Origin of the sequence: Paenibacillus sp. yr247 (genome assembly GCF_900103825.1) — a bacterium.
Lineage (GTDB): Bacteria > Bacillota > Bacilli > Paenibacillales > NBRC-103111 > Paenibacillus_E.
The window spans coordinates 1-103,387 of sequence record NZ_FNIF01000017.1 but is presented as its reverse complement, the minus strand read 5'-3'; the positions used below and the strand labels follow the sequence as shown (position 1 = coordinate 103,387).

95 protein-coding genes, 2 rRNA genes, 1 pseudogene and 1 riboswitch are annotated in these 103,387 nt (G+C 44.8%); of the genes and pseudogenes, 84 read left to right on the top strand and 14 right to left on the bottom strand.

Going from position 1 to position 103,387, the window contains the following annotated elements:
* From BLT91_RS22010 to BLT91_RS21910, 21 genes are all read left to right on the top strand, one after another.
* Window positions 1–106: ribosomal RNA gene (locus BLT91_RS22010) — 23S ribosomal RNA — on the top strand; the annotation flags it as partial.
* 110 nt (window positions 107–216) lie between these two features.
* Window positions 217–333 (top strand): 5S ribosomal RNA (gene rrf, locus BLT91_RS22005).
* Window positions 334–886: 553 nt separating this feature from the next.
* Window positions 887–1,471, top strand: coding sequence for a chromate efflux transporter ChrB (locus tag BLT91_RS22000; protein ID WP_090824947.1), 585 nt, complete (start codon window positions 887–889; stop codon window positions 1,469–1,471).
* Complete coding sequence (locus BLT91_RS21995) at window positions 1,468–2,001, top strand: chromate efflux transporter ChrA (protein ID WP_090824945.1); 534 nt, start codon at window positions 1,468–1,470, stop codon at window positions 1,999–2,001. Before BLT91_RS22000 ends, BLT91_RS21995 begins: the two co-directional genes overlap by 4 nt.
* A gap of 340 nt (window positions 2,002–2,341) precedes the next feature.
* A complete protein-coding gene (locus tag BLT91_RS21990) occupies window positions 2,342–3,847 on the top strand; it encodes an ABC transporter ATP-binding protein (RefSeq protein ID WP_090824957.1) in 1,506 nt (501 codons plus the stop codon).
* On the top strand, window positions 3,844–4,965 hold the full coding sequence (locus tag BLT91_RS21985) for an ABC transporter permease (protein WP_090824943.1): 1,122 nt from the start codon (window positions 3,844–3,846) through the stop codon (window positions 4,963–4,965). The genes BLT91_RS21990 and BLT91_RS21985 overlap by 4 nt, the downstream gene beginning before the upstream one ends.
* Before the next feature lie 43 nt (window positions 4,966–5,008).
* Window positions 5,009–5,938: an ABC transporter permease gene (locus BLT91_RS21980; RefSeq protein ID WP_090824941.1), complete on the top strand. Its 930-nt coding sequence runs from the start codon at window positions 5,009–5,011 to the stop codon at window positions 5,936–5,938.
* Between the two features lie 319 nt (window positions 5,939–6,257).
* Window positions 6,258–7,727 (top strand): factor-independent urate hydroxylase, encoded by a 1,470-nt coding sequence (pucL, locus tag BLT91_RS21975; protein WP_090824939.1) that lies wholly within the window; start codon window positions 6,258–6,260, stop codon window positions 7,725–7,727.
* Entirely contained in the window at window positions 7,724–8,080 is a 357-nt protein-coding gene (gene uraH / locus BLT91_RS21970; RefSeq protein WP_090824937.1) for a hydroxyisourate hydrolase, read from the top strand. The genes pucL and uraH overlap by 4 nt, the downstream gene beginning before the upstream one ends.
* A 48-nt stretch (window positions 8,081–8,128) precedes the next feature.
* The gene (locus tag BLT91_RS21965; RefSeq protein ID WP_090824935.1) at window positions 8,129–9,523 is read left to right on the top strand and encodes an allantoinase; all 1,395 of its coding nucleotides are present in this window, start codon (window positions 8,129–8,131) and stop codon (window positions 9,521–9,523) included.
* A gap of 1 nt (window position 9,524) precedes the next feature.
* A complete protein-coding gene (locus BLT91_RS21960) occupies window positions 9,525–10,805 on the top strand; it encodes a Zn-dependent hydrolase (protein ID WP_090824956.1) in 1,281 nt (426 codons plus the stop codon).
* Window positions 10,792–12,036, top strand: coding sequence for a pyridoxal-phosphate-dependent aminotransferase family protein (locus BLT91_RS21955; RefSeq protein ID WP_090824932.1), 1,245 nt, complete (start codon window positions 10,792–10,794; stop codon window positions 12,034–12,036). Before BLT91_RS21960 ends, BLT91_RS21955 begins: the two co-directional genes overlap by 14 nt.
* Window positions 12,030–13,625, top strand: a complete 1,596-nt coding sequence (ggt, locus tag BLT91_RS21950) for a gamma-glutamyltransferase (protein ID WP_090824930.1) — start codon at window positions 12,030–12,032, stop codon at window positions 13,623–13,625. Before BLT91_RS21955 ends, ggt begins: the two co-directional genes overlap by 7 nt.
* 34 nt (window positions 13,626–13,659) lie before the next feature.
* Window positions 13,660–14,667 carry an XdhC family protein gene (locus tag BLT91_RS21945; protein WP_090824928.1) on the top strand — a complete coding sequence of 336 codons (1,008 nt, stop codon included), beginning with the start codon at window positions 13,660–13,662 and terminating at the stop codon, window positions 14,665–14,667.
* Window positions 14,664–15,305, top strand: a complete 642-nt coding sequence (locus tag BLT91_RS21940; protein WP_090824926.1) for a nucleotidyltransferase family protein — start codon at window positions 14,664–14,666, stop codon at window positions 15,303–15,305. Before BLT91_RS21945 ends, BLT91_RS21940 begins: the two co-directional genes overlap by 4 nt.
* A gap of 486 nt (window positions 15,306–15,791) precedes the next feature.
* The gene (locus BLT91_RS21935) at window positions 15,792–16,712 is read left to right on the top strand and encodes an FAD binding domain-containing protein (protein ID WP_090824924.1); all 921 of its coding nucleotides are present in this window, start codon (window positions 15,792–15,794) and stop codon (window positions 16,710–16,712) included.
* Window positions 16,696–18,993 (top strand): xanthine dehydrogenase subunit D, encoded by a 2,298-nt coding sequence (pucD, locus tag BLT91_RS21930; protein WP_090824922.1) that lies wholly within the window; start codon window positions 16,696–16,698, stop codon window positions 18,991–18,993. Before BLT91_RS21935 ends, pucD begins: the two co-directional genes overlap by 17 nt.
* Window positions 18,986–19,471, top strand: coding sequence for a (2Fe-2S)-binding protein (locus BLT91_RS21925; protein ID WP_090824920.1), 486 nt, complete (start codon window positions 18,986–18,988; stop codon window positions 19,469–19,471). The genes pucD and BLT91_RS21925 overlap by 8 nt, the downstream gene beginning before the upstream one ends.
* Before the next feature lie 7 nt (window positions 19,472–19,478).
* Window positions 19,479–20,624, top strand: a complete 1,146-nt coding sequence (locus tag BLT91_RS21920) for a BMP family ABC transporter substrate-binding protein (RefSeq protein WP_090824917.1) — start codon at window positions 19,479–19,481, stop codon at window positions 20,622–20,624.
* Between the two features lie 21 nt (window positions 20,625–20,645).
* Window positions 20,646–21,623: an aromatic ring-hydroxylating dioxygenase subunit alpha gene (locus BLT91_RS21915; protein WP_254777061.1), complete on the top strand. Its 978-nt coding sequence runs from the start codon at window positions 20,646–20,648 to the stop codon at window positions 21,621–21,623.
* A gap of 328 nt (window positions 21,624–21,951) precedes the next feature.
* Window positions 21,952–22,227: a Fur family transcriptional regulator gene (locus BLT91_RS21910; RefSeq protein WP_090824915.1), complete on the top strand. Its 276-nt coding sequence runs from the start codon at window positions 21,952–21,954 to the stop codon at window positions 22,225–22,227.
* A 77-nt stretch (window positions 22,228–22,304) separates the two neighbouring features.
* Here BLT91_RS21910 and BLT91_RS21905 read toward each other — a convergent pair whose 3' ends face one another.
* Window positions 22,305–23,381: a DctP family TRAP transporter solute-binding subunit gene (locus tag BLT91_RS21905; RefSeq protein WP_090824913.1), complete on the bottom strand. Its 1,077-nt coding sequence runs from the start codon at window positions 23,379–23,381 to the stop codon at window positions 22,305–22,307.
* Window positions 23,382–23,497: 116 nt separating this feature from the next.
* Between BLT91_RS21905 and BLT91_RS21900 the strand changes: the two genes are divergently transcribed.
* From BLT91_RS21900 to purD, 16 genes are all read left to right on the top strand, one after another.
* The gene (locus tag BLT91_RS21900; protein WP_090824911.1) at window positions 23,498–25,081 is read left to right on the top strand and encodes an ATP-binding protein; all 1,584 of its coding nucleotides are present in this window, start codon (window positions 23,498–23,500) and stop codon (window positions 25,079–25,081) included.
* Window positions 25,074–25,787 carry a response regulator gene (locus BLT91_RS21895; RefSeq protein WP_090824909.1) on the top strand — a complete coding sequence of 238 codons (714 nt, stop codon included), beginning with the start codon at window positions 25,074–25,076 and terminating at the stop codon, window positions 25,785–25,787. The genes BLT91_RS21900 and BLT91_RS21895 overlap by 8 nt, the downstream gene beginning before the upstream one ends.
* 128 nt (window positions 25,788–25,915) lie before the next feature.
* The gene (locus tag BLT91_RS21890) at window positions 25,916–27,352 is read left to right on the top strand and encodes an NAD-dependent malic enzyme (RefSeq protein WP_090824908.1); all 1,437 of its coding nucleotides are present in this window, start codon (window positions 25,916–25,918) and stop codon (window positions 27,350–27,352) included.
* Window positions 27,353–27,370: 18 nt separating this feature from the next.
* A complete protein-coding gene (locus tag BLT91_RS21885) occupies window positions 27,371–28,654 on the top strand; it encodes a dicarboxylate/amino acid:cation symporter (protein ID WP_090824906.1) in 1,284 nt (427 codons plus the stop codon).
* A gap of 673 nt (window positions 28,655–29,327) precedes the next feature.
* Window positions 29,328–29,429, top strand: a riboswitch (purine riboswitch).
* Window positions 29,430–29,582: 153 nt separating this feature from the next.
* Window positions 29,583–30,068 carry a 5-(carboxyamino)imidazole ribonucleotide mutase gene (purE, locus tag BLT91_RS21880; protein ID WP_090824904.1) on the top strand — a complete coding sequence of 162 codons (486 nt, stop codon included), beginning with the start codon at window positions 29,583–29,585 and terminating at the stop codon, window positions 30,066–30,068.
* Window positions 30,065–31,237 (top strand): 5-(carboxyamino)imidazole ribonucleotide synthase, encoded by a 1,173-nt coding sequence (gene purK / locus BLT91_RS21875; protein WP_090824902.1) that lies wholly within the window; start codon window positions 30,065–30,067, stop codon window positions 31,235–31,237. Before purE ends, purK begins: the two co-directional genes overlap by 4 nt.
* A gap of 26 nt (window positions 31,238–31,263) precedes the next feature.
* Window positions 31,264–32,559 carry an adenylosuccinate lyase gene (purB, locus tag BLT91_RS21870; protein WP_090824900.1) on the top strand — a complete coding sequence of 432 codons (1,296 nt, stop codon included), beginning with the start codon at window positions 31,264–31,266 and terminating at the stop codon, window positions 32,557–32,559.
* 60 nt (window positions 32,560–32,619) lie between these two features.
* Window positions 32,620–33,477, top strand: a complete 858-nt coding sequence (locus tag BLT91_RS21865) for a phosphoribosylaminoimidazolesuccinocarboxamide synthase (RefSeq protein ID WP_090824951.1) — start codon at window positions 32,620–32,622, stop codon at window positions 33,475–33,477.
* A 364-nt stretch (window positions 33,478–33,841) separates the two neighbouring features.
* A complete protein-coding gene (gene purS / locus BLT91_RS21860) occupies window positions 33,842–34,081 on the top strand; it encodes a phosphoribosylformylglycinamidine synthase subunit PurS (RefSeq protein WP_079414612.1) in 240 nt (79 codons plus the stop codon).
* Window positions 34,082–34,185: 104 nt separating this feature from the next.
* Window positions 34,186–34,881, top strand: coding sequence for a phosphoribosylformylglycinamidine synthase subunit PurQ (gene purQ, locus BLT91_RS21855; RefSeq protein WP_090824898.1), 696 nt, complete (start codon window positions 34,186–34,188; stop codon window positions 34,879–34,881).
* On the top strand, window positions 34,859–37,102 hold the full coding sequence (gene purL / locus BLT91_RS21850; RefSeq protein ID WP_090824897.1) for a phosphoribosylformylglycinamidine synthase subunit PurL: 2,244 nt from the start codon (window positions 34,859–34,861) through the stop codon (window positions 37,100–37,102). Before purQ ends, purL begins: the two co-directional genes overlap by 23 nt.
* Window positions 37,087–38,619 (top strand): amidophosphoribosyltransferase, encoded by a 1,533-nt coding sequence (purF, locus tag BLT91_RS21845; protein WP_090824895.1) that lies wholly within the window; start codon window positions 37,087–37,089, stop codon window positions 38,617–38,619. Before purL ends, purF begins: the two co-directional genes overlap by 16 nt.
* 110 nt (window positions 38,620–38,729) lie before the next feature.
* On the top strand, window positions 38,730–39,770 hold the full coding sequence (gene purM, locus BLT91_RS21840; RefSeq protein WP_090824893.1) for a phosphoribosylformylglycinamidine cyclo-ligase: 1,041 nt from the start codon (window positions 38,730–38,732) through the stop codon (window positions 39,768–39,770).
* Window positions 39,770–40,381: a phosphoribosylglycinamide formyltransferase gene (gene purN / locus BLT91_RS21835; protein WP_090824891.1), complete on the top strand. Its 612-nt coding sequence runs from the start codon at window positions 39,770–39,772 to the stop codon at window positions 40,379–40,381. Before purM ends, purN begins: the two co-directional genes overlap by 1 nt.
* Window positions 40,382–41,045: 664 nt before the next feature.
* On the top strand, window positions 41,046–42,593 hold the full coding sequence (gene purH / locus BLT91_RS21830; protein ID WP_090824889.1) for a bifunctional phosphoribosylaminoimidazolecarboxamide formyltransferase/IMP cyclohydrolase: 1,548 nt from the start codon (window positions 41,046–41,048) through the stop codon (window positions 42,591–42,593).
* A 69-nt stretch (window positions 42,594–42,662) separates the two neighbouring features.
* Window positions 42,663–43,922, top strand: coding sequence for a phosphoribosylamine--glycine ligase (gene purD, locus BLT91_RS21825; protein WP_090824887.1), 1,260 nt, complete (start codon window positions 42,663–42,665; stop codon window positions 43,920–43,922).
* 115 nt (window positions 43,923–44,037) lie between these two features.
* Here purD and BLT91_RS33625 read toward each other — a convergent pair whose 3' ends face one another.
* The gene (locus BLT91_RS33625) at window positions 44,038–44,163 is read right to left on the bottom strand and encodes a hypothetical protein (protein WP_302847530.1); all 126 of its coding nucleotides are present in this window, start codon (window positions 44,161–44,163) and stop codon (window positions 44,038–44,040) included.
* A 156-nt stretch (window positions 44,164–44,319) separates the two neighbouring features.
* On the opposite strand from BLT91_RS33625, the gene BLT91_RS21815 reads away from it, so the two are divergent.
* Both BLT91_RS21815 and BLT91_RS21810 read left to right on the top strand, forming a co-directional pair.
* Complete coding sequence (locus tag BLT91_RS21815; RefSeq protein WP_141225059.1) at window positions 44,320–45,309, top strand: N-acetylmuramoyl-L-alanine amidase family protein; 990 nt, start codon at window positions 44,320–44,322, stop codon at window positions 45,307–45,309.
* Window positions 45,310–45,434: 125 nt separating this feature from the next.
* On the top strand, window positions 45,435–46,220 hold the full coding sequence (locus BLT91_RS21810; protein ID WP_090824881.1) for a DODA-type extradiol aromatic ring-opening family dioxygenase: 786 nt from the start codon (window positions 45,435–45,437) through the stop codon (window positions 46,218–46,220).
* A gap of 73 nt (window positions 46,221–46,293) precedes the next feature.
* Here the strand turns inward: BLT91_RS21810 and BLT91_RS21805 are convergent, their stop codons facing one another.
* Together BLT91_RS21805 and BLT91_RS30875 are read right to left on the bottom strand one after the other, a co-directional pair.
* The gene (locus BLT91_RS21805) at window positions 46,294–46,707 is read right to left on the bottom strand and encodes a thiol-disulfide oxidoreductase DCC family protein (protein ID WP_090824879.1); all 414 of its coding nucleotides are present in this window, start codon (window positions 46,705–46,707) and stop codon (window positions 46,294–46,296) included.
* A 369-nt stretch (window positions 46,708–47,076) separates the two neighbouring features.
* Window positions 47,077–47,310 carry a hypothetical protein gene (locus BLT91_RS30875; protein ID WP_141225058.1) on the bottom strand — a complete coding sequence of 78 codons (234 nt, stop codon included), beginning with the start codon at window positions 47,308–47,310 and terminating at the stop codon, window positions 47,077–47,079.
* On the opposite strand from BLT91_RS30875, the gene BLT91_RS21800 reads away from it, so the two are divergent.
* A complete protein-coding gene (locus tag BLT91_RS21800) occupies window positions 47,309–48,208 on the top strand; it encodes a DUF3048 domain-containing protein (RefSeq protein ID WP_141225057.1) in 900 nt (299 codons plus the stop codon). The genes BLT91_RS30875 and BLT91_RS21800 overlap by 2 nt on opposite strands.
* A gap of 99 nt (window positions 48,209–48,307) precedes the next feature.
* Here BLT91_RS21800 and BLT91_RS31845 read toward each other — a convergent pair whose 3' ends face one another.
* Window positions 48,308–48,943 (bottom strand): aminotransferase, encoded by a 636-nt coding sequence (locus BLT91_RS31845; RefSeq protein WP_175532460.1) that lies wholly within the window; start codon window positions 48,941–48,943, stop codon window positions 48,308–48,310.
* A 238-nt stretch (window positions 48,944–49,181) separates the two neighbouring features.
* Here BLT91_RS31845 and BLT91_RS21790 point away from each other — a divergent pair, with 238 nt between their 5' ends.
* From BLT91_RS21790 to BLT91_RS21750, 9 genes are all read left to right on the top strand, one after another.
* Window positions 49,182–49,472, top strand: a complete 291-nt coding sequence (locus BLT91_RS21790; protein ID WP_090824873.1) for a YerC/YecD family TrpR-related protein — start codon at window positions 49,182–49,184, stop codon at window positions 49,470–49,472.
* Window positions 49,473–49,618: 146 nt separating this feature from the next.
* On the top strand, window positions 49,619–50,425 hold the full coding sequence (locus BLT91_RS21785; protein ID WP_090824871.1) for a sirohydrochlorin chelatase: 807 nt from the start codon (window positions 49,619–49,621) through the stop codon (window positions 50,423–50,425).
* Window positions 50,404–51,372: a diacylglycerol kinase gene (locus BLT91_RS21780; RefSeq protein ID WP_090824870.1), complete on the top strand. Its 969-nt coding sequence runs from the start codon at window positions 50,404–50,406 to the stop codon at window positions 51,370–51,372. Before BLT91_RS21785 ends, BLT91_RS21780 begins: the two co-directional genes overlap by 22 nt.
* A gap of 177 nt (window positions 51,373–51,549) precedes the next feature.
* Window positions 51,550–52,977 carry a 23S rRNA (uracil(1939)-C(5))-methyltransferase RlmD gene (gene rlmD / locus BLT91_RS21775; RefSeq protein ID WP_254777060.1) on the top strand — a complete coding sequence of 476 codons (1,428 nt, stop codon included), beginning with the start codon at window positions 51,550–51,552 and terminating at the stop codon, window positions 52,975–52,977.
* A 97-nt stretch (window positions 52,978–53,074) separates the two neighbouring features.
* Window positions 53,075–53,386 carry a reverse transcriptase domain-containing protein gene (locus BLT91_RS21770; RefSeq protein WP_090824867.1) on the top strand — a complete coding sequence of 104 codons (312 nt, stop codon included), beginning with the start codon at window positions 53,075–53,077 and terminating at the stop codon, window positions 53,384–53,386.
* A 1,328-nt stretch (window positions 53,387–54,714) separates the two neighbouring features.
* The gene (locus BLT91_RS21765; protein WP_090824864.1) at window positions 54,715–56,754 is read left to right on the top strand and encodes a hypothetical protein; all 2,040 of its coding nucleotides are present in this window, start codon (window positions 54,715–54,717) and stop codon (window positions 56,752–56,754) included.
* A complete protein-coding gene (locus BLT91_RS21760; RefSeq protein ID WP_090824862.1) occupies window positions 56,747–57,721 on the top strand; it encodes a hypothetical protein in 975 nt (324 codons plus the stop codon). Before BLT91_RS21765 ends, BLT91_RS21760 begins: the two co-directional genes overlap by 8 nt.
* Before the next feature lie 17 nt (window positions 57,722–57,738).
* Window positions 57,739–63,432, top strand: coding sequence for a DEAD/DEAH box helicase (locus tag BLT91_RS21755; protein ID WP_175532458.1), 5,694 nt, complete (start codon window positions 57,739–57,741; stop codon window positions 63,430–63,432).
* Window positions 63,433–63,790: 358 nt separating this feature from the next.
* Window positions 63,791–64,066 carry a PD-(D/E)XK nuclease family protein gene (locus BLT91_RS21750; RefSeq protein WP_090824857.1) on the top strand — a complete coding sequence of 92 codons (276 nt, stop codon included), beginning with the start codon at window positions 63,791–63,793 and terminating at the stop codon, window positions 64,064–64,066.
* Between the two features lie 933 nt (window positions 64,067–64,999).
* On the opposite strand, the gene BLT91_RS32365 is transcribed toward BLT91_RS21750, so the two are convergent.
* Window positions 65,000–65,149, bottom strand: coding sequence for a hypothetical protein (locus BLT91_RS32365; RefSeq protein WP_217635266.1), 150 nt, complete (start codon window positions 65,147–65,149; stop codon window positions 65,000–65,002).
* A gap of 379 nt (window positions 65,150–65,528) precedes the next feature.
* Between BLT91_RS32365 and BLT91_RS21745 the strand changes: the two genes are divergently transcribed.
* Window positions 65,529–65,837 carry a hypothetical protein gene (locus tag BLT91_RS21745; protein ID WP_090824854.1) on the top strand — a complete coding sequence of 103 codons (309 nt, stop codon included), beginning with the start codon at window positions 65,529–65,531 and terminating at the stop codon, window positions 65,835–65,837.
* Between the two features lie 450 nt (window positions 65,838–66,287).
* On the opposite strand, the gene BLT91_RS21740 is transcribed toward BLT91_RS21745, so the two are convergent.
* Complete coding sequence (locus tag BLT91_RS21740; RefSeq protein WP_090824850.1) at window positions 66,288–66,704, bottom strand: very short patch repair endonuclease; 417 nt, start codon at window positions 66,702–66,704, stop codon at window positions 66,288–66,290.
* Between the two features lie 99 nt (window positions 66,705–66,803).
* Between BLT91_RS21740 and BLT91_RS21735 the strand changes: the two genes are divergently transcribed.
* Complete coding sequence (locus BLT91_RS21735; RefSeq protein WP_090824848.1) at window positions 66,804–67,751, top strand: hypothetical protein; 948 nt, start codon at window positions 66,804–66,806, stop codon at window positions 67,749–67,751.
* Window positions 67,752–67,786: 35 nt separating this feature from the next.
* Here BLT91_RS21735 and BLT91_RS21730 read toward each other — a convergent pair whose 3' ends face one another.
* From BLT91_RS21730 to BLT91_RS32360, 3 genes are all read right to left on the bottom strand, one after another.
* A complete protein-coding gene (locus BLT91_RS21730) occupies window positions 67,787–68,719 on the bottom strand; it encodes a DNA cytosine methyltransferase (RefSeq protein WP_217635265.1) in 933 nt (310 codons plus the stop codon).
* Between the two features lie 518 nt (window positions 68,720–69,237).
* Window positions 69,238–69,912: a hypothetical protein gene (locus tag BLT91_RS21720; RefSeq protein WP_090824844.1), complete on the bottom strand. Its 675-nt coding sequence runs from the start codon at window positions 69,910–69,912 to the stop codon at window positions 69,238–69,240.
* Window positions 69,913–70,198: 286 nt separating this feature from the next.
* Window positions 70,199–70,369 (bottom strand): hypothetical protein, encoded by a 171-nt coding sequence (locus BLT91_RS32360; RefSeq protein WP_217635264.1) that lies wholly within the window; start codon window positions 70,367–70,369, stop codon window positions 70,199–70,201.
* A gap of 370 nt (window positions 70,370–70,739) precedes the next feature.
* On the opposite strand from BLT91_RS32360, the gene BLT91_RS21715 reads away from it, so the two are divergent.
* From BLT91_RS21715 to BLT91_RS21690, 8 genes and pseudogenes are all read left to right on the top strand, one after another.
* Window positions 70,740–71,084, top strand: a complete 345-nt coding sequence (locus tag BLT91_RS21715) for a helix-turn-helix domain-containing protein (protein ID WP_175532457.1) — start codon at window positions 70,740–70,742, stop codon at window positions 71,082–71,084.
* Window positions 71,081–71,608: an ImmA/IrrE family metallo-endopeptidase gene (locus BLT91_RS21710; RefSeq protein WP_090824838.1), complete on the top strand. Its 528-nt coding sequence runs from the start codon at window positions 71,081–71,083 to the stop codon at window positions 71,606–71,608. Before BLT91_RS21715 ends, BLT91_RS21710 begins: the two co-directional genes overlap by 4 nt.
* Window positions 71,609–71,994: 386 nt before the next feature.
* Window positions 71,995–72,267, top strand: a complete 273-nt coding sequence (locus BLT91_RS21705) for a hypothetical protein (protein WP_090824835.1) — start codon at window positions 71,995–71,997, stop codon at window positions 72,265–72,267.
* 628 nt (window positions 72,268–72,895) lie between these two features.
* Window positions 72,896–72,961, top strand: a pseudogene (locus BLT91_RS33970) (hypothetical protein); the annotation flags it as partial.
* 174 nt (window positions 72,962–73,135) lie between these two features.
* Window positions 73,136–73,288: a hypothetical protein gene (locus tag BLT91_RS31830; RefSeq protein WP_175532455.1), complete on the top strand. Its 153-nt coding sequence runs from the start codon at window positions 73,136–73,138 to the stop codon at window positions 73,286–73,288.
* A 210-nt stretch (window positions 73,289–73,498) separates the two neighbouring features.
* Window positions 73,499–73,732, top strand: coding sequence for a hypothetical protein (locus tag BLT91_RS21700; RefSeq protein ID WP_090824832.1), 234 nt, complete (start codon window positions 73,499–73,501; stop codon window positions 73,730–73,732).
* A 25-nt stretch (window positions 73,733–73,757) separates the two neighbouring features.
* Entirely contained in the window at window positions 73,758–74,156 is a 399-nt protein-coding gene (locus BLT91_RS21695; protein ID WP_090824830.1) for a hypothetical protein, read from the top strand.
* Window positions 74,157–74,219: 63 nt separating this feature from the next.
* A complete protein-coding gene (locus BLT91_RS21690) occupies window positions 74,220–74,912 on the top strand; it encodes a nuclease-related domain-containing protein (RefSeq protein WP_090824828.1) in 693 nt (230 codons plus the stop codon).
* A 519-nt stretch (window positions 74,913–75,431) separates the two neighbouring features.
* Here BLT91_RS21690 and BLT91_RS31825 read toward each other — a convergent pair.
* Together BLT91_RS31825 and BLT91_RS21685 are read right to left on the bottom strand one after the other, a co-directional pair.
* Complete coding sequence (locus BLT91_RS31825; RefSeq protein WP_175532454.1) at window positions 75,432–75,593, bottom strand: hypothetical protein; 162 nt, start codon at window positions 75,591–75,593, stop codon at window positions 75,432–75,434.
* Window positions 75,568–76,032, bottom strand: a complete 465-nt coding sequence (locus BLT91_RS21685; RefSeq protein WP_302847532.1) for an ATP-binding protein — start codon at window positions 76,030–76,032, stop codon at window positions 75,568–75,570. Before BLT91_RS21685 ends, BLT91_RS31825 begins: the two co-directional genes overlap by 26 nt.
* 361 nt (window positions 76,033–76,393) lie before the next feature.
* Here BLT91_RS21685 and BLT91_RS21680 point away from each other — a divergent pair, with 361 nt between their 5' ends.
* From BLT91_RS21680 to BLT91_RS21655, 8 genes are all read left to right on the top strand, one after another.
* The gene (locus BLT91_RS21680; RefSeq protein WP_090824823.1) at window positions 76,394–78,553 is read left to right on the top strand and encodes an AAA family ATPase; all 2,160 of its coding nucleotides are present in this window, start codon (window positions 76,394–76,396) and stop codon (window positions 78,551–78,553) included.
* On the top strand, window positions 78,550–79,350 hold the full coding sequence (locus BLT91_RS21675; protein ID WP_090824820.1) for a DUF3226 domain-containing protein: 801 nt from the start codon (window positions 78,550–78,552) through the stop codon (window positions 79,348–79,350). Before BLT91_RS21680 ends, BLT91_RS21675 begins: the two co-directional genes overlap by 4 nt.
* A gap of 462 nt (window positions 79,351–79,812) precedes the next feature.
* The gene (locus BLT91_RS21670) at window positions 79,813–80,091 is read left to right on the top strand and encodes a hypothetical protein (RefSeq protein ID WP_141225055.1); all 279 of its coding nucleotides are present in this window, start codon (window positions 79,813–79,815) and stop codon (window positions 80,089–80,091) included.
* Complete coding sequence (locus BLT91_RS33050; protein ID WP_254777059.1) at window positions 80,063–80,536, top strand: hypothetical protein; 474 nt, start codon at window positions 80,063–80,065, stop codon at window positions 80,534–80,536. Before BLT91_RS21670 ends, BLT91_RS33050 begins: the two co-directional genes overlap by 29 nt.
* A gap of 45 nt (window positions 80,537–80,581) precedes the next feature.
* Window positions 80,582–81,427, top strand: a complete 846-nt coding sequence (locus BLT91_RS33045; RefSeq protein ID WP_254777058.1) for a DUF2357 domain-containing protein — start codon at window positions 80,582–80,584, stop codon at window positions 81,425–81,427.
* Entirely contained in the window at window positions 81,346–82,479 is a 1,134-nt protein-coding gene (locus BLT91_RS33040; protein WP_368086842.1) for a nuclease domain-containing protein, read from the top strand. Before BLT91_RS33045 ends, BLT91_RS33040 begins: the two co-directional genes overlap by 82 nt.
* A 103-nt stretch (window positions 82,480–82,582) precedes the next feature.
* On the top strand, window positions 82,583–82,861 hold the full coding sequence (locus BLT91_RS21660; protein ID WP_090824816.1) for a hypothetical protein: 279 nt from the start codon (window positions 82,583–82,585) through the stop codon (window positions 82,859–82,861).
* Window positions 82,845–83,135, top strand: a complete 291-nt coding sequence (locus BLT91_RS21655) for a type II toxin-antitoxin system RelE family toxin (RefSeq protein WP_090824814.1) — start codon at window positions 82,845–82,847, stop codon at window positions 83,133–83,135. The genes BLT91_RS21660 and BLT91_RS21655 overlap by 17 nt, the downstream gene beginning before the upstream one ends.
* Before the next feature lie 186 nt (window positions 83,136–83,321).
* Here the strand turns inward: BLT91_RS21655 and BLT91_RS21650 are convergent, their stop codons facing one another.
* Complete coding sequence (locus BLT91_RS21650; protein WP_090824812.1) at window positions 83,322–83,927, bottom strand: hypothetical protein; 606 nt, start codon at window positions 83,925–83,927, stop codon at window positions 83,322–83,324.
* Window positions 83,928–84,063: 136 nt separating this feature from the next.
* On the opposite strand from BLT91_RS21650, the gene BLT91_RS21645 reads away from it, so the two are divergent.
* The 5 genes from BLT91_RS21645 to BLT91_RS21625 all read left to right on the top strand — a co-directional run bounded on the left by BLT91_RS21645 (window position 84,064) and on the right by BLT91_RS21625 (window position 88,163).
* Window positions 84,064–84,438 carry a TIGR02679 domain-containing protein gene (locus BLT91_RS21645; RefSeq protein WP_368086841.1) on the top strand — a complete coding sequence of 125 codons (375 nt, stop codon included), beginning with the start codon at window positions 84,064–84,066 and terminating at the stop codon, window positions 84,436–84,438.
* Window positions 84,439–84,548: 110 nt separating this feature from the next.
* On the top strand, window positions 84,549–85,241 hold the full coding sequence (locus BLT91_RS21640; RefSeq protein WP_175532452.1) for a DUF2399 domain-containing protein: 693 nt from the start codon (window positions 84,549–84,551) through the stop codon (window positions 85,239–85,241).
* A 220-nt stretch (window positions 85,242–85,461) separates the two neighbouring features.
* The gene (locus BLT91_RS21635; RefSeq protein WP_254777056.1) at window positions 85,462–86,673 is read left to right on the top strand and encodes a nuclease domain-containing protein; all 1,212 of its coding nucleotides are present in this window, start codon (window positions 85,462–85,464) and stop codon (window positions 86,671–86,673) included.
* Between the two features lie 194 nt (window positions 86,674–86,867).
* A complete protein-coding gene (locus tag BLT91_RS21630) occupies window positions 86,868–87,950 on the top strand; it encodes a hypothetical protein (protein WP_090824803.1) in 1,083 nt (360 codons plus the stop codon).
* Window positions 87,951–87,962: 12 nt separating this feature from the next.
* Window positions 87,963–88,163, top strand: coding sequence for a hypothetical protein (locus BLT91_RS21625; RefSeq protein WP_090824801.1), 201 nt, complete (start codon window positions 87,963–87,965; stop codon window positions 88,161–88,163).
* A 322-nt stretch (window positions 88,164–88,485) separates the two neighbouring features.
* Here BLT91_RS21625 and BLT91_RS21620 read toward each other — a convergent pair whose 3' ends face one another.
* Complete coding sequence (locus BLT91_RS21620) at window positions 88,486–90,783, bottom strand: AraC family transcriptional regulator (protein WP_090824799.1); 2,298 nt, start codon at window positions 90,781–90,783, stop codon at window positions 88,486–88,488.
* A gap of 280 nt (window positions 90,784–91,063) precedes the next feature.
* Between BLT91_RS21620 and BLT91_RS21615 the strand changes: the two genes are divergently transcribed.
* The 12 genes from BLT91_RS21615 to BLT91_RS21560 form a co-directional block, all read left to right on the top strand.
* Window positions 91,064–92,629, top strand: coding sequence for an extracellular solute-binding protein (locus BLT91_RS21615; RefSeq protein WP_090824797.1), 1,566 nt, complete (start codon window positions 91,064–91,066; stop codon window positions 92,627–92,629).
* Window positions 92,630–92,795: 166 nt separating this feature from the next.
* Complete coding sequence (locus BLT91_RS21610) at window positions 92,796–93,662, top strand: ABC transporter permease (protein WP_254777062.1); 867 nt, start codon at window positions 92,796–92,798, stop codon at window positions 93,660–93,662.
* A 1-nt stretch (window position 93,663) separates the two neighbouring features.
* A complete protein-coding gene (locus tag BLT91_RS21605) occupies window positions 93,664–94,521 on the top strand; it encodes a carbohydrate ABC transporter permease (protein WP_090824793.1) in 858 nt (285 codons plus the stop codon).
* Between the two features lie 17 nt (window positions 94,522–94,538).
* Complete coding sequence (locus tag BLT91_RS21600) at window positions 94,539–95,642, top strand: amidohydrolase family protein (RefSeq protein ID WP_090824791.1); 1,104 nt, start codon at window positions 94,539–94,541, stop codon at window positions 95,640–95,642.
* A 3-nt stretch (window positions 95,643–95,645) separates the two neighbouring features.
* The gene (locus BLT91_RS21595; RefSeq protein ID WP_090824789.1) at window positions 95,646–96,011 is read left to right on the top strand and encodes a Rieske (2Fe-2S) protein; all 366 of its coding nucleotides are present in this window, start codon (window positions 95,646–95,648) and stop codon (window positions 96,009–96,011) included.
* 46 nt (window positions 96,012–96,057) lie between these two features.
* Window positions 96,058–96,840, top strand: a complete 783-nt coding sequence (locus tag BLT91_RS21590) for a glucosamine-6-phosphate deaminase (RefSeq protein WP_090824787.1) — start codon at window positions 96,058–96,060, stop codon at window positions 96,838–96,840.
* Window positions 96,837–98,006 (top strand): N-acetylglucosamine-6-phosphate deacetylase, encoded by a 1,170-nt coding sequence (locus BLT91_RS21585; RefSeq protein ID WP_090824785.1) that lies wholly within the window; start codon window positions 96,837–96,839, stop codon window positions 98,004–98,006. Before BLT91_RS21590 ends, BLT91_RS21585 begins: the two co-directional genes overlap by 4 nt.
* Window positions 98,007–98,432: 426 nt before the next feature.
* The gene (locus BLT91_RS21580; protein ID WP_175532451.1) at window positions 98,433–99,302 is read left to right on the top strand and encodes a ParA family protein; all 870 of its coding nucleotides are present in this window, start codon (window positions 98,433–98,435) and stop codon (window positions 99,300–99,302) included.
* Window positions 99,289–99,714: a hypothetical protein gene (locus BLT91_RS21575; protein WP_090824779.1), complete on the top strand. Its 426-nt coding sequence runs from the start codon at window positions 99,289–99,291 to the stop codon at window positions 99,712–99,714. The genes BLT91_RS21580 and BLT91_RS21575 overlap by 14 nt, the downstream gene beginning before the upstream one ends.
* Window positions 99,715–100,302: 588 nt before the next feature.
* Window positions 100,303–102,657, top strand: a complete 2,355-nt coding sequence (gene secA, locus BLT91_RS21570; RefSeq protein ID WP_090824777.1) for a preprotein translocase subunit SecA — start codon at window positions 100,303–100,305, stop codon at window positions 102,655–102,657.
* 15 nt (window positions 102,658–102,672) lie between these two features.
* Entirely contained in the window at window positions 102,673–103,101 is a 429-nt protein-coding gene (locus BLT91_RS21565; protein ID WP_090824775.1) for a hypothetical protein, read from the top strand.
* A gap of 66 nt (window positions 103,102–103,167) precedes the next feature.
* Window positions 103,168–103,387 (top strand): hypothetical protein (locus tag BLT91_RS21560; protein WP_141225054.1); only part of this gene is annotated, 220 nt, incomplete at its 3' end.

Here is a 103,387-nt window from a genome sequence, read left to right as displayed (position 1 = left end):
TCCCAGTATGTAAGACCCCTTGTAGACGACGAGGTTGATAGGTTCGAGGTGGAAGTGCAGCAATGCATGCAGCTGACGAATACTAATCGGTCGAGGGCTTAACCTCAAAGCTATCCGGAGGAAAGCTAGCTTCGGAAGCATAAGCATTTAACCTAAGGTAACACTTTACGCAAGTTTCGTATCTAGTTTTCAAGGCGCAAACAAACGCTTTGACTGTTTGGTGATGATGGCGGAGGGGACCCACGCGTTCCCATCTCGAACACGACCGTTAAGCCCTCCAGCGTCGATGGTACTTGAACCGCAGGGTTCTGGGAGAGTAGAACGTTGCCAAGCACAATAAAGAACCTTATGGGGAGAAATCCTTGTAAGGTTCTTTTCTTTTTGTCTGAGGAATTGTACAAATGACTGGGAGGGCTCCAGCGACCAACTTCGGAATAGGAGTCATTAATTGGCCAGGCTTGCGATTTTAACAAAATAGGAGGTCCCAAAGATCACATCAGTTATTTATATGGCTGTATATATGTAAACGCTCTGAAATTGGACGATACCCCGTCCCAGTTCAACCTGCGCAAATAAGAGTCTCTAAAAACTTCTATTTGCAAGGAAAGTACCAAAAATTCAAAATTAGCAGTCCCTAGAGGCTCTTATTTTGCACGGAGTCTATACAGATCAGCTCAATCTGTGCTAATAAAAGTCCCCAAAGACTCCTATATGAACGGGAAGTCAAAAACTGCGCATTGTAGCTAACTTCGGCGCTTTAGGGCTGTGTAATATCGTTAACCAATAATACGAAGAAACTTTGTCGGTTTGACAAAATTGAGAAGAGAATCGTAATAATCCTGTAAACTTATATTACAATAAAGTCTATAGAGACAGGAGTGATCTAATGGGAAATGCATATGTCCAGATCGGATTGGCAATGTTTCGGACGGGAATTTTGGGATATGGCGGCGGTCCGTCGATTGTGCCGTTGATACGGTATGAGGCGGTTACGCGATTTCAGTGGATGAAAGATGAAGAGTTCATGGAAGTGTTGGCGATCGCCAATACACTTCCCGGTCCGATAGCAACGAAGCTTGCGGGTTATCTTGGATATCGGCTCAAAGGAGCAGGGGGAGCGGCCATTGGTGTGCTGGCCCATATTGTTCCTACCTGTGTGGCGATGGTTGGTTTGTATTCGTTCATCCATTTTTTCAGTACTTCCCATGTGATTAAGGGGATGATAGCGGCGGTAGTGCCAATTGTAGCCGTTATGTTAGGCGTTATGGCATACGAGTTTGGGGAGAAGGCGATTAAAGGATTGGGTTGGGCGGCAGGCCTCACTTTTTTTATCATCTCTTTCTTACTGCTGCAGACATTCTCAGTGCACCCGGCTATCGTTATTTTTATGTTTTTACTGTACGGTGCTTTCCATCATAAGCTAAAGGATAAGTGGAAGAAGAAACAGCTTGGCAAAGGGGAAGGCGTATGATGGAATGGTGGCATCTACTTGTTAGCTTCTTTCTAGCCAATGTGTTCGGATACGGGGGCGGGCCCTCGTCGATTCCGCTGATGTATCAAGAGATTGTTCCAAATCATGGCTGGATGACAAGCAGTGGATTCTCGAACATGTTAGCGCTTGGGAATGCGCTGCCGGGTCCTATCGCGACGAAAATTGCCGCTTACGTCGGTTTTCAAATCGGTGGCTGGGTCGGTGTTCTGATTGCTGTCGCGGCGACAGTAATTCCTTCCATCATAGCGCTCATTATTTTACTTAACATTCTGCAGAAATATAAGCAATCTGCGATTATCAAAGGAATGACGCTGCTTGTCCAGCCTGTTATCGCGATTATGATGGTGTTGGTCACATGGAGCAGCATGATGGAATCTACGAAAACGATAGGTTACCTTCAGTTTATCGGCATTGCTGCTGTTGCTTTCTATCTCATTCAAAAGAGGAAGATTCACCCTGCCTTTGTGATTGTTGCTGGTTTCGTCTATGGCGGTATATTTCTTTCATGATATACAAGAATAACATATCAAAAGGAGCACTCTTTATAAAAGGAGTGCTCCTTTTTGCTGTGTGTGCAGCTTAAATTAACATCCATTTTGGCGTTAAGCACAAAAGAATAGTCATTTTTCGTTAGATCCCCTAATATGATGTGATGTTAATTGACGTATAATTCACCTGAACAGTATAGTGAGGAAAATAGATATGAATTTGGATTGTCATACGTATATTTTTTGTTTCCGGAAACAGCAGATCCCTGGTAGGGAGATGCTGTTTTGAATATATAGGGGTGTATAAAGGATCGAGAAGGAGGGAGCACAGTTGAATAAAACGGAGGGTTATTCAGTTGAGATGATCCAGATCGTTAAGCAGTTTGGATCTGTTATCGCGAACGATCATGTAGATTTTCGGGCAAAGGCCGGGGAGATTCATGCGCTGCTTGGGGAGAATGGCGCTGGCAAAAGTACAATGATGTGCATGCTCTCTGGTGTGTATCGTCCAACAAGTGGGGATATTCGCATACACGGTGAGAAGGTGCGTATTCGTTCGCCGAAAGATGCAATGAAGCTAGGTGTTGGCATGGTATTTCAGAATTTCCGACTTGTTCAGACATTAACTGCCACGGAGAACATTGTTCTTGGGGAATCATCTTCGTTTTGGCGAGGTCCGCGATGGCTCGCTAAGAAGTCCGAGGAGATCGAGGCGATCTCCAAGCATTTTGGGTTACCTTTTCCGGTGAATCGGCCGATCTGGCAGTTATCGGTTGGTGAACAGCAGCGTGTAGAAATTGTGAAGACGCTATACCGTGGTGCGGACTTTATTATATTGGATGAGCCCACCTCCGTTTTGACGCCAGGTGAAGTTGATCAATTGTTCGAGACTTTAGATCGCATGAAAAAAGAGGGCAAGACGGTCATTATGACGACGCACAAATTGAAGGAGGTCATGTTCGCTTCGGATCACATATCCGTCATGCGTAAAGGCAAGATGATCGCAACAATGGCGAAAACAGAGACGAACGAACGGGATTTGGCGCAGCTGATGGTTGGCCAGGAAGGCATAGAAAGCCGATCGGTTGTAAGAGAGAAAACACAAGGAAACCCGATGCTAGTAGTCAACGGTTTGGATGTGTATGCCGATCATGGACGCAAGGTGCTGGATGGGCTTTATTTTCAAGTAAGTGAAGGTGAGATTGTCGGTGTTGCCGGCGTGTCCGGAAATGGGCAAAAGGAGCTTGCGGAAGTGTTAACGGGGCTCCGCGCTTGGAAACAGGGAGATGTCCGTTTTGACGGCAAAGAATTGTGTAACGGCTCGGTGCGCGCAGCCATCCAACTGGGTATTGCCCATGTACCGGAAAACCGCATGAGGAGCGGCCTGGCGGGCAGCCTAGGTTCTGTGGATAACCTGCTCTTTAAGACATATCGTTCCCTGGAACGCTCTCGTTTCGGCTTGCTTCGCACAGGGAGTAATCGGAGCTGGTCGCAAAAACTTATTGAGTTATTCGATGTGAGGACATCAGGGATTGATGCGCCCATTCAATTTATGTCGGGAGGCAATCAACAGAAGCTGCTTTTTGCCAGAGAAATTGATCAAGGTCCGAAGCTGATGATCGCCGTGCATCCAACTCAAGGTCTTGATGTAGGTGCGACAGCCGTTGTGCATGATTTACTGGAGGATTTGCGCAAGAAGGGGCGATCTGTTCTGCTGATATCGGAGGATTTGGATGAGGTGCTGCATTTGGCGGACCGAATTTTGGTCATGTATGGCGGACGCATCGTGGGCAATATTCCCCGAGAGGAAGCGAACCGTGAATATATCGGAATGTTGATGGCGGGTTCTGAGGAGGATGCAGGGTGAGCGAACAACAAACGGCAGGAACGATTCCGATTGAAAATAAAGGGGCAAAGCGAGAAGCGAGCTTTCGTTTGCCTTACCGTATCGAGATTGATCCTGCGGGCCGCGACAGTCCGTGGTGGATGACAATCGTATCCATTGTCTTGGCGCTTGTAGCCTGCGGCATATTTATAGCCTTAAACGATATGAATCCGATTATGGTTTATAACAAAATGCTGACAGGGGCTTTCGGTTCCTCCTTTGGCCTTACAGAGACCCTTGTGAAGGCGATACCGCTGCTGCTTTGCGGTCTTGGCGTGTCAATCGCCTATCGAATTTCGGTGTGGAACATCGGTGCTGAGGGGCAGTTTTTGGCTGGGGCGATGGCAGCAACTGCAGTTACGATCTATTTTCCGCATCTGCCGATGTACATGTCGATCCCGTTCATGTTGGTGGCAAGCGTCGCAGCTGGTGGGATCTGGGGGTTGCTGACGGCGATTCCTAGGACGTATTTTCAAGTTAATGAACTCATTACCTCTTTAATGCTGAATTATGTGGCGATGCTTGCCTTGAATTATGCGGTCTTCGGTCCGTGGAAAGATCCGAAGGGCTTTAATTTCCCTGGATCACCGATGTTCACCGCGGCTCAATCGTTACCCACCTTCGGTGCTTCACGGTTACATCTAGGGATCGTTTTCGCCCTAATTGGGGTGCTGTTCTATGCTTTCGTGATCCGTTTTACCCGTTGGGGATATGAACTGCGCCTGATTGGTGCGAATGCGGAAGCGGCGCGGAACGCGGGTATCCGAATTTCGAGGCACGTTCTGGTTGTCATGATCATTAGCGGCGGGCTGGCTGGACTTGCAGGAATGAGCGAGGTCTCGGGTGTGGCGCACCGACTCATGTATGGTATTTCTCCGGGGTATGGGTACACAGCTATTATTGTAGCTTGGCTTGCAAAGCTGAATCCGTTAGGTCTAGTGGTCTCATCGGTGCTTTTTGGAGGGCTCATTGTCGGAGGGTATAGTGTGCAAACGATCGGCCTCCCGTCTTCTACCTCATCCATGATTCAAGGAGCTATTTTGTTTTTTCTCATTGCGGGCGGCATGGCTGGGAAATTCCGTATTCGTCGCAATCGCTGATAGAGGTTGAATCGAGATGATGCTGGGAAGGGGATGAAACGTGATGGAAATCTTAACACAGTTAATTATTTCTGCTATCTCTTCCGGTACTCCGCTGCTGATAGCCGTACTGGGCGGCATCCTTATTGAGAGATCAGGCATCACACAACTGGGTGCCGAGGGCCTTATGCTGATGGGGGCAGTAACTTCTTGTTTAGTTTTTATTCATACGGGGAGTTTGGCGCTAACCATTCTCTATGTACTTGCAGTGGGCGCTATATTGGGTTTGCTTCATGGATTCCTGTGTGTAACTCTGCATGCGAATCAGGTTGTCTGCGGTCTAGCCATGACGATATTCGGCGCAGGCCTTAGCGCTTATCTGGGGAAGCCCGTAAGCGGACAACCGCTGACCGGAGCGGTACCTAAGCTCGATTTGCCTTGGCTTGAAAATGTGCCGTTCCTAGGGAAGATTTTTGCGCATATGGATCTATTCACGTGGTTTAGTTTTGTACTGGTTATCGTGATGCATTTGTTCATTCATCGAACATCGTGGGGGCTTCATCTTAAAGCGGTGGGGGATAACCCGGCAACAGCCGACGTTATGGGTATTCCCGTTATAGCGATTCGCTACAGCTGTATCATTATTGGTTCCATGTTGATTGGTCTGGGAGGAGCTGATTTGCTGCTCGTTTACACGCCAACGTGGAATGAAGGGATGACCTCTGGACGCGGATGGATTGCGGTGGCGCTCATTATTTTCGCAAGATGGAATCCGATTCGTGCTTTGGTGTGTGCTTATTTCTTCGGTGTGCTCGATATTCTGGGGTTCCGTGTACAGCTGATCGGCAGTCATATCCCTTCTTATTTCCTGAAAATGATTCCGTACATCATGACCATTCTGGTTCTGATGTTCCTCGGTTGGCATAATCGCAATAAGCCTTCGGGTGCACCAGAGGCACTTGGCATCCCCTACATTCGGGAGCAAAGATTTTAAAAAAACGAAGTCACTAGGAGGCATCGAAATGAGTGAACGCGACAGTCATAACCGATAGTAGTCATCGGTCCCATTCCTGAGGTAGAGGAAGAGGCTGTGGCTGCGCATACGGGATTTTGGTCATGAAACAAGGAAAGCCGCTGGGAAGGTTTCTGATTCCTGGCGGCTTTTTTGCAATTTCACAAAAAAAGTTGCCAATGTTATGAAAGTTTACAAACTTCTTTCATATAAATTGACCCATAGGGATGGCGCATTTACAATGAAACAAATCTTGATAAAGAATGGCTAGTTTTTACATAGAAATAGAGGTGATGGGCTAGTGAAGCTAAGGCTGCATAAAGTAAACGAATTGAATCAGGATGATTTCATCCATGTTTTCGGCCTTCTGTTTGAACACTCGCCTTGGGTGGCTGAGCGTGCTTGGCGCTCGCGGCCTTTTGCAACACAGCAAGATCTGATTAGCGCACTCGAACGAGAAGTTTGGCGTGCTGATAAGAATGAGCAGCTAGCGCTGCTCAGAGCGCATCCTGACTTAGGGACGCGGGTGCGAATGACGGATCATTCCGTACAGGAGCAATCCGGCGCCGGTCTGAACCAGTTAACACCTAAAGAATATGAGCAGTTTCTTGGTCTTAACAAGCAGTATATGGATGCCTTTCAGTTTCCTTTCATTATGGCGGTAAAGGGACAGACCAAAGAGACCATTCGAGAAGCGATACGCGTGCGGATTCATCGAGATGTAGAAGAAGAGATGGGAAAGGCTTTGCAAGAAGTTTGTAAAATTGCGCGGTTTCGCTTAGAGGCAGTGTTGATCAATGAAGCGGAGGGGAAAGCGATGAAGCAGGGAAACGGATCAGAGAGAATCATGTACTACGGTAAGGGCGATGTATGGGTGTATCGATCCTATGCAAAGCCGCTGACGAATCTAACTTTAATACCCGAATCGGGTTTTACCGGACGAGATAATGTGTTGTTTGGGATGAATATCAAGGTGGCTGTTAGCGGAGAGAAGTTTTTCACTTCTTTTACAGAAGGGGATAACTCGATGGTTGTTGCCACAGACTCGATGAAAAATTTCATCCTGCGCAAAGCCGGAGAGTATGAAGGGGCTACGGCTGAAGGGTTTCTAGAGTTCGCCGGTCGTAAATTTCTAGAGACGTACCCGCAGATGACGAGTGTGAAAATGACAGCCGATCAAGTGTCTTTCGAAGTGCTGCCGGTTCCTAGCGCAAAAGGATTTGACGGTAGTAATCTCGTTTACCGTTATTCGCAAAATGAGCACCCGACAGCGCTGGTTGAAATCATGCGGACGGACGAGGGGATCACCATCCTGGAACATGAAGGCGGCATCGCTGACTTAAAGCTGATTAAGGTAAAAGGAAGTTCCTTCACGGGCTTCGTTCGCGATGAGTATACGACACTTCCGGAATCGTTCGACCGTCCTTTATTTATTTTCCTCGATATGGCTTGGAGTTATGAAGAGGTGGCGGATGCCCTAGACTCGGATCTGGGGCATTATGTGGCGGCTGAGCAAATTCGGGATATTGCGCATACCGTATTCCATGAGCAGCATTCACCATCGATCCAGAATCTCATTTATCGAATAGGGCAGCGTTCGCTCACGCGTTTTCCGCAATTAAAGGAAATTCGTTTTGAATCTAACAACCGTACGTGGGAAACGATTTTGGAGCAAGCTTCAGCAGGTGAGGGCAAGGTGTTTACGGAGCCTAGGCCGCCTTATGGCTTCCAAGGCTTTTCCATGACAAAGCGTGACCTGGAGGGACTATGAGCGGTGGGCTAACAACACACGTACTGGACATTAGCAGCGGTCGACCGGCTAGCGAAGTGCGAATCGATTTGTTCCTTCTCCAAGACGGGCGGTCAGAGCTGCTTCGCTCAGAGACCACGAATGCGGATGGCCGCCTTCAGGGGCCGATGCTCAGCGGGGATGATTTTACACCGGGAATTTACGAGTTAGTCTTTCATATAGGTGATTATTTCAGAGGAATTGGCACAGAGCTTGCAGAACCTGCATTTTTGGATCAAGTACCGGTTCGATTTGGCATATCGGCTAAAGAGGCTCATTATCATGTGCCGCTGCTGATTGCTCCTTGGGGCTATAACACGTATCGGGGAAGCTAACGTTGGCATGATGGTAGCTGCATGAAAGGTTCCGAGGGAGGGTTTCGCATGGATAAACAATTTGACCTGATTATTCGTAAGGGTACCGTAGTCCTCATAGATCAAGTATGCCGGTTAGACATTGGTATTCAAGGTGGTAAAATTGCTGCGCTAGGCGAAAATCTCGTTTGCTCGGAGCATACGCCTGTCTATGATGCGGAGCATTTGCATATATTGCCGGGCATGGTCGATGCACATGTTCATTTCAATGAACCTGCACTCGGTCACTGGGAGGGATTTACCACAGGCTCGTCGGCGCTCGCGGCTGGCGGATGCACGACGTACATTGATATGCCTCTAAATGGTATTCCGCCGACGGTGCGGCTTAGTGCGCTTGAGCGAAAGCTGGAAGCGGCTGAAGGACATTCCTTAGTCGATTATGCGCTGTGGGGCGGCCTTGTCCCCGGGAATATTGGTAATCTACAGGAGCTGGCGGAAGCCGGTGTCATTGGATTTAAGGCGTTTATGTCCTGTCCCGGTGGAGAAGGGGAAGATATTTTTACTGAAGTGGACGACCTGACTCTCTATGAAGGGATGAAAGAAATTGCCCGCTTGGGGCTAGTGCTTGCGCTTCATGCTGAGAGCGAGGAGATCGTTTCCAAGCTGGCCGCAAAGGCACAGGAAGAAGGCCGACGCGGGGCGCTCGACTTCGTTGCGACGCGACCGATTGCAGCGGAGCTGGAAGCAGTGAACCGCGCGCTCTTCTACGCCGAGCAGACGGGCTGCAAGCTGCACTTCGTGCATATCAGCAGCGCGGAAGCGGTGCAGGCCATCACGGTAGCGAAAGGCAAGGGGCTGAACGTCACGGTGGAAACGTGTCCGCATTACTTGGTTCTGACTAGCGCTGATTTGGAGCGGCTAGGTCCTGTTGCGAAGTGCGCGCCGCCACTGCGCACGTCGGAAGATCAAGCTCGGCTGTGGGCGGAGGTGGCAGATGGACGGCTGGACATCCTCGCCTCGGACCACTCACCTTGCCCTACTCACATGAAGCGGGGAGATTTCTTCGAGGCGTGGGGCGGAATTTCTGGAGCGCAGAGCTCCTTAGAGCTGATGCTGGATGAAGGATTTCTTCGCAGAGATATGCCGCTGCCTAAGCTGTCGAGGATGCTGTCTCTGGAGCCGGCCAAGCGATTTGGGCTGTATCCGCGTAAGGGTGCTATTGCCATAGGTGCAGATGCTGATTTGGCTCTAGTGGATATGAAGCTGAGCTATTCGCTCCAGGAGAGTGATCTGCTTTACCGCCATAAACATAGTCCTTATGTGGGGAAATCGTTCGGATGTCGTGTGAAGGCGACCTTCTTACGAGGAATTAAAGTGTATGAGCTTGGTGAAGGGGTAATGGAAAAAGCGGAGGGAGCTTGGGTACGTCCAACTGAGGTATTTGGAGGTGAGTCTGGTGGCTAAAATGACGCCGATTTCACTAGATTTGCTGTCACAATACGCAAAGCAAATGCTGGATGTGCTGGAGTGGCTCTCTTCTTATGGTGCTGACCCGGAGGGGGGAGTTACTAGGCTGCTTTATACGGAGCCATGGCTGCTGGCGCAGCGGGCTCTTGTGGGAAAGATGCAGCAGTTGGGGCTGGAAGCTAGCTTCGATGCGATCGGTAATGTGTTCGGGAAATTACAAGGAAGTAATGATTCATTGAAGCCTATTCTCACAGGTTCTCATATAGATACGGTGAAAAACGGCGGAAAGTACGATGGTGCCTACGGTGTTGTCGCCTCGATGATGTCGCTGGGGTATTTGAAAGCGGTCTATGGGACGCCGAAGCGAACACTTGAAGCGGTTTCGTTCTGTGAGGAAGAGGGGAGCCGCTTCCCGTTGGCCTACTGGGGCTCCGGGCATGTTACCGGTGTAAGGTCGCTGGCTGTAGCTTCGGGGATTGCTGACCCTGACGGTGTCACCTTACTTGAGGCGATGCGGCAAGCTGGATTCGATGCCACGAGCGCCGGAGAACACCCGGCTAGGCGAGAAGATATTGGTGCGTATATTGAGATTCATATCGAGCAAGGATCTGTCCTTGCGTATAAGCAGAAACAGATCGGCGTTGTAACAGCAATTGTTGGTCAAATTCGATTGACGGTTGTTGTCACAGGCAACTCAAATCATGCCGGAACGACACCGATGACAATGCGGAAGGATGCTCTTGCTGGGGCCGCGGAAATGGTGGCACTGACGGAGCGGATGGCGCTGGAGGCAGGTGAACCGCTTGCAGCTACCGTGGGTCGTTTGGAAGTGAAGCGGGGGACTTCGAATGTAGTGCCGGGAGAAGTTGAATTTACACTGGATATTCGGCATACAGACGAGATGAAGATGGATGAATTTTGTGCAAGTTTGCTAACAAGGCTCGAAGAAATCGCAAGGCGAAGAGAGCTTACTATAGAAATGGTTGAAAATTTACATGCTTCGCCCGTGGCTATGCATGGAGGGATTTCGGAAGAAATTGAAGCTGCCTGTGAGACCTATGGGTTCCGGAGTATGCGGCTGCCGAGCGGGGCAGGGCATGATGCTCAGCTGTTCGGGCCGATATGTCCGTCGGCGATGATCTTCGTTCCAAGCGTTGCCGGAATTAGCCACAGCCCTAAGGAGTTCACGGAAGCGGACGATCTGGTTGTTGGATTCCAAACGCTGGTTCATGTGTTATACCAATATGGCTATGGGGAGAAAGCAGATGAAATCTTATAAAGACTTGTCGCCCTCGCTGCGCACGATAATGACCCCCGGACCTGTGGAAGTCGACCCGCGGGTGCTGCGCGCAATGTCTTATCCGATTCTGGGACAGTTTGATCCGGAATTCACAGAACTGATGAATGAGACGATGGAAATGCTGCGCGATGTATTTCAAACAAAAAATCAATGGGCTTTTCCGATAGATGGCACCTCGCGTTCGGGTATTGAAGCTGTTCTCGTGAGTGTCATTGAGCCAGGGGACAAGGTGCTTGTTCCTATTTATGGGCGCTTCGGCAACCTGCTCGTGGAAATCTCTGAGCGCTGCGGCGCAGAGGTTGTCATGTTAGAGCGAGAGTGGGGCACTGTGTTCGACCCAGAGGAAATTATTGCAGCCATACACAGGGAAAAGCCAAGTATCGTTGCGATTGTCCACGGTGAAACCTCCACCGGTTGTATCCAACCGTTTGATGGCATCGGAGCAGCCTGCCGTGAAGTAGATGCATTACTTGTCGTTGATGCCGTTGCCACAATTGGCGGTGTCCCGGTAAAGACAGATGCATGGCAGCTGGATGCGGTAATCGGTGGGACGCAAAAGTGTCTATCCGTCCCTTCGGGGATGTCGCCCATCACGTATAACGAGCGTGTCGAAGCAAAGGTGCTGCGCCGCAAAACAATTGAGCGAGGTCTGCGAGAGAAAGGTTCGGCAGTATCAGCCTTGAATCCGGTCGCGAGTAACTATTTCGACCTGGGACAGCTGCAGGACTACTGGAGTCCTAAGCGGCTCAATCATCACACGGAGGCAACATCGATGCTGTACGCTTTGCGCGAAGGCTTGCGCCTTGTCCTGCAAGAGGGCCTAGAGGAACGATACCGTCGTCATCAGTGTCATGAGGCTGCGTTAGTTGCAGGCCTCCAGGCAATGGGCTTATCACTGTACGGGAATCCGGACTGTAAGCTGCCGGTTGTGACCTGCATTCGCATTCCAGATGGTATCGCTGGAGAATCTGTGCGTGCGATGCTGTTAAACAGTTTCGGCATTGAAATCGCCAGCTCTTTCGGACCGCTGAAGGGGCAAATTTGGCGAATCGGCACGATGGGCTTCAGTTGTAATCAGAAAAATGTGCTCCATGTGCTTGGTGCACTGGAAGCAGTTCTCTTATGGCACGGCGCCGATATTACAGTCGGTAAGGCTTTGCAAGCGGCATTAACATTATATGCTCGTAAAGAGGAGGAACTGCCATGTTAAACATCATGCCGCGAGCGGAGCGTGCAATGATTGCTACGCCTCATTATTTGGCTAGCAGTGTGGGAAGTGCGATTTTGCAGCAGGGAGGCAATGCTTACGATGCAGCGATTTCGATTAGTGCGACACTAGGTGTCGTATACCCACATATGACGGGGCTTGGCGGGGATGCCTTTTTCCTGATGCACGATGCAGCGACAGGCACTTATACGGGCTTTAATGGAAGCGGGAAGTCTGCTGCGATGGCGACGCCTGATTTTTATAAGGATAAAGGGTTAAATGCAATTCCTCAAAGAGGAGTTCTAAGTGCTATAACCGTCCCCGGGATGGTGGATGCTTGGTGGCAGGTGTGGGAGAAGTACGGGAAGCTGCCTTGGGAGAAGCTGCTGGATCCAGCGATTGCTTATGCGGAAAACGGATTTCCGATTTCTCGCAATTTGCTATTTTGGATGCGTAAGGATGAGGCGTTTATTCGGGCTTCTGAGCAGCTGAGCGCCTTATATATGGCAAATGGCGAGCTTTTGAAGGAAGGGGACCGTCTGGTTCAGAAAGAGATGGCCCGTACGTTACGACTCGTTCAACGAGAAGGCAGAGATGCTTTTTACAAAGGTTCAGTGATGAAGAGTGTTATTGATAGCATTCAGCGGGATGGCGGATTGCTGCAGGAAGAAGATTTTCGCAACTATTCAGGGGAATGGTTGGAACCGCTCTCTACAACGTACCGTGGATATGAAATTTATCAAATGCCGCCGAACTCGCAAGGGTTCACAGCGCTGCTGATGATGAATATGCTAGAAAATATAGAGGTTGGTGCTGTTCCTAGAGCCTCGGCGAATTTTTATCATATCATGTCCGAAGTCATCAAAAAGGCGTTCAAGGACCGAGATCTATACTTAACGGATCCCCATTTCCGGGAGATTCCGCTTGAGCATCTGCTTTCTAAGGCCTACGCTCGGGAGCTCTGGAATGACATTCAAGCCGAGCCGCTCAAGGTTAGTGAGCATTTATCACCAGCGATCGGGCAGGACACGGCCTATGCGGCTGTTGTTGACGAAGAAGGCAATTCGGTCTCGTTTATTCAAAGCTTGTATTTCGACTTTGGTGCAGCTTATGTACCTGGGAATACAGGTATTATTATGCAAAATCGGGGTTCCTATTTCTCACTGGACCCATCCTGCGCGAACGTTTTAGAACCGAGTAAAAGGTCGTTTCATACGTTAATGCCAGCTATGGTGAGCAAAGAAGGGAAGCCCTACATGCTTTTCGGTACGCAGGGGGGAGAAGGTCAGCCGCAAACGCAGCTCTCCATTATGACAGGTGTGCTGGATTATGGCTTGTCCATTCAAGAGGCCATATCGCTTCCCCGTTGGGTATACGGCCGGACGTGGGGGGAAGATGGAGATGCGTTGAAGCTCGAGCATCGTCTAGATGGTGACGTGTATGCTCGTTTGAGAAAGTGGGGGCATCGCGTTGAACCTGTGAACCCTTGGGATGGAATCATGGGGCAGGCGCAGGGGATTGTGATTGATGAGAAAGGCATTATGAGCGGCGCTGCGGATCCTCGGGGTGATGGTTTAGCGATCGGTTGGTAAGACAATGAATCCTTGAAGCGAGGTGCGGCGAGTGATGGAGGCCTATGACATTTTACTAGCGGTGGAGAGAAATATTCAGTCTTGCGTCTTGGCGACGGTTATTCATGTGGAAGGCCATGCTTACCGTAAGCAAGGGGCAATGATGCTGCTAATGGAGGATGGAAGCTCGCTGGGCAGCATTTCTCCCGGCTGCTTGGAAGCGGATTTATCCTTATACTTACCTGTTGTGTGGGAATCTCAGAAGCCGCAAATGGTAGAGTATGACATGAGGCCGGCAGAAGATTTCGGCTGGGGTGAAACGATTGGGTGCGGCGGGTTGATTCGAATTCTACTGGAGCCCGTTATCGGGGAGTTGCTCGTCAACCTGCTAGTGGTGAAAGCCTCTTTGGATCGCGGGGAAGCCATACAGCTTGTGCGTACGTTTTCTGATGGGTATTCGGAAATCACGTACACGTTGCGTGAGCATGATGAGGTTCTTCCTTCTGTCCGACAATCGTCATTCTCAGTGTATGTCTCTCTGTTCAGACCAAAGCCAAGAGTGATTGTGTTTGGCGCAAATCAAGATGCGATTCCGCTTGTGCAGCTGGCGACAAGCAGCGGGTTTCGCGTGGTGATAGCGGATTGGCGTGATGCCTACTGTACGGTGGAGCGCTTCCCGGGGGCGGAGACGGTCGTGGCTTTCCCTGAACAGTTGATGGAAAAACTGAAGCTGAATGCGCAAGATTATATCATCGTCATGAGTCACCAGTTCGAGAAGGATGCCGAATTCGTGCGAGGAGCTATGAAGTCAAGCCCACGTTACCTCGGCATTATGGGATCAAGGGAACGAACGGAGAAGCTGCTGGAAGGATTAGCGCACCCAGAATGGCTACGTTATCCGGTTGGTTTAAACATTGGCTCGGAAGGTCCAGTGGAAAATGCAATCAGTGTGGTGGCTGAATTGATTAGTATTAAGCGTGGTGTTCGCACGACTGGAGAGTGGAGCGCCTCTGTGGCCATGGGGCGAGATACCCAAAGCTGCCGCCCTTGGAGAGCGCTGTGAAGAAGAAGGTTGTCGGTGTATATTTGGCGGCAGGCAGCAGCAGGCGAATGGGAACGGCGAAGCAGTCGCTAGAAATGGCTGAGGGAGTCCGGCTAGGCAGTATTGCCCTGCTGAAAGCTCTTCATTCGGAACTGCAAAGTGTGGTTGTTGTCGTACGTGAAGGTGATTCCTTGGATTGGTTGCCAGAAGAAGTTCATAAGCATATATTATTGGGTCGGTGCCGGATTGAGCTATGCGCGGACGCTGAATGCGGGATGGCGCACTCGCTGCGCACGGGTATCCAGGTGGCGGAAGAGCTGAGCGCAGACGGCGTCTTAGTCCTGTTGGCGGATCAGCCTTTCATAGATGGTCAGATGCTATTTCGTCTCACGATTGCGTTTAGCAGGGAAGCGGGCTATGACTATATCGCCAGCGGGGATAAAGGGATGCCGAAGCCTCCGCTTATTTTGGGCCGAGGGATGTGGCCGGCGGCCGCCTCTTTGGAAGGTGATGCAGGGGCGCGATCCTTGTTTCGCTCGCCTAAGTACCGTGGACGCATTTTGGAAGAAGAAAACCAGTTGAAATTTATGGATATAGACACAGTAGATCGATATGAACAGGCAAAAAAAATCTATACGCACCATTATATGTTAACTTAAATGACATAAACGAGAGAGTAAGTGCATTATTACTAATGATGCGCTATTTTTTTATACAAAAACACAAAATGATGTCAAGTTAGTTGACTTGCTTTTTGAATATTGATTATAGTAGATCTAATTTATATCGGAGGAACGTGAGTGCGTTATTTGCCAAAAAACGTTCGATTTCATGAGGGAGGCGGAACGACGATTCATTATTGCGTAGTTTCTTCCTCAGGAAAGCTCAAATTGCCTCCAATAGAGTACTCACGTTCCGCTAATTCAGATTATTGAGCGCTATTCCCGAAAGCAAGTTTTTCTATCGAAAAACTCAGTAACGCTTACGAAGCAAGTTTTTCTACCGAAAAACTCAGTAACGCTTACGAAGCAAGTTTTTCTATCGAAAAACTCAGTAACGCTTACGAAGCAAGTTTTTCTACCGAAAAACTCAGTAACGCTTACGAAGCAAGTTTTTCTACCGAAAAACTCTAAGGAGGTTTGCACATGTCAGTTCCTTTGCACCAGCTGCCAGAGCAGCAGCCTTCCGTATGGCAGCCTACGAGCGTAGAGGAAGCCATGCACTTAAAGCATAAATGGGGAGATGACTCGGTGCTTATTTCAGGAGGCACCTGGCTCCGTACTCGTTGGGAAAATGGCGTTTCACCGCTTCCGCAGCATTTGATTAGTCTCGGGCGTATTCCAGCTCTCTCTAGATTAACGATGAATGCTGGAGGTCAAGTTCATATAGGGCCAGCTCTTTGTTTAGCAGATTTGATGGGAAATGAACTGATGAGGCAGAGGTGCAGTCTCTTGGTGCAAGCTTGCTCCGAGATCGCAGCTCCTTCGGTACGGAACTTAGCCTCTATTGGAGGTAACGTGGTAACCCGCACGGGAGACCTCATTCCTGTACTGCTTGTTATGGATGCCCAGGTGGTGTGTTCGGATGGGCAAAACGAACGTGTTTTGGCGCTGAACGAGTGGCTGGAAAGCCCGATTTCTACCCCTTATGAAGTCATGACAGCCATCGTGGTGCCAACCGCTGAGCAGGTGGATTTAGATGAGGATAGCAATTATGAGTTTTATTTGAAAGTGGGACGCAGAGAGGCGTTCACCCCATCTGTTGTAACGGTAGCTGGCAGGTTGACACTAAGAGCTGATGGAAAAATTGAGGCAATAGCGTTAGCTGCGGGTGGAGGAAGCGCCGTTCCGGCAAGATTTAAGGATCTGGAGGCAGCTGCTATCGGTCAGCCATTATCCAAGGGGCTTCTGCAGTTTTTGCATAAGGGAGTGTCTGCTGGATTTGACGCTGTGGCAGACGATTATGCCGGCGTGTCTTATCGCAAGCAGACAGCGGCGAATCTTATCGTTTCTGAATGCTATAGAGCTTGGCGAAAAGGGGGCGGAGCGGATGCTCCTAGGTCGTGATACGTATGCAAAAAAGTGGATTATCCGACCTGACGGTGAAGAGAAGGTAACCGGAAAGCTCCGATATCTCACTGATTTAACAGCACCCGGCATGCTGCATGGGAAGGTACTGCGCAGTCGTTACCCCCATGCATGGATTCTTTCCATCGATACAAGCAAAGCCAAGATGACACCCGGTGTACGTGCCGTCGTAACTGCCGATGATGTGCCAGGCATGAATTTGTTCGGAATTGCCTTCCCGCATCAGCCCGTGTTCTGTCACGATCGGGTTCGTTACATCGGGGATGCTCTGGCAGCGGTAGCTGCGGATACCGAAGAGATTGCCGAGTATGCGCTTAGCTTGATCGAGGTTGTTTATGAGCCGCTCCCTGTTGTAGATGATCCGGAAACGGTACTAGATGAGGGCGTAATAATGCTTCACCCTGATGGCAATCTGCTTCACCGAACTAGTCTAAAGCATGGCGAGGCAGAAAAGGCATTCGAGGAATGTGCGCATATCGTTGAAGAGACGTACTTTACGCCTCGTCAAATGCACACCTATATGGAAACGGAGGGCGGCTTGTTTATTCCGGAGGATGACAGCCGACTGACGGTTTACTCACCGACGCAGCATGGTTACAAGGATCGGATGCAGCTATCACGGATTCTAGGGATGGCTGAGGAGCAGATTCGTGTTGTATCCAGTCCGATCGGCGGATCGTTCGGCGGTAAGGATGAACTCAATGTACAGCCCTTCGGTGCTTTGTTGGCATTAACGACAGGCGCTCCGATCAAGATGCACAATTCGCGTCGAGAATCCGTTATCTCCGGTATAAAGCGGCATCCGATGAGGATTAAGATGAAGACTGGCGTCGATCATGCTGGCCGCTTCCTCGCTCATCAAGTCAGCATCCTCGCCGATACAGGTGCTTACGCGACTTTGGGGTGTGAGGTATTGAATTTTGCTACTGAACATGCGATAGGTCCTTATAATATCCCGAATGTGGATGTACAGGGGACTAGTGTATATACGAATAACGGCGTATCCGGTGAGTTTCGGGGCTTCGGCGGCAATCAGGTGATTTTTGCCGTTGAGAGCCAAGTCGAGCGGTTGGCGGAGAAGCTCGGTGTGGACTCCTGGGAGCTGCGTAAGTTGAACTTACGCGCCCCGGGCGATCCAGGACCCATGGGGCAGCAGATTGTGCAAACCGAGGGCGCAAACCAAGTGTGGAGCAAGGTGAAGGAGTCGCCGCTGTGGGCGAAGCGGGGCGAGGCGGAGCAAGGCGAAGATCAACCGCCGTGGATCCGCCGAGGCGTCGGCGCAGCGATGGTAATGCACGGAGCCGGGCTCGGCTTAGGCATCCCGGATCACTCCGGCGGACGCCTCGAGCTTACGCCGGAGGGCAAGCTGCAGGCCTCCTTCGGCTTCGAGGAGTTCGGGCAAGGGCTCTATGCAGCGCTCACGTTGATGCTGCAAGACTTTTTCGGCTGCGCCGCCGAAGACATCCGCATCGTCATCGGCGATACGGATCGCGTGCCGAGCAGCGGATCCAGCACAGCTTCACGCGCCACGACGATGATGTGGCGCGCCCTGCAGCGGCTGAAGCCGCCGTTCGTACAGGCGCTGCTGCAGCAGGCGTCTGAGCTCGCGGGCATCGCAGCCGAAGAGCTGGCAACCGGCGCAGGCGGGATTCATCGCAAGGACGATGAATCAGGCATGCCGGTTGTGACGTATGCGCAGTTGGCGGAAGCTGCCGCTAGGGCAGCTAAGCCGATCATCGCGCATACGGAGTTCGACTACCCGACGACGCCGGAAGGGCTGGTCGGCGCTCATTATTTATACTCCTACGCATCCGTCATCGTGGAGGTAGAAGTGAACATGCTGACGGGGCGAGTGAAGGTGGTGCAAACCGACCACGTCATAGCAGCTGGTCCTGTTATTAATCCGATGGGGTTCCTCGGACAGATCGAGGGCGGCAGCATGATGGCGCTGGGATATACGTTAACCGAGGATGCCGTTATGCAAGAGAGTAACTACTTAAGGCACAATTTGGACACGTACTTGATCCCAACCTTCAAAGATAGTCCGCATACGATTCGGGTAGAAGCGATCGAAGAACTGCCTGAGGGGGACACATTTGGACCGCGCGGGGTTGGCGAAATCGGTTCTGTCGGGCTCGCTCCGGCCATAACCGCAGCGGTCCGGCAAGCAACCGGCATTTGGGTGAATCGACTTCCCATTTCACCGGAAAACATCGTGAAGTCCATCGATTGGTTAGAAGGGGTGGAGGCCATTGATTAATACAACCTATGTGCTGGAATGTTCCATTAACGGTAAATCTGTGGCGATCCCGGTACCTGCTTCCAAGCGGATGTCAGATATCCTGCGTGACGATTTACTTTTAACAGGGACCAAAGTTTCTTGTGAGATCGGACGATGCGGCGCCTGCATGGTGCTGCTTGATGGCAAACCCGTTAATTCCTGTCTGCTGATGGCTTATCAAGCGGCGGGCAAGCAAGTGACGACCATCGAGGGGATATCCGGAGGGGAAGAGCTGCATCCCGTTCAGCAAGCTATGTTAGAGGAAGGGGGGCTGCAGTGCGGGTATTGTACCGCAGGGATGGTCGTTACGCTAACGGCCTTATGGGAAAAAAATCCTACCCCGACTAGGGCGGAGGCGGAAGAAGCACTGTGCGGCAATATATGCCGATGCACGGGCTATGAAGGTATTTTCAGAGCTGTAGAAAGATGCGGTTTGTCGATGAAAAGAGAGGGGTAAAGCCATTATGCCAAAAAAATTGATGATTTCCTTAACAGCTATCTTACTTTTGATCCTGACAGCTTGCTCCGGACAATCGACGAATGCGGGCTCCACGACAGCACCAAGTGCATCCCCTGCTTCAACCCAAGCCGCAAATGCAACCCCACAAGCGGAGAAAAAGCTGCCAAGAGTCGCATTTGTTTATATCGGTGTACCCGGTGATGGAGGCTGGACTTACGAGCACGATCAAGGCCGTTTAATGATGGAAAAAGAGCTGGGCATCAAAGCGACGACCGTTGAAAATATTCCTGAAGGCCCGGATGCGGAGCGTGTGTTTGAAGAGTTAGCGCAGAAAAACGATATCATTTTCGGAACCTCCTTTGGTTATATGGACCCGATGTACAAAGTGGCTCAAAAGCACCCGAACGTGAAATTCCTGCACGCAACGGGCTATAAAACGCTGCCTAACATGGGTACTTACATGGGGCGCGAATATCAAAGTGCTTACCTCGTAGGCATGGCGGCCGGTAAAATGACGAAAAACAATCATTTGGGTTATGTCGGGGCGTTTCCAATTCCGGAAGTTATTTATACCATTAATGCTTTTGCACTAGGCGCACAAAGCGTTAATCCGGCCATTGATGTGGCTGTTGTTTGGAGCAACACTTGGTTTGATCCGTCCACAGAGAAGCAAGCTGCAATTTCTTTGCTGGATAAAGGCGTTGACGTGTTGGCTGCGTACCAAGATTCACCTGCAGGTATTCAAGCGGCTGCTGAACGCAAAGTTTGGGGTATCGGCAATGATTCGGATATGGGCAGATTTGCGCCAGAAACGTATATTTCTAACCCAAAATGGAATTGGGGACCTTACTATGTGCAAACGGTGAAGAGTGTGATGGATGGCACTTGGAAATCCAGCGCTTACTTCGGAAGCATGAAGGATGGCATCACCGATTTAGCTCCTCTAGGTAAAAATGTGCCAGCGGACGTCAAGGCGCTTGTTGAGAAGAAAAAGCAAGACATATTGGCAGGTACCTTCGAAATCTTCCAAGGACCACTTGTCGATCAAGATGGCAAAACTCGCTTTGAACAAGGTAAAAAGATGACGGATGAAGAGATTTTGGGCACAACCTGGTTTGTTAAGGGCATTAAAGGTGTCATTCCGAAATAAACACGAGAGGAGGTTAGGACGATGACAATACATGATATGGCTTTGCTTGACGAGTGGCATCCTGTGTTGTTGTCGTCAGCTCTTACAGATCGACCGGTACCTGTAATCGTTCTAGGGGAAAAATTGGCTGTATTCCGCACCTCGCATGGCGTCCACGCTTTTAAGGACTTATGTATTCATCGGGGAGTGCCGCTATCACTGGGCAAAGTCAAGGGAGATGAACTCGTATGCGCCTATCATGGTTGGTCGTACAACGGTTGCGGTACCTGTACGCGAATTCCGTCTCTGCCCGCAGATCGAGCGATTCCTCCCAAAGCGAAAGCGTTCGTCTACGCCTGTGTGGAAGTGTATGGATTCATCTGGGTGTGCCTAGGTACACCAGCTAGTCCGCTGCCGAACATTAGTAGATATATCCCTGAGGGTTTCAAGGAAGTGTTCATGGGACCGTATACTTTGCAAGCCGCTGGGCCTCGCCTTATAGAGAACTTCCTCGATGTCTCCCATCTTATGTTCGTGCATGAGGGTCTGCTTGGGGATAGCAATTTCACGGAAATCGCGGATTATCACGTAGTTGAGGAAGACGGTGTACTCCGTTCGGAGGAAATTATCGTGTATCAACCCGATCCGGATGGAATGGGACGCGGTGTACATAGCAGATATGTTTACGAAGTGTTCGGTCCGCTCACTGTCGCTTTTACCAAAAGAGATCGGGATACGGACCACATCTTCCGATTGTTCCTGATGGTGCTGCCAGAGACGGAGCAGCAAAGCAAAGCGTTCATGCTGAAGCAGAGGAACTATGCTTATGAGGAACCCGACGAGGTTTTCGTTCAGTTCCAGGATCTGCTCATCGAGCAGGATCGAGAAATGGTCGAAAACCAGAAGCCTGAGCTGCTGCCGCTCGATCTCCAAGCGGAGCTGCATCTGAGATCAGATCGCTTGAGCATCGCTTATCGCAAGCTGCTTCGGGATTTAGGCGTTACCTTTGGAACAGCTTAGGATAGGTACTTACTAGTCTGGTATTGACTTGTGAATTACGGAAATGGAATCACCGGAAATCTTCTCTTAATGAAATATTAGGAGAAGATTTTTTTGTGCGCCCTTTATGGATGTATCTTCTAAATCACCTTGGAGGAGTATCCAATCGTATTGACAATCATTATCATTTAAAATAAAATAAGTATTATATTATAATAATTTTAATTAAAAAGAAAAATGCAGATGAACCATAACTACTTAACAACGAACCAGGGTCAGGTTATTTACAACATTTGAACCGCTAAAGGTATTCATCATACATTCCAATAAAATCGCAGAGGAGGTTTCCATGATGGTACAACATGATCTGAATCAAGCGCTGCAGCGGATGCGTGCCAAAAATATTACCTTAACACCGCAGCGGTATGCGTTGCTTAAGTTTCTTTATGCGCAGGGCAGCTACACAACGGTCAAGGACATTTGTGAAGCCTTGATCGTTAAGTATCCACATATTAATGCGATGACTGTTAACAGCAGTTTGCACGTGTTTAAACAGCTTGGTTTAGTTAGAGAGTTGGCCGTGATCGGTGCCGCCTTACGATATGAAGCGGCAATTTGCTCGTAAATGGTTGATAATAGGTAAGGCGCTGCAGTGTGGGTGAAGAGATAAGAATGTCTCTTCGCACCATTGCGGCGCCTTTATTAGTTTAACCCCATATGGTTTCTAGTGTATTCGTGTCTGAGTTCGTTCACGGCATCCATGAGCTCTTTGCCAATGTAAGATTGAGCTTCTTCATAGACAGGCTCAAGCGCCTGCTGCCATTCATCGCGTTCCTCTTTGGATAGGATGTGAACGTTCATCTGCCCAATCTTTTGTAACTCGTTCCATTGTTTGCTATTGAGGGCAATCGCATTCTGATTTGCCCAAATTGTCGCTTCCTGCATGGCTTCATTGATTGTCTTTTGCTGTTCGGCCGTTAACTTATCCCAAAATACTTTATTCATTAGCACACCATAACCTAAATAGGCATGATTGCTTATTGTTAAATATTTTTGGACCTGATACAGCTTTTTAGAATAAATGTTCGAAATGGTGTTCTCCCCGGCATCTACCTGATCAGATTCCATACTGCGGTAAACCTGGTTGAAAGGAATGGGGACTGTCTTTGCATGAAGTTGGCGAAATTGGGATTCGATTACCTTGCTTGGAAGAATTCGAAATTTCAAATCTCGAAAATCTTCCGGATGAGCAAGTATACCGCGGTTTGAAGTCATTTGCTGGAACCCGTTAGCCCAAATGCCGAGACCGACGATGCCCTTTGGTTCTAGTTTGCGCAGCAGGATGGTTCCGATCTTGCCTTGAAATGCTTTGTCTACATCTTCTTCGTTTTGAAAAACAAAGGGAAGATCCATGACCATCCATTCGGGGACGACTTCGGATATATTAGAAAAGCTTGGCGCGATCATTTGAATGCTGCCCTTCTGTAAAGCGCCGACTTCATCGGGTTCGTTGTATAGAGTACCGTTTGGAAATAGTTCGACTTTAATGGTGTCGTAGGTCTTTTCTTTGACTAATTGGGCGAACTTCTGAGCTGCTAATCCTTTGGGTGTATTCTCCGCCACGACATAGCTGAATCGAATGATCGTTTGTTGACCGAGTCCGATCTGTTCATCATCATTAACGAGCGGCCCGTTATTAAACTGCCAGGAGAAACCGAATCCCAACGCGGTCAGGAGGCCGATTAAAAGAAACATAGTGATACCGACAAACGTTCTCATTTTGACCCCCATTTGTTCTGTATAATAAAATCAGTGTAACATAATGCAGGATGATGGTTGAAATTAACGGTAAGCTAGAAAGTGGGTGATCGGCTTTGAAGATCAAGGGGCTTCGCATGAGTTGGAAAATTACGATCCTGTCGTTCGGCATCGTATTATTTGCGATTTGTATCGGAGGTATCATTTTAATAGGCCGTGTGATTCACCTTCAGGAACAAGAGCTTGGACAGAGACTGCTTGTTACTGCGCGAACGGTTACCCAATTGCCTTCTATCATCAGCGGGCTAACCGAACAGAGCCGAAGGCAGGAAATTAATCCAATCACCGAACGTCTGCGCATTATTAATGACGTTGACTATATTGTTGTATTGGATATGAACGGCATTCGTTGGTCTCACCCGTCATCCTCCCGGATCGGGGAGCTTTCGAAGGGGGAGGACGAGCATGCTGCATTTGCCGAGCATACGTATCTTTCCAGGGCAAAAGGAGAACAAGGGACAGCGCTTAGAGCCTTCGTACCTGTCATGAACGAGCAGCACGAACAGGTAGGTGTCGTATTGGTTGGGAAACTGGTGCCGGGACTAACCGGGATCATTCTCGACATGCGGGGACAAATATATGTGACGGTCCTCTTGTCGTTACTTTTTGGTATTTGGGGTTCGTGGATGCTCTCTCGGCATATTAAGAAGCAGATGTTTCGTTTAGAGCCTGTTGAAATCGCACAGCTGCTCGTTGAGCGAACAGCTACTTTCAACGCGATGCATGAAGGTGTTATTGCCATAGACAGCCATGAATACGTCACGGTTTTTAACGATAAAGCCAAGAAAATGCTTCAAATCGAAGGGGATGTACTCGGACGTCCTATCCGAGAAGTACTGCCGGATACGAGACTTCCGGAAATTTTGCAGCTTAATCATGCTATTTACAACCAAGAGCTGCATATTGGTCCTGCTCATATCTTGAGTAATCGGGTTCCTATTAAAGTAGGGCATCAAACGGTTGGCGCAGTAGCTATTTTTCGAGACCGCTCGGAGGTAACGAAAATCGCTGAAGAGTTGACCGGAGTAAGAGCGTTTGTTGACGCCCTTCGTGTGCAGAATCATGAATATATGAACAAGCTGCATACCATCGGTGGTTTGATCCAACTTGATCATAAGCAGAAGGCGCTGGATTATTTGTTCGAAACAATGGAAGCGCAATCCGAGCTTAGCAGTTTTGTCTCGAGCAAGATCGCGAATGAGAGCGCGGCCGGTTTACTTTTGGGGAAAATCAGCCGCGGCAGAGAGTTGGGCGTCGAGGTTCGTTTGGACCGGGCAAGCAGGTTGGTGCGATTTCCGGAAAATTTGGATCAGCACGACGTTGTGGTCATCTTGGGGAATCTGATTGAGAATGCTTTTGATGCCCTGAAACAGAAGGAAGGCAATAAAGAGGTCTTTATCAGTATCGAGCAGGATGATGAAGTATTATCGATTTTGGTAGAGGATAATGGAAAAGGAATGAATGAGGAAACCAAACAGCGCATGTTTGAGCGAGGCTACTCGACAAAGGCTGACGAAGGCAGGGGCATTGGTTTGTATTTAATCCGAAATATTGTGAACAAATGCGGGGCTCATCTGGAAGTGGAGTCCACACTTGGCGTGGGAACGAGCTTTATTCTCACTTTCCCGATGCATACAAGAGAGGAAGAAATGCATGTATAGAGTCGTACTTATTGAGGACGATCCGATGGTTCTTGAAGTGAACAGGCAATTTGTTGAAAGGGTTCCCGGCTTTGAAATCGTAGGGATTTCATCTAATGGCATAGATGGTATAGAGAAAGTCCGTCTTTTGAAGCCAGACCTAGTTATTCTTGATATTTATATGCCGGGTCAAAACGGAACCGATGTGCTGCAGCAGATTCGTAATGAACAGTTAGGTACGGATGCTATTGTGATTACGGCCGCTAATGATATCCCTACGATCCAACGGATGCTTCATCAAGGGGCAGTGGACTATATCATGAAGCCTTTTAAGTTTGAACGGGTCCAAGAGGCGTTGGAAAATTATCGGACGATGAAAAGAAGATTAGGGAAGGAATCGACGTTAACGCAGGCTGAATTGGATCAACTTTTACACGGAAACGAAATCGCCCCAATTTCTAAAGTACCTTCTGTCAACATGCAAATGGATTTGCCTAAAGGTCTGCAAGCACTGACGATGAATCAAGTCATGCTGTTTCTGATGCAGCAGCACAAATCTTTATCCGCCGAAGAAGTAGCCGAGGGCGTAGGATTGGCAAGGGTTACTGCACGTAGGTATCTGGAGTTTTTGGAAAAGAATAAGCAGGTCAAGCTTGACCTTGAATATGGCGGGATTGGGCGCCCGATCAATAGGTATGTGTGGAAGAAAGAGAACAATAGATCATAAGTCAAAGTGAAGACCAAAAAGACCATAAGTACCAATATGGTCAAATTCTTCACGCCTTCTTTTGAAAGCGATATCATGAAAAACAGAAATAGATGTAACAAAGTCTGATATCGCTTGAGGTGAAGAACGTGTCAATCCCATCGGGAGTTCATACAAGTATTATTTTGAGACTAGAATTGGATAAGGATACAGCGTCGTTCGGCAGTGTGGCCACTGCCATTAGTGATACAGGCGGGGATATTATAGCCATTGACGTCGTTAGAACGGACAAAAACATCACGGTTCGGGACATCACGATCAATGTATACGATAACAAGCATACCGAATTGATTGCAACGGCCATCCGCACATTGACGGGTGTGAAAATCGTTCATGTTTCGGATCAAACGTTTCTGCTTCATTTGGGCGGAAAAATTGAAATGAGTCCCAAGTATCCAATCAAAAATCGAGATGATCTCTCCAGGGTGTATACACCGGGTGTTGCTAAGGTGTGCATGGCAATCCACGAAAAACCGTCGCTTGCCCATACGCTCACAATCAAACGAAATACAGTCGCGGTCATATCGGATGGAACTGCCGTACTCGGTCTGGGCAATATTGGACCCGAAGCAGCTATGCCCGTAATGGAAGGAAAGGCGATGCTGTTTAAGCAGTTAGCAGGCGTCGATGCGTTCCCCATATGTCTGGCTACACAGGACACAGATGAAATTGTATGTATCGTGAAAGCGCTATCCCCAACGTTCGGCGGAATCAATCTAGAGGATATTTCTGCGCCTAGATGCTTTGAGATTGAACAGCGGCTTATCGAGGAACTGGATATTCCGGTTTTTCATGATGATCAACATGGTACAGCTGTTGTGCTTTTGGCAGGATTATTTAATGCCGTTAAGATTGTGGGCAAGAAGCTCGAGGATTGCAAAGTCGTGGTTTGCGGCATTGGCGCGGCAGGGACGGCTTGTACCAAAATGCTGATGGCTGCAGGTGTTCGAAATATTATTGGTGTCGATCGACAGGGAGCCATTACAAGTGATGGCGTTTACGACAATCCGTTTTGGCAATGGTATGCGGAACATACGAACCCGAAGCAGATACAAGGATCGCTGTCAGAAGTTATTGAAGGAGCGGATATTTTTATCGGTGTATCGGGTCCGGGTGTACTTAAAAGTGAAGACATCGCCAAAATGGCGGACAATCCGATCGTCTTTGCGATGGCTAACCCGACGCCGGAAATTCTCCCCGAAGAGGCAGAGCCTTATGTGCGGGTTATGGCTACCGGCCGTTCGGATTACCCGAACCAGATTAACAATGTGCTTTGTTTCCCAGGTTTGTTCCGGGGATTGCTGGATTGCAGGGCGACTAGAGTGACAGAAAATATGAAGCTTGCTGCAGCCAAGGCTATTGCTTCGGTTGTTCAAGAGGATGAGTTGAATGAGTATTACATTATTCCAAGTGTATTCAATCAATCGGTAGCTGAACGAGTAAGAGATGCAGTTATAGAAGCGGCTTATGAAGACGGGGTCGCCAGAAGACGAAGAGAGAAAGTGCACAGCCTAGTTCAGGTTTAGAATAAGGAGGATTTCACAATGAAACTTAGAAAAAACTTAACACTACAGGTTTTGATCGCCATTGTGCTCGGGATCGCGGTAGGTCAGTTTTTCCCGCAGCAGGCGGAAAATTTAAAAGTACTTTCCGATGTGTTCGTGAAAATGATCAAAATGGTGATTGCACCAATTGTTTTCTTTACCATTGTAATCGGGTTCTCCGGTATGGGGGATTTGAAGAAAATAGGTCGAATCGGCGGCAAGGCGCTGGTGTATTTTGAAATTATAACTACGTTCGCGATGGCTATCGGTATAGCTGTCATGTACATCTTTCAACCTGGCGCAGGAATGAACACAAATGCTGTGAAAGCCGCAGATGTTGCGAAATATACGAAAGAAGCGGCAGCCAGCAGTCACGGCTTCATAGATTTCATTACCAGTGTCGTTCCGGATAACGTGATGGCTGCATTCGCCAAAGGTGATATGCTGCCGGTTCTATTCTTCTCTGTCTTGTTTGGATTGGCGATGGCTGGCCTTGGGGATAGAGTTAAACCGGTTACGACTTTCTTAGAGAAAATGAATGAAATTTTCTTCCGCATTGTAGCAATCATCATGAAATTCTCTCCGGTTGCTGCTTTTGGTGCCATGTCTTATACAATCGGCAAATTCGGCGTGCATTCGTTGTTCTCTCTCGGTAAGATGATGGGGTCCGTTTATGTGACCATGGTGTTGTTCATCTTTATTGTGCTCGGAACTATTTGCAGAATATATGGATTCAGCATTATTAAGCTCCTGCGATTCATTAAAGAAGAGCTGCTGCTAGTACTAGGGACGTCTTCATCCGAATCCGCATTGCCGCGCGTTATGGAAAAGCTGGAGAAGTTCGGCGCATCCAAGCCCGTCGTAGGTCTTGTGGTTCCCACGGGTTATTCATTCAACCTCGACGGTACATCGATCTATTTGTCTATGGCAGGGTTATTCATTGCACAAGCCTACGGTGTACAACTAAGCTTGTTACAGATCCTGACCTTTCTCGGCGTTCTGATGCTAACTTCAAAAGGTGCAGCTGGCGTAACCGGATCGGGCTTTGTCACATTGGCGGCTACATTAACCGCAATTCCCAATAATGTCATTCCGATTGAAGGCATGGCGCTTCTGATTGGGGTGGACCGATTCATGTCGGAAGCGAGAGCGATTACGAACATTATTGGTAATAGTGTGGCGACAATTGTTATTGCGAAAAGTGAAAAACAGTTTAATCCAAATCCAGAAGACACAGATATGTCTCTACAAACGGGGTCTGTGAAAGAAGTTTCCGCTGTGTAGTGTGAACCTTTGGGAATGGCTGATAAAAGTAAATTCACTTTCCTTTAGGGGTACAGAAAAACAAAAAATGAGGCGGCAAGGTTATTCTTGCCACCTCATTTTTTGTTTACTTTCGATTGTAAGGGAAAGTCACCCGACCTTTAGTTAGCGGAACGTCGATTCGTTATTTTGGTGAATCTGATCTTGAAATCGAATGAGAGGAACGTGAGTGCGCTATTTGATCAATATGAACGATCCGGAGGAAAAAAAACGCGAAATAACGCATCGTCGTTCCTCTTCCTAATGATTTCGGGTGTTTTCGTCTAATTAACGCATCGACGTTCCCTCAGCAAATTCTGGTTACCCTAGCATAGTACATTAAAAGGTATACATAACATCCCAAATTGACTTTTGGGACAGCCCCTTTTGCTAGCGGTTGCGTATATGCGAATGGAGGACATGTCGAAAATTATCATCGTTAGGAACGTTTGTTTATCGGAAGTGTTATTACTGACTGATGGGCTCTCTGCGAAGATGAGAATCTCATCTTCGATCGCAAACCGGTTAAGAGATTAAAAATATGGCTAAAAAGCGAACTATACAAAAGATTAAGACTGAAATCGTTCGTTTTTTGAAATTGACATGGCACGTTAGTTGGTAGTAAACTAGGGAAGCGGGAAATGAAGCCGCACTAATTGAAAATGTCGAATCAACTCGTATAAAATCAGGGATAAGGCCTGAAAGTTTCTACCCAAAAACCATGAATTTTTGGACTACGAGGAAGCGAATGAGGGAAACCATAGGAAGACGATGGTCTTTTTGCATTCGGTTCTTTTGCTGTCCAGCGGATAGAATCACGTATTCTAGCTCTGGGCGTTTTTGGGTTTGATGATGATATGATTGAATTTATTATAATGAGGTTTTAAAACTTCTATTTGAAAGTAGGTTTGTGATGATACGTGTTGGTGTCATAATGGGAAGCCAGTCGGATTGGGAAACGATGAAGCACGCGTGCGACATGCTGGAAGAGCTGGGAGTGCCTTATGAGAAAAAGGTAGTTTCCGCGCATAGAACGCCGGATCTTATGTTCGAATATGCAGCTTCGGCAGCAGGCCGCGGCATTCAAGTGATTATTGCCGGAGCGGGAGGCGCTGCGCATCTACCAGGGATGGTAGCAGCCAAAACGGAGCTTCCGGTTATTGGTGTTCCAGTCAAAACGTCCACGCTGAACGGACTCGATTCCTTGCTTTCGATCGTACAAATGCCAGGCGGCATTCCTGTTGCGACGGTCGCAATCGGTCATGCGGGTGCAACGAATGCAGGCCTATTGGCTGCGCAAATTCTCGGCGCATTCGAGCCGGAGCTGCAAGCGAAGGTCAGAGCGCGTCGCGAGCGAATTGCGCAAACGGTGATTGAAAGCAGTGACCTGTTATGACAGAAGCAGGCGGTAAGGTCATCAAGCCAGGCGGCACCATCGGCATCTTGGGCGGCGGGCAGTTGGGCCGTATGCTGGCCTTGGCCGGACGCAACATGGGTTATCGCTTCGTGACTCTTGATCCCACGGAGGATGCGCCTTGCGGTCAAGTCGCCGATGAGCAAATTCAGGCGGACTTTGACGACGTGGAAGCGGCAAGGAAGCTGGCTGCTCGTTCGGATGTGATCACGTATGAATTCGAGAACGTCGATGCCCATGTGACGAACATTCTAATGAATGAGTCCTATGTTCCCCAAGGGAGTGAGCTTTTATATACAACCCAGCATCGTCTTCGTGAAAAAAGAGCGATTGAAGCAGCGGGCGTACCAGTTGCTCCTTACGCTGAAATCAGGAGTGCAGCTGAACTAAAAGACGCGGTATTGCGCTTCGGCACGCCCTCTGTGCTCAAAACAGCAACAGGCGGCTATGACGGTAAAGGCCAATGGGTCATCCGCTCAGTGGATGAAATAGAAGAGGCTTACGAAACGCTGAGCCGGGCCAAAACCGAACTCGTTCTCGAACAATTCATTCATTTTGACAAAGAATTATCCGTCATTGCAGCGAGAAGTCCTCGAGGTGAAGTGAAGGCTTTCCCTGCAGCGGAAAATATACATGTACATAACATCCTGCATCAATCCATCGTTCCGGCACGCATTCCAACAGAAGTGCAGCAGGAAGCCGAGAAGCTTGCGATCCGAATCGCAGAATCGCTTGGCGTCATCGGATTGATCGCCGTCGAGCTGTTCCTAACAAAGGATGGTCAGCTCTACGTCAACGAACTTGCGCCGCGCCCGCACAATTCCGGTCATTACACCATGGAAGCGTGCCGGACTTCGCAGTTCGAGCAGCATGTTCGCGCCATTTGCAACTTGCCGTTAGGCTCGACGGAGCTTATGTCTCCTGTCGTGATGGTGAATTTGCTTGGCGAGCATATCGAACCGCTTCAAGAGCAAATCGACCAACCAGGCTTTCTAGAGAGTGAAGATCTCGGCGTCAGCGCGAAGGTTCATCTGTATGGCAAGAAGGAAGCGAAAGAGAAACGTAAGATGGGACATATCAATCTCCTCACAAACGATGTCCTTAAAGCGCTGACTTGGATAGAACGCACTGGCATTTGGGAAACTAAGTAAATGAAAATCATTGGAGGAACGGCAAAATGATCGAACGTTATACACGCCCGGAAATGGCACGCATTTGGACCGAAGAAAATAAGTTTCAAGCATGGTTGGAAGTTGAAATTCTTTCTTGCGAGGCTTGGTCAGAGCTCGGAATTATTCCAAAGGAAGATGTGAAAGTACTGCGCGAGAACGCCAGCTTCAACATCGACCGCATTTATGAAATCGAGCAAGAGACTCGTCATGACGTAATCGCCTTCACGAGAGCTGTGTCTGAAACACTTGGGCCTGAGCGCAAATGGGTTCACTACGGTTTGACTTCGACAGATGTTGTCGATACGGCACTAGGCTACTTGCTGAGACAAGCTAACGAGATTTTGGACAAAGACATTCAGAACTTCATTGAAATTCTTCGCAATAAAGCGATTGAACATAAAGATACAGCGATGATGGGCAGAACCCATGGCGTGCATGCAGAGCCGACGACTTTTGGTCTGAAAATGGCGCTTTGGTACGAGGAAATGAAGCGTAACCTGGAGCGTTTCCGCTTTGCAGCTGATGGCGTGCAATTCGGTAAAATCTCAGGTGCCGTAGGTACTTACGCGAACATTGATCCGTTCGTTGAGCAATATGTGTGCGGCAAGCTTGGTACGACAGCAGCACCAATCTCGACACAAACGCTGCAGCGTGACCGTCATGCTGAGTACATGGCAACGCTTGCGTTGGTTGCTACGTCCCTAGACAAATTTGCAACTGAAATTCGCGCGCTTCAGAAGAGTGAGTTCCGTGAAGTTGAAGAGCCTTTTGCTAAGGGTCAAAAAGGTTCCTCGGCAATGCCGCATAAACGCAATCCGATTGGTTGCGAGAGCATTTCCGGTCTGTCCCGTGTCATTCGCGGTCACATGATTTCTGCGTATGAGAACGTGACGCTGTGGCATGAACGCGACATTTCGCACTCCTCAGTTGAGCGTATTATCCTTCCGGATGCGACGCAATTGCTTAACTACATGCTGAACCGTCTAGGCAACATCATCAAGAACTTGACTGTGTTCCCTGAAAATATGAAGCGCAACATGCGCAGCACCTACGATGTACCTTTCTCTGGCCGCGTGATGACGAAGCTGATCGACAAAGGCTTTTCGCGTGAGCAGGCTTACGATACGGTACAGCCAAGAGCGATGCAGGCTTGGGAAGAGCAGCGTTCTTTCCGCGAGATCGTAGAGAATGCAACTGTTATTACAGAGGCTTTGAGCCCAGCTGAAATCGCGGATTGCTTCGATCCGAGCTGGCATTTGAAACATGTAGACACGATCTTCGACCGTTTAGGTTTGAAATAGAATTTAGCAGGAAAGGATGTGTGGTTCGTGGCAAGCAATATACTGGATTCAGCAACGGATATGATTAACGCGCCTCTGGTACATAAGGGGAAAGTGCGTGAGCTGTATGATTTGGGCGAAAATTTCCTTCTCGTAGTGACGGATCGAATATCGGCTTTTGATTACATTTTGAAGCCCGGTGTTCCTGATAAGGGATACGTTCTGAACGCGCTGAGTAAATACTGGTTCGGCATAACGAGCGGTTATATGAGCAATCACATCGTACACACGGACGTTGAAAAGCTTCATGACATTATTCCAAGTCCTGAAAATAGAGAGCTTCTGAAAGAACGTATTATTGTAGCGAAAAAAGCGGACCGCATCTCCATTGAGTGCGTGGTTCGCGGGTACATCACAGGCAACGGCTGGAGACAGTACGAGAAAAACGGAGAGATTAACGGTCGTAAACTGCCTGAAGGCTTACGCAAAAACCAGCGCTTGCAAGATCCTATTTTCACACCTGCGGCCAAAAATGATGTCGGTCATGATGAGGACATTTCCGTGGAACAAATGATTGAATTAGTCGGCGAACCGCTGACTTATGAGCTGCAGGAGCGAAGCATTATGCTTTATACGCTGGCGCATTCCATCTGTGAGCAAAAGGGCATTATTTTAGCAGATACGAAGTTTGAATTCGGCTTTTATGCGGGTGAACTTATTATTATTGATGAAATTTTCACGCCGGATTCCTCGCGTTACTGGTCAGAAGATAAATACGCCCTGGATATCGAGATCGATTCGATGGACAAAGAGCCCGTTCGTACATACTTAGCGGGTTCAGGTTGGGATAAAAATAGTGAGCCGGATGAGCTTCCAGCGTCTGTTGTGGAAGAAACATCGAACCGATATAAAGAAATTTTACACCGTTTGGTGGATTAACGAAAAAATGATGGGTGGGGAAATTGCTAGAGCGTGGCGAAGTTAGTGCTACTGATTTCCTTAGTGACGTTCCCCTTCATAAAACTGACCGCACCCACCTCACAAGAAAAGAATAAGAGTCTTTTAAGGCTCTTATTTTCAACAGATGAGCAAAAGTATGCGAAATAAGAGTCTTTAGGGCCTCTTATTTGCAGGATTATCGCTGAAATAGCTGCTTTTGCGGGAAATAAGAGTCTTTAGAGGCTGCTATCTCTTCAAAATGGGAAGAAAAATGAGAAATAAGAGCCTTTAGGGACTTCTAATTGGGCTACTGAATAAATCAATGCCAGCTACTCTGGCGAATAACGCTAAGGAGAGATGAGAAATGAAAGCAACGGTCTACGTAACGATCAAGCAGAACGTATTGGATGTTCAAGGAACTGCGGTGCAAGGAGCGCTTCATTCCATGGGTTTTGAGGAAGTTGGCAAGGTGCGCATAGGTAAATATTTGGAGTTGGAATTAGGAACAACGGATAAAGCAGAAGCTGAAGCACGCGTAAAAGCTATGTGCGAGAAATTACTTGCTAACACGGTCATCGAAGACTACCGCTACGAGTTGGCGTAACATACCAAAGTAAATGCTTACGAAGCAAGTTTTGCCAAGGCAAAACTCAGCACATGCTTACGAAGAAAGTTTTGCCAAGGCAAAACTCTAAGGAGGAAAACGTCATGAATTTTGCGGTTCTTGTATTTCCGGGATCGAACTGTGACATCGATTTGTATAAAGCAATCGAAGATACAATCGGTCAGCCGGTTGACTATGTTTGGCATACAGAAGGCGATTTGTCCAAATACGACTGCATCCTCGTGCCGGGTGGATTCTCTTACGGGGATTATCTGCGCTGCGGAGCGATTGCACAATTTACGAACGTGATGAAAGCTGTTGTTAAAGCTGCGGAAGAAGGCAAATACATTCTAGGTATTTGTAACGGATTCCAAGTGTTGACGGAAGCAAGATTGCTGCCGGGCGCTTTGCTGCGCAATAACAGCATGAAGTTCCGCTGCCACCCAGCGATTCTAAAAGTTGAGAACAACAACACGGCTTTCACGCGTGATTATGCGGAAGGCGAATTGATCAATATTCCTATCGCTCACGGCGAAGGCAACTACTATTGTGATGACGCTGCGCTGAAAGAATTGCAAGAAAACAAACAAATCATTTTCCGTTATGAAGCGGGCAACAACCCGAACGGATCGCTTGACGATATTGCAGGTATTAGCAATAAAGCTGGCAATGTTGTTGGTATGATGCCCCATCCGGAGCGTGCCATTCATGAGATTCTGGGCTCCGCAGACGGCAAAAAAATGTTCACATCAATTCTAAGCGCTTGGAGGGAGAAACATGACGCAGCAGCTATCCGCTAAGGAACCAACAGCCGAGCAAATCGCGGAACAGAAAATTTACAAGCAAATGGGCGTAACCGACGAAGAGTTTGCCAAAATTTGCGGCTTCCTTGGACGCAATCCGAACTATGTGGAGATCGGCGTATTCAGCGTTATGTGGTCCGAGCATTGCTCTTATAAAAATTCTAAACCTGTTCTTCGTAAATTCCCAGTCACAGGACCTCGCGTTCTGATGGGACCTGGCGAAGGCGCAGGGATTGTAGATATCGGCGACAACCAAGCAGTTGTTTTCAAAATTGAAAGTCATAACCACCCTTCGGCGATTGAGCCATACCAAGGCGCAGCGACAGGCGTGGGCGGCATTATTCGTGATATTTTCTCAATGGGCGCGCGCCCGGTAGCGCTATTGAACTCTTTGCGTTTCGGCAAACTGGAAAACGACCGCGTGAAGTATTTGTTCGAGCACGTTGTCTCAGGAATCGCTGGATACGGCAACTGTATCGGGATTCCGACAGTCGGCGGCGAAGTAATGTTCGATGAGAGCTACGAGGGGAACCCGCTCGTTAATGCGATGTGTGTTGGTCTCATCGACCACGATAAGATCCAACGCGGTGTTGCCAAGGGTGTTGGCAACCCAGTTTTCTACGTCGGTCCAGCAACGGGCCGTGACGGAATCCACGGTGCGACGTTCGCATCCGAGGAACTGACGGCAGAGTCCGAAGCGAAGCGCCCAGCGGTACAAGTGGGCGATCCGTTCATGGAGAAGCTCGTACTGGAAGCGTGCTTAGAGTTAATTAATTCCGGCATCGTGCTCGGAATTCAAGATATGGGCGCTGCGGGGCTTACTTGCTCCAGCGCAGAGATGGCTAGTAAAGCGGGCAACGGCATGGAGCTTTACCTTGATGAAGTTCCGCAGCGCGAAGAAGGCATGACAGCGTATGAAATGATGCTGTCTGAGTCTCAGGAGCGTATGCTTTTCGTGGTTGAGCCGAAGCATGAGGCGCAAGCTAAGGGCATTTTTGAGCGCTGGGGTCTCCACTGCGCCAAAGTCGGCAAGGTAACCGATGACGGTTACCTGAAGCTGATCCACCACGGTGAAGTCGTGGCGAACATGCCTGTCGGCGCACTCGTCGACGAGTGCCCGGTGTACAATAAGCCGAGCAAGGTGCCGGCTTATTACGAGGCTAGCGCATCCATTGATACGACTCGTTACCCTGAGGTAACGAAATTGACGGATGCGCTTAAATCGGTGCTCGCGTCACCGACGGTAGCGAGCAAAGAGTGGGTGTACAACCAGTATGACTACATGGTTCGTACGGAGACGGCAGTGCGTCCGGGTTCGGACGCAGCGGTTGTGACCATTCGCGGTACCCGCAAGGGCCTCGCGATGACGACCGACTGCAACGGACGCTATGTGTACCTCGATCCGGAAGTAGGCGGAAGGATCGCCGTTTCGGAAGCAGCGCGTAACGTTGTCTGCTCCGGCGCTGAGCCGCTCGCGGTTACGGACAACCTGAACTTCGGTAGTCCGGATAAGCCGGAGATTTTCTGGCAGCTGGAGAAATCCACAGACGGTATGGCAGAAGCTTGCCGCTTCTTGGATACGCCGGTTATCGGCGGTAACGTCTCGCTTTACAATGAGAATGCCAAAGGCGCAATCTACCCAACTCCGGTTATCGGGATGGTTGGTCTTGTGCATGACATCGACCACATCACAACGCAAAGCTTCAAAAAAGAAGGCGACATTATCATCCTGCTTGGCGAGACGAAAGCGGAGCTCGGCGGCAGCGAATTCCAATATGTGATTCACGGTGTAACCGAAGGCCGTCCTCCTGAATTGGACTTGGCTACGGAGAAACGTCTGCAAAACGCTGTATTGAAGGCCATTCAAGAAGGTCTTGTTGCTTCTGCACATGACTTGTCCGAAGGCGGCCTAGCGGTTGCTTTGGCTGAAAGCTGTATCAGTGGGAGCGTAGGCGCAGCGGTTAACGTAGCTTCTGAGCTTCGCCCTGATTTCACGCTGTTCAGTGAAACACAATCCCGTATTTTGCTGAGTGCGTCACCAGACAAAGCGGATGCCCTTAAGCACTGGATTGCTTCGCAAGGCGTGCCTTATCAAGAAATTGGAACAGTTACAGGTACAGATCTGAACGTTAAAATCAACAACGAACAGCGTCTCCAGTCTCCGGTAAGCGAGCTGGCGAAAGTCTGGAAGGATGCGATCCCATGTCTAATGGCATAAAACAATCTGAGGCCCTAAAGCTCCCTGCTGCTCCCTTGGTTCAACTAGGAGAAAAACAGCATGAGCTTTGGACAGGTGAATATTTCAACGAAGGTGTAGGCGGCCAAGGCGGATTGTTGGATAAGCTGAATGAAGAGTGCGGGGTATTCGGGGTGTATGGTCATCCCGACGCTTCCTCTTTGTGCTATTACGGGCTGCATGCCCTGCAGCACCGCGGACAGGAAAGTGCCGGCATCTGCACAGTAGATGACGGTAATTTTAACTATTATCGCGGTATGGGACTTGCCAAAGAAGTTTTCACCAATGATAATTTGGAGCCTCTCACAGGCTCGACAGCTATCGCTCATGTACGTTATTCAACAGCAGGCGAAAGTAAGCTGGCGAACGCACAACCGCTTGTTTTCAAATACCGTGAGGGCGACCTTGCGATTGCAACCAATGGAAACCTCGATAATGCGAACATAATCAAACGGGAGCTTGAGCGGAAGGGATCGATTTTCCAAACCACAAGCGACACGGAGGTTCTTGCACATCTAATTGCCCGTTCAGAGCATGATGATATCGTAGATGCTGTGAAAGATGCTCTGAATCAAGTGATTGGCGGGTATGCTTTCCTGGTTATCACCAAAGATAAATTGATTGCTGCGCTTGATCCGAATGGATTGCGTCCATTCATGATTGGCCGTCTAGGAGAAGCGTATATATTTGCTTCTGAATCTTGTGCATTCGATGCCGTGGGAGCGACTTATTTCCGTGACGTGCAGCCTGGTGAGATTATCGTACTGGATCGCGATGGCTTTCATGAAGAGCGTTTTGCGGAAGGCAGCCGGCGTGCGATTTGTGCCATGGAGTATATCTACTTTGCTCGTCCGGATAGTGACATCGATACGGTTAATATTCACTCGGCACGTAAACGGATGGGTAAGAAGCTGGCGATGGAAGCTTTCGTTGATGCGGACATCGTAACCGGAGTACCGGATTCGAGTATTTCGGCTGCAATTGGTTATGCGGAACAAACGGGTATCCCTTATGAGCTGGGTCTGATCAAGAACCGCTACACAGGCCGGACGTTCATCATTCCAAGCCAAGAGCTTCGTGAGCAAGGGGTTAAAATGAAGCTGAGCGCCGTTCGCAAAGTGGTCGAAGGCAAACGTGTTGTCATGATTGATGACTCTATCGTTCGTGGAACAACTTCCTTACGAATTGTTAATTTGCTTAGGGAAGCTGGCGCCACCGAGGTGCACGTGCGAATCTCTTCGCCGCCTTTCATGAATCCATGCTACTACGGAATTGATACGCCGGATCGCAAAGAGTTGATCGCTGCAATGAATTCAATCGAAGAAATTCGCAAGGCGATTAATGCGGATTCCCTGCATTTTCTGACAAAGGAAGGGCTGTTAGATTCGATCGGACAAGGCTCGGCAGGAGCGGAAAGCGGCTACTGTACAGCTTGTTTCGATAACAGCTACCCAACAGAAATTGCTGATGTTACGAAGGTTGGTTGTGCTTGCGACTAATTGGTTAATAGATAGGGAAATGCAAAAAAATCGGAATAGACTCAACGGGTTGGTCTCGCTTAGGCGGACGACCTCCCGATACATAGACAAAACTAAGGAGTGGAAGCGAAGTGTCGGATGCTTACAAAAAGGCTGGAGTCGATATCGCGGCAGGGAACGAAGCAGTAGAACGGATGAAAAAGCACGTCAAACGGACATTCCGTCCTGAAGTGTTAACTGACCTCGGTGGCTTCGGCGGGCTGTTCAGCTTGAACAAAGACAAATACGAGGAGCCTGTTCTCGTATCTGGTACGGACGGCGTGGGCACGAAACTGAAGATCGCTTTTGCCATGGATAAGCATGATACGATTGGGATCGATGCTGTCGCGATGTGCGTGAATGATATTATCGTTCAAGGCGCGGAGCCGCTGTTTTTCCTCGACTATCTCGCTTGTGACAAAGTAGTTCCAGAGAAAATTGAAGCTATCGTTAAAGGGATCGCTGACGGTTGTGCGCAGTCTGGCTGCTCACTAATCGGTGGTGAAACGGCGGAAATGCCGGGCATGTATGCGTCAGGGGAGTATGACATTGCCGGCTTTACGGTTGGAATCGTCGACAAGAAAAAAATAATCGACGGTACAACGATCCGTCCTGGAGACGTGGTTTTAGGTCTAGCATCAAGCGGTGTGCACAGTAACGGGTTTTCTCTTGTGCGTAAGCTTTTGCTGGAAGATGGCGGTTATACGCTTCAAGGGCATGTGGAAGAACTGGGCGATAAGCTCGGTAATGTGCTGCTGGAGCCAACTAAGCTTTATGTGAAGCCAGTTCTGGCGATGCTGGAAGACGTTGCTATTAAAGGTATGGCACACATTACAGGCGGCGGCTTTATCGAAAATATTCCGCGCGTTCTGCCTGAAGGCGTGAACGTCGAAATCCAATATGGATCGTGGCCGATTCTTCCGATCTTTGGGTTGATGCAGCGTGAGGGCGGCATTTCGAACAACGATATGTTCCGCACGTTCAACATGGGGATCGGGATGGTTATTATCGTGGGAGCGGACGATGCTGAGAAGGCGATTGCAGCAGCCGAAGCGCAAGGCGAGCAAGCCTACCGTTTGGGTGTTGTTACCGAAGGTGAGCGTGTGGTGAAGTTCCAAGGAGCTGAGGTGTAATGGAGCCTTATCGAATAGCGATTTTTGCTTCGGGCAGCGGCTCGAATTTCCAGGCCATCTTGGATCAGTTACAAAAGGGGAAGCTTGATGTCCGCATCGAGCTTCTTGTCTGTGACCGTCCTGAGGCTATTGTGGTGGAGCGTGCTAAGGAAGCAAAGGTGCCTGTGTTCGCCTTCCGTCCACGGGAATATGCAAATCGAGAGGCCTATGAGGCTCTTATTCTGAAGGAGCTTCAGGATCGTCAGGTAGATCTGGTCGTGATGGCCGGCTATATGCGCATCATTACAAATGTGCTTGTTGAGCCGTACTTCGGGCGTATGATCAACGTTCATCCATCGCTTCTGCCGTCATTCCCGGGAGTGCGCGCGATCGAGCAAGCCGTCGAGTACGGCGTGAAGCAAACCGGCGTCACCGTTCACTTCGTGGACGGCGGGCTGGACACAGGACCGATCATCGCGCAGCGCGCCGTGGAGATCCACGAGCACGAGACCGCGGAATCGCTCACAGAACGGATTCATGCGGCCGAGCACGTGCTGCTGCCGCAGGTGATTCGCTGGCTGCGCGAGGATCGCGTGATCTTGGATGGCCGCAGGATTAGCGTGCGGCTGTAGGATGTGGGGCTGGCTTTTTGCGGTGTCTGCGTACCTCTGCATGAGCTTGTTAGTCATATGTCTTGGTGCTGTAACGCCTGATTGAGATCCTCTGTGGATAACTCCTATATACGAGCATTTAACAAATTACAATACTAACTGATGCGGTTAACTGGGATGAATGCCTAACCTGCTGATCATGAACAAATGTATGCTCCCCAAGGTGACTTGAGCCGTTAGTGATGGCCACTTTAAGGATGTTTTTTAACAACAACATGCAAAAAGTGCAGCAAATCATAGATTATTTTTGATTTTGAGTAACAATCATGTATTTTATACATCAAAAATTCGCAATTTTACCCAAAGTAGGTCATATTCGCCGATTTAGATTTACTTTTTGCAGGATTTCTCCTAAAAACGCCGATTTTGGCTGGATTTGCTGTACTTTTTACATCAACGCTTGATGGATTTGCTAGGCACTTGAGTAGCTAATGTTTGATATCACTTAAAGTAGCTGATCTAGGCCATTTGCGTGAGCTTGGTCGGGGTTAAGGATGGTTTTCATCGCTAAGTTGGGCTAAGCGGAAGAATTAGCTACTTTAAGGATGTTCTACAGTGTTACAGTGGCGGTAATAAGTCATTTAGAATTTTTAACATACAAATCAATTTTCTGGGAGGAAGCATAGTGGCAATCAAAAGAGCACTGATCAGCGTGTCCGACAAGACGGGTATCGTTGAATTCGCGAGCGAGCTGGCGAAGCTGGGCGTTGAGATCATTTCTACTGGCGGTACGCAAAGTTTGTTGAAGGATAAAGGGGTGCCGGTTATCGGTATTTCCGAGGTTACTGGGTTCCCTGAGATCATGGACGGCCGCGTCAAAACGCTGCATCCAGCGGTTCACAGCGGTCTGCTGGCGGTTCGTGACAACGAAGAGCACCAAGCGAGCATGAAGAAGCTCGGCCTGGATTATATTGATCTGGTTGTCGTGAATTTGTATCCTTTTGCCGCAACGATTGCGAAGCCTAATGTGTCTTACGAGGAAGCGATTGAGAACATTGATATCGGTGGACCGACGATGCTTCGTTCAGCAGCAAAAAATCATGCGTTCGTGTCCGTTATTGTGGATGCAGGCGATTATGCGAAGGTGCTGGAAGAAGTTCAAGAGACCGGAGATACGACGCTGGAAACGCGCAAACGTCTTGCGGCCAAAGTGTTCCGCCATACGGGTTCTTATGATGCTTTGATTGCTGATTACTTGTCCAAACAGATGGGTGAGCCTTACCCAGAGCGTTATACGGTTACTTATGAGAAAATGCAGGAGCTTCGCTACGGAGAGAACCCGCATCAAAGCGCGGCTTTCTATCGTAAGCCAAATGCGGCTGCTGGCAACATCACGACAGCTGAGCAGCTGCATGGGAAAGAATTATCGTACAATAATATTAATGACGCTAATACTGCGCTTCAGATTGTCAAAGAGTTCAGCGAGCCGGCAGTTGTAGCCGTTAAGCACATGAATCCTTGCGGCGTAGGTATCGGAACGAACGTCCTTGAGGCTTATCAAAAGGCGTATGCCGCTGACCCTACTTCCATCTTTGGCGGTATCGTTGCTGCGAACCGCGCGGTTGATGAAGCGACAGCTCAATTGCTGCATGAGATTTTCCTGGAAATCGTCATTGCACCTGATTTTACACCGGAAGCTCTAGATATTTTGTCCAAAAAGAAAAACATTCGCCTACTCAAAGTAAGCGGCTTAGATACAGCAGCTGGACGCAAAGCGGAGCCAGTGGTTACAACAGTTGAAGGCGGCATGCTTGTTCAAGATAGCGATGCTTACCAGCTCACTGAAGCTGATCTGAAGGTGGTTACCGAGCGCCAGCCGACGGCAGAAGAGATGAAACAACTTCTTTTCGCATGGAAAGTAGTTAAGCACGTTAAATCTAACGCGATCGTACTCGTTGCAGACGATATGACGGTTGGCGTAGGCGCTGGTCAAATGAACCGTGTTGGCGCAGCGAAAATCGCTATCGAGCAAGCGGGCGACAAGGCAAAAGGCGCTGTCCTTTCCTCTGATGCTTTCTTCCCAATGGGCGACACGCTCGAAATGGCTGCAAAAGCAGGAATCACAGCTGTAATTCAACCAGGCGGCTCCATTAAAGACGAAGAATCTATCCGTGCAGCGAACGAAAATGGCATTGCCATGGTCATGACAGGCGTTCGTCACTTTAAACACTAAAACAATTGAGAATGCTCACGATCGATTTCCGGACCGTGGGCATTCCCCATGAGAGGGGTTGCCAAGGCGATGCGTGTATTAGTAATTGGACGAGGCGGGCGCGAGCATGCGATTGTGTGGGCTTTGAGCAAAAGTCCGAAGATCAGCAAACTGTTTTGTGCACCGGGGAACGGCGGGATTGCCGGCTTGGCGGAATGTGTACCGATTACGGAATTGCAATTCGAGGAGATCAGTACATTTGCCAAGGAACAGGCGATTGACCTCGTTATGGTAGCTCCTGACGATCCGCTTGCAGCGGGTTTGGTTGACCATTTGGAGTCGAAGGGTATCGAGGCTTTCGGACCGCGCGCAAATGCGGCGATTATCGAAGGCAGCAAAGTTTTCATGAAGGAGCTTTTGAAGAAATACAGCATTCCAACGGCAGCTTATGAGTCATTCGACGCTTATGAGCCAGCGCTTGCTTACTTGCGGAGCCAATCGGCGCCAATCGTTATTAAAGCTGACGGCTTGGCTGCTGGCAAGGGTGTTACCGTTGCGCAAACCATGGAGGAAGCAGAAGCAGCGCTTCGCGATATTATGGTGGATCAAGTGTTTGGCAAGTCCGGCGCTAGCGTGGTGATTGAGGAGTTCCTTACAGGGCAAGAGATGTCCTTGCTAGCTTTTGTGGATGGCTCCACGGTACGCCTCATGGTACCTTCGCAGGATCATAAGCCAGTTTATGATAATGATAAAGGGCCGAATACCGGCGGAATGGGTACGTATTCACCGCTGCCGCATATCCCAGAATCAATCGTACAAGAAGCTCTTGTTAAAATCGTTCAACCTACAGCGGATGCGATGGTAAAAGAAGGCCGACCGTTCAAGGGCGTGCTGTATGCTGGGTTGATTTTGACCCCGAATGGCGTAAAAACAATTGAGTTCAATGCTCGTTTCGGCGATCCTGAGACGCAGGTCATTTTGCCCCGCCTCAAAACGGACCTTCTTGATATTTTCCTTGCGATCAACAACGGAACGCTGGCAGAGCAGCCAATCGAGTGGAGCGAAGAAGCGGCGGTTTGCGTCATTGTAGCTTCTGGCGGTTATCCGGGACCTTATCCGAAAGGCTTGCCGATTACGGGTCTGAATCGAGTCCAAGATTCCCTTGTGTTCCACGCTGGAACTGCGCTGGAGAATGGGCAGATTGTCACAAATGGCGGACGTGTTCTGGGTATCACGGGCCTTGGCAAGGATATTATTGAAGCTCGTCAGAAAGCTTATGCGGATGCGGATCGGATTCATTTCGAAGGGAAGCATTACCGTACGGATATTGCGATGAAGGCTTTGAAATAGTTTTGAAAATAAAAAACACAGCCTTTTCATTGCATGAAGGGGGCTGTGTTTTTTGGCGAGTAACTGGGATACTTTTTGAAATACTGCTAACGATAGATTTGTCTCATTAAACGAGTTATTCACTTCCGCCGCGAATATACTTGTCCTTATTTTTGTATACATACCAGACGGCTATGATCACACCAATAACGAGTGCTATCGATAACCAATGCTGAGAAATAAAGTGCCAGAGGTTGTTCATGTGAATGCCTCCTTGAGTTTTCCTTTGGGATAGTTTTGGCAGTAGGCGACGGATTCATGCATAAGGAGCTTGGCTGCAGGAGTTTCCAAGTGACTAAGCGAATGCAGCAGGAAAATAAGAAGGTGATTCTTCAAGAGATAGATAGGGGAGAGCAGCGTGAATTCAGCAAAAAACTGGAAGCAGCGGATGGCTTTCATCAGCGTTGCACTATTGATGGGGTGCCTGCTAATTGCTGTTGGTTATTATAGTCTGAACATCTTCGTCCCGCAGGGAGTGGCTAGTACTGAGGCTTTGGCTGTCGGGACTCATATGGCTGCGAATGCTTCCATTGAAGAAGGAGCCAAGCCGGAGGAATCACCGGCTGCTGCCAAGGATGTTTTGCCCGCAGCCGTGAATTCGGAACAAGCGACAAGTACCGCCATCATGCAGACTATCCTAGCGGAGAGTCCTGCCGCCAAGCAACAACTACTGAAGCCAACATCAGAGCCTGTGGCTTCCACGGCTAAGCCAAGCACTGGCAGGCTTGTCATGCTGGATCCGGGACATCAGCGCTACGGCAATAACGCACCAGAACCAGTAGGACCGGAGACAAGGGAAACGAAACCGAAGGTCAGCTCCGGCACAGTTGGCGTACGGACGAAAAAACCGGAATATGTGCTAAATCTGGAAGTCTCCCTGTTGATCAAGGCTGAGCTGGTTAGCCGAGGCATAGAGGTGGCGATGACCCGTGAGTCAAACGAGGTCGATATCAGCAACAAGCAGCGCGCGGATATGGCGAATGAAGCTGGAGCAGCTTTAGCTGTTCGCATTCATGCGGATGGCGATAGTTCACCGAAGACCAAAGGGTTTTCGGTGCTGTATCCGTCAGCTTCTTTTGCAGCGGTAAAGCCCATTGCAGCAGAAAGCCATCAAGCAGCTGGCTTTATTCTAGAGCATCTTAAGAGGGCAACTAACACCGCAGGAAGAGGACTATCAGCGCGCAGCGACTTATCAGGGTTCAACTGGTCCAAAGTACCCGTCGTGTTGGTCGAGCTTGGCTTCATGACCAATCCGGAAGAGGACGAGTTGATGTCCGAAGCGGAATACCAGAAGAAGTTGGCCGTAGGCATCGCCGACGGAATTGAGCAGTTTTTGAAAAGCCGATGAGAGAGAGTGGGCTCACTATATCTCTAATAAACCGCCCCCACCCAGGGCGGTTTTATTTACGCCGATAAGAGAATAATGTAGTATATTGGTAAAAAGTTACCATTTAGCGAGAAGGGGGTTTTGCCATGCTGCCTACATTTTTCATTGCCCATGGTACACCAAGTTTGGTGATCGAGCAGCATGCTTACACCGAGTTTTTGCAGAAGCTGGCTAAGAGCATTCCCACACCCAAAGCCATCGTGCTGTTCAGCGCGCATTGGGAAAGTCCCGTACAGACAATTAGTTCAGCGATTCATCCGGAAATGATCTATGATTTCTCGGGCTTTTCGGAAGAGCTTTATGCCATTAAGTATCCAGCTAGAGGGGATTTAACGCTAAGTTTACATATCGAGCAGTTGTTTCAAGATGAAGGTATTCGTTGTGAACTCGATGATGAGCGAGGCCTGGATCACGGGGTATGGGCGCCCCTGCATATTATGTATCCGGATGCACAGATTCCAGTGGTGGCGCTCTCTGTGAATCCGCGTCTGACGGCGGAAGAGCACTATCGCATTGGTGCCGCTTTAGGCCCGTTGCGGGATGAGGATGTCCTGATCCTCGGCAGCGGAGGGACGGTTCACAATGTAAGGAGATTGGATCGGAATAATCCGGTGCCGCAGGTATGGGCCGTGGAGTTCGATGAGTGGTTGGCGGAGCAGCTGGAGACGTGGAATTTGGAGGCGCTGCTTCGGTATGATGAAAGAGCGCCTAACGTGCGTGTGGCGGTTCCGACGCCGGAGCATTTTGTGCCTTTGCTGCTGGCGCTTGGTGCGGCTGACGGGGCGCGAAGAGCGAAGCTGCTGCATCATAGCTTTCAAATGAGTACGCTCAGCTTATGCTGTTGGATGTTTGGAGGGATAAAGAAATCGTAGCCATCAGAACCCGAGTAAAGGGGGGAAATGAATGCGATTACGACTAAGCAAACCCGCAAATCCCCGCCGATCTCTAATCTAGAAATCGCTGCTTGAACTCAGGCTTTGGCAGCATGCAGTGCTCGGTTTTGCCAAACCAGCGATAGCGGTTGCGCGCCACGAAAGCATAACCCAGATTCCTCAGCGGAGCGGGAATAAGGATGGCCGCATACGCCATGGGCCAAGCGCCACGCAAACGCCGGGCAATGCGCAGCGCCGCAGTTGAACGGGTATAGGAGCGGCCGCCCTCGATCAGAACAATGGTGCTGATATTGTCCGTAGGTATATTGTGCTGCTCGAGCAGCTTTTGGCCGATATCCGATTGCAAGGAAGCAAAGCGAAAAATCCCTTTGGGGTCGTTCCGCAGGATGAACTGCACGGCTCCGCTGCACAAATTACAGACGCCATCGAACAAAATAATGGCCTTGTCATCGATTGTCATGGTCATGGGATAGCCTCCTTTTTGGGCGAGTAGGAATGATGCTCAGTGCTAAACTTACTTTAAATTTGGGGCTAATCCTAAGCTGTTTCTTTATGATGATGTAAAAAGTACAGCATTTCTCAATGGATAAGCGTATCTAGCCGTAGAACGTGCAAAAAGTGCATCAAAATTAGACGGATTGAGCTAAATCAACGAGTTTGGGGCTAATTTGATGTAAGTTTTGCATCAAAACCCTCTCCACATGGCTGTTCGAGGCTAATTTGATGTATGAATTACATCATCGTGTCTGAATCTCTTTCTACTATACCTAATAACAGTGGCGGGTCCAACTGCCTGTAGTTCGCTTGCACAAAAAGTCTTCTATTTTTCTCATCGCTAGAATATACATTTACTAGAACGAACGATTAAGAGAAGAGGTGCAGCCCTGTTGAAATCATTGCCATTATTCCGTAAAAAAAACCTTAGCGCCTGGCTTGTCCTTGGATGCTCTGTCATAACCATCGCCGGGTGCAGCGATACGCCTGCCTCCTTGCCATCGACCAGCCCGAATGCCGCTGAAGCGACATCTGCCGCCGCAACGCCAGCAACCAAGCCTGTTACTACAGTCATGGACACGGAGCAGCCCTACAAATTTCCGCTAACGGGTTTACCCACCGCCAAAGAAGTGAAGAGCCGGCCCTTCATGGTCATGGTGGAAAATGCTCCGCAAGCCAGGCCCCAAACCGGCCTAGATCAGGCCGACATCGTCTATGAGATTCTCGCAGAGGGCGAGATTACTAGATTCGTCTCGGTCTTCCAAAGCCAAGAGGCGAAGACCATTGGTCCTGTGCGCAGCATCCGCCCATATTTTGTAGAGATCGGCGACGCGCTCGATGCAGTTATCGTCCATGCCGGCTGGAGTCAGGAAGCGATGGATATGATGGCAGGCCGCAAGCTGGCCCATCTCGATGAAGTGTATGGCGATGGCGCCTACTACTGGCGCGCGACCGATCGCAAGGCACCGCACAATCTCTATACCTCTGTGGATAAAATGAAGCAGGGAGCAGAGGCGCGCAAATTCCGCTCCGAATGGAACGGACCGCTGCTCACTTTTGCCAAGGATGGCCACAATAAGCTAACCGGCGCTGCCGTCAACTATATTCAAATTCCGTATATTCAAGGGTATTTCGCTTCTTACGAATACAATGCTGCACAAGGTGTGTACAAGCGTAGTATGGAGGGCAAGCCGCACGTGGATAAAGAAACCGGCAAACAGCTGCAAACCAAAAATCTGCTGGTGCTGGAAAGCAAGCATAAGATTGTGGACAAAGAGGGGCGCCGTGAGGTCGACGTTTTCGGACCTGGTAAAGGTATGATTTTCCAAGAAGGCAAGTCTCAGCAAATTACATGGGAACGCAAGAACGGTATGCTGCGCGCCTATGCGAGCGATGGCAAAGAAGTGCCTCTGCTGCCGGGCAACACATGGGTTCAGATTGTGCCGGAGGGGACAGCGCTTAAAATGGAGTAGCTTCGATAGTCGCCAAGAAGCCGCCCTGCTTGGGTTAAGAGCCAAGACGAGGCGGCTTTCTCGTGCGTTTTTTTGAATTATTTTGACCCTAGGATAATCCTATTTGCGTTTGCGTTTGGTTGGTCCGGATGTTGAACTGCCTTTTCTTCTAGAGGCCGAACTTGATTTCTTACGGCGTTTGGGTTTGGGTTTGAATATTTCCTCCAATTCTTCCGCTGAATTCACCTTTCCTTTACCAATAGATTTAAAAAGTGTTCTAAACATAGGCGCCATTTGTTGAAAAGTGCTGATGAATTTCTGGACCTTGCCCATCGTACCGATGATGCCGTCGATACCACCCATACGCTCAACAAAGCCTGAGATTTGCTTCAGGTTCAATCCGCTCAGCGGGTTAGATGAGGCACCGCCTGCACCACCGCCACCGCCTAAAAGGTTGCTGAGGAAATTCCCTCCTCCTCCGCCACCGGCGCCGCTGGGGTTGCCACCGCCAAAAAGTCCGCCACCACCGCCGCCGCCAAAAAATCCACCGCCAGCATTACTGCTAGGGGCCCCTCCAAATAAATTGCCGCCTCCTTCGAACCCTCCGCCTTGCCCGAAACCCGAGAACGGATTACCGCCTATGCCTGGATATTGGCCGAAGCCGCCATCACCAATTTGCGGAGGTAAAGTCAAGCTTCTTGTATGAACTTCAGGACGATTACCACCATTACCAATGATTTGTCTTTGGTTGCTCACTAGGATTCACGATCCTTTTTATCAGATTTTTCTCCTACAGGATATGTCACTTGCCTACCATTGGTATAGACGAATGTCACGGGTATTGGTTATTTGTTATAATTCAGCTCATTAACGCATAGAAATTTTAACGTTTCGCAAAGCTAAAGGAAGGATTTACTGGTGACATGTCGAATGTTAAAATGGAGCTTACTGATCTTATAAGCTAACATGCATTTCCACTGGGAGTTGACAACGTATGCAATTAAAAAAATTAAATGATAAAGCAATAGACCAGCTTTTTGAAGCTGTACTGACGCTCAAAGATATCGAGGAGTGCTACGTCTTTTTTGACGACTTATGCACAGTGAATGAGATTCAATCGCTTTCCCAGCGTCTAGAGGTTGCTCGCATGCTGCGCAAGGGCTGTACGTATAACCAGATCGAAGCCGAAACAGGCGCATCAACAGCAACCATCTCTCGGGTCAAAAGATGCCTGAATTACGGAAATGACGGCTATGTGCTTACGCTGGATCGTTTAGACCGTTAAATGGTTTGTTCTCCAATTGTTCAAGATCCTGCATTACTTCGCGTAATGCGGGATTTTTCCTGTTTATCCGAGGTTCAATTGACATGTGGGAACACATTCGTTAGCATAGGATTAGAGGCTTGGTTAGAACGGGTGGGGAAAACACAATGAGCCATTATGGTGTGCTGGTCATAAGCCATGGATCTCGGGATGAAGGCTGGGTTCAGCTGGTTGATGATGCCGTTTCTGCTGTCCGAATGCCGAAGGATGTTCCCATTTACGCTTCCTATCTAGAGTTGGTGGAAGGCCGATTAATTCAAGATGGCATCTACAGCTTAGAGGCGCAAGGCGTGACGGATATGATCGTCGTTCCCCTGTTCGTGTCCTCTGGGAGTACACATATTGATGAAATCAGCTACGCCTTAGGTGTGATTGAACAGCCCATACTGGAGACGGATCTGGAACCCTTTGATATCAAGGCGCGCATTCATTTCACATCGCCAATTGATGACGATCCTGTTATTGCTGAGATTATATATGACAAAATCAAAGAGCTGTCCGCATCGCCAAGTCAGGAAATCGTCCTGCTAGTCGGTCACGGAAGCAAGGAGAAGGGCTTCCATCTCAAGTGGCGCAAAGGTTTAGAGCAGCTCGCAGAGCGGTTGAAAGCGTTAGGCGGCTACGACGAGGCGGATGTCGCTATGCTTTTGCCAGATCAAGTGAAACGGAAGATGACATGGTGGGCCCGGAAGAAGCCTAAGCATACAGTAGTCGTTGCGCCGCTTTTTCTAAGTGAGGGCTATTTCACGAATAAGGTTATCCCTTCTCGCATGGAGGGGTTCGCATATAAGTACAATGGACAGGCGCTGCTGCCTAGTCCGCTAATTTCCAAATGGATCGAGAAGCAGATAGCTTCAGAAATCTCAGAAGGCGAAACAGGTGATGAGACGCAATGGTCAAAAGAGCAAGACTGATCTATAATCCGACTTCTGGCCGGGAAGAAATGAAAAAGCGTTTGCCAGAAATACTTCAGCGCCTAGAGCGCGGCGGTTTCGAAACATCCGCTCACGCTACGATCGGTGAAGGGGATGCCATACTAGCGGCGTCTGAGGCCGTCAGACGAGGCTTCGATCTCATCATAGCCGCAGGCGGAGACGGCACCTTGTGTGAAGTGGTCAACGGTATGGCGGAAAAAGAGGGCCGACCGCCTCTTGGTATTCTACCGCTGGGGACGACGAACGATTTTGCTCGTGCACTTGGCATACCTAAGAATTTGGAGCAGGCCTGCGACCTGATCGTTCAGCAGTACACAACGGACATCGATGTAGGCAAAATTAACAACCGATACTTCATTAATATCGCCGGCGGAGGCTCGATGACCGAGCTGACCTACGAAGTTCCCAGCAAGCTCAAGACGATAATCGGCCAGCTGGCCTATTATATGAAGGGACTGGAGAAGCTGCCTAGGCTGAAGCCGATTGAGCTGTATGTCAAAGCAGGCGAGTTTGAATTTCATGATGAAGTCATGATGTTCCTCGTCGGCAACTCCAACTCCGTCGGCGGATTTGAGAAGCTGGCTCCGGACGCGAGTATGAATGATGGATTGTTCGACGTGCTGATCTTGCGCAAGTGTAATCTTGCAGAGTTTATCAGAGTTGTTACACTCGCTCTGCGCGGCGAGCATCTGAGCGATCCGAACCTAATTTATTTCCAGACGAATCATATTGAGATCAATTCGCCGGACTACGTCCAGTTGAATTTGGATGGGGAGTTCGGGGGCACGCTGCCTTGTGTCATGACGAATCTGAAGAGTCATTTGCAGGTTATTGTGGATCAATCGGGACAGTCGATTTATAAGAAGACGTTTTTGAATACCTTGACCACGCCTTTTAGAGTGAATGGGAATGAGGAGAATGAGTAGGGACGAATTAAATCTTTCCTCCTGCGTGCCGCGCCAAATCTAGTGAGCAATTGTTTAATTTTAGTTATTTATTAAAGTGAGGGTCATATGAGAGCAAAAGGTAGTTCTGGCTCAGTGTCAGGTAAACATAAAGATCGTAAAGCTGGGAAGTCCGTCGCGAAGGCAGCGCCGGCTTGGATGGCTGATCTGCCGGTACAGATCGGGCAGCAATATGAGGCTGAGATTATTGGGATCAGCCATGATGGCGAAGGGGTAGGCCGTGTGAACGGCTTTACCCTTTTTGTTGCTGGTGCGCTGCCTGGTGAGCGTGCGCTTGTGCGGGTGGAGCATCTGAAGAAACAGTATGGGCATGCGGGTTTGGTGCAATTGTTGGAGGAGAGCACGGACCGGGTTAAGCCGGATTGTGGGATATATGAGGAGTGCGGCGGCTGTCAGCTGCAGCATCTTAGCTATGAGGCGCAGCTTCGCGTGAAGCGCCAGCAGGTGGTGGATAATTTGCAGCGGATTGGGAAGCTGCAGGTTGCGGGGGAACCAATACTAGGTCGATTGGATGCTGCGACTAGTGAGGAGGGCATTGTTGTCCATCCCACGCTGGGGATGACCGATCCGTGGCGGTATCGGAACAAGGCTCAGGTTCCTTTTGGTGAAGAGCAGGGTGGACTCATCGGTGGATTCTACGCACAGGGTAGTCATCGCATCATCAATATGGATGAGTGTTTGATTCAACATGAGTCGAACGACGAAGTCGTTGCTCGAGTGAAAGAGATCGGCGCGCGTCTTGGTATTCGCGCTTATGATGAAGAGCGTAATGCCGGACTGCTGCGCCACGTCGTCGTCAAAGTCGGCTTCCGCACGGGAGAGATCATGGTCGTGCTCGTGACCAACGGCACCGAGATTCCTCGTGTTGCCGAGTGGGTCGCTGGCATTCGTGCCGCGCTGCCCGGCGTGAAGAGCATTTGCCATAACATTAATGTGAAGCAGACGAATGTTATTTTTGGGGATGAGACTCGCGTCCTGTGGGGCAGCGAAGTCATCTATGACTATATCGGCGATGTGAAATTTGCAATTTCCGCGCGATCCTTCTTTCAAGTGAACCCCGTACAAACACAAGTGTTGTATGGGAAGGCACTTGAGTACGCCGCGCTGACCGGCGATGAAGTTGTGATCGATGCCTATTGCGGCATCGGTACGATTTCCCTTTTCCTCGCCCAGAAGGCGGGACAGGTATATGGAGTCGAGATCGTCGAGGAGGCGATCTCGGATGCACGGAAGAATGCCGAGTTAAACGGCATGTCGAACGTGCACTTCGAGGCAGGCCCAGCGGAAGTGGTCCTCCCCGAGTGGACACGTCAGGGCGTTCGTCCCGACGTGATCGTGGTGGACCCGCCGCGCAAGGGCTGCGACCCGGCGCTGCTGACGACGATCCTCGAGCTGCAGCCGCGACGCGTCGTCTACGTGTCGTGCAGCGCATCGACACTCGCGCGCGACTTGCGCGTGCTGGTTGACGGCGGTTATACCGTCGTCGAGGTGACGCCTGTGGATATGTTTCCGCATACGGTGCATGTGGAGTGCTCAGTGTTACTAAAATGGAAGGGGCAGGAATAATCCTAAGCCCTTGTTGCTCCAATGCCCTAACGGATTGAGGACTGGAAATATTGTAGTGTATTGCTTTGATTGAACCGTCTTCGTTTACTTCAATCTTTTGTATGAGTCTGCTTATGGATTTGTGAAAGGAAGAAATATTAAAGATAATGCTTTAATACACACGAAGAATAAATTAGTTCTTAACATAGATATTAATAACTTTTTTCCTAGTATTAAATTTGAGCATGTATTCTATATGTTCTACGATCATGGCTATACCAAAGAACTATCATATTCTTTAGCTGCATTGACTACATTCAATGGTGCTCTACCTCAGGGGGCGCCTTCCAGCCCCTCTATCGAAAATATTATTTGTAAAAGAGTGGATAAGAGGTTATTGGCTCTTGCAGTAAAGATGAATGCGGACTAATAAAAAACGACTTGAACAACATATTTATTATTGCAAAAAATTTGGTGTTTATAGTCACTTGAAAAAAATGAGTCTGAAAGCAAATCATATTTTAAAGAATACCTATATGGTATGGCTAATTTCATAAAAATGTTAGAACCAGATGAAGGTATGGAATTCTTGAAAAAACTTGATGAGATTAATTGGGGGAATTGAGATTCCCCTTTTTGTAATTTACGTTTACTGTGCTTTAAGTTGATTGAATAGATCCAATATATTTCTAGAGCAAACACTATTCCTTCTGACATAATCGTGTTTTGTTTTCACTGTATACTTGGAATGGGAATAACGGAGGAGATGTTAATGTGGATTGTCCCTTCTCGTCATCGAGAGGGCTTTTTTTCGTTTTAACTCGGTAGTGGGAGCAGGATTCGTAAGGATAGTTAGGGCTAGTTAACATCCAGAAGACTGTTTGTGTTTGCTGTATATATATGGAATTTCACAGCTATTCGTCAATTAGAAGTAAAAATTGAACGAAACGAGCAAACAAATTCCAGTATATGGTACAATGATGTTGGGTCAATATGCTTATGAAAGATTGATTTTTATTTATTGTGTGGGGGTTAAAAAGAAATGGGGATAAGAACAATTGTCTTGTGGAGTTAGGTGACACTCTTGAGTTCCTAAATTACTATGGGAAAAACTTAGATGCTTCAGACGTTGTTAAAAGCGGCATTGAAGCCAAGTGGCATACAGATCGAGCTTTTGACAATTGTCGGAGGCTTACGCTTGCAATAATGGGAAGAATCTAAGCAAGGAGTATCTTGGGAAACTTGCTGGATCGTTCATTAGTAGAGGAGGCGAAAATGGTCTACCATTTTTGGATCCAGCATAGGATCTCCCAAGAGCAGGTGAGATCAGCTGTAGTTGGTCATCAATGTTTCAATCTTACTTGATTTGCTTAAATGGAAAAAGCCTACAGAAGATGCAGTATCAAATCTGGGGGAACGACCCCGATTTTGATTCGCCGGATGCCAATATGGCGGTTGAGGAAGTCGGATGTTTCCGGGAAAGCGAAATAGTATAGCAACTTAAGGGCCTTCAGAATTTTTTTAGTGGATATCGTTCAGGGAATATTATTAGCGGACTAATAGGCATAAATGATAGTTTTGAACAGTTGTGTTAATTGGGCACTGCACATTGGATTGAAGAGTTTATAGAATAACGGAAAAATACAGTTTTTATTTGGGGACAACCTGTTATATACATTGTGTATATAACAGGTTGTTATCCACTATTTGTCGTATTGTGTAAAAAGAACTGTCGTATCAATACAAGGGGTGCTTTAAATGTCATACATACATTGGAATAAACTGATAGCTAAACATTTTTTTTATCCCGAAATGGCAGGCCGTGATGTTCTTTTGTTTGTGGATGAACATCTTATTAACGAACTGGGAAAGAGTTTAGGGCAAGACATGCAGGGGTTTATTTCATCTGTTATTGAGGGACCATTTAAGGTCAAATCTGATCCAAGCCTCAGCGTTTGTCAAAAAGCTCTAAGGGTATACGAAAATTGGCGGGATAATGACTTAAAATATCCTCCTTATCTTGCTTATTTAGCACTTTTTGTTCTTGCTGGATGTATAGATGACGGTTACTACTCTCCCATTGCTTACTATCCTAAATTACGTAAATTGCTTGGTGAAGAGGAAGTTCTTGGACAATACCCAAGATTTGATGAAATGTATCGCATATGGCAGGACTTGGAGAAGTGGACTAAAGAGGACAAATTTGAAGAGTTCGGGCGTTTTACCGTGAAAACAAGGGGAAGATGGAGGCATGTTGGCTTGCCGTTATCCCAGTCCGTATTATCTGCAAAAGAAAAACGCTCACTTCCATTGCTTTTTCATAAAGGAGGGCTTATCCCAACAAGCCCACCTTATTATAATCAATTAAAAAACATGTTAATTGAACATGGACAAAACAACCTCTCGAGGAAAACATTAAGACTTCTGTATGGGGAAGAGGAGAACAAGGAATTATTAATGGCTTTACTGGATTATGTAAGGGATGAACTTATTCATTGGGATGGTTCTTTGCCAGAAGAGACAATGGAAGGTTCCGTTTTGGTTCGTTCTACAGCTATGCTATGTCTAGATCTCGATAAAATCAAGAAAAAAGCTAGGTTTAGCTTGCGTGTAAAGGCGAATAATCCTTTCCCAGATGAATCTTTGCGGTTAGGTATGAGAGGGAAGACGGGGGCTTTTACATGCAAGGACAGCATTCAAAATTGGTCAACTGAAATAAAGGATGATCAAAACCATTCGATTAACATTAAGCATTTCGACTTTAGGTATACTGTTTTTCTTGATGATTCGGAAAACGGATGGAGTGTCAAGTTCCCGGGCAATACAGTTCGCATATTCACACGTGGTCAAAAATTAGGTTTGCCTAATGCATTTGTTGAAATTCATCAATTGGAGCGAGGATCACAATTTCTGTTACTGTGCCATCAATCCGTTATAGATGAAATAGCAAAATGGGGAAAGCAAGCATGTGCTGATTTTGGGCCAATAGTATACGGTGGGCTTCCAACAGATTGGTCATTGTTTCAAGGGGTAAACCCTGAATTGTCTTGTGAAGGTTTTGAAGTTTTGGCCTTATCATCTCAAACAAGTATTAGATTCTTTGGAGGTATTCGATTAGGATATGGCAACACATTTTTAAACTTCAGCCCCCCAAATGTAATTGTCGAAAATCCAGAAGGTAATGTGGTTATGAATATAAATGACTTGGACCTTATTTTTGATCTGGCACGTGATTGTTGGGTGTTACCACAATCACTTCCTACTAATGTACCACTAACTATACAAGTGAAAGGTTTACTAGAAGGCCCAAAAAAAATCGTCTTTAAACTTATCGAGCCTGTAATCAATATTAAAAATTACGAGAGTTACCTTAAGGAGACAAAATTACAAATTGATAGCAATGTTCCCATGGCTATTGGGGGAAATATCTATAATCAAAATGACCGCATCGAAAAATTTGAATTCGATATCCCAATACATCTTTCAAACGAAATTATTTTTATCGGAAAAGGGATTGGTCAAATATGCTACTGGTTACGGAGCTCACAGAAAAAAATAGCTTGGAGCCCTGTTTGGGCTATCGCAAAAGAAGGGCGCAAAAAGTGGAAATTATATTTTTGCGGAATAGAAAGTCTGCAAAGAAGCAAGCCAGGTAATGTAACTGGAAACAGTAAAGAGGTTGAGCAATGGAAGGCAGCGATAAGGGGAATGACAAAGATAATAGAAAAACCTTCTTTTGAATTTGAAGCTTTCAATAAATTATGGGATGACTATTTAGAGGTGTCAAAGAATGGCTAAAGATATATTAGCAGCAATAAGTGCGATAGGCAGAGTGAAACTGGACAAAATGAAGGCTATTTACGATACGCTGATGAGGATTCATATGGGTGATGATGAGGAATATATCCAGCCACTTTCGGATATCCTTCATTGGTTAGAAGCATTAGGGCATTGTGAGATAGACTACAAGTTAAGACAGATACTAGTATGCCCTCCTTCGTTTCTTTTGCTCCCACATCCTGGCATGCCAAAATTCGTATTGGTAGGCGGCAGAGATAAAAAACTCCTCGATCGGCTACAACGTTTCTCAACGGATAGGCCAGACCTTTTTCAGGTATCACTTGAGCCTCACCCAGAAAATGAAAATCCCGTATTTCCTCCAGCAGTTTATGTATTAACTACAAATAAAAATTATATTGTACAACTGGCAGGAAAATTGGGAATCGAATGTAGTATAGATTCACCAGCTGCTTGGAAACTCCTATTATTCTCACCGAGTCTTAGGGATATTAAAGATTCGCTTTTATATTTACAATCTACAGAGCCGAACTGGAAACATAGCTCGTTCTGCCATGAGCGTCTGCGGTTTTCCCAGGATACAAGCACTTCTCCTACTAAGCTAGTAACGTATACTAACCCAATTAACCAGCAGCAAAAAATATGGATATGGAATAATGATACCGCTGCTGAGGTAGATAAAAACTGGGGGAGATACCTCGTCTTAGGCAGGCATAAATGCCAAATCTTGCTTTATGACGAGCGAAAACAAAAAATAGCTGTTCCTATCACCGTTCCACTGCCAAAATATCTAGCGAGGGCAATCGTCCTTTGTTCGGGTGTAGCTCCACGTAAAAAAGAGCTACATCAACAAATAGGTATTTTGAAAAAAGGAATTACGATGTTGATATATGAAAATGTTCCCCGGGGCATGGCCAACCAACTTGGAAGAAAGTTAGGACAAACATTGCAAGAAGCAAATTTATAATGTTGGAGGAAATTACAATGACAAATCCTATTCTTGCATTTGAAGATATTCGAAATAATTTTATCCGTTATATACAAACAGCTTTTGGCACTAGTCACCCGGAAATTGAACATGAAAGGGAAGAATTACTGCTAAAACCAGGTGTGTTATCCCAAGATCCATATATTGAACCATTGCCAAGGTATAAAAGCTCGAACATGAGGGTTACAGAGCTAACTGGTAAAGAATTACCTGGTTTCAGTAATCAGGAAATCAGGCTTTTTCAACAGTTTGCTTCCTGTGGGCTTTTTAATCCGAGTCTGCCTTTGTATGTTCATCAAACTCGAATGCTGGAGTCAGCCATTTCAGGAAAGCATTGTGTTATTACGTCAGGAACCGGTTCTGGTAAAACTGAGTCATTTCTACTACCACTTTTTGCTTATTTGGCAAAAGAAGCTGCCCAGTGGGATGAACCTAAAGCTCCGGATACGCATCTAAATGATTGGTGGAAAAACAAAGAATGGCAAGATAAATGCAATCCCAAATCCGGAAAAAGGCATCGCATGGAAAAGTCTTACCGCGTGTCGCAACGTGGTCATGAACAAAGGCAGCCGGGCGTCCGTGCGATGATACTTTATCCTATGAATGCCCTGGTCGAAGACCAATTAACCAGGCTGCGAAAGGCGTTAGATTCCCCGCAAGCCCGTGAATTCTTTGATACCTACTTGAAGGGGAATAAAATTTACTTTGGACGCTATAATGGCATGACGCCTATAGCGGGCCATGAGTACAAAAAAACGGGTAATCCGAATACCGATAAAATAAAAGAGTTAACTGACCTTTTGAAAAAAATGGAGCAGACGAGCATAGAGGCAGATAAATATGCGAAAGCAAAGGAGAAAGAGGATATCCCCTTCTTTTTCCCTAAGTTGGATGGCTCTGAGATGAGATCTCGCTGGGATATGCAAGATGCGCCCCCAGATGTCTTGATTACCAATTACTCTATGTTAAGCATAATGATGATGCGTGACGTCGATAATGGAATTTTTGAGCATACTAAAAAATGGCTTAGCGAAAGCGATAAGAATATATTCCATCTAATTATTGATGAATTGCATTTGTATCGCGGTACGTCAGGCGCTGAGGTGTCTTATTTGCTTAAGTTGTTGCTACATCGGTTGGGTCTTTCTCCAGATCACCCACAACTTCGAATTTTAGCGTCTAGTGCTTCGTTAGAGCCAGATGATGTAGATAGCCGGGAATTTCTTCAAGATTTTTTTGGTTTGTCTGGTGAAGCGTTTGATATTATTAGTGGTACTCTGGAACAATTGCCTTTTAAAACAGAAACCGTAATTCCCTGGGAACCATTTGCCCAATTCCAAAAGAATTATGATTTTGATCCTAGTGAATCAATTTCTGCTTTGATTCAATCGTTAGATTACAAAGGAGAGGACACTGGATTAAAGGCTTTGAAGGATGCCCTTGAGTCACCTGACATACAATTAGGCAATCTCTTGCTTAGTGCTTGTATGGATAATGAAAAAAATAAAGTAAGGGCAGTATCTGTAGATACATTTGGTAAAAGGTTGTTTGGTACAATTGCTGGGAAAAACGACAGGAAATTGGCACTTACCGGGTTTTTCACTGCACGTGGACTATGCGATAGACCTGGCTCAAACAGTAGCCTCCCGTCCTTTCGGTTCCATTGGTTTTTGCGCAATATAGAGGGGTTATGGGCTTCTACCCATAAAGAAGATGAAACGCGACCTGTCGGAAAACTGTTTCCTCGACCGGATATTGTAGATGCTAATGGCAAACGGATTTTGGAACTTTTATACTGTGAACAATGCGGAACTGTTTTTTTTGGAGGTAACCGTTTAAAACTGCAAAACGGTGGCTTGGAAATGCTGGTCACGTCCCCAGACATTGAGGGAATCCCTGACCGAAACAAGAAAAGCATGGTAGGAAATAGAAACTACAATGAGTATGCTGTTTTCTGGCCTTCAGATACCGAAGAAGTAAAGAAAGAGGCAGTTTCATGGAAACAATCGAAACCAAGAGATGAAAAGGACCCCGCAGCAGCAGAATGGAGCAAAGCATCTCTCAGTTCCGCAACGGGCCGGATTAGCTTTTCACATGAAGATGCAAATGAAGACCCAACTGGATATGTAAGAGGTTATTTGTTTGTACTTGATGGTGGTAATGAAGTAAAGGGAAATGAGTATAAAGCACTTCCTTCGGTATGCCCTTGTTGTTCTGCTGATTACACGAAACGAAAAATGAATAGCCCCATTCGTGGGTTCCGTACGGGCTTTTCAAAAGTCAGCCAGATCCTTTCAAAAGATCTGTTCCATCAATTGTCTAGTGACGTCGAGAAAAAATTGGTTATTTTCTCCGATAGCCGTGAAGACGCAGCACAAATTTCTAATGGGGTAGAGCGAAATCATTATAAGGATCTTCTCCGCGAAATTGTATTAAGTGAATTGCAACTATCCGCTATTGGAGAGGGGCAACTGCTTAGTTACCTAGAAACAGGTGGGACGCTGACGTCACTGGCTAAGGAGTACATGCACGATTTTCCAGATGCGGAGGATAAAATTAAAGAATATCTGGAACAGACAAAAGTTGAACCTCCCGCTGCTTACCGTAGATTTTATGAAGAGAGCTTAGAGAAACTTAATGTTATTCGAAGAAAGAAGGAGACACTTCTTGTCACATGCAAAGAACTTTTCCAGGCAACTTCGGAAAGGGATACCGGAAGGTTAATATCCCGGTTTATTGGGCTTGGAGTAAATCCTGCTGGCAATGACATTGAGTACCAATCGTTTTATTGGGGGGGCAGAAAGTACCGTTGGACTACTCTGTTTAATTTTGAAAAGAAGACGTGGGCTGAGGATTTACCCCTTGAAGCTAGTGTAGCAAAAAACAAAATCATTTCCAAAGTAAGACAAGAGTTATGCGATTTGTTCTTTAGCCGTTTATATTTTAGCTTTGAATCGTCGGGGCTTGGTTATCTTACTTTGCATCTAGATGAAGCCTTTACCAGAGCGGTCACTAGTGATGTAGACCTGGATCAAGAGCTTTTTAAACAGCTATGCGACTCGGCTATCCGTATTCTTGGTGACCTATATCGCCATGAAGGTTCAGATTTCCCTAACAGTCATTGGTTGGAGTTTAACAATGCAAGGAGCATATTTAAAGATTATATTTATGCTGTTTGCAAAAAAATGGGGGTTTCGGACATTCGGTCAGAGCTGATCGGTCAGAAAGTGCTTCATACGATAATTCGGGCAGGGCACGAAGGTGCCGTCCTGCTGACAGAGAAGCTCGATATAAAAGTCGCATCGCCAGGGGATCCATACTGGTTATGCCCAAACTGCAAGCGACCTCACCTTCATTCATCCAGTGGGATCTGTACCAATTGCCATTCAGATTTGCCTGTTGATCCATATGGTAAATGTGAAGTGTTGATGGGAACGAATTATTTGGCAAATATGGTAACAAACGATCGTAAGCCCATTCGGCTGCATACAGAGGAGCTTACAGCCCAGACGGATGACCAAGCAGAACGGCAAAGGCTATTCCGGGGAGTGCTGCTTAAAGCGGATGGAAATCAAACTGGTCAGCAGGTAGATGAAATAGATATCCTAAGCGTTACCACAACTATGGAAGTTGGAGTGGATATTGGAAATCTGCAGTCTGTTATGTTGGCAAATATGCCACCGATGCGTTTTAACTACCAACAACGTGTCGGGCGTGCAGGAAGGCGGGGGCAAGCGTTTTCATTTGTATTAACACTTTGCAGAGGTGGTCGAAGCCATGATGACCATTACTTTACAAATCCCAGCTCAATAACCGGGGATCCACCACCGGTCCCTTTCATTACTGCCAACCAGCCGCCTATCATTAAAAGGTTACTAGCTAAAGAATGCTTGAGGCAAGCGTTTATTGCTATTGGTGTGCGCTGGTGGGATGGTGCCGAAAGTCCACCCGATACCCATGGGGAGTTTGGACTAAAAGATGACTGGGGACAATATAAGGATAAGATTTCCAACTGGCTTCAAAGTAACACTGCTAATATAGAAAAGGTTATTTGCGCTGTTATTCCGTATTGGGAACAAAGTGATGAATGCATTACAAACTATTTAAGATTCATCCAATCAGAACTAATCTTGGAAATTGACATATGCACCTTAAATACAGAGTTAATTGGAGAAGGCCTTGCCGAACGCTTGGCGGAAGGTGCTAAATTGCCGATGTTTGGAATGCCTTCACGAACCAGACTCTTGTATCATGGTTTTGATGATAAGACACGAGCTCCGCTAACAATAGACAGGGATATTGAGCTTGCAATAAGTGAATTTGCACCTGGTGCCCAAAAGACAAAAAATAAAGCGATCCATACAGCTATCGGCTTCACCGCTCCGCTTATCAATATTCAAAATAATTGGAAGCCATCTCAAGATAATCCACTCGCGCAGCGTTACAAGATCGCTCATTGTGATGATTGTGGATATATGCGGGTAGATCAGGAAATCCATCATTGCACGAACTGTGGAGAGTCTACAGGCAGTAATTTTAGGGTTTATGAGGTCGCAGTACCACTGGCATTTCGAACAGACTATTCTCAGGGAAAAAATGCCAAGGAAGAAGAATGGGCAGTTTCAGGGGCCCCTTCAAGTATTGCAGAAGGAAAGCCCGCTGATTTCTCTAAGATTGAGAACTCAAATGTTCATATTTATCTAAGTGGCGAAGGTCGCGTTTGGAGAATCAATGATAATGGGAAGCAATTGTTCCAAGGTGGGCTTGTAACTACGAATAAGACCAAGGCGCCCAATGGCGCCATCTGGAATGCACCGGAAATGCAATGGCAATGGGTCTTAGAGGATTTTAATTATACTACTGATCAGTTTTATCCGAAAATTGAGTCACTTGGTATCGCGGCAGCAAAAACCACAGATTTACTCAGAATAAGGCCGAGCGCCACAACGCTTGGGTTAAATCTAGACCCGTCCAATGTAACATCGAGAGCAGCACTTATATCAGCTGGGTTCTTACTGAGGTCAATAGTGGCTGAACGGCTTGATATAGACGCCGATGAGATTGAATTATGCCAGTATTTAAGATCAAGGGTTGCCGATGGTTCTTACGTAGGAGAAATTATACTCAGTGACCGTTTACCCAACGGGGCAGGCTTTGTTCGTTGGCTCGAGCGTAATTGGGATAATGTCATGCAAGGTATTTTTTCACCTAGTGCTAGACATTCGTTTATGCAATATTTAACGGGGGACAGACATGTTTGTGAATCGGCTTGTTATAGTTGCTTAATGAATTATCGGAATATGCCTTACCATGGGTTACTAGATTGGCGGCTTGGCTTAGCATATTTAAGAGCCATGTACACGAGTGGCTACAAGTGTGGGCTCGATGGCGATTTTTCGTATGAAGAGCTCAAAGAATGGTCTTTATTAGCCCAAAAACTGTCCCGGCAATTTGCAGCATACTTCAATTATGAGCCGGTACAATTTGGTGCCATTCCGGGTTTGCGTTCTGACGGTCAAAATTTGCTTATTGTGCACCCTTTATGGTCTACACAAAACCCCCAGGGCATTTTAGTAGATGCCATCGTTGAAGCAGGAGGCAATCCGGGCTATATCGATACTTTTAACTTACTCCGGCGACCTGGTTGGTGTCATGAACAACTGGGAAGGGAAGATGATACGTGGTGGTAGTATGCTAGCAAAACTGAATGCGCTACAACCTTTGAATAGGGTTACGCCAAGCCGGTATCTTGGTTTTTCACAGTGCAAATATCTTGAGGTATTATCTTCATCAGGTGTTGCAGGGTTACTTCCATTTACTCCAAACGCATATTTTGGAACAGTCTCCATAGCCTATTAGAAAAGGCTAGTAAAGGAAAAATTTCAAACAAGAATAATTTAAATAACGCCTGGAATTTATGTATTGCCGAAGTGGAAGAAAAATTAGTTAGAAACCTTTTAACTAAACACCTTGTCCCTCTAAGTGCCTACGTAAAACAGTATGAAAGAACTTAAGAAGAGGCTACTATTAAATATAGCGGCCTCACTTATGCCTTCATTCAATGTAGAATATAAAATTCTGCTCAGCGGTAACGAGCGTTGGATCGAAACTCCAGACGGTAAACTGGGGGGATATGTAGATAAGATTGTACATACTTCAGTCGGTTATGAGATCATAGATTATAAGACAGGTGAAGTTAAAGGGCAGAATGGGATAAAGACGGAGTACAGCACTCAGCTTATGCTCTATGCTGGAATTTTGTATGAAAGTTCAGGTGAATGGCCTGGAAGAGAAACAGCGATTATTAGCAACCCCAAGCCCTGAAAACTGTAGATATTGTAGATATAGGCCTGCTTGTTTACAGTACTGGAGTAAAAAGAAACAAACGCCTGGAGCTGAGTGGCCATATGATATTGCTGGAACATTTATAGACAGTACTACTCTGGGGAACGGTACACTAATGTTAAGACTCGAATATAATAATATGGTTTATAAAGTAAGGGGGTTGCAGCCCTATAGACACCAAGTTGTACCTAGTAAAAATTGTGCGATTTACAATTTAAGTAAGGATAAGGTCGAAAATTGTTATTCAGAAACAAGTCTTACCACGCTCTATAACTTTTAACCTAATTATTGAGTAGAACTTCAGCATTGTTGATAACTTCTATATCGAATTAGTTAGATTATTAATGTAATTGGTAGTGTATAGATAAGCACATTCAATAAAAATAAAGGAAGAGGATGGGGGATCAAGTTTCCCACCCTTTTCCTCTATTTTATATTCTATCCGCACCATCGCGAGGAATGAGGATACTATCTCCAACCAAATTAAGAAAGTGACCTGAAAATGCATTGAGACTTGATTCGCATTGGTTTATAAAAGCTGGGACGAAGGTTTGATAGTTTGTGAATAATAATCGATTTAGGTCAACATTATAAGGTATTGGGCGTGGATTAACTGGATTCTGGGAATGCTCGGAAAAACCTATAAGGGCCAGTGTCCAGTTGTAAGTGCGCAAATTAGGTGGATTTGCATCAGCCAACTTCGTCATTAAGTAATCAAATAGAGGTGCTCTAACACAAAAGACTATACCGTACCCCTTCCATGTTTGCATAGCAATATTGCTATTTTACGATGAATTGTTCTTGTTATCTTCGCCATGCGTTTGTCTCTATTGTGTGTGCACCAACGGCATTCCTTAATGATTCATTGGTTCTATCCGAGAGTTTTTCCAGCATATTCGGATTGATACTGGGTCAGGGGTATATTTTTTGTGGCGCAAATCCGATGCTCGCATGTAATCCAAACAGTACCGCAGGAATAATAGTTTTATCCTCAACTGGTTCTATTTGTTCAACTTCTACATTAGTTCTTCTTCCTAAATACTCAGCTACACTTACAGGCAAATTGTATCCCCTCATTTGTTTATCTTCATGATATAATCGGTTTCAGTGAGGCAATTCAACAGTTCTAATCTCGAAAGTTCCTTCTTTTTTCTTGGTTGATTTTTCATGGTTTTCTCACCCAGATTCAATCACTCATCGCTCACGGGGGAAATTAAACCTAAATATTCGGCAAAAACCAATTGTAATACCTTTTATTTACTTACTATTATGATTTAGTGGAGTACAGTAGGCTGTTGCTTTTAAAAAAACATTTTTTATTTTTTCTGTGTTGTTTGAAGCCATTTTTAAAACGTATTAAATCAGGGAACGTGGGTTCCTTTCTTTAGTTGCTGAACGTTGAAGGCAAAGTCAAGTAAAAGAACTAAATTGAGGTGGCTTCATGACATTAACTAAAGAATTCGATGTTTGGTTAGTTAGCAGTAGGAACAAAAGATATGGGAATACATTAAGTGCAAGTTCTGCATATAAATATTCCCGTGCGATAAATACAATTTCAGAGGATATGATTAAGATAGGTTTGCTCGAAAGAAGTCTTTATACAATTAATTCATTGCATGATCTAGAGAGAGGAATTGAACGTATAAAAGAAAATGAGTTTTTTATAAGCAAAAACAGTACGGGGCATAATATGTATAGTGTGGCTCTCGAACATTACCTTAATTTTCTACGAGACAGAGGATACAATTAAATACATAAATAAGAACAAGGAAATCGAATTGTAGATCATCTTCCGTCAGGATTCAATGCCCTTGATCCCATTTTGATAAAATTACTTATTGACGATTTGTTGACGAAGTGAGTCAACAAGGAACAAAGTCCAGAGCAACCTACTAGAGTAAAACACCTTATATTATAAGGTGTTTAGCCAACTACAGATTCCATACAAACAACACATGTTCCCGCATACGGTGCTTGTGGAGTGTGTAATGTCAACAAAACGCATTGACAAATATCGGGGACGCCTAAACCTAATTGCTCGATTATAATTAAATGCAAAAGCCTACACGTCTTTTACTGAGAGGGTGTAGGCTCTTGATATTTGATCACATATAGATCAGAATGAAATAGATACTTTATCTGTCGAGCAAACTGAATTAATACAATTAAACAAATAAAAAGCCCTCTTGATGAGTACTTCTTAACTAGTTTTACAATCGTTTATAAAGTGTTGAATTTGCTCAATAGTTTGATCGAAATCCCCTTTCAGTTGATGCTCCCAGATCCGTAGTATATTCCATCCTTTATTTTTATATGAGCTGGTAACATCTAAATCCCTTTGCTTATTTTTTCTTATTTTTTGATCCCAATATTCTCTATTGCTTTTTGGATACCTTCCATGTATGTCGCAATAATGCCAAAAACAAGAGTCGACAAATATAACCACTTTGTATTTCTTTATCGAAATGTCGGGTGTGCCTAATAAACTCCTTGAATTTCTTCTAAATCTTAGGCCTTTGTTCCACAATTCCTTGCTAACAAGATTCTCTAGCTTTGAAATAGAGCGTATGGACTTCATCATCTTACTTCTTGTCTCTTTTGAAACCATGTCTGTCATACACACGCCCTCCTTTGCAAATATGTTCAACACTTTCTATGATAATACTAAAAATTTGTTATAATGTAAGTGGAACTTAATAGAAATAGGTGATGAAACGTGGCAGGGGTTACGGTTGCTGAATATTTAGGTCAAAGAACTGACGTAGATGATATAACACTTGCTCCAGCAGTAGAGGGGGCATTGTGTCCTTTTATGGATGGTAGAAAGTGTCACAAGAAAGTTCCGGTGTGTTCCATTCGTAACAAAGGTAAGTTATGGATTGTTTGTGAGAATCGTTTATGTAGTTCGAAGAAAACAGTACCTGATTCGATTAATCCAAAAAAGAAAATTAAGTTGCCTCTTTCGAGTTATCAGAAAGAAGTTTTAATGAGTATTGCCAAAGTGTCATTTTCACCTGAACTTAACGAAAGTGATGTAGCTGTTAAGAGAGAGGTACCTTTGAAGGCAAATGATCAAAGTGATTATAGTGCTGATTTTGTGATGACCTTGCACAATGGAAAGACTCAATTGGCTGGTCCTGACAGGGTTGTGCTTGAAATGCAAGGCGGTGGAGAAACATCAAATACAGGGGAAATTACTAGACATATTGCTACATGGGCGGAAAATACTCAGAGAACAAACGCAATGTTAAGACAGGAAATTGCAAAGGTTGGTACTATCGAGACAAACGCTTGGCGTCGTCAACAAGAGCAATTCGTTGTTAAGGGCAACGTTGCTCTAATGACATGGAAAGGCTACGGGATTATTTTCTGTGTGGGTGAGTTGCTCTATGATTATATATGGAGAAAGATAGAAAGCAAGGCTGTGTTACCTTCCTTAAAAGAGCATAACTGGACTCTAGCTTTTCTAGAGATTTGTGAAGACAAAGATAAACCTGTACACCCAGGATCATTGCCATTGAAGGTGGGGAGAAGGCTCTTTACTAATTATCAAACCTTTGTTCATGCACTTATCAATCAAGGTGAGCCAAGCCTTGATACTTTCGCAGGAGAATTTGATCGTTTGGATGGAACTACAATCAATATTCCAAGAGATGGTCATTAAACAAATAAAGAAAGTCGGGCTCAGCCCGACTTTCTTTATTTGTTTACAACCGCTAATAATCTTTTTCCAATCCATTCAATAACTGGAACTGCAACCGCGTTCCCTAGTGTTTTGAATCTATTTCCGTCCAGCCCACTGGAAACCCCTGTAGCTTTTCGTACTCCGAAGGGAGCATCCGTCTTACAGATAGCGTCTGAGCTGCCTCTGGAGTCAAGAGTATAGGTTTCTCCGTCATTTCTATACCCTTTTGCTTGGGGTCCGGCTGAAGCTTTTCGTCCAATTCCGGCATGCTGGATAGAGTAGATATTTGAAGAGATAAGGCCCGTTCCAGATCCGGCGCTAATGATTTCCCTCTGACCGAGGCCCTGTCTAGGAGCGATTGCAATTGGACCTTGTTCAAAAAGTACTTCAGCGGCGCGTCCGTTTCTATAACTTGCGACAATGTAGACTCTTCTACGTCGTTGAGGTGTTCCAAAGTATTTTGCATCCAGTACTCGCCATGCCACACCATACCCGAGTTGAGCCAGCGTTTCGATGACGACTCTGAAGTCATTCCCGTTGTTACTATTAAGGAGTCCGGGAACATTTTCGACAATAACCCATTCAGGTCTTCGCTGATCGATGAGTTCTGCGTATTTGTAGAAATGTCCACTTCTGTTTCCTTCAAGTCCTTTTCTTTTTCCTTGATTGGCAAGAGATACATCTTGGCAAGGGAATCCTCCACACCAGACTTCAGCATCAGGGATTTCATCGATTGTAACGTCATTTATATCACCCATTAGTTTAACATTTGGCCAGTGCTTTTGAAGTACTTTCTGACAGAAGGCATTCCATTCACACTGAAAAACAACTTCCATGCCCGCTCGTTCAAGCCCTAAATCAAATCCACCTATACCACTAAAAAAAGAAGCTACTTTTAACATAACTTTCAACCTTTCAAAAAAGAACATATGTTCTAAATTCTGCAAAAAATAAGAATCTCCTGCTGCAATTCAAAAATAATTATAGCACATGAGATGCTTAATGGCCAGAAAAAAATGTCGCAATTTGTGAAATAGGGCTTATCCATATTATCTTTCGTCAGTTAATTAAAAAAATGGTAAATAGCCCCCATTATTTTATACCAAGAGAATCAGGTTTATTGAGCATGTTTAAATCTTCAATTTACTTTTCCCATATTTATTGCTTCCAATTGCCCATAGTCCAAAAGTAGATTTATCGGATTGCATTGAGGTTGATAGTATAGTGGTTATTTGTGAAAAAATTTTGTTGAATGATTGCATGGTTTGATAAATCAATGTTCCATTACCAGTCTGAGAGTTATTGATCTTTGGCGTAAATAGAATACCAAGTAAACACCAACAAATGCAAATACAGTATCTTGGATAATTCATTTTGTTTATGATGTGTTGCATTATTACTGTCCTAAAGACCTCCCAATAATACATTAAAAGAAATCCCCCACTTTTCAGCGAGGGGAGGTGTGTTAACCCTCAATACCTTGCGTATGGTTATAACGGATGGTGAAGAGAGGGTCTAATTGATAGGCGAATGTAACAGTTTTACGATTAACGTTTGGCAGTTCATAAATAAGTTCAGTAATTTCTTGACTGTTTGTATCTCTACCATTTGTTACTGCAGCATCAATTTCAGCGAATCGTGGTAAGACCGCAGTTACCTCAACTCGGCTACCATTCACCATACCAAGCCCATCGAAAGGAACACGAATCTGCAATTCGTATGTGTTTGGCAATCCCTGGTTAGTGAGAGGGAAAATTTTATATTCATAAGTTAGTTCGTATAAGTTCGTTGAACCTGTAACAGGCGTAAGTGTTGATTTCTTTAATACAGACAATAGAAGGAGTTTCGCAGCGTCTTCTAGTGTACCAGCAGGGTTTCCATTAAGAGCTTCTTGTTGAATGTCCTCTGTACCAGCCAATAATGTGCTTGCCTTGAATGGCGTTACTTCAAGGTTCTGTAAGCGAAGGAAATTAAGCAATGCAGGACTTGCCGTTACACCACTTGGAACATAATACTCGTCTAAAATTGGCTCATCAGTTTTGATTGTGGTTTTAACAAGCGCAGTATCAAAAGAATTGTTATTATAACGTGAAGTACCGTTTACGAAAATGATTACGTCTTGCAATGTAATGTTAGGCATAGTGGTCGTACCTCCAAGTTCTAGTGTTTGTTTAGTAACTTATCATGGGCTTGTCCATATCCATTCATTGAATTACAACATCTAATAGCTACACAACGTCTCTAATATTTATATCTTTATTATTGCGTGTATTGAGCTAGTCAGCTATTATAAAGAATATGTATTCGTAGAAATGCCAAGTGTCAGTGTTGCAACCACTGAACCATATTGGTAATTAAACAGACCCACGATAAGCGTGTTGGTTGAGAGTGCATCACGGATGAAGACTTTGAGAAGTCTTCTTTTTTTATTTCTCTTTTCTGACCCCCTTGAAAGGGTTAGGGCTACTTGTCTTTTGGTCCATTATACGACCAGTTTCAGTGTCACGTTTCGTCCAATTTCCGTTAGGAGCTTGGAATTGGCTGCGGTTTGCCACTTGTCCTTGACGACCACCACCTGTGGGTCCATTCTTTGCCATGTTGTTTCACCTCATTCTCCATAGTGGCTAGTATATGTTGCTACGAGTTTATACTAGCATTAATGTCTAAGTAGTGTCAAGTATAAGTATACATTTTATTTTTTTCATGTTAAGTAATACTTTACATATTCAACATTAAAGGTGATACATTGTTGTTAATACATTATTGTAAAGTTTTATCATACATTTTGTTAAGGTAATCTAGTTCATTTTTTTTAAAAAAAGATGTTCACAATTAGACTTGACTTTTACTTTTATTTTTGTTTATATTATTGACAAAAATCTTGGGTATAGAGATACTATAAGTATCTCATAATAAACATTTAGGAATACTTTATGTAAGTATTATGAAAACGGATGGGGAATGACGATGGTAAAACAAGATGTCATTTATGAGGAAATTGGCAAAAGAATTCGTGAAGCAAGAGAAGTAAAAAAATGGACGCAAGAAGAACTAGGGAAACTAGTTGATTTGACACGTACCTCAATTACAAACATTGAAAGAGGAAAGCAAAAAATACAAATTGATGGTTTGTATAATTTTGCTGACATACTTGGTGTTAGTGTGTTTTCATTGCTTCCACATGAAAGCGTTTTGTTAAACAATATTGAATTACCAGGCAATGAAGAAAGATTAAATGAAGTTGAGCCAGAAGTAATTGACTTTGCGAAAAAAGTATATGCAAATTATAAAAGAAATGAGGGAGAAAAATGAGTGTCCGTTCCGCTGAAAAACGTGCTGAACAAATTTTGAGCGAATTTGGAATAGTCAGACCTCCAATTAATCTAGAAAGCATAGCAAAAGAATTAAAAGTGCATATTCAATATGAATCATTTGATGGAGAACTGTCAGGAATATTAATCCGTAACGAAGAATTGGGCGAGTATATAATTGGTGTCAATAAAGAACATGCTGATAATCGAAAAAGATTTACAATCGCTCATGAAATTGGGCATTTTTTGTTACATGAAGGAAACGAAACATATATAGATACTTCTATAAGATACAATTTTAGAGATTCCGATTCTTCACAAGGTACAAATATGGATGAAATGGAAGCAAATGCTTTTGCAGCTTCTTTGCTAATGCCAGAAGATATGATTGAAGAGTATATAAAAAATCATCATGGTTACATCGATTACAATGATGATAAAGAAATAAAAAAAATGGCAGAAACTTTTCAAGTAAGTGTACAAGCATTAATGATTAGATTAGCAAAACTTCGTAAGTTTGATTAATAAAATAATAATAAAATTTTAAATAATATTTATTTAAATATCGCTTTGAATGAAGTTGTGATATTAGTTTTATTGGAAGTTAAAGAGATTTTAAAGAAATTTCGTAAAGACAATGAAGAAACTATTGTTGTAAAAGATACCCCAGATGTATATGCAGAAGACGTGATATTAAGGTTGATTACTTATTCAAGTCAATTAGATGTGATTACAAAATTGAAAAGATTTAATAGAGATTTCCAAGTAACACTTTTTTTTATTCTATACAGCCTACTGCCAAAAAGAAAAAGGACTAAATTCCAAATTCATTAAGATAAGCAATGTGGTTTATATGAAGTTTGTTATAATAACACTGTGGTATTAATAATAAATTAGGTTAGGTGAGACTAATGATAAATGTACCAACTGACCATAAAGAGCGTTTAAACTATGTGCTTGATTTAGCTTGGAGTATCTTTATTACAAGGCTTTCTCTTGGGCGCATTAAAGTCAATAAAGAATCATCCATGCAATTACATTACGCTTCATTGATTAACAATTTGGGTGAGCTATTGTGTTTGGATAAAGCTGATGTTTTTACTATAGAGCTAGAACATTCATATCAAAAAAAGAATGTAGATATTGTTTGTTACTACAACGATACTAAAGCGGCAGTGAACTAAAATGTTTCAAAAAATTATCTAATCGTGCAACTGATACGGATATGTACGATGTTTTAAAAGACATTGAACGTCTTTTTGATTATGAGAGTTTTCAGTAAAACGTTTTTTATGTCTGACTGATAATCCATACTATATGAATGGTCAACACTCTGGTCATGCTGAATCAGTAAGTATAAACCACGGAACATTGTATATAAATGAAAATCCTATTATTCCAAGTTGGGCTGGGAAATGGAAGGATACTAGTAGGGATAGAACATTACACTTTAAAAAAGATGTAGGGTTCGAATGGTTTCAAGAGAAAGAATGGTACTACTTAAATTTAATTTTGGACTGAATATAAAGCATGGGTGTTGTTGTTAAGTATGGGAATCAGATAGTTTTAAAGTTGAATTCCAACATATGGGAGTTTTCAACTAATGAAGAATCTCATTGTAGAATGCAACTGTTCTTGTACCTATGCGACGAATTTTCAGTGTGTTGAGAGCTCTGGTAGCTTGGGATGAAAATTACACAAAGCATTACGGCCTGAAAAAGGAGAAACAATAGTTAAATTAACAATCGATTCATCCATGGCTGTTATTAATAATAAAGAGGTAAGTCTAGATTTGGCACGACGGTAACAAATGGAACGACAATAGTTCCAGCACGCTTTGTAAGTGAAATCTTTGGCGCAAATAAAGGTTGGGACTAAAAGGAACGCATGGTTATTATTAATAAACACTAAGAATTTGTAAGAGCGCATTATAGAAGTCGTAAACAAAAACCCACCTGCATTCAGGTGGTTTTTATATATAATAGATGGTTTTTTTAATAATTCATCACCGCGGGGCATGGAATTTATAGGATTTTGTATAAGACGGATTATATGCTTAACAGGGCGAAGGAGGTCTCTGAACTGCGTTTGGAGACGGAAGAAGAGCTTAGAGATTGGCGTGAGATACGGCGAGTGGGTAAGGTGAAAGTAACGCTGGATCGGGAGCATTTGGATTTGGGTAGTACTGTTTTGGGGATTGATTAGGAATAGCTTTCTAAATAAGATGTTTTCATTTATTTCTCATGGTCTGTAGGCAATAAGAATTAGTTTAGCCCCTTATTCAAATAAGGGGTTTTCTTAGTTTCGGGGTATTTAGAATAAAAAGGAAAATTATGGGTGACTGTCGAATATTGTATTATTTTAGGAAAGAATAGCTTTTCGTCACAATAATTCTTATTAAAGGTGGTACAGACAATGGCAAGAACGTATTACGCAGAAGGAAGACAAATTGCTTACTGGTCTATCATTTTTCTTTTCACTGATTTAAAACAAATTTGGTGGATGTTCTTCGTAATTATTATCTCTTCCATTCTGCTCGCTGAAATATTTGGTTCAAGATGGACGAAGAAAAGAAGGGCTGATAAAAAGGCTTACTATCAGATAGAACGTATTAATGGATCAGGTGATCATGACTTTATTATATTATAAATCAAAACAGAAAAGAGATGACATCATGAAACGTAAGAAACTTACAATTTCAACATTTTTATTTAGTGCTTTGGGATTGATTGTTATGTTCAAAATATTTATTTATGTAATCGAACATTTTGTATTTCAAGTCACTGGAGAAAATGGATTAAAGGTCGATGAATCAGATTTAAATATTGCTTTTGTCATAGTCGTAGTATTGCTTTTGATTCGGATTAGTTATGTTATTGTGAAGGATAAAATGGTAAGTGCTAATAAAGTAAAATATACCAATATAAATGTTGAAGAGACTTCAGAATCGTTTGCTTGTGCCGAATGTGGCAAAAAGGTCAGTGAAAAAGTTAGGGATTACTGTTTGGAACGCCAAAATAAATTTGCAGGACAAGTGTATTGTTATGACCATCAGAAAATGATTAGTACATAGAAAATGTAGATTTGCAACCAGCTAATATTAAAATCAGAAGCATCATGAAGAGAGGGTATATACATGTTTAAAAAAATACTAGATTTATTTAGAACATCTTCAAAAAAAGAAGCTAAGAAAAACACAAAAAAACAAAGTGTAAAACCAAATAGGAAGATTGAACCTACGCGAATAGGCGAATTGGGTGAACACAAAATTAACATTCAACTAGACCAACTTCCCAAAGATTGCAAATATCTGAGTGATATTTTAATAGTAAATTCTAAATCTAAAACGGGATATTCACAGGTCGATCATTTAGTCATTACTCCTTTTGGTTTATTTGTTATCGAAACTAAAAACTATAACGGTGAAATTAAAGGAAACAAAAATGATAAGTACTGGTCGGTAAGTAATAGATTCAAAATGTATAACCCGTTTTTTCAAAATTACGTTCACATAAAAGCTTTGGAATACATATTACATGAATTTAAAACATTAACATATATATCGATGATTTCTTTTACGATGCGTTGCAGATTCAGTGTAGATCCTGAACTTAGAAAAATTCATTCCAACGATTTAATTGTTTACGATGTGGAGTTAACCGAGTTTATCCAAAGGAAACTTTTAAGATTTAAAGCGGAATCCCCTGAACCAAAACTTAACGAGGATGCAATCATCCGAATATATGAAATAATTCAAAAGGCTAATATAGTAGATCCCCTTATTAGGAATGAACATATTGAAAGAGCAAAAACTTCATCAAGCAAATAGTTATTTTTAGTAAATGATATCAACCCAGGTGTTTTGCCTGACCCAATAATCTCGAAACTGCGTTCTTTTCGCAGTGAACATTTTACAACTGAAGAGACCTGCGATTTTATTGTGCAGCTCGTTTTGTGAAAAAGAACGACGCGGCAGTGGAGTATAAATACATTTTCGATGCATAATACCACATTAATCCTGCTTATGAGGGTACTCCAATACTTCGAGAGGTACTGGACGCTGGGGCCGAAAGAGGATGATATCAATACGATGCACCCTTATCGAGATGCCTTGTTCCACGTTCTGCTATATCGGCCATCACCTCTAGTAGAGGCGAGACGGATGAGCTTTATGTCGTGTTTGAGGTGGAGGGGTGGGTCAAAAAGAGAGAAAGCTATAGTTCCCGCGTGTAAATGTCAATCAAAAAGTTGACCACCTTGCTAACCGAAAAGTTGACCACCCCGGCGATAAAAATGGGCACCCGAGGGTGCCGGTGTTAGAGGTCGATGCGCGGTTGGTTGCAGCGCATTAAAAATCAACAGTCGTCAGCTTGCGGTAAAGCTCCAAGTTGCCTTGCTTCAAGGCATCTCGTTCTTCTTGAAGGCGATCGATCTCACTGCGAAGGCATTCAACAGTAGCTTCCATTTCTGCGATTCCGTTAAGCTCAGTCTTCATTTTTAACGTGTTCATGTGGGGCCTCCTTTCCACGTCCTCCTAAGGTTTGACGGAAGCGATAGGAATCGCCATCAAAGAGAAGGATGTGCGAGTGATGGGTCAGTCGCTCTAGTAAGGCCGTGGTTAGTGCAGGGTCGCCAAAGACATCCACCCAGCGAGAAAACTCTAGGTTAGAAGTGATGATGAGACTGCCTTGCTCATAGCGCCCAGAGATGAACTGAAAGAGCAGCTTCCCACCTTCACCAAGTGGTACATAGCCAAGCTCGTCGAGGATGACCAGTTCGTACTTGTTCCAACTTTTTAGAAACCGAGGTAAACGGTATTCCATCTCCGCCAGCTGTAGTTCTTGAATGAGTTGCATGACGGATACGAAGCGAACCCGGTAGCCAGCGAGCATGGCACCCATTCCGATGGCCGTGGCAATATGACTCTTCCCGGTACCCGGCCTAACTATTCCGCAAGGAAATCAGATTTTCTTGTTGAATAGTATACATCAGGAGTTCTTATTTTCTCAGGTGTGAGGTAGTAATTAAATCCTCAAGATTTAGGGAGGTTCTCATGTTTTCATGCCTTTTACAAAGTTTAAAAGAGGTGACTTCTGATAAGAATGTTAAATGGGAATGTTTCTTACTATATTTAATGTGTCCTTCGTTACTGAGATTAAAATTTCACTTTTTTGCAATTTAGTGGTGATGCGCAGCAAATCTATTGAAAAACACTTTAACTAAGGACCTTCTCTAGATAACAAATATGTTGCTCAACAATTAAAATATGGTGAAATTGTGCAAACAATTAACCTCAATTAGGAGGTACTAATGTCAATATTATTTTATCCAAAGGAAGTCTCTCTAAATGATTTATATCTCGATCCTAACAATTACAGATTTATAGATCAAAACGATTACAAACCTGTTTCAGAAGTAAGATTCAAAGAACCACGAATTCAAAGGGATACGCTTAAATTAATTTCTGGGAAAAAAAATGAAAATATTACTGATTTATTACTGAGCCTTACATCGAATGGTTATTTACCTGTTGATCAAATTCAGGTTAAAGAACTCCCTGATGGAGGCTACTTAGTATTAGAGGGAAATCGACGTGTGTCTGCTTTAAAAAGATTACAAGAATATGACAATGAGGGAAGAGATATTGGAGTATTAGATTCAAGCATATTTGAGAATATACCCGTTGTTTGTTTGCAAGGAGAAGAAAATAAACAACAAATATTAATGGGTATTAAGCATATTACTGGAAGTAAGAAATGGCCTGCTATTAATCAAGCACAATTTCTTTGGGATCAAATTTACGAAAAGAACATTGAAGAGGAGAAGCTTACATCTTCACTTGGAATATCAATCAGAAAACTGCGTCAAAGTTTGCGAACTCTAGCATTTATTAAGGAATATAGAAGAAGTGATTTTGGTGATCAGTTTGAGACTGATATGTATACAATATTTGAAGAATTTATTCGAACTGGAGTTCTTCAAGAGTGGATTGGGTGGGATAATGTATTATTAAAATCTACAAATTTAATAAATCGCGATCGTTTGTTTTCTTGGGTTTCCGAAGATGATCAGGTATTAGGTGATACCACTGATGATAATGGCGAGATAGAGTTTGAAAAAGTAAAAGTAGAGCGAATCATTACAAAATACACAGATATACGGGATCTTGCTAAATTTATAACAGATGAGAAGGCACTTGAAGAAATGGAAGAGACCCGATCATTGACGCAAGCATATGCTGGAAGTGATAAGGTTAAGGAAAGCATACTACAACAATCAATTGAAATTGTTGAAAAGCAAATTGGAAATGCAGCTACTAATCTGCGTCTCGCTAAAACAGAAGACCGAGCACGATTGAAAAATGTTTTGGCCGCTTTGACCCATCTTGTTGCTGATCAAGGAATGCCGGAGATTCTTGACAATAAGTCTGTTCCTCGTCATATAATTTCTAACAGTGTAAAGAAGCATTTCATATCAATTAGCATTAAAAATTACAAGAAATTACAATCGTTTGATTTAACAAATATAAATAAGATTAACATTATCGCTGGAATTAACAATGCAGGGAAGTCAACATTATTAGAAGCAATTTACTTGCTTACTCGTCAGAATGATATATATGGAGTGTTTGATTTATTTCGTCGTAGAGGGAAACTACAAACACTAAATCAACTTTGGCTTAATCAACAAGAAATTCAAAATCTTCATATATCGGGGATATTTGAAGATTTGCAGGTTTCAGTCCATTTAAACAAAACAGAAGAAGAAGATGAGACACTCGACAAAAACTCGTATCTTAGCACATTGCAAATAAATACGGAAATTAATAACAAAGTTAACGAAAGCAAAGCTCGCTTATATAAAAACAAAGATATAGAAGTATTCTTCAAGAACATTCTAATGCTTTGTAACTCTGTTTATTCGAGCCCCTTTTCGCAAAATGATGAGAATGAAATAATTCTTCATCATTCAAAAAGCATCGAATCGAAACAGTATGAGAAGATTATTAATTTTTTACGTGAAAAAGTAGATGGTGAAATCGTGAATATTAATTTGGAAGGGGATTTAAAACGATTTTTAGTAGCTCATCAACGTTTTGGACGAGCAGTTGACCTGACACATTTCGGAGAGGGTATGCAACGAATGTTTCATGTTGCTCTTCAGTTTGCTTCTGCAGAAAATGGTGTGCTTTTAATTGACGAATTAGAGAATGCAATTCATTACAGGATGTTGCGTGATTTTTCTTTATTACTTCAACGTTTGGCGGAAGTTTTCAATGTACAAGTCTTTGTGACTACTCACAGTAAAGAATGTATTGATGCATTTTTAGAGAATGGACTAGATAATCATACAATATCAGCCTATCGATTGATTAATGAGGATGGGCATAACAAATGTGAGTTCATCTCCGGTGAAGATTTGGCTTTACTAAGCCATTCTATTAATCTTGATCTGCGAGGTGGAGAATGAAAGCACTTGTTTTGTTCTATGAAGGGGCTCACGATCAATGGTTTCTCTACAGAATACTTATCTTATTGAAATTTAAGCACTTGTCACCAGTGATTAAGGAAATGATTTATCCATTAAATGAATATGTAAGTAATACGATAAGGGATCATCCGAATGATGAATTAAAAGTAGAGCAACTACGCCCTGCTGTTCCTATGTTGATGATCAGGGCGGATCAAAATCAACTAGTAGTTTTGTACTCAATGGATGGGAATACTGATTTTCGTAATGTTAAAAGGACTATTAATGTGTTTTCTGCTTATCAGCGAAGTGTTCATATGGATAAGAGAAAAACTTCAAAAGTCGAGAGTTTTTCTTTCATGTTTTTTACAGATGCAGATGAAAAGGGTGTAGAATATCAGGTTAATCGCTTTAAATCGAATTTGTCTAGTTCACTTGATGGGTTAGATGAACTTCAACATAATCTAATTTTTCGCAATAGTACATTTTCTATTGGATGTTACATCTTTTCCCATCCAAATGGCTTTGGGAATTTAGAGGATATTACTCTTCCATTATTTGAAGAAGGATATGAATTGATGTTTCAAGAAGTGAAGGAATTTTTACGTAAACATGGTAATCTCAATGATAAACTCGAAAAGAAAGCAACTCTAGGAGTAGTTGGACAGTTAGAAAATCCCGGAGCCTCCAATGCAGTGCATATCCAGAAATCTATTTTATTAACAGAAGATAAACTTAAGGCTCACTTACAATCACAAGAAATTATTTCACTACTTGAACGAATTCTTAATGATTAAAGTGATACGCTGACCCTTGAATGATCTTAAACTATGTTACTTCCCCACATATCCGAATCATATTTGCGACGAATTGTAGATTTTTACTGCCATGATCGACTTCATGAATTCCTTTCCATTATACTAGGCACTCCAAAGTTCGATTTCCTAAAAATCGACTAAAGAGGGTATGTAGTGTGTTTGGTCCTTACAATTAGTTTTTACAATGGGGACGAATTGGGGACGAAAGATGCTATTTCGAACAAACAGCATCCAACTAGAACAATACTCGAATGGAGGAAACCCTTATAATACAAGGGATTAAACCACTTTAACAATCATTAACCAAGTACACTATGTTCCCGCATACTGTTCATGCGGAGTATGGCTCAATCGACAAATAATAGGATTATTCTAATTAAGAGGCTACCGGATCAGGTAGCCTCTTAGTTATGTTAGCGCCTGTAAATTGAGTGGTTTGCTTTGCTCAGTAAGGAAGCGGCATTCGATATGCAGTTGCTGCAGAAGATTTTGCCTCGCATTCAAGGCAGTAATTCGTCTGTGAAAAAGGCGTTGCTTCAACTGATGCAGGTAACTCAGGATCGTAGCTTACCTATTACGGAGTATATGGATGATGCCTCTAAGCTTTATCTCTCGCAGGAAGCGTTAGCAGCGTCCAAATATCCACAAAGTGCAAGGAAAATTGCCTTCATGCTACGGAGGTTAGAACAAGATGGCTTTACCTCATACTGGCTCTCTTAATCAAAGCACGGAATTGCTGCGAATCGAGACGAATCTGTTCAATCTCTATATTCAGGGCAAGCCGTTCCATCCCACGGTTGAAACCTTGAATCTCCATCGTAATGTGGATGAGGAGTGGGTTGATGCCCATTTTCACGCTGCGCCGCTGGTGGATTCGTTGGTCATAGATTCTATTTCAGTTTTCTCTCATGAACACAGGGCGATGACAAGTTGGAGTTCGGATGATGTGTGTACGCCGACTTTTTATGAAACGCAGGCCTATGAACTGGTCATTGAAAAGAAGGCAGATATTGCCTTAACCTTTCACCACGACAATATCCATGTGAGACAGGCGGTTAAGCCGCTGGGGAAGATGATTTTATCAGGGATTCTTAATTTTCAAAATGAAGTTGGACTCTCTGAACTTGAGCTTCGATTGAATGGTGAGGCTATTTTTCGTCTCTAGTTAGAGATTTTTCCATCGAAAATAGATTACAAGAACGACTATCAGATGATCCTTAACGATGTTAATGAACAGATTTATAATCTTTCCTTCGATTTTCTGAGGAAAACGTATAACCTGACTGGGTTAAAAGAAACGAATCATCAGAGTTTGACAGAGTATTTTACGATTTTGCAGCATGTATTTACGCAGCTTGTGCAGGCTGTTGAGAGAATCAAGCTATCGCCACATTCTAAGCTTCAAAGCGAGAATCGCCTGGTAGAAGCCGCACGTGTGAAAAGAGTCGGAAAAGAGAACATTGCCTTCCTAGCCAAGCGCCCACATCTATTAGCCAAGGATCCGGTGAACGGGGTCATTCAGGTAGGAGGCCAGCGGTTTACACCGACTCATTTGCTTGAGACTAGACGCCATGTTCATTATGATAAGGCTGAGAATCGCTTTGTAAAATGGGTGCTTGTACGCATTGGGCAGAAGCTTAAGGATGTTAAAATGCGTTTAGCTCAAAAAAGTCGTGTAGAAGATCCTAATCTAACGAAGAAGCTAAATCTAATGCAGAGTCAGGTGCAGCGGCTGTTACAGCATGTTTTTTTGAATGTTGGCGAGATGAGGCAGCTGTCGATTTCTCTGGTTTTGCAAATGGCATCAGGTTACCGAGAGGTATACCGGTATTATTTAATGCTGTTAAAAGGTTTGTCGATTCAGAATGATCTTTTCCGATTATCGATGAAAGATTTGGCTCAGCTCTATGAATACTGGTGTTTCTTGAAGATTCATCATCTTTTAAGCAAAAAGTATGAGCTACTAAACAGGATATTATCAAAATCAATCGGAGTGGACTATTCGTCACACTGGATAAGTCACAGCAGGCTAAGATGGTTTATAAAAACCTGTTGAACGGGGAAATTTTTACGTTGTTTTATAATTCATTGCCCAAAGATGATCGAAGTAGTCCAACCCTATCCCAGCGACCAGATAATGTCCTGACTTTGAAAAAGAACGACGCGGCTACGGAGTATAAATATATTTTCGATGCTAAATATCGCATTAATCCTGCTTATGAGGGCAAGCCGTACTTCGAGAGGTACCGGATGCCGGGGCCGGAAGAGGATGATATCAATACGATGCACCGCTATCGGGATGCGATTGTGTATTCAGAGGGGCAGGGGAAAGAGTACGAGCGGAGCATGTTTGGGGCGTATGTGTTGTTTCCCTATCATGATGAGGAGCGGTTCCAGCAGCATAAGTTCTACAAAAGTGTGGAGCTCATTAATATTGGGGCTTTTCCATTTTTGCCGAATTCAACGAGTTTGATGGAGAAGTTCCTGGACGAGATCATCATGGATAGTCCGGAGAAGGCCTATGAGCGGACGACGAGGCCGCGAGGGACGAAGGAGTATTACGGTAATAAATTGTCTGGGAAAAATGTATTGGTTGGGGCTCTGAGTAAGAGGCCTCAATTGGAGGCTGCGTTGGAGCATGGATTTTACCATACGCCTTTGCGGAATATTACGAATCATAAAGTGCTGACTAGATTAGAATACGTCGCGTTGTATCAGTCGATTCGTTTGTTTGGTGCGGATGAAGCGGGCATCTCGTGGTATGGAAGAGTGAAAGATTGGAAGGTTGTTCCACGCTCTGCGATAACGGCCATTCCCTCCAGCAGGGGAGCGACGGATGAGCTTTATGTTGTGTTTGAGGTGTTTGAGTGGGTTAAAAGAGAGAGGGCTATCGTTCCTGCTGGGCATGGGATTTATAGGATTTTGTATACGACGGATTATATGCTTAATAGGGCGAAGGAGGTCTCTGAACTGCGTTTGGAGACGGAAGAAGAGCTTAGAGATTGGCGTGAGAAACGGCGCGCGGGTAAGGTGAAGGTGACGCTGGATCGGGAGCATTTGGATTTGGGTAGTGCGGTTTTGGGGATTGGGGTAACCTCTTCAGACTGAGATAAATAAGGGGCACGATGCGAAAAAGTAATGGGAAGCGAATGATTAGATGCTATTGCCGTTGTGGTATAATGGTAATAGTAATCGAAAGGTGGGGTTATCCATGAGCGTGAATCGTGAAGAGTTGAAACGTTTGATCGACCATATTCCTGAACAAGATGCGGCTGAAGTTCTTGACTTTATTGGTTACTTGAACATGAAGCGAGAACGTGAAGCTGCTCAGCAATTGGATATCGAGGCTCTTTCTGAAGATGCGGATCTTATACGACAGGTTCAAAAAAGCCGCGAAGATAGAAACTCTGGACGCGTTTATGGCCAACAAGAAGGGCTCGATTATCTCCGTGTAAAGGTGGAGGAATTTGAGCGTGGACAAAGTTTATAATGTATATTGGTCGCAAACAGCTCTTGATGAGCTAGCTGGTATACTGGCTTATCCTCCTGAAGTGAAGGAAAGAATTTATTTGGAGTCTTTTAAACGACTATCTTACACACCAACCCTTACCGCCAAACGAATACGTTTTGGTAAATTGGAAGGTTATTGGGCAAGACTTGGTCTCTACCAAGTCATTCTTGTGTTTGAGGTAGATGAAGATAAATCTGTCATTTGGATAGATGGAATTAAGCATAAGCGTGAAAACGTCTATTGGAAGAAGTGAATGGCAAAATTTCAACTCGCAACCTCCCCCAATCATGCGGCGGAGGCTTTTTATTTTGCAAATTATTGGAAGTTTTAAAAGATCTCATGTACCAACAAATGGTTTACTAAAACATGAGCAAAATCACAAGAGAAGATACTTCTACTTGCTTTCGTTAATCACAATTAATGATTGGAGCAGTATAAATCATATCAACTTTTTTATCAACCTTCGTGAGTATGATAATGCATTTTTATCAAGACAAAGTTTGAACATCTCATCCGCTAAAATTCGTGGATTAACAGCATCCAGTAAATGCAGCATTCTGTACCAAGTTAAATAAATGGGAAGGTTTCGTGTGGAAACTCCCCGCATTTTACGATAGAAACGAAGAAAATCTATTTCAATTGATTGAATTGTGCTAGCTGAGTTTGCAGGCTTCACTTCAATCTGTAATGCCTGTTCTGTACCATGTAGCACATTAGCAAATAGTTGATTAGGGGCCTCTCGAACAGCTGCAATAAAGACAGGGATGGTCTCTTTGTGTTTCCTTTGTGATGAATGAGCATTTTTTTTGTTTGTAGCAGAATTGTTTCCTTTATTGGATGTATTGATTTGAATAATGGTGAGATCCGTAGTTTTGTTACTCGTAGGTGGGTGTTGCTGAATGGGAAGAAGTTTCTCTGCAAACAACTGGAGTTTTTTTCGCCAAGCGTAGGCTGTATTGATATGAATTTTTAAACGTTTTTTAATTTCTCTAATAGGAAGTTGGTCTACTATTAGAAGTTTAATGAACATGGGCCATTTATTCATGTTTCTACTTCTATGGAACATCGTATTCGTCAAATCACTAAAAATACGTTCACATTGTTTACAGTGGTAGCGTCTCCACTGAGTTCCTTTAACGAAACCATAAGATATATAGTTACTAATAAATTTACCTGTTGTTTTGTTGGAAAACAGCCGCTTTTCCCTTACGTTACCTGAACTATTTCGAGTGTTGAACGGTGAGCAGGCGAGAACCCGACTGGAGCAGAAAGCGATCGATGATGCAGAGTGGGAGAAACTGATTCATGAAGCAATGAATGGTTCACTACTCAAGGAGGCCAGTGAAAAAGTTGTTGCTTGGACAGAGGGGCTTTGCGATGAATCGTCTCCTGGGGCACGGACGCTCCGCAAAGTGTTTGCGAACTCTCGTCTAGAGGCAGCTTACTGTTTAAAGAAAGCGTTGAAAGCATTGCTGATGGTGACAGAAGGATCTCATTCCGCTTCTATTCGTCTCCCGATCTTATCGGCTAAAGTAACCGAGACGCTCATGCGTTAGATTAGAAATATCCGTTAGGCAGGTTATTTTGGTGGGGCCTAACAACCGTATGTAATGGGAAGTTGCATGGAAATGAAAGGATACTGAGAGAAGCAGCATTTTCTGAAACAGTGGAATCAGATGTAGAGGAGGATATGACACAGTCACAAATCCTATCACATGCGATTCTTCTTAGAGAGGGTTATCGCCAAGGAGGGATTGCGGATGATGATATTTCCTCACAAGTGATGGTTTTCGCACCAGCACTATGGGGTGAGTGGGAGGAGCGGATTATTACTCTTAGACAGGTGGAGAGACTGCGTAAGGAGCAGGTTTTAGGACTCGAATCTACTTGTATCTACGTTGTTGAAAATCCATCCGTATTCGCTGAGCTTGTTGATGCGGCACTACTAAGGAGGCCACAGAAGGATAGATGTCCGCTGCCTTTTTTTATTTGCGGGAATGGCCAACCCACGGTTGCTGTCATTAAGCTCCTCGATTTACTCTGTGGGGTAGAGGGACTTCATTTATATTATGCTGGAGATTTGGACAGTAAGGGACTAAGTATTGCGCAGAGCTTGCAAATTAGATATTCACATGTGTTTAAAGATTGGCGTATGAACACAGAGCAGTATCTTCGATACGTTAAGAAGGGTATACCCTTAGTTGACGGCGAGAGGAGTAAGCTGCGAAATACCGAGTTTTCTTGGGATAGAGATCTCGGAAGTGCTATGGCCGATAGAGGACTAAAACTGCATCAAGAGTTGTGGGTGGGAGAGCTCGTTAGTGATTGGTTGAATTCGAATACAGAGTCAACAAGGTAGCTATTATTTTAAACGCTTCTGCTTAGGACTTGAATCCACGAAGGCGATGCCGGCAAACGCTACATTGAAGAAACTCGTGGTCATTGACAAGTTTGACGATTTGGAAGCAGCGATGCGCCGATATGCGTAAGTAGGATTCTCAATTTTTTTCGAGGTATACCGTTATTATTTAATGCTGTTAAAAGGTTTGTTGATTCAGAATGATCTTTTCCGATTATCGATGAAAGATTTGGCCCAGCTCTATGAATACTGGTGTTTCTTGAAGATTCACCATCTTTTAAGCAAAAAGTATGAGCTGCTCAAACAAGATATTATCAAAATCAATCGGAGTGGGCTGTTCGTTACACTGGATAAGTCACAGCAGGCTAAGATGGTGTATAAAAACCCGTTGAACGGGGAGATTTTTACGCTGTTTTATAATACGCTGCCCAAAGGGGATCGGAGTCCAACGCTGTCTCAGCGACCAGATAATGTCCTGACTTTGAAAAAGAACGACACCGCGGCGGAGTATAAATACATTTTCGATGCTAAATATCGCATTAATCCTGCTTATGAGGGTACGCCTTACTTCGAGAGGTACCGGATGCCGGGGCCGGAAGAGGATGATATTAATACGATGCATCGCTATCGGGATGCGATTGTGTATTCGGAGGGGCAGGGGAAAGAGTACGAGCGGAGCATGTTTGGGGCGTATGTGTTGTTCCCTTATCATGATGAGGAGCGATTCCAGCAGCATAAGTTTTACAAAAGTGTGGAGATCATTAATATTGGGGCTTTTCCATTTTTGCCGAATTCGACGAGCTTGATGGAGAAGTTCCTGGACGAGATCATCATGGATAGTCCGGAGAAAGCCTATGAGCGGACGACGAGGCCGAGAGGGACGAAGGAGTATTATGGTAATAAATTGTCTGGGAAAAATGTATTGGTAGGGGCATTGAGTAAGAGGCCTCAATTGGAGGCTGCGTTGGAGCATGGATTTTACCATACGCCTTTGCGGAATATTACGGATCATAAGGTACTGACTAGACTAGAGTACGTCGCGTTATATCAGTCGATTCGTTTGTTCGGTGCTGAAGAAGCGGGCATCTCGTGGTATGGAAGAGTGAAAGATTGGAAGGTTGTTCCACGCTCTGCGATAACGGCTATTCCCTCTAGTAGAGGCGCGACGGATGAGCTTTATGTTGTGTTTGAGGTGGAAGAGTGGGTCAAAAGAGAAAAAGCTATAGTTCCTGCTGGGCATGGGATTTATCGGATTTTGTATACGACGGATTATATGCTTAATAGGGCGAAGGAGGTCTCTGAACTGCGTTTGGAGACGGAAGAAGAGCTTAGAGATTGGCGTGAGAAACGGCGCGCGGGTAAGGTGAAGGTGACGCTGGATCGGGAGCATTTGGATTTGGGGAGTGCGGTTTTGGGGATTGGGTTGGAGTAGGCATTTGATATCCTAGTACGTAAATACATATCAAGCAAAGAAACTAGTTACAACATCTTGAATATCAAAATTGATTCTCAGGGTGTTTTTTTATGTCGATAAATAGATGTTTATAAGAAAACGTTTCTATGAATACAATGGGGTACATGGTATAATTTAGTAGATAATTTTACTCATATTAGAGGTGAAAGTTTTTGCTAAACAATATCGATGCTGATTTAATTAAGCTAAAAGAAGCACTTGACCCTATGTTGAATGCAACTTCTAAAAATTACCGTAAGGTTGGAAACGAGCGGATGTATGTTCCATTGTTTTTTTATTATCCACTAGACCAACTACTTACAATTATCACATTCGGTAAATATGGGATGCACTTTACAAAAATTCAAGCATTCGCTTTTCCTCTTTTAGTTGGAACCCCTTATTTATCAACTTTCGATAGCATAAAAAGCCGGGTTGGTCATTATGAATGGTGGCAACTAATGATAGGAGGTTTATTTCTCTGGTACATATTTACAATAATTTATAGTTTTCTTCAAATGCCAAATTGGAAAAACGAAGAGTTATTTCACATAGATGCTTTTCGTAGATGGCGTCCTAATGAGTTTGCACTCGTAGATCCTTTTTTAGATAAAAACTTTTCTATTGAATCTATAAATAGTTGGATGCTTCGGAATAGTAACGAGAGAGCAATACAAGAAATAATAAAAAAAAGCGACGAAACGATTGCAAAATTTGCAGACCAGCTTGATGGGGCAGATGAACAAATCGAAGAATATGAGGCTAATTTAGAGATGATTAATGACATCTTAGTACGTTTGAATGATAATTTTGTGCACACTGGGAATCAGAAGCTATCTTACGAACATTTATATATAATCAACGCGGATTACTGTGTTTACGAAATTGAAAACGATATATTCACTCTGAAATATCAGCATTATCCTCGTAAAATGTTTGAGTCCGGTTTTCAAGCCAACGATTCTCGTTTCGAGTCCGAAAACTTTGTGAAATGTTTTAAACTAGGTGATGCCTGTTATTATGAAAATGAGGATGCCTTCTCTTACAAAGTTATTATTTCAGAGGGGGTTCATTGGATAGTGACTTATTATCCTGCAAGTGGGGACAATAATGCATTGTCAGCATTTCTGGAAAATTGTATAATAGGGAATAGTAAGGTACCTCTCAAAACAGCAAATATGTACAACCTGATAGAGTCACATTGTAAAATTATTGCGAAGCGGAATGAAACTGCAATGTCCCTATCAAACTTATAGAGGTGATTTCCAATGAAAACATTTATCGAACAAGAGTTACTTGCTGCAGCTAAAGAAGTTTCTGCTACTTCCGAGAATACAATAACAATGAAACAGTTATTCGAGTATCGCAAAAATGAAAGAAAGAAACGACGTCAGGATATATATCGGAATGTCTCAAGTTATCGGCAAGAGGTAAATAATATCCTTAATGGTAAAGAGCCGCAAGACTAATTCTTGCGGCTCTTGTATTTCTCCACTGTTTCAAGGTACGAAGACATAGCTTTCCGCAACTCTTTCCTATCCTTTTTTCTTTTCTCCTTATTTTCCCGCACTACCTCACGAAATGATTTTAGCTTGTCCACTACTTATCTCCTCCCAATAAAATACTTTTTGAAAAAACTCTAATATGTCTTCTTACCACACTAATTTTATTAGTAATCATTATTGGTAGTTTAATAGTTTTTTAGACATTGGATATCATTTAATTAAAAAAACAGATGTGGAGGCAAACAAGGTCGGTTTAATTTTAATTAACAAAAAAAGACGGTAGCCATTAGTGGCCACTGTCTTCATTTTTATTCCTGCACATTTCCCTGAATTGCCCCGGTGTGATACTTCTATGCTTCCTGAAGGCGCGTATCAGACTATTCTCGTTTTGGTAACCTACCTTTAAGGCGATGTCGGCTATTTTCATATCTGTCCCTGCCAATTGTGCCTCTACCTCGTGCATGCGTAATTCAGTCAAATAATCGTATAAGGTCCGGTTCATCTCTTGCTTGAATATGTTGTTGACCGAAGACTTACTCAGTCCGACAGAGTCGGCAATTTCAGGAACACCTATATTTTCATGAAGATGCTGCTTCATATAATGAATCATTTGCTGGACAATCAGAAACTCCCGGCTGTTCGTGCGTTGATCCGATAACTGTGAGGATTCCTGATACACCTGAATAAAGAAATGGATAATATCGTCGAGATTCATCGTATTGAACCAAAAGCTGTTATATCTTCGCAGGATACCGGGCTTGGCAAGACCGTGATCGCCGAAATAGGAAATGAGACTGTCCATCAATTGCTGAAAAAAATAGATCGCTTCGGCAGGAGACACGAAGGAGTCCTTCATAAACTGCTTTAATGCGTCCAACAGCTTGATGGCAATTTCCCCGTTCCCCCCCTCCAGGCAGGTCAGCAAATCTTTTTTCCATAAAGGGTCGATCGATTTGTTGTCCGCAGGTTCCTCCAGTTCACTGAATAGGATGACGTTAGAATAATCGGTATAAAGCCGGTAGGACAGAGCAAGCTCCGCATGCAAACAGCTTTTACGCAAATGTGCGTAATCGCTAAATTCTTCGCTCACTGCCGCTGACACTTCAATATGTATCATCTTTTGAATGGTTTGCACTAAGCCGGACAAGTCCTCCCGCAATTGCTGGATATTCTGCCGCTCGTCTGTCTTTTGCACGATTAAGAGCAAGTTCAAGTCACGTTCAACGAAAGCAAATCTCCAATGGCGGCCCATCCATTCCTCACATACATTTTTAATGGAAAACCAGAGCAGGTTCTGGTCTTCCTCGTTGTAGGAGCTGGCCCATTGGTAATATTTATCGATGGATATGAGCAAGGTGAATAGAGGAAGATCTGTCCAATCTGTAAAATGACGATGCCAACGATCCTTCATTTCCCAGGAGCTCATTCGACCGGCAATCAAATCTTGAATATATTTGGCATGCAGCTCGCTGCGATTGTGCTGGACGAGACTGGACACATCGGCTAAATCCGTAGTCAGCTTCAACAAATAGTCCTCCAGATCACGGTTTTCCATATTCTTGGGATGGGGTTGACCTGCCAACAGCAAATGCCTGATTCTGCGAACCGGTTTAAATGTTATATGGTGAGTAATGATGATGCCGATAACTCCCGCAATAATCGATATGATCGATAATCCGAATACCGCGTTCCGGATCGTGATGACCTTCTGCAATAACCGCTGCTGGGTAATGATCGAAACAAATTTCCATCCGGTTATATCCGAAGACACTTGGGAGATCAAATAGTTTTCCTTGCCGTCGGAAAAATCGAAATACATATTGTTATTTTGCGAAAGAACGGAGGCGATCTGCTCCTGTGATAGAACTCGGTTGTTGGTCTCATATATTATATGATTGCTGTCGTCGATTACAAATCGGGATGCGTCGGTTTGTGACGTATAATTTTCAAATATTTTATTGAAAAGCTTTTTCTTATTCATGTTGACCATAATTACGCCGGCTAGGGTATTCTCTCGTACCACCGGCCTGAAGAGGGTAATGGTTTCTACTTTTTGCTCAGAGCCGAATTGGCTGCTCTTAGTCCGGTTGACGATGGTGAAATGTTTAGGATTCAAATCGGCAACATAGTTTTGCCAGTCGGTATCGAAGAAATTGGACAACCGGGAGCTGAATCCATAGGGAGTGCTGCCGACAATTCTTTGACGCACATTATCATAGATCATTACTCCTTCAACTGCCGGGGACACAGCTAGATTGTCCAGGTACTCTACCAGGTGCGCAATTTCCGTTTGCTGCATTTCGTAAGCCGGATTCAGAAACTGATACGTCAGGTTTGATAATAAAATATTGACGCCGATTTGATCGGCCGTGTTTACGGAGTTATTGACGGCATCCATCCCCATACGGAGCAGGTGGATCTGCGGCTCGCTGACTTCACCCTGTAGTACGGACTTGCTGCTAACATATAAGGTATAACCTGCCGTTGTAATAATAATGAACATGCTCATCGTCACCAGAAGGATTAGTCTCGAGTTTCGGTTGGAATAAAAGTAGTTATACCATTTTCTGATAGACTTCAACATAGGATTCCGCCTTTCTGGATGCCACAATCCACCTATAGTTACATATAAACCTATAGTTACATAAAACTATAGTAATAGTATAGTATTCTTAATTAAAAATACAGCCGTCATGCTGCCTACGGGCAATCGTCCATTCCACCAGCGTATATGCAGAAACAATAATCGGGGGCCGATTTAATCAATTAGCATACCATTAGGCGTATTCAGCTATTGATTGCACCATTCTACTAAACTTATGATACATGGGTAATGAGTAAATGAACAGAAAAGGGGTTCGAGTATGAAGCGATCACGTTGGAGAAATTGGGGACGTTCTGGAACAGTGTTAGCAGTTGCGGCATCATTGTTCATGGGCTGCAGCAGTGCCGCTCCCGCACCGCAAAAGGTCGATGGCGGCACAAAACAAGTGGAAAAAATACGAATTTTCAGAGGGCCGATTGATCCTCCTATGCCTGACAGTAACAATAAATACACGCAGTATTTTATCAAGCAGCTGGGTATCGAGCCTGTCTATGAAACCGCGCCTTGGGGCGGCGGAGCGGATTATGCCCAAAAGCTGCAGACAATGATTGCATCCGGTGATCTTCCGGACATTATCAGGCCGGTGAACGGTGTCGAGCAAACGCTTATCACTCAGGGAGGAGCGCTCGCACTCGATGATTTGCTGCCTAAATATGCGCCGAACCTGTGGAAGTACTTCCCCAAGGAGATCTGGGATATCGTTCGTTCTACCTCCCCGGACGGCAAGATTTATTACATTCCTTCCTTGCAAAATACAAATAATCGAGGATTGATTATACGTACAGACTGGTTGAAAAACGTCGGACTGGGTCTGCCTGAAACACAGGAGCAATTAGTGGAAATGCTTCGGGCTTTCAGGGATAAAGACCCGAACGGCAACGGTAAAAAGGACGAAATTCCGACGAGTGGACGCGAGCAGGGCAGATGGTTCGATTATATTTTCGCGATGTATGGAGTTGCAATGTGGGAAGGTTATCCCGAGTGGGATTTGATAGACGGAAAGCTCCAGTATTCCGGGATACAGCCGAACATGAAGGAAGCGATCAAGTTCGCAAGAGACCTGTACAAAGAAAAGCTATTGGATAACGAAACTTTCCTCAATAAACAAGAGGTCTGGACAGGTAAAATCCTGAACGATACGGTAGGAGCTTTCTTTCATATCGCGGACAGTACGATAACGGTCGGCGGCTATGAGGGGTTAAGAAAAAAAAATCCGAACGCGGATTTTACGATGGTGCCTGTTCCGAAGGTGAACGGATATAACGGCTTTTATTCCCTAAAAAGATTCGGGTTTGTAGAATGGGTCATACCCAAAAAAGCGGAAGCTAAAGCAGCTTCAGTATTGAAATATCTGGACTATTATTATACACCGGAGGGTATGGATTTTAACTTGTACGGACTTGAAAACGACAGCTTTGTGATGGACAACGGGAAAAAGAAATATTTACCGGACAAGGACACCACGGAAAACTGGACGCAGCGCAAAACGATTTTTTCTGCTTCGGTCAGCACATTTGATTACAACTCTAAGGTAGCGGAACTTACGATTAAATATCCGAACCGCTATAAAGAGATGATCGAGATGTACGACCGCATCAACAAAACAAGCAAGGTCATTGCTGGTGACGGTATGCCGATCAGCGTTTACGACGGCTTCGCAGATATCAAAACCCACAAATTGTATCAGCAATACATGACCAATATCATTATCGGTGAATGGCCGATTGAAAAGTTTGATGAGTTTGTTAAAAAATGGAATGAATCCGGTGGGGCTCAAGTAACCAAACGAGCCAATGAATGGTACCAAAAAGTCTCCAAAAAATAATGTATAGCAGCAGGAGCGGTCTCCGGCAGGGGGGCCCTCCTTCCTTTAAAGATAAGAGATTAGAGGATGTGGAGGAAGCAGCATGTACGAGAATTATGTGGAATTAAAAGCAGACCGTCAAAGCACCGTATCCCGGAAAGCATTTCGTACATTACGGTCTCAATGGATGTTGTATACGATGGCATTACCCGGAGTTCTTTATTTTATATTATTCAAATATGTTCCACTACTCGGATCGGTTATCGCTTTTCAGGATTTTCAAATTTTGAACGGAATATTAAAAAGCCCGTGGGTCGGCCTAAAGCATTTTGAATTTATGTTTGCGTACCCTGATTTTGTACTTGTACTTAAAAACACACTGCTGCTTGGTACGTACCAGCTCGTGTTCGGATTCCCCGCACCGATAATTCTTGCGATTCTTTTGAATGAGGTCAGGGCGATGTTTCTGAAAAAGACGATCCAGACCTTCTTTTATTTGCCTCACTTTTTGTCATGGGTTATTGTCGGCGGGATTATATTTGAATTGCTGTCTTTGGGTGGATTCGTTAATACACTGCGGACTTGGTTCGGAGCAGAGCCTGTACTGTATATGCAGCGGGAAACCTTTTTTCGTACGATTGTCGTACTTTCTTCAGTGTGGAAGGAGCTTGGTTGGGGAGCGATTATTTATTTGGCGGCCATCGCCGGAATCAATCCGAGTCTATATGAAGCGGCCAAAGTCGACGGGGCCAACCGGTTTTTACAAATATGGTATATCACACTGCCATCGCTGCTGCCAACCATCATTATTCTATTGCTGCTGAAAATAGGGAATTTCCTTGAGCTTGGGTTCGATCACATTTATGTGCTTCTGACGCCGTCCACCACAGCTGTAGGGGATATTATCGATACATATGTATACCGAACGGGAATATTGGAAGGGCAGTATAGCTTTACTACGGCGGTTGGGTTGTTCAAATCGATTATCGGTTTCATTCTGCTGTACGGCTGTAATTATATTTCCAAAAAAACAACACAACAGGGGTTGTTCTAATATGAAATCAAGTCTGGGAGAAACCTGCTTTCGCATGGTTAACTATGTGGTTCTGATACTGTTGTCCGTTACGATGATTTTGCCTATTATTCATGTGTTCGCCATTTCTATGAGCGATCCGGCAGCGGTAGATGCCCATCAAGTGCAATTTTTACCGGTTGAGTTAACATCTTCAGCCTGGAAGTATATTGTAGCAAAAGCCGATCTGTGGCGTTCTCTGAGTGTCAATCTATTTATAACCGTGGTCGGTACGCTGCTTAGCCTGCTGTTTACATCGTTACTGGCTTACCCGCTGGCGCGAAAAGACTTCCGTATACGTAATAAGATAATGTTCGGGATTGTATTTACGATGATTTTCCAGGCGCCGATGATTCCTTATTTCTTGACAATCAAATCGCTCGGACTTCTCGACAGCATTTGGGTGTTGATCATTCCGTCCACGATCAGCGCGTTCAATCTGATCATTCTGCGCACATTTTTTCAGCAGCTGCCGTTTGAGCTGGAAGAATCCGCACGAATTGACGGCTGTACGGATTACGGGATTTTATTCAGAATGGTTATTCCGCTTTCCAAACCGGCCTTGGCTACGATGGGGCTGTTCTACGCGGTCACATATTGGAATATGTTTTTCCACGCTATTTTATTTATTCGCAACCCGAAGTTGTACCCGCTGCAGCTGAAGTTACGGGAAACGATGGTGAACACGGATTTATCCGCTAACTTGAATGCGATGGCCTATAATTCGCAAACTCTGCAAGCTGCTACGATTATTTTTGTCACACTGCCTATTCTGCTCGTGTATCCGTTTATACAAAAATACTTTGTTCAGGGAGCGACACTCGGAGCGGTTAAGGAATAAATACTGAACTTTCTCATATGGAGGAGATAATCATGAGTACTGCCCCTCGAATTATCGATACGGATGTTCATAATGCAATTGCGAGCCCTAATGATTTATTGCCCTACTTGTCCAAAGAATGGCATGACCAATGGCTGTTGTCCGGCCCGGGCATTGCCAGTACTTATTGGTCTCCTTTGGGCGTGATGCGCAAAGACGCAGTACCAGAGGGAGGAGGCATCCCCGGCAGCGACCCCTTTTTCTTAAAAAAGCATCATTTGGACCGTTATGGAATCGATTATGCGATCTTAACGGGTTCAGGCATTCTAGGAATTTCTTTGCATCCGGATCGCGATTACGCGAACGCGATTGCCAGCGCCTATAACGATTGGCTGGTGGAAACTTGGCTGAAAGCGAGCCCGAAGTACAAAGGTTCCATCTTAATTAATCATTCCGACCCGCAAGCGGCGGCTAAAGAAATTGATAGGATGGCTGGGCATCCAGATATGGTGCAGGTCATCATGGCATCTGGCTCTACGATGCTTTTCGGTCAGCGTTATTTCCATCCCATTTATGAAGCGGCTGAGCGCCATGGATTGCCGGTTGGCATTCATCCAGGTACGGAAGGGCGCGGGTTAGCCGGACCTCCAACTCCGTCAGGATATCCTTCAACCTATTTTGAATGGCACAATATATTGCCAACGAATTATATGGCACACGTGAACAGCTTGGTGTGCGAGGGCGTGTTTGTCAAATATCCAACTCTGAAATTTGTAGCGATTGAAGGCGGAATCGCTTGGCTGCCGCACCTCATGTGGAGAATGGATAAGAACTATAAAGGATTGCGTGATCAAGTGCCTTGGTTGAAACGGCTGCCGTCTGACTATATTCGTGAGCATATTCGACTTACGACCCAGCCGATCGAAGAACCGCAGCATCCCGATCATCTGAATCAGATTTTCGAAATGATCGGCGGCGACCACATGATTATGTTCTCTTCTGACTATCCGCACTGGGATTTTGACAACCCGAAGATGGTGCTTCAGCCCATTCGTAAAGATCTAAGAAATAAAATTTTAGTCGAGAACGCCATGGAGCTATATAACCTTAAAACTAGTCCTCTAGCAGCAGAGGGGGTGTAAGCTATGACGGTAGTTTCCAAAGCGCGGTATCCTATTGCTACAGTTAGCGAATTGGCTCAGCTCGGACGAAAAATTGTGGAAGCCAAGGGGATGGAGATTGGTATTTTCATCGTAAACGGCCAGTATTATGCTTGGCGCAATGTATGTCCGCATGCGGCTGCTCCGGTCTGTGAAGGCACAGTTTGCGGAACCCGCCTTCCGTCCATGGTCTATGAATACAAATACGGCAAAGATCAAGAGATTTTACGCTGCCCTTGGCATGGTTGGGAATTTGATCTAACGACAGGTATTCATTTAGCGGAATCGAATGTTAAGCTTAGAGGCTATGAGATCGAAGTAGAAGAAGATCAAATCTATTTGCTCCTATAATCCAATGCAAGAACATTATAAATCTTAATTGAAATGAGGAACTGAGATGCCTGCTCAACATGGTCTTGTTAAGGAACATACCGTAGATCGATTAAAAGTAAAAGTATACGAAAATCGTGAAGAGTTAGGGAGAGCGGCGGGGATGGAAGTAGCGAAAAGAATCAAAGAGCTGCTGTCCACCCAACAATCCGTTCGTATTATATTTGCTGCGGCTCCTTCTCAGAATGAATTTTTGAAAACATTGGTCCGAGAAGAGGAGATCGAGTGGTCTAGAATTACCTCTTTTCATATGGACGAATACATCGGACTTGAAAAAAACTCGCCACAGAGGTTTAGCGCTTTTTTGCGTAACGGCGTTTTTGACATTGTGAAGCCCGGCACCGTACATTTGATTGATAGTTCCGGTTCGATTGAACAGGAAAGCGCGAGGTATGCCAATCTTCTCCAAGAGGCTCCGATCGATATTGTTTGCATGGGAATCGGAGAGAATGGACATATCGCGTTTAATGACCCACCAGTCGCCGATTTTCAAGACCCTAAGCTGATAAAGCCAGTGGAATTAGATGAGGCTTGCCGCCGGCAGCAGGTTAACGACGGGTGCTTCCCCGCTATGAATGATGTTCCAACACATGCACTCACATTAACGATACCGGCCTTGATGTCCGGAGCTGCTTTATTTTGCATGGTTCCTGGAACGACCAAATATGCAGCCGTACAACAGACGCTTGGCGGAACTATAAGCACCAATTGCCCGGCTTCGATTCTTAGAACCCATCCGAACTGTACACTTTACGTCGATGTGGATTCTTATGAGAGTGCAAGCAAATGAGTAAAGAGAACGGTTCAAGCATTATCGAAGGGATTCATTTTGAAACTAGGGAAGCGTTGCGAATAACCGTTGAAGAGGGTCGCATTCACCGTATAGAACCGATTTATTCAGATCAGTCATCCCTTTTGCCGGTCATTGGACCAGGGTGGGTTGACCTTCAAATTAATGGCTATGGAGGATATGACTTTAACACATTGCCTTTAACCGCCGAAATGCTCGTAAAAGCTACTACATTATTATGGAGTGAAGGGGTAACGACCTATTATCCAACAGTGATTACCAATAGCGATGAAGCGATAAAAGAAGCGGTTTCCGTTATAGCTAAAACTTGTTTCGAGCATCGGGCCGTTGGGGATAGTATTGCGGGCATTCATTTAGAGGGACCATTCATCTCACCTGAAGACGGCGCACGTGGCGCACATCATAAAGATTACGTGAAAGCACCGGATTGGTCTTTATTCGAGGAGTGGCAGGAGGCGGCCGGAGGCAGGATCCAGATCATTACGCTGTCTCCGGAATGGCCAGGAGCGGCGCATTTTATTGAGAAATGCGTACAGCAAGGCATCACAGTATCCATAGGACATACGTCGGCTGCTCCGGAACAGATCCGGGAGGCGGTAGCTGCCGGAGCAAGTATGTCCACACATCTGGGGAACGGGGCGCATCTCCAATTACCGCGCCACCCCAATTATATTTGGGAGCAATTAGCCCAGGATGGTTTATGGTCTTGCGTCATTGCAGATGGGTTTCATTTGCCAGAGTCCGTATTAAAGGTCGTTCTTAAGGTGAAGGGAAAGAAGGCCGTGTTAGTCAGCGATGCAGTTTCCATAGGCGGATTGTCACCGGGGGAGTATGACACGCACATTGGCAGTAAAGTCGTTCTGACTCCAGAGGGTAAGCTGCACTTGGCGGATAACCCGAATATGCTGGCTGGTTCCGTACAAATGCTTTCCCATGGCATAAAGCATCTCGTGCGTAGTGGCTTATGCAGCCTTCCGGAAGCATGGAAGATGGCTTCTATTCACCCTGCTGGCTTGATGAAGCTCCCAGTTGAACATGGATTGGCTTTAGGAGCACCTGCAGATTTGATATTGTTGGACTGGAATGGAGACGCTATCCAAATTGTAAAGACATATAAAAAAGGCGCTATTGTCTTTGAAATCTGACTAGAACATGATTACAATCTACACAAGAGGCTTCCTTGGGCACCTGTGTAGTAGCAGCTCATAAGCCGCCCACTAGAGTCGAAAGTAGAGTCGATAAACCCAGTAAAATTAAGGCTCTAGTGGGTAATAACAGTCCGGAATGCTTTGATGTAAAAAGTGATGAAAATACTATAGAATCAAAGCGTCATTCGAGCCTACATAAATACCGGTCGAATGATTATGAGTAAAAAAAAGTAAACTCACCTAATTGTAAGGTGAGTTTACTTTTTTTTTAATTCATCGATGTAAAAAGACCGTCCGAAGGCAATCAGTTGGCATAGGGGATGTTTTTTCATTTATATCATCCGCCCACTTTTTAATCATCAAGACAACCACCCTCCAAATACATATAAGGGCATGGCATTATTCGGGAGAGGGGAAATGCGCATGTCCAACGTGATCAGCATTATCAATCTAAAAGGTGGGGTTGGCAAGACAACCATCACCGTCGCTTTAGCGGAATTCCTGGCAGTAGAGCATCAGAAACGTGTTCTGGTGATTGATTTGGACCCGCAGACGAACTCAACTGTGGCTTTGATCGGTGAGGAAGAGTGGGAGCTAAGAAATCAGAACAGCCAAACGCTGCACGCTCTATTTAAGGATCACATTGATGACACGTACACTTTTGAAATCGATAAGAGTATTGTACGTAAAGCATCCAATCTGCGCGGTGGATTGGATAACTTGCATTTGCTGCCTTCAAGTCTGGATTTTGTGAAAATTCAAGATAGGCTAATCAACATTTGGCAGACAGCGCTTATTCGACCTTTTGACGTATTAAAAAATGCGGTACAAAATCATCTGGATAACTATGATTTTGTACTGATTGACTGTCCTCCGAATCTAGGAATCGTGACTCAAAACGGCTTAAATATAAGCAATTGGTATCTCATTCCTACCATTCCCGACCACTTATCTACATACGGCATCCCGCAAATTATCTCCAGCGTGAAAAACTTCAATCGCAAAAAAGCGGACGGAGAAGTAAAGCTCCTAGGCGTGGTTGCTTCGATGTATCGCTCAACGGTGAACAGGCATAACGCAACGCTGCGTCAATTAGAATTACAAGTTCAGCAAGGTCAACTGACACGTTTATTTGAAACCAAAGTGCCCCTAGCCTCAAGAGCCGCTGACGCCACTTATTACGAAGTAGACGGGATCAATACACTAAAGCAAAAGTACGGCAATGCCGGTGATCATTTATATGCATCCTTTCAAAGCTTAGCGGAGGAGTTTCTTACGTATGTCAAAATTTAAAGATGCTGATTTTAGAAAACAATTGTCATCCATCTTTATAAAGCTTGCTGAAAGAATTGAACAGGATGAGCAGTTCGCGCATTGGCTTTTTGAAGGAACGACCTTTTTAGCATCTGATAAGAGTTCTAAAAGAAAGAAGATGAGCCCTGTAAGCGAGCAGCAGTCTGTTCCTTTGGATAAACGCCCATTGCCTGATATCTACACGATTTACTCAAAAGAAGGGGCAGAAGCTTTACGAGATCTTTTATATACATATGAAACTGAAACCCTAAAAGAAATGGTTTTGGAAAATGGTTTAGATCCTGTAAGAAAGGTTCGGAGATGGAAAACGAGAGATAAAATTTTAGCTTATATTATTGAAGTAGTTTCGAAGCAAATGTCTAAGGGGAAGGCTTTTATGGATGAAAGTTAAGTATGATGGTAGTGTCGTACAATAGGAAACAAAGAGGCTGTCCCTTGCCCATAACCTGCTTAAGAAAGCAGCAGCGGACATCAAAAATAAAGGAGTTAAGCATATGCAAGCCGCTTAACTCCTTTTTCGTTTAAAATTTTACTTTCTTTGAAGTAATGAATAGTTCGCATTTAGAGACATATACACAAAAGTTGGTGCAAAGCCCCTTTCTAAAAATCGTTGAACGAGACTAGAGATTTCGAATAAATTAAAAGTGAAAGTTTATAGGACAATACACAAAGATTACATAAAGATAAGGCAAATAAACAATAAAGTTTTTGCAAGTTATATTTACAATTATCGGTTTAATGTTACACTATAGTTCAAAAGTATTAGAATTTTTATTATTTATTAAAAGATGATTAGGTAATTTGTCGTATTATGATGTTATTGAGGGAACGGAATGTTGATGAAACTTTAGTTTCATTAATTGAACCAACGCAAACACGGATATGCAGCAAAGACCTTCAAGAATGTGCTTTTGCCATAGTTTTTAGCTTTGTTGCGAAATAAGAGGACCTTGTTTTAATGATAGAGAGGGAATTATAAATGCTGTCTAACCTTAGAAGATGGATAGGAAATAAGAACCATCGAGAAATCGACAAAATTAGAAAAAATGTATTGCCTCATATCGATAAACATTATCAATCTATACAACATAAAAGCTGTTTGCTTGACGCAAACAATGAGCTTCGGATCAGCTTACAAAAAGGTGCAGATCATAACGATTTGCAATTTCATGCGTTTGCTTTGGTAAAAGAAGCAGTAAGAAGAACGCTAGGGATCACTATGCATGATGTTCAGTTAATTGCTGGATGGATTTTATGTAAAGGAAAAGTCACAGAGATGATGACAGGTGAAGGGAAAACCATTGTTTCTCTTATGCCTGCCTATTGGTTTGGGTTACAGGGTAAAGGCCTACATATGGTTACCGTTAATGAATACTTAGCGAAACGTGATTACGAAGAAATGAGTAAAGTCTTTCAACTTCTTGGTTTATCTGTTGGATTAAATCTGGCTAATAGCAGTGAGCATGAAAAGAGAAAGGCCTACCTCGAGGATATTACTTATGGGACTTGTACGGAATTTGGATTTGATTATTTGCGTGATCATATGGTGATGCATTCAGAGCAACGGGTTCAAAGAGAACTTTCTTTTGCCATTGTCGATGAAATAGATAGTGTTCTTATCGATGAGGCAAGAACACCACTCATTATCGCAGGTAAAACAAAAGCCGCACCGGATCTTTACTATGTTTGTGCGAGATTTGTTCAAAGATTACAAGAAGTGCGTGACTATGAAGTTGATGGTGAATCGAAACAGGTTATGTTTACGGAATCGGCAATAAAGAAAATAGAAGCTACCTTCATGATAGATAACTTATATGAGCTTGAGCATACTACGCTCTATCATTATTTATTGCAAAGTCTTAGGGCCACGATATTAATGCAGCGTGATGTAGATTATATTGTAGCAGACAATAAAGTACAGATTATTGATGCTTTTACAGGACGTATTCTAGAGGGGCGTCAGTTCAGCGAAGGGCTGCATCAGGCTATTGAAGCCAAAGAAAACGTACCTTTAAGTGAAGAAAACCGGACATACGCAACGATTACAGTTCAAAAGCTGTTCGGTTTATATAAGCAGATTGCAGGCATGACAGGAACGATTAAAACAGAAGAAGAAGAAATGCTACAAATTTATGGTATGGAAGTAGTTACTGTACCCACCCACAAGCCTGTTATTCGTCAAGATTACGAAGATGTCATTTTTCTGACGAAGGAGGCAAAATACGATAGAGTCATTGCAGAAATCTTAAAGAGGCATGAGCAGAGTCAGCCTGTACTTGTAGGGACAACTTCAGTTCAACAGTCGGAAGACATAGCAAACAGACTTTCGAGGCTTTCTGTTCCGTGTCAAGTTCTCAATGCTAAAACGGAAAAAGAAGAAGCGGATATGGTTGCTAGAGCGGGACTAAAGGGGGCAATTACAATTTCTACCAATATGGCCGGAAGAGGAACCGACATCCGATTGGGAGAAGGCGTTGCTGAGCTTGGAGGGTTGCATATCATTGGAACAGAACGTCATGAAAGCCGGCGTGTTGATAACCAATTGCGCGGACGTTCCGGCAGGCAGGGCGACCCGGGCTCTTCACAGTTCTTTCTATCTTTGGAGGATGAATTGGTAGAAAGATTTGCAATTGATGACGTTGAAGAGCTTCGCGAGAAATGGCGGTGGGGAAATGAAGGGGTTACAGGCGGCAAACTGCAGGATTTCATGGGAAATGTGCAAAAGCATGTAGAGCAACAAGCGCTCTCTATTCGCTCAATGGTATTTCGCTTAGACTCTATCGTCCATGATCAGAGGCAGTCATTTTATCAGCAGCGGAATGAAGTTCTTCAAGGTATAGAATGGCCTACTCAACTTTCACAGTCGGTTATATACTACAAGACAAAGTTGATTAAGAAGTGCTGTCCGGAAAATAAAGTGCCTGAAGAGTGGGATATCTTGCAATTAAAGCGTGAATTCGGACATGATGGACTCTTTTTGTACGATATCAATAATTTGCATGATCAGCAGGGAGTACTCGACCAGGTGATCATGTGTTGGACGAATACATGGAATGAATTCCTAACGGACATCGAACCATCATACTGGCAGGAGAAATGGTGCGAGCCTTATATCCAAATCATCGACCGCTGCTGGCTGGATCATCTGGAAACCTTACAGCAATTGAAGCAAGGCATTCATTATCAAGCGTATGCCCAGAAAGATCCGATACAAGTTTACCAGGATGAGGCATGGCAGTTATACGATAAAATGGGAGATCGCATCAAAAAGCTAGTAAGCCAAAAAGTCATTCAAGAAGTTAAGGAATCAATGAATATCCAACTCAGAACATAAGTCAGGTGGTATAGCATGGTACAGAAGCAAGGATTTCTTATGCGAATTCGCCAGCGTTTATTTGGGAACAAAGCTAATGAAACAGCAATGGAATTGTTGATCGAAGATCCTGAACAGTCATTTGAAGAGGAAATTGTTCACACTACCGATAAGATCGATTTATCAGAGCAATTACAGATGATTCGCATCGTTGATGAATACACGGGACAATTTGTGTTTCCTAGAATCGTGAAGGAGCCGTCATGGGATAAAGGATTTGCATTGCAAAATGAAGTATTCGTCACGCTTGGCGATGAGCCCGTTTATCGCAGTAATATGGAAGTTTTCTTTCAGGACTCGAAGACAGGGGAAAGAAAGAGTGTCTATCTTGTGAGCCTAGTCCGTTTTGCCGATGACAATTGGCGTGTCTTTCAAGTGAAAGGGGTGATGCCCTTACTGGAGTAGGTATCTAATATTGGGTTAAGGGTTTTAAAGCATACATATAAGAGTTCATAGGAGAGAGGTAGAAACATGGCGAAGAACAGAAATGATAAGAAGCTGTCTGCAGGTAAAAAGAATTTGGCGAGAATGATGGCGGTTACTATGGCGGTAACGCCGGTAGTGGCGGTATTGCCGGGTATGGTTAGTGCGGCAACAAACAGCTCGACAGCAAATGATGTGGCTACGTTAGGCTTAGTGGGAACAACCGCTACATCCGATGCTGTTACTGTAGCAACAGCAGCAATCAATG

Coding starts and splice junctions, on each gene's coding strand:
- BLT91_RS21905 (WP_090824913.1), bottom strand. CDS start 23,381: ATGAGAACGTTTGTCGGTATCACTATGTTTCTTTTAATCGGCCTCCTG.
- BLT91_RS21590 (WP_090824787.1), top strand. CDS start 96,058: ATGCCTGCTCAACATGGTCTTGTTAAGGAACATACCGTAGATCGATTA.
- BLT91_RS21910 (WP_090824915.1), top strand. CDS start 21,952: ATGATGGTACAACATGATCTGAATCAAGCGCTGCAGCGGATGCGTGCC.
- secA (WP_090824777.1), top strand. CDS start 100,303: ATGCTGTCTAACCTTAGAAGATGGATAGGAAATAAGAACCATCGAGAA.
- BLT91_RS33625 (WP_302847530.1), bottom strand. CDS start 44,163: ATGAACAACCTCTGGCACTTTATTTCTCAGCATTGGTTATCGATAGCA.
- BLT91_RS21765 (WP_090824864.1), top strand. CDS start 54,715: ATGTCATACATACATTGGAATAAACTGATAGCTAAACATTTTTTTTAT.
- BLT91_RS21915 (WP_254777061.1), top strand. CDS start 20,646: ATGACAATACATGATATGGCTTTGCTTGACGAGTGGCATCCTGTGTTG.
- purL (WP_090824897.1), top strand. CDS start 34,859: ATGACGCAGCAGCTATCCGCTAAGGAACCAACAGCCGAGCAAATCGCG.
- BLT91_RS21955 (WP_090824932.1), top strand. CDS start 10,792: ATGAAATCTTATAAAGACTTGTCGCCCTCGCTGCGCACGATAATGACC.
- uraH (WP_090824937.1), top strand. CDS start 7,724: ATGAGCGGTGGGCTAACAACACACGTACTGGACATTAGCAGCGGTCGA.
- BLT91_RS21960 (WP_090824956.1), top strand. CDS start 9,525: ATGACGCCGATTTCACTAGATTTGCTGTCACAATACGCAAAGCAAATG.
- BLT91_RS21565 (WP_090824775.1), top strand. CDS start 102,673: ATGGTACAGAAGCAAGGATTTCTTATGCGAATTCGCCAGCGTTTATTT.
- BLT91_RS32360 (WP_217635264.1), bottom strand. CDS start 70,369: ATGGCAAAGAATGGACCCACAGGTGGTGGTCGTCAAGGACAAGTGGCA.
- BLT91_RS21740 (WP_090824850.1), bottom strand. CDS start 66,704: ATGACAGACATGGTTTCAAAAGAGACAAGAAGTAAGATGATGAAGTCC.
- BLT91_RS21900 (WP_090824911.1), top strand. CDS start 23,498: ATGAGTTGGAAAATTACGATCCTGTCGTTCGGCATCGTATTATTTGCG.
- BLT91_RS21585 (WP_090824785.1), top strand. CDS start 96,837: ATGAGTAAAGAGAACGGTTCAAGCATTATCGAAGGGATTCATTTTGAA.
- BLT91_RS21750 (WP_090824857.1), top strand. CDS start 63,791: ATGCCTTCATTCAATGTAGAATATAAAATTCTGCTCAGCGGTAACGAG.
- BLT91_RS31830 (WP_175532455.1), top strand. CDS start 73,136: ATGCTTAACAGGGCGAAGGAGGTCTCTGAACTGCGTTTGGAGACGGAA.
- purD (WP_090824887.1), top strand. CDS start 42,663: ATGCGTGTATTAGTAATTGGACGAGGCGGGCGCGAGCATGCGATTGTG.
- purS (WP_079414612.1), top strand. CDS start 33,842: ATGAAAGCAACGGTCTACGTAACGATCAAGCAGAACGTATTGGATGTT.
- BLT91_RS21690 (WP_090824828.1), top strand. CDS start 74,220: ATGTTTAAAAAAATACTAGATTTATTTAGAACATCTTCAAAAAAAGAA.
- BLT91_RS21600 (WP_090824791.1), top strand. CDS start 94,539: ATGGAGGAGATAATCATGAGTACTGCCCCTCGAATTATCGATACGGAT.
- purF (WP_090824895.1), top strand. CDS start 37,087: ATGTCTAATGGCATAAAACAATCTGAGGCCCTAAAGCTCCCTGCTGCT.
- BLT91_RS21615 (WP_090824797.1), top strand. CDS start 91,064: ATGAAGCGATCACGTTGGAGAAATTGGGGACGTTCTGGAACAGTGTTA.
- BLT91_RS22000 (WP_090824947.1), top strand. CDS start 887: ATGGGAAATGCATATGTCCAGATCGGATTGGCAATGTTTCGGACGGGA.
- BLT91_RS21715 (WP_175532457.1), top strand. CDS start 70,740: ATGGTAAAACAAGATGTCATTTATGAGGAAATTGGCAAAAGAATTCGT.
- BLT91_RS21700 (WP_090824832.1), top strand. CDS start 73,499: ATGGCAAGAACGTATTACGCAGAAGGAAGACAAATTGCTTACTGGTCT.
- BLT91_RS21790 (WP_090824873.1), top strand. CDS start 49,182: ATGCAATTAAAAAAATTAAATGATAAAGCAATAGACCAGCTTTTTGAA.
- BLT91_RS21610 (WP_254777062.1), top strand. CDS start 92,796: ATGTTGTATACGATGGCATTACCCGGAGTTCTTTATTTTATATTATTC.
- BLT91_RS21780 (WP_090824870.1), top strand. CDS start 50,404: ATGGTCAAAAGAGCAAGACTGATCTATAATCCGACTTCTGGCCGGGAA.
- BLT91_RS21605 (WP_090824793.1), top strand. CDS start 93,664: ATGAAATCAAGTCTGGGAGAAACCTGCTTTCGCATGGTTAACTATGTG.
- BLT91_RS21660 (WP_090824816.1), top strand. CDS start 82,583: ATGAGCGTGAATCGTGAAGAGTTGAAACGTTTGATCGACCATATTCCT.
- BLT91_RS21865 (WP_090824951.1), top strand. CDS start 32,620: ATGATTAACGCGCCTCTGGTACATAAGGGGAAAGTGCGTGAGCTGTAT.
- BLT91_RS21680 (WP_090824823.1), top strand. CDS start 76,394: ATGTCAATATTATTTTATCCAAAGGAAGTCTCTCTAAATGATTTATAT.
- BLT91_RS21720 (WP_090824844.1), bottom strand. CDS start 69,912: ATGCCTAACATTACATTGCAAGACGTAATCATTTTCGTAAACGGTACT.
- BLT91_RS33050 (WP_254777059.1), top strand. CDS start 80,063: ATGGCTTTACCTCATACTGGCTCTCTTAATCAAAGCACGGAATTGCTG.
- BLT91_RS21920 (WP_090824917.1), top strand. CDS start 19,479: ATGCCAAAAAAATTGATGATTTCCTTAACAGCTATCTTACTTTTGATC.
- BLT91_RS21625 (WP_090824801.1), top strand. CDS start 87,963: ATGAAAACATTTATCGAACAAGAGTTACTTGCTGCAGCTAAAGAAGTT.
- ggt (WP_090824930.1), top strand. CDS start 12,030: ATGTTAAACATCATGCCGCGAGCGGAGCGTGCAATGATTGCTACGCCT.
- BLT91_RS21745 (WP_090824854.1), top strand. CDS start 65,529: ATGACATTAACTAAAGAATTCGATGTTTGGTTAGTTAGCAGTAGGAAC.
- BLT91_RS21580 (WP_175532451.1), top strand. CDS start 98,433: ATGTCCAACGTGATCAGCATTATCAATCTAAAAGGTGGGGTTGGCAAG.
- BLT91_RS21760 (WP_090824862.1), top strand. CDS start 56,747: ATGGCTAAAGATATATTAGCAGCAATAAGTGCGATAGGCAGAGTGAAA.
- BLT91_RS21675 (WP_090824820.1), top strand. CDS start 78,550: ATGAAAGCACTTGTTTTGTTCTATGAAGGGGCTCACGATCAATGGTTT.
- BLT91_RS21710 (WP_090824838.1), top strand. CDS start 71,081: ATGAGTGTCCGTTCCGCTGAAAAACGTGCTGAACAAATTTTGAGCGAA.
- BLT91_RS21810 (WP_090824881.1), top strand. CDS start 45,435: ATGCTGCCTACATTTTTCATTGCCCATGGTACACCAAGTTTGGTGATC.
- BLT91_RS21965 (WP_090824935.1), top strand. CDS start 8,129: ATGGATAAACAATTTGACCTGATTATTCGTAAGGGTACCGTAGTCCTC.
- BLT91_RS21575 (WP_090824779.1), top strand. CDS start 99,289: ATGTCAAAATTTAAAGATGCTGATTTTAGAAAACAATTGTCATCCATC.
- BLT91_RS21785 (WP_090824871.1), top strand. CDS start 49,619: ATGAGCCATTATGGTGTGCTGGTCATAAGCCATGGATCTCGGGATGAA.
- BLT91_RS21800 (WP_141225057.1), top strand. CDS start 47,309: ATGGACACGGAGCAGCCCTACAAATTTCCGCTAACGGGTTTACCCACC.
- BLT91_RS31825 (WP_175532454.1), bottom strand. CDS start 75,593: ATGAACACGTTAAAAATGAAGACTGAGCTTAACGGAATCGCAGAAATG.
- BLT91_RS21935 (WP_090824924.1), top strand. CDS start 15,792: ATGTCAGTTCCTTTGCACCAGCTGCCAGAGCAGCAGCCTTCCGTATGG.
- BLT91_RS21650 (WP_090824812.1), bottom strand. CDS start 83,927: ATGAATAAATGGCCCATGTTCATTAAACTTCTAATAGTAGACCAACTT.
- purN (WP_090824891.1), top strand. CDS start 39,770: ATGGAGCCTTATCGAATAGCGATTTTTGCTTCGGGCAGCGGCTCGAAT.
- BLT91_RS21620 (WP_090824799.1), bottom strand. CDS start 90,783: ATGTTGAAGTCTATCAGAAAATGGTATAACTACTTTTATTCCAACCGA.
- BLT91_RS30875 (WP_141225058.1), bottom strand. CDS start 47,310: ATGACTGTAGTAACAGGCTTGGTTGCTGGCGTTGCGGCGGCAGATGTC.
- purK (WP_090824902.1), top strand. CDS start 30,065: ATGACAGAAGCAGGCGGTAAGGTCATCAAGCCAGGCGGCACCATCGGC.
- purB (WP_090824900.1), top strand. CDS start 31,264: ATGATCGAACGTTATACACGCCCGGAAATGGCACGCATTTGGACCGAA.
- BLT91_RS21980 (WP_090824941.1), top strand. CDS start 5,009: ATGGAAATCTTAACACAGTTAATTATTTCTGCTATCTCTTCCGGTACT.
- BLT91_RS21945 (WP_090824928.1), top strand. CDS start 13,660: ATGGAGGCCTATGACATTTTACTAGCGGTGGAGAGAAATATTCAGTCT.
- BLT91_RS21995 (WP_090824945.1), top strand. CDS start 1,468: ATGATGGAATGGTGGCATCTACTTGTTAGCTTCTTTCTAGCCAATGTG.
- purQ (WP_090824898.1), top strand. CDS start 34,186: ATGAATTTTGCGGTTCTTGTATTTCCGGGATCGAACTGTGACATCGAT.
- rlmD (WP_254777060.1), top strand. CDS start 51,550: ATGGCTGATCTGCCGGTACAGATCGGGCAGCAATATGAGGCTGAGATT.
- BLT91_RS21895 (WP_090824909.1), top strand. CDS start 25,074: ATGTATAGAGTCGTACTTATTGAGGACGATCCGATGGTTCTTGAAGTG.
- BLT91_RS21705 (WP_090824835.1), top strand. CDS start 71,995: ATGATAAATGTACCAACTGACCATAAAGAGCGTTTAAACTATGTGCTT.
- BLT91_RS21635 (WP_254777056.1), top strand. CDS start 85,462: ATGAAAGATTTGGCCCAGCTCTATGAATACTGGTGTTTCTTGAAGATT.
- BLT91_RS21805 (WP_090824879.1), bottom strand. CDS start 46,707: ATGACCATGACAATCGATGACAAGGCCATTATTTTGTTCGATGGCGTC.
- BLT91_RS21885 (WP_090824906.1), top strand. CDS start 27,371: ATGAAACTTAGAAAAAACTTAACACTACAGGTTTTGATCGCCATTGTG.
- BLT91_RS21595 (WP_090824789.1), top strand. CDS start 95,646: ATGACGGTAGTTTCCAAAGCGCGGTATCCTATTGCTACAGTTAGCGAA.
- BLT91_RS33045 (WP_254777058.1), top strand. CDS start 80,582: ATGATCCTTAACGATGTTAATGAACAGATTTATAATCTTTCCTTCGAT.
- BLT91_RS21695 (WP_090824830.1), top strand. CDS start 73,758: ATGAAACGTAAGAAACTTACAATTTCAACATTTTTATTTAGTGCTTTG.
- BLT91_RS21755 (WP_175532458.1), top strand. CDS start 57,739: ATGACAAATCCTATTCTTGCATTTGAAGATATTCGAAATAATTTTATC.
- pucD (WP_090824922.1), top strand. CDS start 16,696: ATGCTCCTAGGTCGTGATACGTATGCAAAAAAGTGGATTATCCGACCT.
- BLT91_RS21990 (WP_090824957.1), top strand. CDS start 2,342: ATGATCCAGATCGTTAAGCAGTTTGGATCTGTTATCGCGAACGATCAT.